Raw genomic sequence first — 110,901 nt, forward strand, 5'->3', positions numbered from 1 at the left:
CCCGTGTCAACGGAAACGCGGGCCCGTGTCATGGCGGCCGTGGAGTCATTGCACTACGTGGTGAACGTCCACGCGAAGGCCCTCTCCGGGCGCGTGGCCGGTCCCGTCGCTCTCGTCATCCAGGACATCACCGGCCCTTCCCTCGCCCATGTCGCCGCCGGCGTGGAACAGGAGGCCAACAGCCGCGGTCGACTGAGCCTGGTCTGCTCGACACACGGCGACGCCACACGGGAGGACGACCTGGTCCAGCTCATGCGGGAGCAGCATGCGGCCGCGGTGGTCATCGTCGGCGGCGTGGTGGCCGATGACGCCTACCAGCGCCGTATGGCCGAGTACGCAAAGGCCCTCGATGCCGCCGGATCGCGGCTGGTGCTGGTCGGGCGTCCTCCGCTGGCCGCCGACGTTCCCGCGACCGTGGTCGAGTACGACAACCGGGGCGGCGCGTTCCAGGCGACCTCGCACCTGCTCGGCGTCGGCCACCGGCGCATCCTCTTCCTCGGCGGCGAGCCCGGGTTCAGCAGCGCCGAACAGCGTCGAGCCGGTCATCTGGACGCTCTGCGCGCCCACGCGGTCCCCTATGAGACCGAGCTCGACATCCCCGGCGGTTACACCCGCACTTCGGGCTACCGCCGAGTGCGCGACGCGTTGGCCGACGGACTGGACTTCACGGCCGTCTTCGCCTGCACCGACGCGATCGCCGTCGGCGCGCTGGCCGCCCTGCGCGAGGCGGGCCTGCGCCTCCCGCGCGATGTGTCGCTCGTCGGCTTCGACGACGTCCCCTTCGCGACGGACCTGACCCCGTCCCTCACCACGATCCGTGTCCCCTACGAGGAACTGGGGCGGACCGCCGTACGCCTGGCTCTCGACCGGGAGGAGACCATCGGCGATGACGACCACGTGGTGCTCAGCACGCAGTTGGTGATCCGGGAGTCGGTACGGGCTCCCAGGTGAAGGGCCCGAGATCGGCGAGGTGAACACCGGCGGTGCGGGCGGCGGGAGACGGCGTGGGGAGCGGCGTAGGCAGCGCCCGGCCCCGACGGGTCCCCTTGGCGACGTGTAGGTAGTACAGGGCGTACATGGCCGCGGTGAGCAGGCTCTTCTGGACCCGCTCCTGCTGCATGTCCACGTAGTGTCGAGACAGAGCGGTGGCCCCCATGTGGTCGGCGTTCAGGAGGCCGAAGTAGTTGGCGACGGGGCGGAACCGGACCGCCTCCGGCACGGCCTGGGTCATCGTCAGTAGCGCGTGGTCCTGGCCGCCTGCTGGTCGGGGTCCACGTAGTAGTACGTCTCGTGACCGCGGTCGCCGCCCCACCAGCCGATCAGGTACAGGTCCGAGGCCCGCAGCCGCAGCGTGACGAAGCGCTGGTTGTGCTGGATCTCGACATCGACGTCGATGTACGTGCGCGTGGCGCTCGGGTCCGTGTGCATGACGCGGTAGCCGGTGCCCGGCACGGCTTCCTCGTGGCCGCTGTTCACGGCCCAGCGGATGGCGCCGATGAAGTTGAGGTAGCTGTTCCTGTCCCCGATCTTCCATCTGGGACGGCTCGCCGCGTCCGCGCTCTGCACCAAGCCCAGCGGCCCGATCGGCGTGGCGAAGACCGACAGCACGACGGCGGCGACGATCGATCCGACGGTGATCCTGCGGGTGCGGCGCCGTGCTGCCGGCGCGGGCTGCTGCGCCTCCGGTTCGGGGCGTGTCATCAGGTCTGTCCGGGGCATGCGCTGTTCTCTTCGGTTGATCGGCACGTCGCTGTTGTCACCACGTCGCTTTTGTCGCAGCGAACAATTGCGGGGAACCGATACCGCGCCATTTGTCCGGACGTTAGGTTGTCGTCACGTTGGTCGCGTACGAAAGCCGTACGAAAGCCGCCAGTGGTACCGAGGGGAGCGCGCCGTGGGCCGGCCCGAAAGACCCGTGGATCCCGACGCCGGTCCCGTGCAGCGCCTCGCACATCAACTGCGCGAGCTGCGCAGGGCCGCCGGCAGCTCTTCGTACCGGGCGATGGCACAGACCGCCGGCTTCTCCGCGGCAACGCTGTCCCAGGCCGCGGCGAGAGAGCGCTTGCCGTCACTCGCCGTCGTCCGCGGGTACGCGTGCGGGGCGGATCCCGCCGAGTGGGAGGCCCGCTGGATCGCCCCCTACATCCACCACCCCCAGGGCTGGCTGGAGGTCCACTACGGCAAGCGCAAGGACGGCCACTCCTACTGGTACTACCCCGGCAAGGGCGCCACGGGCGTGCACATCGACACCCCCGTCTCCCTCAAGAGCACCGGTGAGCTCAAGGGCCAGTTCTACCGGGCGGCCTGGAACTGCTGACGGGCCGGGGCACCAGGGGAATTGTCAATCAATCCCCATGGTGATCTGAGGTGAGTGGTGGATGAGGGAGCCACATGCGTTAGCGTGGCGAGCGTTGACGGCGAGCCCCGTGCTGGTTCGTGCTGGTTTTTGAGGTGCAGTGGGGGCAAACGTGCAGGTCAGAGCGATTTCATGAAATTGCTGCACACTTCCGACTGGCATCTCGGCCGGGCGTTCCACCGGGTCATCATGCTCGGGGCGCAGGCCGAGTTCATCGGGCACCTGGTCGCGACCGTGCGTGAGCGCGGCGTGGACGCCGTGGTCGTGTCGGGAGACGTGTACGACCGGGCGGTGCCGCCGCTGGCCGCGGTCGAGTTGTTCGACGACGCCCTGCACCGGCTCGCCGACCTCGGTGTGCCGACGGTGATGATCTCCGGGAACCACGACTCGGCCCGCCGACTGGGTGTGGGCGCGGGGCTCATCGACCGCGCGGGCATCCATCTGCGGACCGAGCCGTCGGCGTGCGGGACCCCGGTGGTCCTTGAGGACGCGTTCGGCGACGTGGCCTTCTACGGCCTGCCCTACCTCGAACCCGCCCTGGTGAAGGACGAGTTCGGGGTGGAGAAGCCGGGGCACGAGGCGGTGCTGGCCGCCGCCATGGACCGCGTCCGCGCCGACCTCGCCACCCGCGCGCGCGGCACCCGCTCCGTCGTCCTAGCGCACGCCTTCGTCACCGGCGGCGAGGCCAGCGACAGCGAACGGGACATCACGGTCGGCGGGGTGGCCGCCGTACCGTCCGGCGTCTTCGACGGCGTCGACTACGTGGCGCTGGGCCATCTGCACGGCTGCCAGACCATCACCGACCGCGTCCGCTACTCCGGCTCCCCGCTGCCCTACTCCTTCTCCGAGGCCGACCACCGCAAGAGCATGTGGCTCGTCGACCTCGACGCCGAGGGCGCGGTGACCGCCGAGCGCGTCGACTGCCCCGTGCCGCGTGCGCTGGCCCGCGTGCGGGGGACGCTGGAGGAGCTGCTCGCCGACCCGGAGCTCACCCGGCACCAGGAGGCGTGGGTCGAGGCGACCCTCACCGACACCGTCCGCCCCGCCGACCCCATGGCCCGTCTCACCGAGCGTTTCCCGCACACCCTCAGCCTCGTCTTCGACCCCGAGCGCGCCCCGGACGACCCCGAGGTGTCCTACGCCAGGCGGCTCGCGGGGCGCAGTGACCAGGAGATCGCCGAGGACTTCGTGTCCCATGTGCGGGGCGCGGGACCCGACGAGGACGAGCAGGGCGTGTTGCGGGAGGCGTTCGACGCGGTGCGAGCGGACGAGGCCGTGCGGGAGGTGGCGCGGTGAGGTCGCACGCACCGGTTGAAGACGGGGGAGGCGGCGCGGTGAGGCCGCGCCGGTTGAAGACAGGGGAGGGTGCGCGGTGAGGCTGCACCGGCTGGACATCACCGCCTTCGGCCCCTTCGGCGGCTCCCAGAGCGTCGACTTCGACGAGCTGTCCGTCGCCGGGCTCTTCCTGCTCCACGGACCGACCGGCGCGGGCAAGACCTCCGTCCTCGACGCCGTCTGCTACGCGCTGTACGGCTCCGTCCCCGGCGCCCGCCAGACCGGCCAGGGCCTCACCCTGCGCAGCGACCACGCGGCCCCCGGCACGCGCACGGAGGTGCGCCTCGAACTGACCGTCGCCGGACGCCGGTTGGAGGTCACCCGCCAGCCGCCCTGGGCCCGCCCGAAGAAGCGCGGCTCGGGCAGCACCCTCGACAAGGCCCAGAGCTGGCTGCGCGAATACGACGCCCGGACCGGCGCCTGGAAGGACCTCAGTCGCTCCCACCAGGAGATCGGCGAGGAGATCACTCAACTCCTCGGTATGAGCCGCGAGCAGTTCTGCCAGGTCGTCCTGTTGCCGCAGGGCGACTTCGCCCGCTTCCTGCGCGCGGACGCCGAGGCGCGCGGCCGGCTGCTGGGCCGCCTCTTCGACACCCACCGCTTCGCCGAGGTCGAGAAGCGTCTCGCCGAACGCCGCCGCGCCACCGAGACACAGGTCCGCGACGGGGACACCGAGCTGCTGGCCGACGCGCACCGCATGCAGCAGGCGGCGGGCGACGCGATGGCACTGCCGGACGCCGCACCGGGGGACCCGGGTCTCGCCGACGCCGTCATGAGCGCCGCCGCCGTCGCCCGCAGCACCGCCCGCGAGCAGCTCACCATCGCCCGCAGCCGCCTCACGTCCGCCGAGTCCGCGCAGGCGGCTGCCGAGCGCACGCTGGGCGACGTACGCGAAGTGGCCCGGCTTCAGCAGCGGTTCGCCGAGGCGCGGCAGCGGGCCGCGCTGATGGAGGAGCGGTCCGACGGCTACCGGCAGGCGCTGGCCCGCATGGAGCGCGCCCGTAAGGCCGAGGCCGTGGCACCGGCGCTGGAGCTCAGGGAGGCCGCCGACGCCGAGCACGGCCGGGCGGCCGGGACACAGGCACGCACACGTGCGCTGCTGCCGGACACCTTCGCCGACGCCGGAGCCGCCGGGCTCGCGTCCGCCGCCCGCCGGGCCGCCGAGGAACTGGGCGGGCTGGAGTCGGCCCGGCGGGCCGAGCAGCGGCTGGCCGAACTCGTCGCGGAGCGGGCCGTCCTCGACCGGCAGGAGCGTGCCGACGACGACGTCCTGCGCGAGGCGGACGACTGGCTCGCCGGATGGGAGGCGACCCGCACCGCGCTCCAGGCCCGCATCGACTCCGCCCAGGAGGCCGCGACCCGGGCCGAGCAGCTCGGGGTGCAGCGCGAGCCCGCGCAGAGGCGGCTGGGCGCGGCGCGGCTGCGGGACCAGCTGGCCGGTGACACCGACACGGCCGCCGAACAGGTCCGGCTCGCCCAGGCGGACGCGCTGACGCTCAAGGCCCGCTGGCTGGAGGTCAAGGAGCAGCGGCTGAACGGCATCGCCGCCGAACTCGCCGCCCAGTTGACGGACGGCGAACGCTGCGCGGTCTGCGGGGCGACCGAGCACCCGGCCCCGGCCCGCAAGGACGCCGGGCACGTCGACCGGGAGGCGGAGGAGCGGGCGCTGGCCGCCTACCAGCACGCGGAGGAACGGCACAGCGAGCAGGAACGGCGCCTGGGCGTCGTACGCGAGGCACTCGCCGCGGCCACGGCGGAGGCCGGTGATGCCTCTACCGGGCAACTCGCCGATGCCGCCGAGGAGTTGGAGCGGCTCTACGCGCAGGCCCGCCGCGAGGCCTCGGATCTGCATCCCGCGCACGAGGAGCTGCGCCGGGCCGAGCAGGAGCACGAGCGGCGCACCGGAGTGCGCCAGGAGGCCGCGGTACGGGCCGCGTCCCGCGTCGGGCACCGGGACCGCCTGGACCGCGAACGGGGCGTGCTGGAGGAGGAGTTGGCGCAGGCGCGCGGCACCCTCGACAGCGTCGCCGCACGGGCCGACCAGCTGGAGCGCCAGGTCAGGCTGCTCACCGACGCCGCCGACGCGGCCCGCGTCGCCGAGGACACCGCCCAGCGGCTCAAGGACGCCGACGCCCGGCTGGCCGACGCCGCCTTCCGGGCCGGCTTCGACACCCCGCAGGCCGCGGCGGAGGCGCTCCTCGACGACGCGGCCCATCGCGACCTCCAACGGCGGCTCGACGACTGGCAGTCGCAGGAGGCCGCCGTACGGGCGGTCCTCGCCGAACCCGACACCGCGGCCGCCGCCCAGCAGCCGCCCGCCGACCTCGCCGCCGCCGAGCGCGCGGCGACGCTCGCCGCCCAGCGGGTGCGCGACGCGGCCTCCGCGCGCGACGCCGCCGCCCGGCGCTGCGCCGACCTCGACCGGCTCTCCGCGCGCGCGACCGTCTCCGTGCGCCGCCTCGCCCCGCTGCGCGAGGAGTACGACCGGGTGGCCCGCCTCGCCTCGCTCACCGCGGGCACCTCGGCGGACAACGAACGCAAGATGCGCCTGGAGTCGTATGTGCTGGCCGCGCGGCTGGAGCAGGTGGCCGCCGCCGCGACCGTGCGGCTGCTGCGGATGTCCTCCGGGCGGTACACCCTCGTCCACTCCGACGACCGGGCCGGACGCGGTCGCAGTGGCCTCGGGCTGCATGTCGTCGACGCCTGGACCGGGCGGGAGCGGGACACCGCCACGCTGTCCGGCGGTGAGACGTTCTTCGCCTCGCTGGCCCTCGCCCTCGGCCTCGCGGACGTCGTCACCGACGAGGCGGGCGGGGTGCGGCTCGACACACTCTTCATCGACGAGGGCTTCGGCAGCCTCGACGACCAGACTCTCGACGAGGTCCTCGACGTGCTCGACTCACTGCGCGAACGGGACCGCAGCGTCGGCATCGTGAGCCATGTCGCCGACCTGCGGCGGCGTATCCACGCGCAGTTGGAGGTCGTGAAGGGCAGATCCGGTTCGGCCCTGAAGGTGCGCTCAGCGGCCCAGCGGCCGGCGCGGCAGGGGTGAGGAGTAGACGACGCTCGTCGTCACCGCCCCCAGGGCGCCGATCTTGCCCGACACCTCCTCCAGGTGCCGCATCGACTGCGCGGCGACCTTGATGACGAAGCAGTCGTCGCCCGTGACATGGTGCGCCTCCAGGATCTCCGGCGTCGCCTCCAGCAGGTCGTGGAACGGCTTGTAGTTGCCGTTCGGATAGCGCAGCCGCACGAACGCCAGGATCGGCAGCCCCAGCCGGTCCGGGTCGACGACCGCCGCGTACCCCTGGATCACGCCCGCCTCCTCCAGCCGGCGCACCCGTTCCGTGACCGCGCTCGGGGACATGGAGACGGCACGGGCGAGCTCGGCGAAGCTGGCCCGGCCCTCCCGCTGGAGGACATCGAGAATGCGCCAGTCGGTGGCGTCCGGGGAAAACTCGGTCATGCCGGAGAGATACCAGGGGAATCACCGGCGGATCAAGCGGAACGCCGGGGATCGGCACTTCAGCGGTGTGATCGGGCGACGTAGATTTCTGGGGCGGGGAGGGCGACGAGGCCCGACGAGAAGCCCCGCGAGCCGTGTCAGGGAAAGGCCATCGCATGAGCAGCGTCAGCACCAACACCGTCAACCCCGTCCTGCGCGTCGCCCCCGCGGCCCCGGCCGAGGCCGCCGCCTACTTCCGTGCGAGCCTCGTCTTCCACGCCGACGTCTCCGACGTCGCCGCCGCGCTCTCGGCCGGGGGCGACCCCGGTTTCGTCGTCCTGGACTCCCGCTCCACCGAGGCCTGGGAGCAGGGCCACATCCCCGGCGCGGTCCACCTGCCGACCGCCCTCATCCCCGAGCAGGCCGAGCAGCTCCTCGACAAGTCCGTGCCGGTCGTGACGTACTGCTGGGGCCCCGGCTGCAACGGCGCCACCCGCTCGGCCCTCGCCCTCGCCGAACTCGGCTACCAGGTCAAGGAGATGCTAGGCGGCTTCGAGTACTGGGCGCGCGAGGGCTTCGAGTTCGAGACCTGGGAGGGCAAGGAGCGCCGTGACGCGGACCCGCTGACGGCGCCGGTGGACGCGGAGAACTGCGGCTGCTGAGCCGGGACCGGGGCGCTGCGGCGCCCCGGCGGCGCGGGTGACCGTCCGCCACTGAGTGGGGATCCCGGCCTTCTGAATCACGGATTCCGGTCTTCCTGAGAACGGGCGACGCGCACTGTCATGTACCGGGTAGATTCCGCGCCATGGTGCGATACGCGGAGCCGGGCGTGGCGGAGTGGGTGGAGTCGGGCGGCGGGCCCCTCATAGCGGTCCCGGAGACCGTACTGCCGTTCTGGGCGGGCGCCGACGGCGACGAGACCGCCTCGGACTACGACCGGGCCTGCGAGGTCGATGGATACCTCGGCCTGCTGCCCGTCGGCGACAGTGCCGCGCTGGTGTTGGGCGACGAGCCCGCCTCCACCACGTATCTGCCGGACCGGGGCCTCTTCGTACGGTGGTCGGCCGCGGAGTCCGAGGAGCAGCTGCTCGGCGAGGTACCGGCCGCGCTCGCCGCCGCCGTGTGGGGGCCGGAGGTGGCCTGGAACGTGCCCGGACCGGTGCTGCTGTTCGACGCCGCCTGGCCGGGAACCGATTCCCTGCGCACCGACCACGTCTGGATCGCGCTCGACCCCGGCCGCTACGCGGTGCGCGCGGCACACGTCCGGTCCGGTCCGGAGACCTGGCTGGGACTCGTACAACTGAGGCCGCTGGCGCAGGGATAGAGCAAACCCGAGCCCCTGGTGCATGGGACAGCAACTCAGGCCCTTGGTGCACGGGACGGCCGGGAAATTCCCGTGCGCCGCGCGGGACGGTTCCCCATCATGGTCGTCCATGCCCCGACTTCCCCACCCCGCCCCCGAAGAACTCCGCCGCGATCCGCTTCCCCTGCGCGGCCGTACCGCCCTCGTCACCGGCGCCAGCAGGCGCGGCGGCATCGGGCACGCCGTGGCCCGGCGGCTGGCCGCCTACGGGGCGAGCGTCTATCTGCACCACCACGTCCCGCACGACGCCGCCCAACCCTGGGGAGCGGACCGCCCGGAGGACGTGCTCGCCTCCGTGCGCGGCGCGGCCGGCGACCCCGCGGCGCGGATCGTGGCCGGACCCGGTGACCTGACGGACCCCGCCGCCCCGGCCGCACTGATCGCCACCGCCGCCGACGCGCTCGGCGGCCGGCTCGACATCCTGGTCGCCAACCACGCCCTGAGCGGCAGCGACGGCACCCTCGACGAGATCGACGCGGCCATGCTGGACGCTCACTGGGCGGTCGACACCCGCTCGGTGCTGCTGCTGGTGCAGGCCTACGCACGGCACCGGGCAGGCGGCCTCCCCGGCGGCCGGATCATGATGATGACCTCAGGCCAGGACAACGCGGGCGGCATGCCGGGCGAGATCGCCTACGCCCTTCAGAAGGGCGCGCTCGCCTCCATCACCCGCTCACTGTCGACGGCGCTCGCTGACCGCTCCATCACCGTGAACACGGTCAACCCCGGCCCCGTGGACACGGATTACCTGACAGGTGAGGTGTACGAGGCCGTCGCCGCCCGCTTCCCCGCCGGGCGCTGGGGGATGCCCGACGACCCGGCCCGCCTCATCGCCTGGCTCGCGACGGACGAGGCGGGCTGGATCACCGGGCAGGTGATCGACTCGGAGGGCGGCTTCCGCCACTGAGTCCGGCTCTTACAACTGCGCCAGCTCGTCGACCAGGTCGTCGAGGCCCAGGGAGCCCTGCGACAGCGCCGCCATGTGCCAGGCCTTCAGGTCGAACGCGTCGCCGTGGCGCTGCCGGGCCTTCTCCCGACCCAGCAGCCAGGCGCGTTCGCCCAGCTTGTAGCCGATCGCCTGGCCGGGGATCGTCAGATAGCGGGTCAGCTCGCTCTCCACGAAGTCCGCCGGGCGGCTGCTGTGCGCGCCGAAGAACTCCTGGGCCAGCTCCGGCGTCCAGACCTCGCCCGGGTGGAACGGCGAGTCGGCCGGGATCTCCAGCTCCAGGTGCATACCGATGTCCACGATGACCCGCGTCGACCGCATCATCTGCGCGTCGAGGTAACCGAGCCGCTGCTCCGCGTCCGTGAGGAAGCCGAGCTCGTCCATCAGCCGCTCCGCGTACAGCGCCCAGCCCTCGGCGTTGGCGCTGACGCCGCCGATGGTGGCCTGGTAGCGGGAGAGGTTTCCGGCGACGTACGTCCACTGGGCGAGTTGGAGGTGATGGCCCGGGACGCCCTCGTGGTACCAGGTCGAGACGAGGTCGTAGACCGGGAAGCTGGTCTGCCCCATCGTCGGCAGCCAGGTACGGCCCGGGCGGGAGAAGTCCTCCGACGGGGCCGTGTAGTACGGCGCCGCCGCACTGCCGGGCGGCGCGATGCGCGACTCGACCTTGCGGACCGGCTCGGCGAGTTCGAAGTGCGTGCCGTCCAGCTTGTCGATCGCCTCGTCCATCAGGCTCTGCAACCAGTCCCGGACCTCGTCGACACCCTCGATGTGCCGGCCGTGCTCGTCGAGGTGCTTGAGCGCCACCCACGGCGTCTCGGCGCCCGGCAGGATCTTCTCCGCCTCCTGCCTCATCTCGCCGAGCAGCCGATGGAACTCGGACCAGCCGTACGCGTACGCCTCGTCCAGATCCAGGTCCGTGCCGTTGAAGTAGCGGGCCCAACGGGCGTACCGCTCCCGGCCGACCGTGTTCGAGGCGCCCTCGATCGTCGGCGCGTACACCTCCCGCATCCAGTCCCGCAGCTCCACGACGGCCGCGGTCGCGCCGCGCGCGGCCTCGTCCAGCTCGGCGCGCAGCGCCTCGGGGCCGTCCGCCGCGAAGTCCTCGAACCAGCCGCGTCCCTCCCCGGTGTCCGCCCACTCGGTGAGCTGTTCGACGAAGGTGGCGGTCGGGCGCGGCGAGGCGTACAGCTTGCGCTCCAGGCCGAGCGCGAGGGACTCGCGGTACCCGGCGAACGCGCCCGGTACGGCCCGCAGCCGCTCGGCGATCGCCGCCCAGTCCTCGTCGGTCTGGTTCGGCGTCACCGTGAACACCTCGCGCACCGAATGGGCGGCCGTCGCCATGTTGCCGACCGAGCGCAGCCCCTCGTCGGCGTCGTGCACGGCGAGTTCCGCGGTGAGCCGCTCGCGCAGCAGCCGGGCGCAGCGCCGCTCGATGTCACTGTCCGCGCCGGGCTGCCGCTCCGCCTCGTCGAGCCGGGCGAGCGTGTCCCGCTGGAGCCGGGCGAGCTTGTCCTGGCCCGCCGGTGAGGTGTCGGGCAGACGGTTCGAACTCTCCTTCACACCGAGGTAGGTGCCGGTGACCGGGTCGAGGGCGATGAGGGCGTCGACGTAGGCGTCGGCCACCTCACGGGGCAGGCTGTTGGTCTGTGACATGCCGTCCATCCTCGTACGAGGGGACGCCGCACGTCACCCGGATTGAGCCGAGGGCGTAGGCGGGAGCAGCGGCCCGCAGTCCCACTGCTGGAAGATCAACCGCGTCTCCACCCGGGCCACTTCGCGATGGGCGGTGAACTCGTCGAGCACCAGCCGTTGCAGATCCGTCATGTCCGCGACCGCGACATGGACGAGATAGTCGTCGGGCCCGGTCAGATGGAAGACGGTCCGTGATTCCGGCAGCGCCCTGATCCGCTCCACGAACGGCCCCACCAACTCCCGCCGATGCGGCCGGACCTGCACCGACAGCAGCGCCTCAAGCCCGCGCCCGAGCTTCGCCGGATCCAGCCGCAGCTGATGGCCGAGGATCACGCCGGCCCGGCGCAGCCGGGTCACCCGGTCCAGACAGGTCGACGCCGCGACCCCCACCTGGGCGGCGAGATCGCGATAGGTGGTCCGGGCGTCGTTCTGCAACAGCCGCAGAAGATGAAGGTCCACCGGATCCAGTACGACAGATTCGGCCATGCGCCGAACGTAACACGGCGTTCTGCCCATCGATCCCGGTCGGTGTTCACCCTGTCCCGCATGGAGACGACGCCTGTGCCCACCAGAGCCCTGGCCACCGAGGCCGTCCACGCCGGCCGCGACGACCTCGCCCGGCAGGGACTGCACGCCCCGCCCATCGACCTGTCGACCACTTACCCCTCGTACGACAGCCGGGGCGAGGCCGCCCGCATCGACGCCTTCGCCGCCACCGGCGCCGACCCGGACGGCCCGCCCGTCTACGGCCGCCTCGGCAACCCGACCGTCGCCCGCTTCGAGACGGCCCTGGCCCGCCTGGAGGGCACCGAGGCCGCGGTCGCCTTCGCCAGCGGCATGGCCGCGCTGAGCGCCGTCCTGTTGGTACGGGGCTCGATGGGCCTGCGCCATGTGGTCGCCGTCCGCCCCCTGTACGGGTGCAGCGACCACCTCCTGACCGCCGGGCTGCTCGGCTCCGAGGTGACGTGGACGGACCCGGCCGGCATCAGCGACGCGCTGCGCCCCGACACGGGCCTGGTCATGGTCGAGTCCCCGGCGAACCCGACGCTCGCCGAGGTGGACCTGCGCGCGGTGGCCCACGCCTGCGGCACGGTCCCGCTCCTCGCCGACAACACCTTCGCCACGCCCGTGCTCCAGCGCCCGGCCGAGCGGGGCGCACGGCTGGTGCTGCACAGCGCCACCAAGTACCTCGGCGGCCACGGCGACGTGATGGCGGGCGTGGTGGCCTGCGACGAGGAGTTCGCCGGCCGGCTCCGCCAGGTCCGGTTCGCCACCGGCGGCGTCCTGCACCCGCTGGCCGGCTATCTCCTCCTGCGCGGCCTGTCGACGCTCCCGGTCCGCGTCCACGCGGCCTCCGCGACCGCCGCCGAACTGGCCCGCCGCCTCGCCGCCGACCCGCGCGTCGCCCGCGTCCACTACCCGCGCATCGGCGGCGCGATGATCGCCTTCGAGGTCCACGGCGACCCGCACGAGGTGATCGCGAACGTCCGCCTGATCACCCCGGCGGTGAGCCTCGGCAGCGTCGACACCCTGATCCAGCACCCGGCGTCCATCAGCCACCGCATCGTCGACGCGGGCGACCGGCAGGGCGCCGGCGTGAGCGACGGCTTGCTGCGCATGTCGGTGGGCCTGGAGGACGTGGAAGATCTCTGGACGGATCTGGACAACGCCCTTGGGGTGACGCCCCTCAGGGACGCGGGGAACGGCGTGACCAGCCGCGACGCACCCGCAGTCGCGATCCGGTACTAGCCCCTACGGCGCTCGGGCGAACCCGCACTCACCTGCTCCACAGCCCCCTGCGAAGCCAGCCGCGCAGTGATCACCAGGGTCCCCTCCTCGATCTGATAGTCGAGGGGGAGGCCCAACCCTCGCATCGCCGCCACCATCCCCGTGTTGGACGACTGGGTCACCGCGTACACGCTCTCGCACCCGGCCTCACCAGCCATCCCCACCAGCCTGTGCAGCAACTCCGCCCCGATCCCGCGTCGCTGCCACTCGTCCTCGACCAGCAGTGCGACCTCGGTCTCGTCCCCGTCCCACAGCAGATGCCCCAGACCGACCAGCCGACCCGACGCAGTCTGCACGGCCAGGGTTCGCCCGAACCGCGGGCTGAGCAGGTGGTTCAAGTACCGGTGCGCGTCACCGACCGGCCCGTGGTAGCGCAGACCAAGCGTCCGCGGGCTGCACCGCTCGTGCATCGCCTTCGCGGCCTCCAGATCCCCGGTGTCCGCCCGGCGCACGGTGATGTCGTTGCCCTCGGGCAACGTCAGCACATCCTCGCTGTGCGGCACGCGCGGTCCCAGGACCGTGTCCAGCTCCACCAGGGCCCGCGCCCGCGCGAACTCGGTCGGGGTGAACGGCAGATACGGCCGCTCCACGGTGATCACTCCGCCTTCCGGTGCCCGCAGCCTCAGCACGGTCTCCTCAAGCACCCCTTCCACGGGCACGCTCTCCGGCCCGCGGCCCCCTCCGGCCGGCGCGGCGGGCAGTGACCTGATGGTGCACCGGCCCAGCAACTGCCTCAGCGCCAGCGGCAGTTCCGCCGCGTCCAGCGCGGTACGGGCGGCGAGCCCGAGCACCCGGGTCGGCGCGTCGACCAGGTCGTGGGCGTCGGCCCGCTCGATCCAGGTACCGGAACCGCCGGCCAGGGCGACGGCCCGGGTGATCTCGGTCGCCGTCAGCTCATGGGGCGCCCGCAGCAGGAACTCGTCCACCGTGCCCTCGGCCAGCGGGTGCGTCTGGAGGCTGAGGATGTCGACCCGGTGGCCGGCGAGGGCCGTGCACAGTGCGGCCAGCGATCCCGGCTCGTCCTTCACCGTCGTCCGCATCCGCCACAGCACGCTCTCCCCGGTGTCGGCGGACGGCCCGGCCTGCGTCTCCGAGGAGGGCGGCCGGGCACCGGTATCGCGCACCGGCGGCGCGTGACCGTGGCGGCGTGCCCACCATGTGTGGAACCCCGCCGTGGCGACCAGGACGATCGCCGACACCAGCAGCAGCTCCGGACCGTCGGGCCCGTGGCCGATCACATTGGCGACGGCGTCCGCCACCGCGACCGCCGTGAACAGCGCGGCCAGTTCGATGAGGTCCCGGCGCCAGTGGTGGACCGGACGACCGTGCCTCGCACGCGTCACATCAGACATTTCTCGACTCATGCACCCACTGTGAAGGAACGGTGTTGCGTGATCACGAACGGTTTGTGACCGGGCGGTAAAGACAAGATCTGGGCTTTTTGTCCGGATCCTTACTGTCCTCTCACGCTGCGGCCTCCTCAACCAACGCCCCCTGGAGCCGACGGGCCTGTGTCACCAGCCGCGACGACCCGCTCCGGGACGCGGCCGCGGCCAGATGCGGCAGCTCACCCCGCGCCCCGGACCGCTCGGCGCACTCAGCGGCCACCGCCAGCAGCTCCCCGAGCCCCCGGCTCTTTGCGGCATGCCCGTCCGGCCCGCCGGTCGCGAGGTCGCCGAGCAGCAGCGGCAGGGTGTGGCAGAGCATCCCCCAGATCGTGGCGTTCGCCCCCGTCGTGGCCGCCGTGCGCAGCGAGTCGGCCAGCCGCAGCGGCTTCACCGCCCCCTCCCGCACCAGCTTTCCGAGGTCCGTGCCCAGCAGCGCCGCATCGAGCTGGCCCCGAGCGGCGAGCACCAGCAGGGCGTCCACCGCGGCGAGCCGGTCCTCCTCGTGGCGGGCGCCGAGCCCGTACGCCACGCACAGGTGGACGGCGTCGCCCGCCTCGCCACCGGACTCGGCGAGCAGCGGCAGTACGGCCGCCGGTCCACGGATGTCGTCCACGGCGACCGTGGAGAGGTCGCGGAGCATCCGGGCCGCGACGAGCTCACGTCGCTCGGGGAGCAGGGCGAGCCAGTGCGGACGTATCGAGTCGTCCCAGTGGTAGCAGTGCCAGCGGTCCCGGTAGACGCTCACCGGCTGCCCCAGGGGCCGGAACTCGCGCGGGAAGTCATCTTGCAGTTCCCCGAGTTCACCGAACTCGACCAGGATGCGCGCGTGCGCCGTACGACGCCGGTCCGCCGGGAGCTGCGGGCCGCCCGAGGTGAGCCAATGGGCGAGCCGCGTGCCCTCCGTGGTGCCGAGGGCCGCCGCGCGCCCCGCCGCCGATGTTGCCGCCGTCCGGTTCCCGCGCCGCACGCGCAGCAGCGCCTGAGCGAAGTCCGCGTCCGAGGGCCGGGCGCCCAGCCGTCGGTAGCTGGCGAGTCGATCCACCAGCTCGTCGGGCTCCAGAAGGCCCGTGCTCCAGCTGGGCGTGGAGAGGAGGAACGGCAGCGGATCCGTCCGTATTCGGAACGCCACCTCGGAGATCCGCGCCTGAAAGGCACGGTCGAGAGCGCTGTGCACACAGGTCTGCCCCGTCGTCCCGTGCTGGACGGCGGCGTGGAGGGTCTGTGTCCGGACCTTGCCGAGCAGCGCCGCGAGGACGAGCTGGAGGTGCGGATAGTTGTTGAAGTAGGTGTTCTCCCTGATGTGTTCGGCATCTGCCGTGGCCCACCACAGCCGCGCCACGACCGGGCCGAGCGCCTCGACCAGGGCGTCCCGGTCGTCGTGCGCGTGGCGCACCAGCCCGTCCAGGGTGCGCTCGAACGACGCCACGTCACCGCGGGAGGCCAGCAACGCGCCGACCTCTTCCGCGAGTTCGGCCACCGACTCGGGAGCGGGCCCCAGCCGCACCGGCTCCGGCACCGGCGGCAGCACCTCCTCGTGCACCACCGGCTCCATGTCCGCCGGGGCCATGCCCAGCGAAGCGGCCGCCCTGGTGCGCAGCGCCGGGATCAACTGCCGTGCCGTCTCCGCGAGTTCGGACCGCGTCTCGGGGCCGGCCTTCTTGATGTGCCGCTCCACGAGCTTCAGCGCCCGTTCCTGGACGTCCGAGTCCTCGTGTCCGAAGGCCTGCGCGGCGGCCGGGAGCAGCTCGTCGGCCGTGGCGGCGTCGCGCGCCATGACCTTGCCCAGCAGGACGAGCTGAGCCCGGACGAGCTTCTTCTCGGTGCGGAACAGCACCCCGCCCGACATCTCGGCCAGCTGACGCGCGGACAGCTCGCCGTCCAGGGCGAGGCCGCCCAGCACCGACTGCGCGTGCGAGGCCACCACCGAGGGGGCGTCGGCGGCCAGGGCCAGCCACTCGGCGGTGCGTTCCCGCTCTTCCTCGCGGGTGAGGTCGAGGGCCTTGAGCAGCCGCAGAAACCCTCGGTGGTCGGCGCCTGTCCCGTCCCGCAGGAGCCGGGACACGCACGCGTGGACCATCGCCCCGCGCTCCAGCGCGCCCTCGGCGGTGAGCTGCGCCAATGCGCCGGTCCAGCTGTTGGGCCCCTCCTCGGCCGGCCATTGCAGGGCGCCGCCGATGTCGTCCGTCTCGAACAGCGCGGCGACGAGCTGAGGGAGATGCGGGTCCTTGCGCAGCCGGGTGAGCACCGTGTCCCCGCGCTGCCAGATGCTGCCGATGTGGCGCATCCAGCCCTCCACATACGCCTGCGTCGTCGGGACCTGGCAGGCGGAGAGCCGGACCAGGCCCGCCATCAGCTCGTACGGCACCCGCGCACTCGGCGGGCGCTGGGCGAGCCGGTGCACCACGTCGGCGAGCCAGTCGGTCTCGCGGTCGGCCAGGACGTCGATCAGCACCGCCGGCGGCGCCTGCCACCACCGCATGTCGGCGGCGGCCAGCCAGTTCGCGACGGCTGCCGCGCTGGACTGGCAGGCAGCCCCGGCCATCTGGAGCGGCGGGTAGGCGCGCCGGGCCTGCACGCCCCACCGATCCGCCCGCAGCTCCTTGCGAAGCTCCTTCAACTCGGGGAAGACCGACCGTCGTTCGGCGTCCGTCATCCCGTCCAGCAGGCCCGTCAGCTCACTCGTCCGCCCGGCCCGTACCGCGTCCGTCAGCACGTTCATCGCGCACCCCCGTCGACTCGCACCGTCTCCCGCTCCACCGCGGCAGTCCCGTCCCCCGCAGCAGTCCCGTCCCCCGCGGCAGTCCCCTCGGCTGCGGCGCCCTGTTGCGCGGCGGCAGTCCCGTCCACCGCGGTCACCCCCTCGACCGCGGCGCCCTGCCGCACCGCGGTGCCCCGGCGTACCATCCGCACCGCCAGCGCGTGCTTGCACGGTCCGCGTCCGCCCCGGTACCTCGCCCACCACAGACAACTGCACGTGAGCACCCCCGCTGTGTCCCGCACCCGGTGCACATGGCCGTCCTCGGCCGTCACCGTGCCACCCGTGCCGTCCAGGGACACCGCGCCCGCCGCCACCAGCTTGCGGGCCGAACGCAGCCGCGGGTTGTGCCGCTCGACGCGCTCGGCGTCGTACGGCAGCTCGCGATGGAAGTAGGCCGCCTCCGCCGTGTCGTACCCGACGCGGCCCGAGGTGCCGAGGCGCACCAGGGCCGCCCGGACCCGCTCGGTCGTCAGGCCCGCCGCCGCGGCGAGGTCGGCCACGTCGACGCGGGGCTCCCAGGCCAGGAGCACCGCGATCAGCTCCGCGTCCTCGGCGGCCTCGTCGGTGGCGAGCGCGTCCAGGACACCGCCCTCGCCGGAGAAGCCGCGTGAGGCGTCGGGCGACAGCGTCAGGGTGAGCCGCATGCCCGGCAGGACGGCCTCCCAGGCACTGGCCGTCGCGTCGGCGCCGGCCGCCGCCACCGTGGGGCCGTACACCCGCAGCGCGGTCGCGTGCCGGAGCACCCGCTGGAGGGCGATCAGCCGCTCCGGGCCCGGAAGACACACCGCCCCCGGTACCGCGCGCGTCGTCGGACGCAGCGCGGCGCCCGTCGGCACCACCCAGCGCGGGCCGCCGCGCGATCCGCCGCGCGGCAGCGAGCGCAGGAACCGGACGGCCTCGGCGGCGGACAGCTCGGCCCGCAGATCGAAGCCCGCCGCGATCACCTGGGCCTCCGCGAAGCCCCGCAGCCAACGGTCCGGGAGCGGCACCTTCTTCTCCACGACCGGACCCTCCAGCGTGGTCACGGCCAACTCCTCGGGCCCGACCCGCAGATGGAGCGGATCGTCCGCGCCGATCCGCGACAGGGCCTCGCGCAGGGGGTTGTTCACATCGACGTTCGTCGTGCCGTGCCCCACCTCGCCGCCGTCGAGGCCTGCCTCCAGGATGTCCAGGCGGGCGTACACCCCGCCGCAGCCCGAGAAGGACTCGAAGCGCAGCCGGTCGCCGTTGCCCGTCACCACCGGGTCGAGCGAGGCGCGCAGCTGCCGCTGGTAGTAACGCGCCGCCGCCACGTCGGCCACCGCGAGCAGGCCGGCGGAGGCCACCTGAGGAGACGTCAGGAAGCCCGTGAAGAACCGCGGATGGTCCGTCGGACCCGAGGGCGTCGCACCCCGTGAGGTCTCCAGTCCCAGGCGCTGCGCACCCGCCGCGGACTCCAGCACGGAGGGTCGGTGATAGGCCACGGCCTGCAAGGATCGCGTCATGGAAAAACCGTAGAGGCGACCACTGACAATCGGCTCCGACCTGCGAAAACGCCCTGCGGAAGGGGGAGTTCGCAGGCCGCGCACCGGGGGATGACGCCGGTACGCGGCCCGCCTTCGAGGGTACGGGAGCCGACGGGGGCTACTGACCCACTCGGCCCGGCCGCAGCACCTGCGTGAACAGCACGGTGCCGTCCTGCTCACGCAGCCGGACCGTCAGGTCGCCGCTGTCACCGTCGATGTCGACCTCGCCGAAGAACTGGTAGCCGCCGGCGGGGGAGACGTTCGAGGCGGTCGGCGCCTTCACGAACACCCGCTCCGGACCGAAGGTGTTGTCGAGCGCGCTCGCCGGGAAGGCACCGGCGTTCAGCGGGCCCGAGACGAACTCCCAGAACGGCTCGAAGTCCGTGAACGCGGCCCGCGACGGCTGGTAGTGCTGCGCCGAGGTGTGGTGCACGTCGGCCGTGAGCCACACCGTGCCGGTGATCCGCCGATGCTTGATGTGCCGCAGCAGCTCGGCGATCTGGAGCTCACGCCCGAGCGGCGCGCCCGGATCGCCCTGGGCCACCGCCTCGATGTTGGCCTTGCCCTCGGTCGTGTCCGGCACGACGAGCCCGAGCGGCATGTCAGAGGCGATCACCTTCCACACCGCCCGCGAGCGCGACAACTCCCGCTTGAGCCACTCCAACTGCTCCCGCCCGAGGATGCCCTGCGGGTCCACGGTCTGGTCGTCGGCCGAGTTGGCGTTGCGGTACGTCCGCATGTCCAGCACGAACACGTCCAGCAACGGGCCCTGCCGCAGCACCCGGTACACCCGCCCCTCCCGCCTGCCCGTGGGCAGCGTGGAGATCGGGAAGTACTCGCCGAACGCCCGCCGGGCCCGCGCCGCGAGCACGTCGACGCTCTTCTCGGTGTAGCGGGTGTCGGTATCCGCGATCACCTCGCCCGGGTACCAGTTGTTGCGCACCTCGTGGTCGTCCCACTGGATGATCGACGGCACCTGTGCGTTGAACCGTCGCAGGTTCTCGTCCAGCAGGTTGTAGCGGAAGTTCCCGCGGAACTCCGCCAGCGTCTCGGCGACCTTCGCCTTCTCCTCGGTGGTGACGTTCCGCCAGATGCTCCCGTCGGGCAGCGTGGCCGTCGCCGAGATCGGGCCGTCGGCGTAGATGTTGTCGCCGCTGCACAGGAAGAAGTCCGGGTCGAGAGCGGCCATCGCCCGGTAGATCGTGTAGCCGCCGAAGTCCGGGTTGATCCCCCAGCCCTGGCCCGCGAGATCGCCGGACCACAGGAAGCGCACGCCGTCGCGACGCCCGGCCGACGCCGTGCGGAAGGTGCCGGTGACGGGCTCGCCGGTGCGGCGCGGATCGTCCGGGTCGGCGAGCAGCACGCGGTAGTGGATCTGCTCGCCCGCCGGGAAGCCGTGCAGCCGGGTGGTGCCGGTGAAGTCGGTGCCGGCGCCGAGCAGCGGGCCCTGCCATCGGCGGGCGTTGCGGAACGACTCGGTGGCGGACGTCTCGACGATCATCCGCGCGGGACGGTCGGAGCGCACCCACACCAGCCCGGAGTGCGCGGTCACGTCTCCCGTCTGCACACCCCACCCCGCCTCAGGACGCCCGGAGAGGGCGAACGCCGGCGCCGCGCCGGCCGCGGCGGGCAGGGTCAGGGCCGCCGACGCGACCAGGGAGCCGCGCAGCACGCTGCGGCGGCCGGGGAACGGACGGTGGGACATGGATGCGCCTCCAGGGACGGGATCCGGCCAGTGTGCGATGCCATGACTACTGGTGCGCCGCAGCGCACACGGAAACCACAAGTGAACAACTGACCGCATTCGCAAGGGAACGGAGGTTCGAGACAGGCAAGGCGCGTCTATGTCCCTCAGCGTCGGACGGTCACCCAGGGCCCGCCTCGGCCATCAGCCGTACGCCCTCACGGATCCGCGCGGGGGAGAGGTGCGCGTACCCGAGCACCAGCCGAAGCTCCGCCGTATCGCCGGTACGCGCGTGGGTGCACGCCGACAGCGGACGTACGGCCACCCCGGCCGCCGTCACGCGCGCGAGGAAGCGCTCCTCGGGCCCGTACCGCTCCGGCAGCGTGGCGATGACATGCAGTCCGGCGGCGATCCCGGACACCTGCGAGCCGGGGAAGTGCTCCTCCAGCGCGGCCACGAGGGCGTCGCGCCGCTCGCGGTAGGCGTGCTGGCAGCGGCGCAGCTGACGGTCGTAGTCGCCGCGCTCCACGAAGCGGGTGAAGGCCGCCTGGTCGAGGGTGGGATGGCCGAGGTCCATGGTCCGCTTGCGCTCGATCACCTCGTCGGCGAGGGCCTCAGGCACCAGCAGCCAGCCGAGCCGCAGCCCCGGGGCGAGGGACTTGCTGACCGAGCCCGCGTACGCCACCCGTTCCGGGTCGAGACCCTGGAGCGCGCCGACGGGGGCGCGGTCGTAGCGGAAATCGCCGTCGTAGTCGTCCTCCAGGAGGAACCCGTCCACCGAGCGTGCCCAGTCGAGGAGTTCGGCCCGGCGCCGCGCCGAGCACGCGATGCCGGTGGGGTACTGGTGGGCGGGCGTCGTCACCACCGCGCGGACGCCCGACGCCCGCAGCGGTGCGAGGGCGAGCCCTTCGTCATCCAGCGGGACGGGCACCGGGGTGACGCCCGCCGCCGCGTAGAGGCCGTCGTGCTGAGGGCTGCCGGGGTCCTCGACACCGACCGTGCGCAGCCCGCGCGCGTGGAGCGCGAAGCCGAGCAGCGTCGTCGCCTGGGCCACCCCGGAGACCACCACGATCCGCTCCGGATCGGCGACCACACCCCGGCGGCGCGCGAGCAGTTCGGCCAGCGTGGTGCGCAGCCGGGGCAGCCCGCGCGGGTCGGGGTAGCCGAGCTCGTGGTGCGGCAGCTCCGCCAGCACCCCACGCTGCGCCGCCGCCCAGGCGGACCGCGGGAACAGGGACAGGTCCGGGGTGCCGGGCACGAAGTCGGCCCGGGCACCGGACGGCCGGGGCGCGAGGTCACGCGCGCGTGGCCGGGCCGCCCGTACGGCACCGCCCACCCAGGTCCCCGCGCCCCGGCCGCTGCGCAGATAACCCTCGGCCGTCAACTGCTCGTACGCCTCGGTGACCAACCCCCGGGACACCCCTAGGTCCGCCGCCAGATCCCGGCTCGACGGCAACCGCGTCCCCGGCACCAGCCGCCCCGACCGCACCGCCTCCCGCAACGCCGCCTGCAAGGACCGCCCACGCGCGCGTGCGGGCGCGGAAACCGCCGGAAGCAGCAGCTCCCAGGCGACCGAGCCGCCACCACCGCCCGGGAGGGACGGCACACCCTCCCGCCCTACGGACGCCGCCTCACCCTCCGCGGCCGAACCCACCGACGACTCCGCGCCAGAACCCACAGACGACTCCTGGCCCATGCTCCCGACCTTCCCCCACCGCCCCCGATTGGTCCCCGACGGCGTCATGGAAATGGACCTTAAACCGGACCGCCGCCCTTCCTAGCGTCACTCCCATGAACGCCACCACCCGCGGAACGCTGCTCGCAGGGTTCGCCTGTGTCCTCGTCGGCGCGTCCTTCACCGCCAACAGCAAGCTTGGCGACTACCCGTACGCGGGCGGTCAGTTCCTCCGCTACGGACTCGCCTGCCTGCTGCTCCTGCCCCTCGCCGGGCGAGGCGCCCCGGCCCGGCTGAGGGCGCTCGGGCCCCGCGCGTGGGGCCGCCTCGCACTGCTCGCCGCCGTCGGCATGGTTGGCTTCAACATGGCCGTCATCGCCGCCGAGCGCACCGCGGAGCCGGCCGTTCCAGGCGTCTTCGTGGGCTGCGCCCCGGTCGTGGTGGCCGTCGTCGTCCCGGCGCTCGACGGGCGCCGACCCCAACGCGCCGTGCTCCACGGGGCGTTGCTCGTCGCGCTGGGAGCCTTCACCGTCCAGGGCTGGGGACGCACGGACGCCACCGGTCTCGCCTTCTCCGTGGGCGCGCTGGCCGGTGAGGTCGGCTTCGCGGTCCTCGCCGTACCGGTACTGCGTCCCCTGGGCCCACGGCTGCTGTCCGCGACGGTGTGCGGGGTCGCCGCGGCCGAGTCGTTGGCGGCGGGGCTCCTTCTGGACGGCACGGCGTGGCTGCGCCGGCCGGACGGCACCGAGGCCGCCGCGCTGCTGTGGCAGGCGGCGGTCGTCACCGTCGTCGGCTTCGTGTGCTGGTACATGGGTGTGCAGCGGATCGGCGCGGAGCGCGCCACGCTGTTCTCCGGCCTCATCCCGGTCGCCGCCGCCTGCACCGCCCCGCTCGTCGGCACGGGGGCCTACGGCACCGCCCAGGCCGTCGGCAGCGGCCTCGTCGGCGTGGGAGTCGCCCTCGGCTCGGGCGCGTTCAGCGGGAACAGGAGGGCCTCGGCGCCTGCCGGCACGGAGACTTCAGTGGCCGCCACCGCCAAGCCGTCAGCGGCTGCCGTCGAGGATCACGCGCGCGACGAGCGCCGGGTCGTCGTTCATCGGGCAGTGACCGCAGCCGGGCAGTCGCACGAGACGGGCCTTGGGAATGATCTGCTTGGCGCGGACCCCCTGGCGGCGCAGCAGGATCCGGTCCTTGCTGCCCCAGGCCACGGTGACCGGAATGCCGGGGAGGTCGTCCACGAACTGGACGGAGCCGCCCGCGCGGAGGGTGTCGGCGAAGCCCGTCGCGTTCACCAGCGCGAGCGTCTCGGCGACGACGGCCTCGGGTGAACGGCGGCCCGGGCGGGCGTAGATGGTGCTCGTCAGCGCGGTCCGTCCGGCAGCCGACCGCGACAGCCGCTCCACGACGGGCAGCGGCATCCGCTGGGCGATACCCCGCATCGCGAGCAGCACGGTGAAGGCGTACCGTCGCTCGGCCTCCGACCAGAACCCCGCGGGGGACAGCGCGGTGACGGACCGTACGAGCTTCTCCCGGCCGAGTTCGAGGGCGAGCAGGCCACCGAGCGAGTTGCCCGCCACATGCGGCCGGCCCAGTTCCAGCGCCTCACAGAACGCGCCGAACACGGCGGTCGTGGTGGCCAGGTCGTACGAGAGTCCCTCGGGCAGCCCCGGGGACGCACCGAAGCCGGGCAGGTCCACGGCGATCACGTCGCGCTCGCTCGCCAGGATGTCCACGACCGGGTCCCAGGCCTGCCGGTGGTGGCCTATGCCGTGCAGCAGCAGGAGCGGTTCGCCGCTGCCCACGCGCGCGTAGTCGACCGTCACCGATCGCGGGCCGTGCGGGGAAGGGACCTTGAACGAGACGGTGTCGGCCATGGGGTGTGCTCCTCGTCTGGGACTCGTGGGACGTGTCGAACTCGCTGAGTGCGCCGCGTAGACAGCTTGTCAGCAATTACTACCGACGGGTAGCCCCTCCTGACCTCTCCTGGTCCCTCCTGATCCTTCCTGGGCCGCACCGCCGAATCCGCCTGGACAGCGCGCGGCGGGTCGGCTGGGATGGAGCCGTGACCATCGACACCGTGACCGACGTCTTCGAAGAGCACCGTCCCGTACTGCTGGGAGTCGCCTACCGCATGCTCGGGCGGGTGGCCGACGCGGAGGACGTCGTCCAGGAGGCCTGGTTGCGCTGGTCCGGCGCGGACCGCGGGGACGTGCGCGAACCGCGCGGCTATCTCGTGCGGATCACGACCCGCCTGGCCATCGACCGGCTCCGCCAGATCAAGGCGCGCAACGAGGCCTACGTCGGGCCGTGGCTGCCCGAGCCGTACGTCACCGACTTCGGGGACGTCGTCCCGGACACCGCGGAGCGGGCCGTGCTCGCCGACTCCGTCTCGCTCGCCGTCCTCGTCGTCATGGAGTCCCTCTCGCCCCTGGAGCGCGCGGTGTTCGTGCTCAGGGAGGCCTTCGGCTACCCGTACGCGGACATCGCCGCCCTCCTCGACCGGGAGGAACCGGCGGTGCGCCAGCTCGCCGGGCGCGCCCGCAGACACGTCGAGGAGCGGCGGCCCCGCTACGAGGTCGACCCCGCCCAGCGCCGTGACTTCACCGAGCGCTTCCTCGCCGCCGCCGCGGAGGGCGACCTGGGCGCGCTCATGTCGCTGCTGGCCCCGGATGTCCGCCTCGTCGGCGACAGCGGAGGCAAGTCGAAGGCGCCGGTGCGGATCATCGAGACGGCGGACAAGGTCGGCCGGTTCCTCATCGGCGCCGCGCGCAAGGGCGTTCCGGACATGTCCTTCCGTGCCGTGGAACTCAACGGCGGTCCGGCGGTGGTGGTCCTGTCCGGCGACGAGGTCGTCACGGTCTTCCAGGTGGACATCGCGGACGGCCGGATCCAGTCGGTCTACCTGCTGAGCAACCCCGACAAGCTGCAATCGCTTTCCGCCTAGCGGCGCCCGGTTCGAAGCCCCCGTCCCTCGCGACGGGGGCTTTGCCGTCATGTCACGGACCACCACCCCGTACGAACGCCTCGTGAACGCTCCGCGGCACGGCCCCTGTGAGTGCCGCGAGGGATCGAGGATTGGTCTTGACCAAGGGTGGGGGCCGCCCTATGGTCGCAGATAAGTGCAACAACCTTTAATAAACAAGGGCGCTAAAACGCCGCCGGATTACGGCGATTGCGGAGGACAGGGTGGGGACCACGCAGCTGGAATCGGTGCCGGAACCGAAGTACTGGCATCTCAAGACCGTGCTCAGTGAGGCACTGGACTCCGAGTTCTCCGTGGGCGAGATCCTGCCCAACGAGCGAGACCTCGCCGCCCGGTTCGGCGTCGCCCGTGCCACGCTCCGGCAGGCCCTCGAACAGCTCGAACTGGAAGGACGCCTCCAGCGCCGCCGAGGAGTGGGTACGACGGTCGCGCCGCCGCGGGTGGGGGTCGCCGTCGGCACCGAGCAGCACGCCTGGCCGGGCACGGCCACCGATGCCTGGCAGCCGGCCGACAGCACGCTGGAGGTCCCGCCGGCCGCCGTCGCCGCCGCGCTGGAATCCGGCCCTGACGACACCGTGCACATCGTGCGCCGCTCCCGGATGACGCACGGCCAACCCGTCGCCGCGGAGCTGCTCTACGTCCCGCAGTCGTCGGTGCCCGAGCTGTCCGCCATCGACACCCCGGCGGGGGCGGCACGCGCGCGTGCCGTGCTGCGTGAGTTGCAGCGCCTGGAACTGGACGGGCAGGACAGCGCCGTCGAACTCGGCTCGGCCCGCGCGGACGACGCCAAGCAGCTCGACCGGCTGCCGGGCGCACCCGTCCTGGTCGTCACCACCCGCTTCTTCGCCGGTGGCCGCACCGCCGCGCTCTCCGTCGCCACCTACCGCGCCGACACCTGCCGGCTGACGTTCGGCGACTCCGGCGGCGTGGAGATCCACCAGGACCCGGAGCGCCAGGCGTCCTGACCCCCGCCACCGCGCCGCCCCATGTGCCTCGTGCCCCGGAGCAGCTCCGGGGCACGAGGCATGTCAGGGGGGCGATCCGTGGAATCCGCCGGCGCGCGAAACGCGGCACCCGTCAGGGGGCGGGCCGGCGAGCCCTCACCGCCGCGCCGTCACCGTGCCCTCCACCGCGAAGAGCTGCTCCTCCACATGGTCCAGGGCCAGCCGCAGCGCGCCCGTCGCCACCGCCGCCTCGCCGAGCAGCGACAGGGTGACCTTCGGCGGCCGCAGACAGTAGCGCGCCAACTCGCGTCGCAGCGGCTCCAGTACGCCGTCGAGGCCGGCCGCCCAGCCACCGATCACGACCAGCTCGGGGTCGAGGGCCAGGGCGAGGGCCGCCACGTCGTGGACGAGCCGCTGGATGAAGCGTTCGACGGCGGCGCGGGCCCGCTGGTCGCCCTCGCGGGCCTGTGCGAAGACCTCGGCGACGGCCTGCTCGTCGAGCGGGTGCAGCGGCTCGTCAGTGGTGGACAGCAGCGTCTCCGGCGTCACCCCGCGGCCCAGCAGGTGCAGCGCGCCGATCTCGCCGGCCGCCCCGCCGAACCCCCGGTGCAGCCGCCCGCCGATCAGCGACCCGGCGCCGGGGCTCAGCCCGGCCAGCACGAACACCACGTCGTCGGACTCGGTGGCCGCGCCCTTCCAGTGCTCGGCGACCGCCGCCGCGTTGGCGTCGTTCTCCACCAGCACCGGGCATTTGAAGGAACGGCTCAGCCGCTCGCCGAGCCGCAGCCCCGTCCACTCGGGCAGCGCGGCGCACAACCGCACCGTGCCGTCCGCCTCCACGATCCCCGGTGAGGCCACGCCCACGGCCCGCAGCGAGCCACGGGACACCCCCGCCCGGCGCAGCAGCTCCGCGACCGCCGTACGCAGCCGTTCCAGCCGCTCGTCGGCGGAAGCCGTCTCGGTCACGTCCTTCGCGACGGCGCCGAGCACCCGGCCGTCCAGGTCGGACAGGAGCGCGGCCACGCGGTGCGGCCCGATGTCGAGGCCGAGCAGATGACCGGCCTCGGCCCGGAACCGGAACCGCCGCGCGGGCCGCCCCTGCCGGCGGACGACGCTCTCGTCCGCCGCCTTCTCGACGACGTACCCCGCCTCGATCAGCCCCTCGACCACGCCTTCGACCGTCGGCCGGGACAGGCCCGTCACCCGGGTGATCTCGGTGAGGGTCGCGCAGTCCGTGGCACGCAGCGCGTGCAGCACCACCGCGGAGTTGATCCTTCGCAACAGCGAGGGATCCCCGCCGGTCAGCCGCCCCACGGTCCGTCCTCCCAGCTCGTGCGCGTGTTGGCCGGATCGTACAGGTCGCTCCGCCGGGCTGAGCCGCGCCGGGTCGATTTTCGTCGGCCGCGCAGTGAGGGCTGGGCGCGCTGTTCCTCGCGCCCCTTGGGACGCTGCCCTGCCGCCTCTTTCATGCTTCACCCCGGCGCGACGAACCCCGACTCGTACGCCGCGATCACGGCCTGGGTGCGATCCCGCGCGCCCAGTTTCGCCAGTACGGCGCTGACATGCGACTTCACCGTCTCGGTGCCGACGACCAGCCGGGCGGCGATCTCCGCGTTCGACAGCCCCCGCGCCATCAGCCGGAGCACCTCGGCCTCCCGCTCGGTCAGCTGCGCCCGCTCCATCGCCGCGCGGGCCGCACGGTTCCCGCCGTCCTCGCCGTACTCGGCGGCGAGCTGCCGCACCGACGCGGGGAACAGCAGCGACTCGCCCTCGGCGACCAGCCGTACCGCGTGCACGATCTCGGCCGGCCGGGCCCGCTTGAGCAGGAAACCGTCGGCCCCGGCCCGCAGCGCCTCGTACACGTACTCGTCGTTCTCGAACGTCGTCACCACGAGGATCTTCGGCGGCTCGGCCACCGTCCGCAGCACCGCGCGCGTGGCCTCGATGCCGTCCAGCAGCGGCATCCGTACGTCCATGGCCACCACGTCCGGCCGCAGCTGCCGGACCAGCGGAATCACCGCCGCCCCGTCCGCCGCCTCGCCGACCACCTCGATGTCGGGCTGCGCCTCCAGCACGGCCCGCAGACCCGCGCGTACGAGTGGTTCGTCGTCGACGAGGAGAACGGTGACCGGCATCCGGTCAGCCTAGATCAGCGCAGCGGCAGCTCCGCATGCACCTGCCAGTCACCCCGGTCCGGCCCGGTGTGTGCCCGGCCGCCCAGCAGCGCCGCGCGCTCACGGATCCCGCGCAGCCCGCTGCCCCGGCCGGGGCCCGCTATGTCGGCGGTGAGCGGATTGCGGACCTCCAGGGCGAGCGCGCCGCCGTCGACCGAGATACGGACCCGGACGGGCACGGCTCCCGCGTGCCGGAGCACATTGGTCAGAGCCTCCTGGAGGATGCGGTAGCCCTCGCGGGAGACCGGCCCGGGGACCGTGTCGAGGGGGCCGGTCATGTCGACGTCGACCTTCGCGCCCGAGGCCCGCGCGGACTCCAGCAGCCGGCCGGCGTCGGTGAGCGTGGGCCGGGAGCTGACCGGGCGCTGCGACTCGCGCAGGACGCCGAGGACGCGCTCCAGGTCCTCCAGGGCGGCCCGGCCGGTCTCCTCGATGGCGTCCAGGGCGCGCTCGGTGAAGGCGGGGTCGCCCGCCGCGCGCGCGGCGCCCGCCTGGACCACGGCGACGGTCAGGGCGTGGCCGATCGAGTCGTGCAGTTCGCGGGCGATCCGCGTGCGTTCCAGCAACTGCTCGGTGCGCTCCTCCATTGCGGCGAGCCGGTCGGCGGGGGAGGGGCCGAGGAGGCGGCGGGCGAGGGCGGTGATCAGGTGCCCCGAGGCGACCACCGTGGCCGCGAGGACCACCAGCGCCGGGAGCACCAGCAAGGCGTGCCACCAGCGGTGGCCGTCGGGCAGGAACAGCACGCCCTCGTCGGCGCCGCCGCCGAACGGGGACAGCGCCAGGTCCACGGACCCGATGAGGAGTTGGGCGACGAACATCGAGGTCGCGCAGCCGAGCAGCAGCCGCGCCTCCAGCCAGAGCACCACCCGCCCCCGGTCGCTCCAGGACACGGACGGCACGGCGACGATCTCGGTGCTCCCGCTGTCGTGCCGGTGACCGGTCAGCAACAGCCTTGCCTGGAGCCCCTCCACGGTCCGCATGGCGGGCACCAGCCCGACGGGGGCGAGCACCGCGCCCGCCACCACCCAGGTCCACCACGCCTCCTCGATGAACAGCCACATGGCCGGCCACACGATCGCGATGAACAGATGCAGCAATCGTGTGTACGTCACCGCCCGTCCGAACGGGCGCAGCAGGCGGACCATTTGGTCATCGTGCCAGCCCCCACCGACAGTGAGCCTCCCCCGCACGGGGGAGACGATCTCCACTCGCGGGGGAGGCCCGGACCCGCCCGCGACGGCCAGGCTGCTGCCATGACCAGCATCGAAGTCCAGGCCCTCACCAAGGAGTACGGCACCCGGCGAGCCGTGGACGACCTCACCTTCACCGTCCTCCCCGGCCGCGTCACCGGCTTCCTCGGCCCCAACGGTGCCGGAAAGTCCACCACCATGCGGCTCGTGCTCGGCCTCGACCGCCCGACCTCCGGCACCGCCACGATCGGCGGCCGTGCCTACGCCACGCTCCAGGAGCCCCTGCGACATGTGGGTGCCCTGCTCGACGCGCAGGCCGCCCACGGCTCACGTACCGGACGCGACCATCTGCGCACCCTGGCCGCGAGCAACCGTGTTCCGGACCGCCGCGTGGACGAGGTGCTGGAGGAGACCGGGCTCGCCGCGGTGGCCCGGCGCCGGGTGCGGACGTACTCCCTGGGCATGCGCCAGCGGCTCGGCATCGCGGCCGCCCTGCTCGGCGACCCCGAGGTGGTCATGCTCGACGAGCCGTCCAACGGACTCGACCCCGAAGGCATCATCTGGATCCGCGCGTTGCTGCGCCGGCTCGCGGGGGAGGGGCGCACGGTCCTGGTCTCCAGCCACCTCATGAACGAGACCGCGTCCTTCGCCGACCACCTCGTGGTGCTGGGCCGCGGAAGGCTCCTCGCGGACACCCCGATGCGGGAGTTCATCCACGCACGCGTGCGGCCGAGCGTACGGATCCGCACCACGGACCCCGCCGCCCTCAGGACGGTCCTCGCCGACCACGGGCACGACGCCGCCGAACACCAGGACGGCCACTGGAGTGTGCGGCACGCGCGCGTGGACGACATCGGGCGCCTCGTCTCCGCGGCGGGCGTCCCTCTCCTCGAACTGGCCGCGGAGGAGGCCACCTTGGAGCAGGCGTATCTGGACCTCACCGCCACCGAGACCGAGTTCACCGCACAGCCGCAGGAGGCCTGAGATGCCGTTCGCACCCGTCCTTCACGCCGAGTGGCTGAAGATCCGCACCCTGCGTTCGCTGCTCGGGGCGCTGCTGGCGCTGTTCGCGGCGACCACGGCGTTCTCCGCGATCGCCGGGGCCTCCGAGACGTCCGACCCCGAGTTCGACCCGCTGTACATGGCGTTGTCCGGGGTGATGCCGGGCCAGATCGCGGCGATCTCCTTCGGCGCCCTGGCGGTGTCCTCGGAGTTCCACGGGGGTGGACTCCGGCTCTCGCTCGCCGCGGTGCCGCAGCGCGGGCGATGGTTCGCGGCCAAGCTCACCGCCATCGCCGTACCGGCCCTGGTGGTTGGCCTGGTCACCGCCTTCGCCGCCCTCGGCGTCGCCCGCGCGGGCCTCGGTGACGCGGCGAGCGGGCTCGGCTTCGGCGAGCAGGCGCGCGGCGTCGTGGGCTGTGGGATCTACCTCATGCTGATGGCGCTGTTCGCGGCGGGCCTCACGGCGCTGCTGCGCAGCGGAGTGGGCGCACTGTCCCTGATGATCCCGTTCATCCTGGTCGTGTCGTTCGTGATCGGGGACGTGCCCGGCGGCCCCACCGACTACCTGCCCGACCGGGCGGGACAGATCGTCCTCTACGAGACGCACGACGGACCGCTCGGGCCGTGGTCCGGCCTCGCGGTGACGGCACTGTGGACCGCTGCGGTTGTTGCCGCGGGCGCCTGGAGCGTGCGGCGCAGGGACGCCTGACGGCACGCCAGTTGTCAGTGGTACCCGGTTTACTGGATCACATGGACATCGCGAAGGACCTCGCCCTGATCGACCAGCTGTGCGCCCGGGACTTCCCCGCGGAGCACGATCCCTACCACACCGCGTGGTTAGGGCCGGGGGACTGGCCGGACGCGAGCGACTGCTACGCCTACGAGGCGGCGCTCGTGGAGCGGCTGACCGAGCGATGGGGGGAGTCGGACCGGTGGGGGACCGTGACCCTGGAGGAGCGCATCGCGCGGGGTGAGGTCATACCCGAACCCTGGGCGATGCTCACCGCCCTGGCCATCGACGTGCGGACGTGGATCGTGTCCGGCGGCGGCCGTCGGGTCACCGTGGCGGTGGCCGACCGGGACGAGGAGAGCCGGCCGCAGCTGTGGGTCGGCGTCACGCGGAGCGCCCCGCCGTGACCCGTCAGGTCTCCTCGGCCGCCCGTCGCAGCCGCGCGAACTCCTCCGCCATCGTCGCCGCCGTCCAATGGGCGTTCAGCCCGCTCGGATTCGGCAGCACCCACACGCGCGTGTCCCCGATCGTCCGCTCCTGCGGACCCACCTGGGCCTTCTTGTCGTCGAAGGCCGCCCGATACGCGGTGACCCCCACGACAGCCAGCCACCGCGGCCGCAACCGGGCCACCTTCAGCGCCAGTTGCCGCCCGCCTTCGCGGTACTCCTCCGCGCTCAGCTCGTCCGCCCGCGCGGTCGCCCGCGCCACGACGTTGGTGATGCCGAGCCCGTACGACAGCAACTCCCGCTGCTCGTCGGGCTTCATGAGCCTCGGCGTGAAACCCGACAGATGCAGCACCGGCCAGAAGCGGTTGCCCGGACGGGCGAAGTGATGACCCGTAGCGGCGGTCATCAGACCGGGGTTGATCCCGCAGAACAGCACGCGGAGACCGTCCGCGACGACATCCGGTACCAGACGGTCGCGGGCGGCCTCCAGCTCGGCGGCGGTGAAGCGCGTCAGAGGATGGCTCCGGGGGTGTAACCGGCGGCCTCCGGGTGCTGCTTCGCGATCTCCTCGATCCGGCCGACGACCACACCGACCTGGTCGGCCGCGGCGCCCGTGAAGGACAGCTTGTCGGCCATCAGCGCGTCGAGCTGGGCCCGGTCGAGCGGGATGCGCTCGTCGGCGGCCAGCTTGTCGAGGAGCTCGTTGCGCTCGGCACCCTGCTCACGCATCGCGAGCGCGGAGGCCACGGCGTTCTCCTTGATGGCCTCGTGCGCGACCTCACGACCGACGCCCGCCCGGACCGCGCCCATCAGCACCTTGGTGGTGGCGAGGAACGGCAGGTAGCGGTCCAGCTCACGGGCCACGACCGCCGGGAAGGCACCGAACTCGTCGAGCACGGTCAGGAACGTCTCCAGCAGACCGTCCAGCGCGAAGAACGCGTCCGGCAGCGCGACGCGGCGCACCACCGAGCAGGACACGTCGCCCTCGTTCCACTGGTCGCCCGCCAGCTCGCCGGTCATCGAGGCGTAACCGCGCAGGATGACCATCAGGCCGTTGACGCGCTCGCAGGACCGCGTGTTCATCTTGTGCGGCATCGCCGAGGAGCCCACCTGGCCCGGCTTGAAGCCCTCGGTCACCAGCTCGTGCCCGGCCATCAGACGGATGGTCTTCGCCAGCGAGGACGGCGCCGCCGCCAGCTGCACCAGCGCGGTGACGACCTCGTAGTCCAGCGAGCGCGGGTAGACCTGGCCGACCGACGTGAACGCCTGAGAGAAGCCGAGGTGCCGCGCGATCCGGTTCTCCAGGTCGGCCAGCTTCGCCGCGTCGCCGCCGAGCAGGTCGAGCATGTCCTGCGCGGTGCCGACCGGGCCCTTGATGCCGCGCAGCGGGTAGCGGCCGAGCAGCTCCTCGACGCGGCCGTACGCCACGAGCAGTTCGTCGGCGGCGGTCGCGAACCGCTTGCCCAGCGTCGTGGCCTGCGCGGCCACGTTGTGGGAGCGGCCGGCCATGACCAGCTCGGCGTACTCGCCGGCCAGCTTGCCGAGCCGCGCCAGCACGGCCACCGTACGGTCGCGCACCAGCTCCAGGGAGAGCCGGATCTGGAGCTGCTCGACGTTCTCGGTGAGGTCGCGCGAGGTCATGCCCTTGTGGACGTGCTCGTGCCCGGCGAGGTCGTTGAACTCCTCGATCCGCGCCTTCACGTCGTGCCGCGTGACCTTCTCGCGCTCGGCGATGGAGGCCAGGTCGACGGTGTCGAGGACACGCTCGTAGTCGGCGATCGCCGCGTCCGGGACCTCGATGCCGAGGTCCTTCTGGGCCCGCAGCACGGCGAGCCAGAGCTGCCGCTCGAGCTTCACCTTCTGCTCGGGCGACCAGAGCGTGGCGAGCTCGGCGGAGGCGTAGCGTCCGGCGAGGACGTTCGGGATGCGGGGCTTGGCGGGCGCAGAAGTCACGTGTCCAGATTCTACTGGCGGTTTGTGCAGGCCAGCGCCATGGGTCCGTTCGTCGGAAACTACGAGACCCACGTCACGGAGACCCGCGTCACGGCCGGTCATCGCCGGCGACCTGCGACTACGCCAGGGGCCCCTCGTACGGCAGCAGATCGGGCCGCTTCGGCGGCAGCCCGTCCCCGGACGACCGGCCCGTCAGCCGACGCCCGATCCAGGGGATCAGGTGCTGCCTCGCGAAGCGGGCGTCTGCGACCCGGCGGGCGGCCCACCCGGGCGGCAGCGTCGTCGGCAGCGGGGTACGCCACTCGGTGTCCTCGGGGTCGTAGCCGAGTGTCTGCCACACCGCCTCCGCGACCCGGCGGTGCCCCTCGGGCGACAGGTGCAGCCGGTCCACGTCCCAGAGGCGGGGGTCGCTCAGCGACGGCGCCCCGTACAGGTCGACGACCAGGGCGCCGTGCCGCTCCGCCAGCTCGTCGACGCAGACGAACAGCTCCTCCATGCGCGGCCGGAACCGCTCCAGGACCGGACCCTGGCGGCCGGGGCTGCGCATCAGCACCAGCTGCTTGCAGGACGGGGCGAGCCGTTCCACGGCCTCGGTGAGCAGATCCCGTACCCGGACCATGTCGCACTTGGGTCGCAGGGTGTCGTTCAGTCCGCCCACCAGCGTGATCACGTCCGGCTGCATGGCCGCCGCCACGTCGACCTGCTCATCGACGATCTGCTTGATCAGCTTGCCGCGCACCGCGAGGTTCGCGTAGCGGAAACCGGGAGTGCGGGCGGCCATCCGGCCGGCCAGGACATCGGCCCAGCCGCGGTAGGAGCCGTCCGGCAGCAGGTCCGACATGCCCTCGGTGAAGGAGTCGCCGACCGCGACCAGGCTGGTGTGTGTGGGGTTCTTCTGCATGGCGGAAGAAATGGTAGCCCGTGCACATACCCGACGGTCGGTCGCCCTGTGCGCGACCGCGGCCCTCAGGTCCGCTGCCCGAACAGCCGCCGCAGCACGTCCTCCATCGTCACCAGCCCCGCCAGCCGCCCGTCGTCCCCGACCGCCGCCGCCAGATGCGTCCGTCCGCCCCGCATGGCCGTCAGCACGTCGTCCAGCGGCGTGCTCTCCCGCACGCGCGCGATGGGCCGCATGTCGCGCACCAGGAACGGCACGTCCCGCGGCGAGGCGTCCAAGGCGTCCTTGACATGCAGATAGCCGACGATCCTGCGCGTCTCGTCGACCACCGGGAACCGCGAGAACCCGGACTCGGCCGACAGCCCCTCCAGCTCCTCCGGAGTGACGCCCACGCGCGCGTAGACGACGCGTTCGAGCGGGAGCACGACCTCGCCCACCGGGCGGCGGCCCAGTTCCAGCGCGTCGTGCAGCCGCTCCCGGGTGCGGTCGTCGATCAGTCCCGCCTCGTCGGAGTCCTTCACCAGGCGGGCCAGTTCCGCGTCCGAGAAGGTCGCCGTGACCTCGTCCTTGGTCTCGACCCGCAGCAGCCGCAGCAGACCGTTCGCGAAGGCGTTGACCGTGAAGATCACCGGCCGCAGCGCACGGGACAGGGTGACCAGGGGCGGGCCGAGGACGAGCGCGCTGCGTACCGGTTCCGCCAGCGCGATGTTCTTCGGCACCATCTCGCCGAGCAGCATGTGCAGATAGGTCGCCGCGGTCAGCGCGATCACGAAGGACACCGCGTGCCCGGCGCCCTTCGGCACGCCCAGCGCGTGGAACACCGGCTCCAGCAGATGCGCGATCGCCGGCTCGGCGACGACACCGAGGACCAGGGTGCACAGGGTGATCCCGAGCTGGGCGGCCGCCATCAGCGCCGACACGTGCCGCAGGCCCCACAGCACGCTCTTGGCGCGCCGGTCGCCCTCCTCGGCATACGGCTCGATCTGGCTGCGGCGCACGGAGATCAGCGCGAACTCGGCGCCCACGAAGAAGGCGTTGACCACGAGGGTCGCGAAGCCGATCAGCAGCTGGACGGCGGTCATGCCTCGGCCCCTTCGTCGGACACGTCGAGCGGTGCGCGCAGCAGCACCCGCGCCGCCCGGCGCCCCGAGGCGTCCACGACGTCCAGCCGCCAGCCGGTGACCTCGACCGTGTCGCCGACGACGGGGATCCGGCCGAGCTCGCTCGCCACGAGCCCCGCCAGCGTCTCGTACGGCCCCTCGGGCGTCCGCAGCCCGACGCGCGCGAGCTGGTCGACGCGGGCCGAGCCGTCGGCCGAGTACAGCGTGCGGCCCTCGTCGTCGCTCCCGGCCGGGGCCAGGTCGGGCGTCTCGTGCGGGTCGTGCTCGTCGCGGACCTCGCCCACGACCTCCTCGACGATGTCCTCCAGCGTCGCCACCCCGGCCGTGCCGCCGTACTCGTCGATGACCACGGCCATCGTGCGTTTCCCGGACAGCCGGTCCAGCAGCCGGTCCACGGTGAGCGACTCCGGGACGAGCAGCGGCTCGCGCATCAGTTCGGAGACGGGTACCCGGGTCCGGCGCTCGGCCGGGACTGTCAGGACGTCCTTGATGTGCGCGGTGCCCACGACCGAGTCGAGGTTGCCGCGGTAGACCGGGAAACGGGACAGGCCGGTCGCGCGCGTGGCGTTCGCGACGTCCTCGCAGGTCGCCTGCACATCCAGCGCGATGACCTGCACCCGCGGTGTCATGACGTTCTCCGCGGTGAGATCCGCGAGATTCAGGGTCCGTACGAAGAGTTCGGCGGTGTCGGCCTCCAGCGCCCCCTCCTTGGCGGAGTACCGGGCCAGCGCCGCCAGCTCCTGTGGTCCGCGCGCGGCGGCCAGCTCCTCGGTGGGCTCCACGCCGAGGCGGCGCACGACACGGTTCGCGGTGTTGTTGAGATGCGTGATGAAGGGCCGGAACGCGGCGCTGAACCACCGTTGCGCGTTCCCCACCCGCTTGACCACGGCCAGCGGCGAGGAGATCGCCCAGTTCTTCGGCACCAGCTCGCCCACGACCATCAGGAACACCGTCGACAGCGCCGTACCCAGCACCAGCGCGAGCGAGGAGGCCGTCGAGTCGGAGATCCCGAGCGACTCCAGGGGGCCGGCGATCAGCTTGGCGATCGACGGCTCGGCGAGCATGCCGACGACCAGGTTGGTCACGGTGATGCCGAGCTGCGCCCCGGAGAGCTGGAAGGTCAGATTCCGTACGGCCTTCAGGGCGCCCGACGCGCCCCGCTCGCCCCGCTCCACGGCCCGCTCCAGGGCCCCTCGCTCGACCGTGGTCAGCGAGAACTCCGCGGCCACGAAGGCACCGCAGGCCACGGAGAGCAGGATCGCCACGAGCAGCAGGAGCACTTCGGTCATCGGGTCACCTCCGTCCCATGATCGGACAGGGCGTGGCAGCCCACACCTTTCACCGGGAGGTCGGGTGACCCATCCACGGCAAAGGAAAAGTAAAGCCGCCTGAACCGTGGGGCGTGTGACCGCGAGTCCCTCAGACCGCGAGGTGCTTCACCCAGCGCCGCCACTTCTCCTCCGGCGCGTACCCGGCGGCCCGCCACGCCGCCTGCCCCGTCTCGTTGCGCACCAGCACCATCGCGTCCCCACGACGGCCGCCGAGCTGGACGAACCGCTCCTCCGCCGCGGCGAGCAGCGCCGAGCCGATGCCCTGGCGACGGCGCTCCGGGTGCACCGCGAGCCGGTACAGATGGCAGCGCCAGCCGTCGAAGCCCGCGATCACCGTGCCGACCAGCTCACCGCCCCGCTCGGCCAGGATCAGCGCCTCGGGATCGCGGGCGACGAGCCGCTCGACGCCCTCCCGGTCGTCGCTGATGCTCGTGCCCTCGGCGGCCGTCTTCCAGAAGGCCAGCACACTGTCGAGGTCCTCGGGCGCGGCGGCCCTGATGCGCAGATCGGTCATGCGGCGATCCCATCACGTACCCCGCGACGAGACCCGGAATTCCAGCATCCGGACAGCGGCGGCGGTCACTTGCCGCCCAGCTCCGCGACGACCGGCGCGAACGCCTCCATGTGCGGCTCCAGCACGGTCAGATAGCTGAAGCCGTACGTCTCACGCAGCGCGAGCACCTTCGCGGTGACCTCCGCCTGATTGCCGACCAGCAGGATGGGCAGTTCCAGCGCCTGCTCCACGGTGAAGCCCGGAACCCGGCCGACGAGCGGTCGTACCGCGGCCTCGGGATCGTCCGTGACGACCACCATCTGGATGAGCAGATTCAGTTCCGCCGGTTCCGCGCGGCCCGCCGCCAGCTCTCGGTACCGGGCGAACCGCGTGTCGAACTCCGCGAGGGTCGTCGGCACCAGCTTGCCGTCCGTGTTCCCCGGGACCAGATACGCGCCCGTGAACGCGGCGATGTCCGCGTGCTCGGCGGTGAGCCGCAGCATCCGTTCACCGTTGCCGCCGAGCAGCAGCGGCACCTTCGCATCGACGAGCTGCCCCAACTCCTCGACCGTGTGCCGTAGATGGTCCACCCGCGCGCGTGGCGTCCCGAAGGGCAGCCCGGCCCGGTCGTGCTCCGCCTGTACGTACCCGGTGCCCAGGCCCAGTTCGAGGCGTCCGTCCGTCAGCGCGTGCGTCGTTGCCACCTCGCGGGCGAGCAACGCCGGGTTCCAGAAACCCGCGTTGAGCACGAACGTGCCCAGCCGTGGCCGCTCCGTCGCCGCGCCCGCCGCGACCAGCGCCGGGAAGGGCGCGGGCATGCCCAGGTGGTCGGGGACGAGGATCACGTCGTACCCGATCTCCTCGGCCCGGCGGCACTTGGCACGCCACTCCCCGGCGGGCGCGGGGTCGATCAGGCTGACGCCGAAGCGGAACGGACGCGGCATGAACTCTCCTCGGACACCGACGACTTGAGGTCACGCCGATTCCATCACTCGTGCGCGATGGCCGCCAGAACATTCATGCGGGATGCACGCAACGCGGGCAGCAGCGCCGCCACGATGCCCACGACCGCCGATCCGACCACCACCGCGACGATCGTCGTCCACGGGATCGCGAGCGCGTTCATGCCCTGCAACTCCAGCACCTGCTGGACGCACACCCCCCACACCAGGCCCAGCGCGAGTCCCAGGACCGCGCCGAAGACGGCGATCACCACCGACTCCAGGCGGATCATCCGGCGCAGCTGGCGGCGGGCGAGCCCGATCGCGCGCAGCAGTCCGATCTCCCGGGTGCGCTCCACCACCGACAGGGCAAGGGTGTTGACCACGCCGAGCACCGCGATGACGATCGCGAGGCCGAGCAGCGCGTACACCAGGTAGAGCAGCACGGCGATCTGGTCGTGGACCAGCTTCTTGTAGTCGGCCAGGTCACGGACCTGGACCTGCGGATAGGGGTCGAGGGACTTGTCCAGCCGGGCCCGCAGCTGGTCGGCGTCGGTGCCGGAGGCGGCGTTGACGTAGAGCGCGGAGTCCTGGCCGCCCGGCACGTACTTCTCGGCCGTGGCGATACCGAAGAACAGCCCGCCCTGCATACCGAAGCCGTCCGAGCCGTCCTGGTCGGTGAGGGCGGCGACCTTCATCTCCGCGCGCTGCCCGCCCGGGAACTCGACGGGGACCGTGTCGCCGATCCGCACGCCGTGGTCCTTGGCGAAGTCCACGTCCATGCCCATGCTGCCGGGCGCCAGCGCCGCCGCCGAGTCCCCGTCCGCGTACGTGACATGGGCGACGTCGTCCACCTTGTCGTCGTAGCCCGCGGCGGTCGTCTCGACGCGCTTGCCGTCCGGCAGCCGCACCGCGAGCGGCGCGAACCGCTGCCGTACGACGAGTCCGACGCCCTCGGTGTCGCGCACGGCGTCCGTGACGGTCTGCGAGAACGGCACGAAGTTGGTGTTCTGGACGACGAAGTCGGCGCCCAGCGTCTTGTCGATCTGCTGGTCGAAGGACTTGGACATCGACGCGCTCGCCACCGACATGCCACCGACCAGTGCGAGGCCCACCATCAGGGCCGCCGCGGTGGCGCCCGTACGACGGGGATTGCGCAGGGCGTTGCGCTGGCTCATGCGGCCGATCGAGCCGAACAGCGCCGGGAAGGCCCCGCCCAGCACCCGGATCACCGGGCGGACCAGCAGCGGGCCCGCGATCACCGTCGCGATGAGCGTGAGGACGACACCGAGCCCCAGCAGGGAGGCCGACGAGGACGTCTTCGTCGCCGTCGCACAGCCCACCAGGGCCGCCGCGCCGAGCGCTCCGACGATCGAGCCCACGACCGCCCGCGTCCTGAGCGGCTTGCCGATGCCCGCGATCTCCGCGTCCGCGAGCGCGGCCATCGGGGAGACGCCCGCCGCCCGCCGCGCCGGTAGATACGCCGCCACGAAGGTGACGCCGACCCCGACGACGTACGCCGCCACGGGAGTTCCCCAACCGACCACCATCTCCGTGGTCTTGAGGTTCATCCCGAAGACACCCATCAGCTTGATGAGGCCGGCCGCGAGCCCGATGCCCGCCGCCAGGCCCAGCGTCGAGCCGACCAGGCCGAGCAGGATCGCCTCGGTCAGCACCGACCGGCGCACCTGCCGACGGTCGGCACCGAGGGCCCTGAGGAGGCCCAACTCCCGGGTGCGCTGGGCGATCAGCATCGAGAAGGTGTTGACGATCAGGAAGATGCCGACCAGCACCGCGATCCCGGCGAAGCCGAGCATCACGTACTTGATGACGTCCAGGAACCCGCCGAGATCCTCCGCGGCGGAGTCGGCCTGCTCGTCGGCGGTCTTCACGTCATAGGCGCCGGTGTCGAGCGTGGCGGCGATCCGGCTCTTGAGCTGGGCGTCGCTCACACCGGGGGCCGCGTCCACCGAGATGCCCGTCGCCTTGTCCGGCGAGCCGAGCAGCTGGTCCGGGGCGGTGGCCGGGTCGAGGAAGACGAGGGCCGCGCCCGGGTTTGTCGTGGTGAAGGTGGCGATGCCGACGATCCTGACCTTGAACGTGCCCGGCTGGGCCAGCACGGTCAGCGTGTCACCGATCTTCACGTGCTTCTTGTCGGCGGTGTCCGCGTCAAGGAGCGCCTCGGCGGCGCCGCGCGGGGCATGGCCGGAGGTCAGCTTCACGGGGCTGCGGTCGGTGACGTACCAGTCGGCGGCGATGGTGGGCGCGCCGGTGGTCGGGCCGACCGACTCGTTGTCACTGTCGACGACCGTGATGTTCTCGACGCCCACGTCGGGGTGGGCCGAGGCGACGCCGTCGACCTTCGCGACCTGGGCGGCCAGCGAGGCGGGCAGGGTCCGGGCCTCGCCGGTCGGCACCTGGGAGTCGAGGTCGTCCTTCGGCTCCACCGTCACATCGGCGGACGTGGAGGCGAAGAGCCGGTCGAAGGTGCGGGTCACCGTGTCGGAGAAGATCAGGCTGCCCGCGACGAACGCCACGGACAGGACGATGGCCAGCGCGGACAGCAGCAGCCGTCCCTTGTGCGCGAGGAAGCTGCGGAGCGTCGCCTTCAGCACCGGTTCAGTCCTTGTCGAGGGAGACGTCGGGGGAGACGTCGGAGGACGCGTCGCCGGAGGGAGGGCCACTCTCGGCCTGGCCGCGGATCACGTCGAACCGCTTCATCCGCTCCAGCACCGCCTCCGCCGTCGGCCGCTCCATCTCGTCGACGATCCGTCCGTCCCCCAGGAAGAGCACCAGGTCGGAGTGGGCGGCGGCGCCCGGGTCGTGGGTGACCATGACGACGGTCTGCCCGAGGTCGTCCACCGCGTCACGCAGGAAGCCGAGCACCTCCAGACCGGCCCGCGAGTCGAGGTTGCCGGTCGGCTCGTCCGCGAAGATCAGCTCGGGCCGGGAGGCCAGCGCCCGCGCGCACGCCACCCGCTGCTGCTGACCGCCGGACAGCTGGGCGGGCCGGTGCGTGAGCCGGTCCCGCAGCCCGAGCGTGTCGATGACCTGGTCCAGCCACTTCTCGTCGGGCTTCTTGCCCGCGATGTCCATGGGCAGGGTGATGTTCTCGGCCGCGTTCAGCGTCGGGATCAGGTTGAACGACTGGAACATGAACCCGATCCGGTCCCGCCGCAGCCGCGTCAGCTCGCGCTCTTTCAGGCCCGTGATCTCGGTGTCGCCGAGCCAGACCTGGCCGGCGGACACGTTGTCGAGCCCGGCCAGGCAGTGCATCAGGGTCGACTTCCCGGAGCCGGACGGCCCCATGACCGCGGTGAAGCGACCGCGCGCGATCTCCACGTCCACCGAGTCGAGGGCGAGCACCGTGGTCTCGCCCGAGCCGTACGCCTTGGTCAGTCCGCGGGCGCGGGCCGCGATCCCGTCGGCCGGGGCATGGCCGGGGGCGTGCTCCGCAGCAGATGTGGACAAGACTGCCTCCTCGCTCGGACGTACGGACTCCCGGCCGAGCGTAGTGTGACCCCGCCCACACCCGGTATCCCCCTGGAGTGCAAGGCCGTCTCCACCCCAGGTCGGGCCCCTGATACCGGTGTAAGGGGCAATCTCCACCCACGGGCGGACCCCCTTGCCGGTGCTAGCGGTCCGGCGCTAGCGTCGAGGTATGGCGAAGACCCAGCTGAACGTACGGGTGGACGAGGGCACCGCCCGCGCGGCTCGCGAACGCGCCCTGGCCCGCGGCATGAGCGTCAACCGCTACATCGAAGAGCTGGTCAAACAGGATGCCGGGGAGGTCGGGCAGACCTTCGTCGAGGCTGCCGCCGACTTCATGAAGCAGTACGAGAACGTGTTCGCCGAGGAGTTCGGCGGCGAGCGCGAGGGGCGTCGCTGACCTCTTGAGCGACAACGTGAGAATCGACCTCGCCTGGCTCCTCATGCTCGCCGAACAGAAGACCCCCGGAGACCCCCAGGTCACCGACTGGGGCGCCCTCGTCGCCGCCGTCGCACGCCACGAGGCCGAGATCTTCGACGTGCCCGTCTACGACAGTCCGCACGCCCGCGCCGCCGCCCTGCTCCAACTCCTGATCCATGTACCGGCGTTGGAGCGCTCCAACGCCCTGTACGCGTCCTCCGTCGCCTACGCGTACCTCGTCGCGAGCGGCCTCAAGGTCGTCACCTCGCCCGAGCAGGTCCGCGACCTGGCCCGGCTGGTCAAGAACGGGGACGCCTCGGTGCACGACATCGCGGAGGAACTGCGGCAGTGGAGCCAGTGACCACCGGGCCGATCACTCGGCAGGACGCCAGGCGGTGCCCAGCACACAGAAGGACGCCGGTGTCCTGGGCCCCTTCTCCGGCATGAACACCCGCCGATAGGGCCCGAGTTCGAACCCCGCCTCGCGGAGCGCGGCGATCGGCTCCCGGGACAGATGGCAGCCCCCGGCCAGCGGCGGCCACACCGTCCGGTCCAGCGCCCGCTGGGTGAACCGCATCGCCGGCCCGCCGCCCCGGCCGTGCTCGAAGAACCGCAGGACGCCACCGGGCCGCAGCACCCGCCGTATCTCCGCCAGAGCCCGCGGCACATCGCGCACGCTGCACAGGACCAGCGAGACCACGGCCGCGTCGAAGGCCTCGCTCTTGACCGGCAGCGCCTCCGCGGCGCCCGGCGCCACATCGACGGGCACCTCGGAGCGCAGGGCGGACTCGACCGCCAACTGTCGCAGCGCGCGCTCCGGTTCGATCGCCACGACCTCCGCGACGGTGGGCGGATAGTGGCCGAAGTTCAGTCCGTTGCCCGCGCCGATCTCGATCACCCGCCCCGACAGCCCGGACAGCAGCCGGTCACGTACCCCGGCCATGCCCCAGCGGGTCTCGGCGCTCACGCTCACGCGGGCGTAGTAACGGGCGAACAGCGGGTGGTGCACGGGATCACTCGGCAACCTGTCCGAGCCGGCGGACCGTAGCGGCATGGCGACCTCCCGAAAGGACGGGCCCTACCGTGATTGTCCCCCGGTGCGCGATCCGTGCACCTCCCGCTCGCGCGTTATGCGACGAAGCCGCGCACCTGCTGGTACACGCCGTAGTCGTTGTTCATGTCGGTGTGCGAGACGCAGCCGACCTCGACATTGGTCGCCCCGCTCAGGATCGCGGTGGTGTCCGGGGTGAGCGCGTCGTCGCAGTTGGACCAGTAGCTGGCGTACGAGACGCTGCCCGGGGTCTCGTCACCGGAGTTGAGCGAGGTCAGGAACGAACTGCCCGTGTACATCTCGGCACACGACGTGTACAGCCAGGAGCACCAGGAGGCGGTCGTGGTGCCGTGGTTGACTCCGGCCACCGAGACGAAGTCGTCCACGTACGACGTCCCGCTCAGGTTCCTCAGGTAGTAACGGGAGTTCAGCGCGCCCATGGAGTGCACGACCAGGTCCACCTTCGAGGCGCCGGTCTGCGACAGCACGGTCTTCACATAGCTGGAGAGCTGGCTCGCGGTGGTGACGTTCGACTTGGACCAGTCGTACGAGAACGCGTACAGCTGCGAGGACGTGTAGCCGTCGGCCTTGAAGTCGGCGATCCAGTCGTCCCAGCTACTGGCGTCACTGCTCAAACCATGGACGAAGACGATCGGATCGTGGCTCGCGGCCTGAGCGGGGGCCGCGGACAGGGAGAGCGACAGAAGGAGCGAGGTGACGACGGCCGAGACGGCCGCTGACATGCGGCGCATGCGGCGTTGCATGGTGCCTCCAGATACGGGTGGGGTTGTCAGGAGGGTGGGGCCGGGTCTACGCGCGCCGCATCGGTGAAATCGCCGGTCTTTACGTGTCAATTAACTCGCCAGTAACGTCGATGGCGTGGTGACTCCGGTGAACCCCCCGCCCCTTGCCCCCACTTCGCCACCGCCCCCCACGGACGCGTGGCCGGGCCCGCTCTCCGCTCTGCCCGAGGGCGTCCGCGTACGGCTCCTGCACGCCGTACACGGCGATCCGCGCGCGGCGGCCGAGGCCGTACGGCTGCTCGGCGACCGCCGCTCGGCCGGCCTCGACCCCCTTCCCGCCGAACCCGCCGCACTGGCCCCGTCGCTGCTGCGCGCCCACCGCGCGGAGATCCGCGCCCTGCCCGACGACACCCGCCTGCTGCTGCTCCTGGCCGCGGCCGACCAGTACCCGGTCGCCACCCACGCCTTTCTGCGCGCGGTCGCCGCCGCCCGCCTCGACACCCGCCCCCTGGAAGCCGCCGAGGCCGCCGGGCTCGCCCACGCGAGCGCCGACGGGGTCGTCTTCCGTGACGCCTGGACGAGGATCGCCGCGTACGAGACGGGCTCCCCGGCGAACCGGCGCGACGTCCACCGGCTGCTGGCCCGCGTGCTGCGCACGGAGGGCGAGACTCCGCTGCGTTCCTGGCACCGTGGCGCGGGTGCCCTCGGCCCCAGCTCCCGACTGGCCGGGGAACTCGCCACGGCCGCCGCCAGGGCCCGCGACGAGGGCCGCCTCCCGCTGGCCCGCGCCCTCGCCGAACGCGCTGCCGCCCTGTGCCCCGACCGGGCGGAGCAAACCCTGCTGTTGACACGTGCCGCCGTGTACGCGTGGCAGTCGGGCGCGGGCGACCGGGCCCGCACCCTGACCGCGCGCACGGAGGACGACGCGCTGACCGGTGTGCTCGCGCTGCGCGCGGGCAACGCGGCGGAGGCGTTCGACGCCCTGCTGACGGCTGTGGTGCGGGAACCGGGGGAGGAGGAGGGCGACGCGACGTCCGAGGTCGATGACGCTGCTCCGGTAGCGGCCTCCGCGTTCGACGGCCGGAACGTTTCCGCAACACTGGACACAGTCCGCCCCACCCTCACCACCCTCGACGTCCCCGACCCCGCCCTCCACCTCCTCGCCCGGGCCACCGAAGCCGCCATCTACACCGGTGACCTGCGGCGATGCCGGGAGGCCGACCGGCTGGCCCGCAGGCTCGGGATCGAGCCACCCGGGACGCTCGGCGGGCTCGCGGCGGCCTTCGAGGGACGGTACGAGGACGCGCGTGACCTGCTCGGCGCGACGGCCGGGCGCTGTGGCCCCGGCGGCGATCCGACCCTCCTGATCCATGCCGGCATCGCCGCCCTCATGCTCGGCGACCACACCAGGGCCACGGCGGCGACCGTCCGCGCGGCCGCCTCCGCCCGGGTGCGCGGCGTCACGGTCGCCGCGGCGCAGGCCATGGAGTTCCGTGCCTACGCCGACTTCTGGACCGGGCGCCCGCGCGCCGGGGAGGCCGCCGCGGCCGACGCGCTCTGGCAGGCGTACGCCACCGGCCAGGACAACGGCGCCTGCCATCTCCAGGCGGCCCTGGCCATGTTCGCGGCGCTCACGGGCGACGCCGACGTGTGCCGGGAACGCGCGGCGACGGCCCGCTCCTACGCTCTCGCCCACGGTCTCGGTCTGCCCGCCGCGCTCGCCCAGTGGGCGCTCGCCTATCTCGACCTCAGCAGCGGCCGGTTCGCCGCGGCGGCGGCCCGGCTGCGGGCCCTCGCCGGCTTCGGCCCCGGCCACGGCCACCGAGCGATCCGGCACCTGGCCACCCCGCACTACGTCGAGGCGGCCGTCCGCACCGACGACACCCGGGTCGCCCGGGTCGCGCACGCCGACTACCACCGCTGGGCGAGCGCCGTCCGCAGCCCCGACGACCTGGCGCTGAGCGCCCGTTGCCGGGCCTTGCTGACCCCGGGCGCGGAGGCCGTCGACCACTACCGCACCGCGCTCGACCTGCACGCCCGAGGCACCCGCGACTTCGAACGGGCCCGTACCGAGCTGCTGTTCGGCGGCGCGCTGCGCCGGCTGCGGCACCGCACCGAGGCCCGCGACCGCCTGCACAGCGCGCTGGAGGCGTTCGAACACTTCGGCGCCCCGCACTGCGCCGCCCAGGCCCGGGCGGAACTCCGCGCCCTGGGCACCCCCGCGACTCCCGCTTCGGCGGCCCCGGACGACCTGACCACCAAACTCACCGCCCAGCAGCTCATGGTCGCCCGCATGGCCGCCGACGGCGCCACCAACCGCGAGATCGCCACCAGGCTGGCCCTCAGCCCCCGCACGATCGACCACCATCTGCGGGGCGTCTTCACCCGGTTGGGGATCCGCTCGCGGATCGAGCTGGTGCGGCTGCTGGCCGAGGGGGAGGGGATGTGACGATGCGCGGCTGTACTACGGCCGGCTGTGGGGCGGTTGGGGGCCGGCCGCCCCACTGGACACCCGCCGACGCGGACCGCGTCTGACCCGGAGCCTGTGCCATGCCCCTGCGGCTGGGCGGGACTTGGCACAGCCTCTCAGGCGGCCTCGCGCGCCCGGAACGCCTCCGCGTCCCACACCCCGTCCAGCCGCGGTGCCAGCCAACTCGGCGCCCCTGCACGGAAGTCGGCCGGTGCCCAGGCGCCCGCGCCCATCGGCACCGCTCCCAGCAGCGGCGCCCCGGCGACCTCCGGCAGGTCGGCCACGTTGCACCGCATCGCCAGATCGGGGGAGTCGGGCCAGCCGCCGATGACGACGCCCGCCAACTCCAGACCCCTGAAGCGCAGTTCACGGGCCGTCAGCTCCGTGGTGTTCAGCGTGCCAAGCCCGGCCGTGGCCACGACCAGCACCGGCGCGCCGAGGAGCCGCGCCGCATCGGCCAGCGTCCCGCCCGCCTCGTCGAACCGTACGAGCAGCCCGCCCGCGCCCTCGACCAGCACCAGGTCGTGCTCGGTGGCCAGCTTCGCCGCCGTCTCGGCGATCTCCCCCGGACGCACCGGCGCCCGGCCCGCCCGGCGCGCGGCCGTCGCCGGGGCCAACGGCTCGGGATAGCGGGCGAGTTCGGCCGTCGTGACCGGGCCCGCGAGACGCGCGACCTCCTGGGCGTCGCCCGGCTCGTCCGGCCGTACGCCCGTCTGGGCCGCCTTGAGCACGGCCGCCGAACGGCCCGCGGCGACCGCGGCGGCGGCGACCGCCGCGGTCGTGATCGTCTTGCCGACTTCGGTGCCCGTGCCCGTGATCACCAGAACAGGCATCTCAACCCTCTTCCGCCGCCGCGCACACGGCCCGCGCGATCCGTGCCACGTCCGCGTCGCCCGTGACGTACGGCGGCATCGTGTAGACGAGGTCGCGGAACGGCCGCAGCCACACGCCCTCGCGCACGGCCGCCTCCGTGGCCGCCTTCATGCCCACCTCGTGGTCGAGCTGGACCACGCCGATCGCCCCGAGGACGCGGACGTCCCGGACGCCCGGCAGCTCCCGCGCCGGCGCCAGACCCTCCGTCAGGCCCGCTTCGAGCCGCTTGACCTCGGCCTGCCAGTCCTGGCCCAGCAGCAGCTCGATCGAGGCACAGGCCACGGCCGCCGCGAGCGGGTTGCCCATGAACGTCGGACCGTGCGCCAGCACCGGGACCTCGCCCCGCGAGATCCCGTCGGCCACGCGTGCCGTGCACAAGGTGGCCGCCATCGTCATATAGCCGCCGGTCAGCGCCTTGCCCACACACATCACGTCCGGCGTCACCGCCGCGTGCTCCGCCGCGAACAGGGCGCCGGTACGACCGAAGCCGGTCGCGATCTCGTCGAACACCAGCAGCACGTCGTGCGCGTCGCACGCCTCGCGCAGCACCCGCAGATACGCGGGGGAGTGGAACCGCATCCCACCCGCGCCCTGCACCACCGGCTCCACGATCACCGCGGCCAGTTCATCGGCGTGCCGCTCGATCAGCGCGCGCAGCTGGTCGGCGTACGACTCCTCGTACTCCGTAGGCGGCGCGTCCGCGAAGATCTGGCGCGGCAGGACGCCGGTCCACAGGTCGTGCATGCCGCCCTCGGGGTCGCACACCGACATCGGCTGCCAGGTGTCCCCGTGGTAGCCGCCCCGCCAGGTCAGCAGCCGCTGCTTGCTCCCGCGGCCCAGCGAGCGCCAGTACTGGAGGCACATCTTCGCGGCGACCTCGACCGACACCGAACCGGAGTCGGCCAGGAAGACATGCTCAAGGCCGTCGGGCGACATGTCGACAAGGTGCTTCGCGAGGCGTACGGCGGGTTCGTGCGTGAGCCCGCCGAACATCACATGGCTCATCCGGCCGAGCTGCGTGGCGGCTGCCTCGTTGAGCACCGGGTGGTTGTAGCCGTGGATGGCCGACCACCAGGAGGACATGCCGTCGACCAGTTCCCCGGCGGACGTGCGCAGGCGTACCCCGCTCGCCGACTCCACGACGAGCGGTTCCACGCGGCCGGGCATCGGCCCGTACGGGTGCCACACATGCCGCCGGTCGAGCTCCAGCAGCTCCGACTCGGACAGCTCAGGCATTGGGCGCGAGATCCGTTCCGGCCCCACGACGGCGTACGGCGACCAGATCGGTGCGCGGCTCGTTGACCTCGGGAGCGGCGGCCTCGTGGGAACCGCACACGGAACCGCAGCCGGTCCCGCACCCGGCGCCCTCGTGCGAGCCGCAGCCCGCCGCCTCGTGCGAACCGCACCCGCCCGCGGCAGCCGCGGCGGCCACGTCCGCCCGGTGCTGCGGCAGGGTGACCTCGCCCGCGCCCTCCACCTCGAAGCCGGCGTCCGCGATCATCTCCAGGTCGGCCCTGCCCGCCTGGCCCTCGGAGGTCAGGTAGTCGCCGAGGAAGATCGAGTTGGCGAGGTTCAGGGCGAGCGGCTGCATCGTGCGCAGATGGACCTCACGGCCGCCCGCGATCCGGACCTCGACGTCCGGGCAGACGAACCGGACCATCGCCAGGATGCGCAGACAGCGCTGCGGGGTGAGGTTCCACTCCTTGGCCAGCGGGGTGCCCTCGAAGGGGATCAGGAAGTTGACCGGAACCGAGTCCGGGTCCAGCTCACGCAGCGAGAAGACCACGTCGATCAGGTCCTCGTCCGACTCGCCCATGCCCGCGATCAGGCCCGAGCAGGGCGACAGACCCGCCGCGTGCGCCTTCTGCACGGTGTCGACGCGGTCGGCGTAGGTGTGCGTCGTCGTGATGTCGCCGTACGTCGCCTCGGAGGTGTTGAGGTTGTGGTTGTAGGCGTCCGCGCCCGCCTCGCGCAGCCGCTCGGCCTGGCCGTCGGAGAGCAGCCCGAGACAGGCGCAGACCTCGACGTTCTCGTTCTGGTCCTTGATCGCCTTGATGGTGCCCGCGACCCGGTCCACGTCCCGGTCCGTCGGACCGCGCCCGGACGCCACCAGGCAGACCCGCTTCGCGCCACCCGCGAGCCCCGCGGCGGCGGCCTTGGAGGCCTCGTCGGGCTTGAGCCAGGTGTACTTCAGGATCCCGGCCTCGGAGCCGAGCCGCTGCGAGCAGTAGGAGCAGTCCTCGGGGCACAAGCCGGACTTGAGGTTGACGAGGTAGTTCAGTTTCACCCGTCGGCCGAACCAGTGCCGGCGCACCTTTCCGGCCGCGGCCACCACGTCGAGCAGGTCGTCGTCGGAAGTGGCGAGGACGGCGAGCGCCTCCTCGCGGGTCGGCAGCTCGCGCCGAAGCCCCTTGTCCACCAGCGTGTTCAGCAGGTCCATGAAAGCTGATCCTGTCCTAAGGAGCCGTCTCCGGCCAAGGAGAGTTCGTACAACAGCGGCCATTCACTGTGTGGGTATTGCCACACAGTGGGGGGCTGCTTGTCCCACTAGTGTCTGTTCGCTGCCTACAAAACCCCCGGAGGACCCATGGCGTTCGGCTGGATCGACGAGCAGGCGCGGCTGCGCCGCCACGCCGGACTCGTACGGACCCTGCGCCCGCGCCCCGCCGACTCCCCGCTGCTGGACCTCGCGAGCAACGACTACCTGGGTCTCGCCCACCATCCCGACGTGGTGGAAGGCGCCGCGCGGGCCGCGCGGACCTGGGGCGGAGGGGCCACCGGCTCCCGGCTCGTCACCGGCACGACCGAGCTGCACACCGAGCTGGAACGCGAGCTGGCCGAATTCAGCGGTTCTGAAGCGGCTCTCGTCTTCTCCTCCGGTTACGCGGCCAATCTCGCCGCGGTCACCGCACTCGCCCCGCACGGCTCGCTGATCGTCTCCGATGCCGGGAACCACGCCTCGCTGATCGACGGCTGCCGGCTGGCCCGCGGCACCACGCAGGTCGTCGGGCACGCCGACCCGGACGCCGTGCGCAAGGCGCTCCAGACGCATGACGGACCGGCCGTCGTCGTCTCCGACACGGTGTTCTCCGTCGACGGCGACGCCGCCCCGCTGGCCGCGCTCGCCGGAGCATGCCGGGAAAGCGGCGCGGGTCTGGTGGTCGACGACGCCCATGGCCTGGGCGTGCTCGGCGACGGCGGCCGGGGCGCCCCGCACGCGGCGGGGCTCGCCGGCGCCGACGACGTCGTCGTGACGGTCACGCTGTCCAAGTCGCTGGGCAGCCAGGGCGGCGCCGTCCTCGGCCCGGCCCGGGTGATCGACCACCTGGTCAACGCGGCACGCACGTTCATCTTCGACACGGGTCTTGCCCCCGCGGCAGCCGGAGCCGCCCTGTCGGCGCTGCGCCTGCTGCGCCGCGAGCCGGAGCGGGCGGCCCGGGCGCGTGAGGTGGCCGCCGAACTGCACGCACGGCTGACCGCCGCGGGGCACGAGGCGGTACGTCCGGACGCCGCGGTGGTCTCCGTGCGCGCGCCGTCCCCGGAGAAGGCCGTGCGGTGGGCGGCCGACTGCCGTACGGCAGGCCTGTCCGTGGGCTGTTTCCGTCCTCCTTCCGTGCCCGACGGCATCTCACGGCTGCGGTTGACCGCCCGCGCGGACCTCTCCGAGGCGCAGATCGAACGCGCTGTACGAGTGATCGGTGAGACACGACCATGAGTCGGCGTGACACGGCCGTGTTGGGACAGAACTGATCAGAACGCGGCCGTGAAACCCGCCCAGCTCTCGGGGGAGAAGAGCAGCGCGGGTCCGGACGGGTCCTTGGAGTCGCGTACGGCGACGAGTCCGGCCTGCGGGCCGGGCCCGGGCCGAGCGGTCTCCACACAGTTGTTGGCTCCCGTGCTGTAGCTGCTCCGCAGCCAGTGCACGTCGTGCAGATCGGTACTGGTAGGTACGTTCCGAGGCAGTGCAGACATGGTGCCTCCTTACGCGCCGTCACCTATCCCGGCGATGTAATCCAACGAGTCCTCGGGCGAAAGGGCGTGGATCTGAAGGGTGTTGAAGGCCTCGGTATAGGCCCGGAGGTCTTCTTTCCGCTCCAGGTAGAGGCTACTCGTCAAGTGGTCGAGAACAACCACGTCCAGATCAGAAGTGCGCGAAAAAGAGAAGATAACGAAAGGGCCGGTGATACCGATGTGCTCTCCCGCGGCGAACGGCAGCACCTGAAGCCTGACTTGGGGAAGCCGGGCCGCCTCGATGAGCCGCCGCAACTGCCGGGCCATCACCTCGGGGCCGCCGATCTCCCGGCGCAGCACCCCCTCGTCCAGCACCGCGGCCAGTTCCAGCGGGGGGTCGGCCCGTAACACGTCCTGCCGGGCCAGCCGCACCTCCACCAGTGCGTCGAGCCGTTCGTCGGTCTCGCCGTCGAGTCCGCCGACCGCGGCCCGGGTGACCGCACGGGCGTACTCGGGCGTTTGCAGCAGCCCCGGCACGACGGAGATCTCGAGCGTACGCATCGCGCTCGCCTGCGACTCCAGGCTGATGAAGTCCCGGTACGTCGGCGGCAGCACCCCGCGATAGGCGTGCCACCAGTGGTGGCGTCCGGTCCCGCCCTCGTCGGAGCCCGCCAACACCAGCAGCAACTCGCGCAGTTGGCTGTCGTGCACCTCGTAGGCGTCCAGGAGTAACCGCACATCGGCCGGTTTCACGCCGCTCGCGCCGGTCTCGATCCGGCTCACCTTGGACTGGTGCCAGCCCACCAGCCGGGCCGCCTCACCACTGGTGAGCCCCGCACCGGTGCGCAACGCACGCAGTTCGGCGCCCAGTTTCCGGCGGCGTACCGCGGGACCGTGCTGCATGGGCTACTCCTTACTCCTTCCGGGCCGCCCAAATACGGTCTTCCGTCGGAGAGTTCACCGCTTCGAGCGACAGATATATGCATATCTTGGTGGATCGGCACCGTGACCGGCCTGGTAATGGCAGTCTGGCGAAGAAGCACCAGTCCGGGACCGTACTCGAACCATCCGCTCCGTGTCGGACTGCGGTCCCGTGGGAAAGGGACGACCTCGCCATGGCAGACCATCTGGAAGCATCCGTCACTCTGCCGAGCGATCCCGCCTCGGTCTCCGCGGCCCGCGCCTACGTCCTGAGCACCCTGGCGGAATGGGGGCTGCCGGCGGACACGGAAGCGGCGGAGACGATCCGGCTGATCGTCTCCGAACTAGCCACCAACGCCGTACAGCACACTTTCGGGCAGTCACCCACCTTCACGGTGGACCTCCACCTCGACCGTGACGAACACCTGCGCATCGGGGTCACCGACAGCCACCCCCGCTTCCCGAAGCGGCTGCCGGCCGCCGTCCAGCAGGACAACGGCCGCGGCATGGTGATCATCCGCTGGCTCACCGCGGAATACGGCGGCAAGCTCAGAGTCAGGCCGACCCGCGAGGGCGGCAAGACCGTCTCCATCGAACTCCCGTGGACGGTACCGGCGGAGCCGGTGTCGGCGGCGGGACAGCAAGAACCCTAGACACCCCCCTGCTTGGCGCGGCCGAAGGCGCCGCGGAGCAGTGCCCGGAACGCGTCCGCCGCAGGGGCCGGCCCGCCGGCCCGGTGGGCGACCGAGATCGTACGGCGCAGTTCTCCCGTCCCCAGCGGCCGCATCCCCACCGGAGTGACCGCCGTCCGCGCCACCATCTCCGGGACCACCGCGACCCCGAGCCCCGCACTGACCAGCGCGCACACCAGGGCGTACACCGGAGTCGCCACCAGGACGGACGGCGTGGCCCCGGCCCGGGCGAGGAGCGCCTCCACGCCGCGCCGGGCGGGATGGTCCGGCGCCATGCTGATCAGCGGCTGCCCGGCGAGTGCGCTGAGAGGCAGCCGCGAGGTGTCGCTCGTGAGGACGTGCCCCGGAGCGGTCACCAGCACCAGCTCCTCCACCAGGACCGGTTCCGTGCTGACGGACGCGGGGAGCTGCACCGGGTCCGCGGGTTCGTAGGAGTGCGTCAGCGCCAGGTCCACGTCACCGGCGGCCACCGCCTCCACCCCGGCCGGCGGTTCGAGGTGGGCGACCGTCAGCTCCACGTCCGGATGCGCCCGGCGGAACGCGCTCAGCACGGACGGCAGCAGATGGATCCCCGCGGTCTGGAAGGTGCCGAGCCGCAGTGTGCCGCCGGACAGCCCGGTCAGCCGGGCCAGTTCGTGCCGGGCCTGCTCCAGTTCGTCCAGCACCCGGCGCGCCCGCGCCGCGAGCAGTTCACCGGCGCCGGTGAGCCGCGCGCCGCGGTGATGCCGTACGAGAAGCGCCGTGCCCGCCTCCCGCTCCAGCTTGGCCAGCTGCTGCGAGAGCGCGGGGGTGGTGTACCCGAGGCGCTCGGCGGCCCGGGTGATCGAGCCGGCCTCGGCGACCGCGACCAGGGCGGCGAGGCGGTTCGGGTCGTGCATGCCGGTCTCCGGATCCTGGGCCGAGCCTAAAGGGATGCTTAAGGCAGACCAAGAATATTCGACATACCTGCTGAAGGCTCCCGCACGGCACGCTGAACGGCATGGACGGACAACTCATCGCCTTCACCGGGGTCGCCGCCGGCATGGTCGCCATGCCGGGCGCCGACTTCACCGTCGTCGTACGCAATGCCCTGGTCTCCCGCCGGGCCGGTGTCGCGAGTGCCCTCGGCGTCGCGGGCGGGCTGCTGCTGCACACGGCGCTCGCGGTGGCCGGGGTCGCCGCGGTCCTGGCGGCCGTCCCGGCGCTGTTCAGCGCCCTCCAACTCCTGGGCGGTGCCTATGTGCTGTACCTGGGTGTACGGACGCTGCGCTCACTGAGCCGTCCGTACAGCGCGGTCGAGGAGTCCGGGGGCGGCGCCGTACGGCCGGTACGGCAGGGGTTCGTCACCAACGCCCTGAATCCGAAGGCGCCCATCACCTTCCTGAGTCTGTTGCCGCAGTTCGTGCCGGCGGGCGAGCCCGCGTTGCCCCGGACGCTGCTGCTGGCGCTGATCGTGGTCGTGCTCGCCCTGGTGTGGTTCCCGGCGGTGGCGCTGCTGGTGGACCGGCTGGGCCGATGGCTGCGGCGCCCGCGGGCCGCGCGGCTCGTCGCGGGGGTCACCGGGGCCGCGCTGACCGTTCTGGGCGCGGTCCTGCTGCTGGAAGGGCTGTCGGCTCTCGGCTGAGAGGACCCGCGGGGGTGACGGCTGGTCAGGTCGCCGCCACCCCCGCGGGAGAGTCACCGGCCCGCTCGGGGGGCTATTTGACCCGGCCGTACCAGACGCTGCTCGACCAGATCTTCTCGAGCTTCACGACCTCCCCGCTCTTCGGGGAGTGCCAGATCTTTCCCTTCCCGGCGTAGATGCCGACGTGGTACACGTTCGACCCCGAGTGGAAGAACACGAGGTCCCCGGCTTTGCGACTGCCGGAGGAGATGTGGCGGGTCTTGTTGTACTGCTGGGCCGCTGTGCGGGGCAGGCTTTTGCCCGCCTTCTTGTACGAGTACAGCGTGAGCCCTGAGCAGTCGAACCTGTGCGGTCCCGTGGCGCCCCACTTGTAGGGGGAGCCCTTCTTGGAAGCCGCCACCTGAAGTGCCTTGGTCGCCGGTGTCGCGGCCTCCGCGTCGGACGCGACGCCCGGGACCACGATGGAGCCGCCCACTGCGGCGATGGTGAGGGCCGAGGCCGTACCGGCTCGGGCCATCAGCGACGGGACACGATTGAGCGCAGACATGCGCAACCCTTCGTCAGCCGCCTGTGAAGGATGACCTGTCGGATTCGGGCTGGCGAAGTTGCCCGGCCGCGTTGTCGCGGCTTCACCCCAAGGGCTGCTCGGACCGGCATCTCCGAAGAGAGCGACCGTCCCGGCGACCCGTCTTGCCTGGGTCCTCCACTCCTGCCGATCCACTCCTGTCGACCGGTCATCCGGGCGGCGGCAGGACTCGGCGTCCGCCCGGACCGCCCCGCCGCTGCGGCGGGGGCTTGTCGTCAGTCAGGGATCTTCACGTACTCAATGCCGAAAAACCCAATGGAATCGGGGATTTGTGTTGTTACTCACCACTCACCCGTTCGGGTGGACACTCCTCTGTTCGAGCGACCGTCGAGGGGTCCGAGGAGCCTCGGACCAGCGACGGAACAACCCATTCCGGCCCCGGGCTACGCGCGTTGCGCAAGCCTGACGGGCCCGCAGAACCACTGATGGCTACGCCATATGGGGGTACGTCTTTTGGTCCGTTTGAAGGCCGGTCCGGACGGCTCGTGTCGCGACGGGCGGTCCGGAACGGGTGCCGGTGCGTCAACTGTCGGAGTGCGGCGGCACCGTGACCCGCGCCGTGCGCCGCTCACCGTCCAGGACGCGCAGCGCCCGTGTCAGCGTTTCCGCGTGCAACTCGGCCTCCCCCCGCTGATGCATCGTCGCCAGCGCGTCGCGCAGCTCGGCCGCCTTGGCGACCAGCGCCTGGGCGGCCCGCAGCCCGCGGTAGGTGTCACCGGGGTGCGCGGGGTTGATCCGGCCGAGCAGGTCGACCACGTCGAGGTAACGGTCGATCAACTCGCCCTCGGCGCGGGTCAGCGCGGGCAGCGGAGGCAGTTCGGGCGGCAGCATCGCCCGCTCACCGGGCGTCGGACGCGGGGCGCGGCGCCTTGCGGCTGGGGATGATCCGGTCCACCAGGCCGTATTCCAGGGCCTCTTGGGCGGTGAGGATCTTGTTCCGCTCGATGTCCTCCGTGACTTGCTCACGGGTCCGCCCGGTGTGCCGTACGAGCATCTCCTCCAGGCGGTCGCGGATCCGCCCCAACTCCGTTGCCTGGATGGCCAGATCGCTGGCCTGGCCCTCCACCGGCTCGGACAGAGAGGGCTGGTGGATCACCATCCGCGCGCCCGGCAGCGTGGACCGCTTGCCCGCGGCGCCCGCCGCCAGCAGCACGGCCGCGGACGAGCCTGCCTGCCCCAGGCAGATCGTCTCCACGTCACAGGAGACGTACCGCATGGTGTCGTAGATCGCCGACATGGCGCCGAAGTCGCCGCCGGGGGAGTTGATGTACAGCGAGATGTCCCGGTCGGGGTCCTGGTACTCGAGGTGCATGAACTGCGCCATCACGTCGTTGGCCGAGGTGGCGTCGACCTGGGTGCCGAGGAAGACGATCCGCTCCTCCAGCAGCTTCGAGTACGGGTCCATCGTCTTGCTGCCGAAGCTGGTGCGCTCGGTGAACTCGGGCAGGACGTGGCGGGCGGTCGGTCGGGTCATGGTGGGTCCCCTCCTTCTGCGTCTGTAAAAAATGTACAGGACGTACGTGACGTTATGATGGAGGTATGGCCTACGAGATTCCGGTGACGCAAGCCAGGGCTGAGCTCGCCGACCTGATCAACCGAGTGGTGTACGGCGGTGAGCGCGTCGTCGTCACGCGGCACGGCAAGCCGCTGGTCGCCCTGGTCTCCGCCGCCGACCTCGAACGGCTGGAGGCGCTCCAGGACCTCCCGGAGCCCGCCGAGGAGCAGGTGATCAGCGCGGTGTCGACGGTGCGCGAGATCGCCTCGACGCCGCGTGAGCCGCAGCGGTTCGGCATCGCGGCCCACCACCCGGGCACCGGCGCTTCGTAGGCACGAGCAAGACCGCACGAAAAAGACCGCACACCCCCGTCCGCTACAGCGGAGGTGCGCGGTCCGTTCCAGGGTGCCCCGGGTCAGCCGGTCGGAACCAACTCCCGTTCCACCGTGGGCGCGGCACTCTTCCTTCGTGTCCTGAGCGCGTTGCCCAGCAGTACGGCGCCCAGGCCCAGCGCGGCCCACCAGGCCAGCGTCAGGGCGGGTCCGGCCGCCGCCGCGCCGTCGAAGTACGCCACCGACCGCAGCAGGGTCGCGCTCGCGCCCGGCGGCAGCCACTGGCCGATCACGCCGGCCGGCGCGGGGAGCATCTGCGGCGCCGAGGCCGCCCCGGAGAACGGGTTGCCGAAGAGCATGATCACCCCGGAGGCGATCCCGATCCCGGCGGTGCCCAGGAGGGCGGCGAGGCCGGCGACGGCACCGCTCACGGCCAGCGTCGCGAGCCCGAACACCCCGGCCTCCGCGCACCAGTCGCCGGTCACGACACCGAGCCAGCTGTGCGCGATCCCGGCCGCGGCCGTGCCCACCAGGGCGGAGGCGCCGACCAGGCCGACCACGGCACGCGACCCGCGCAGCCCGCTCAATGTCACCACCGCGCCCGCGGCGATCCCGGCCAGGGCCAGCGGCAGCACGCTCGCGTTCAGCGCCGCGCCCCGCGGGTCCTTCGCGGGCGCCGCCACGACGTCGACCGTCCTGACCTGGGCGCCCTCGGCCGCCGCCGGTGCCGCCACGGCCTGCTGGAGCAGCTGCGCCACCACCGGGCCCGCGGCCGACGCGGTCAGCAGTTCGGGTCCCTTGGCGGTGACGACGACCGCCCCGTATACGGTCCGGTCCTCGATCGCGTCCCGGGCGGCGGCCTCGTCCGGGTAGTGGTGGATCTCGAACGCGCCCTTGTGCGCGGTCAGTTGTTCCTCCACCCGGGCGGTGGCGGAGGCGGGCCCGGCCACGCCGAGCGGCAGGTCGCGGGGCGCGGTGCGGGCGGCGGGCCAGGCGAAGGCCCACAGGGCGAGCGCCGCGATGAGCGGGACGAGGACGAGGACCGCGATCAGTCGGCGGGGGCCGCCGGCGGGCGCCGTAGCGGAGGCGGTGGTCATGAGGTCCCTCCAGGGGCGGACTTCAAAGAGAATGATCGTTCGTTTTATGACTCACCCACGGTCTCGCCGCCGCTTGGTCTTGTCAAGAAGGAACGTTCGTTTTAGATTGCGACCATGGCCCGTGTCTCCCAGGAACACCTGGACGCCCGCCGTCGGCAGATCCTCGACGGCGCCGCGGTCTGCTTCGCCCGCAACGGCTTCCACGCCACGTCGATGCAGGACGTGCTGAAGGAGGTCGATCTGTCGGCCGGTGCCGTGTACCGCTACTTCAGCGGCAAGGACGCGCTCATCGCCGCGATCGTCGAGGAGGTGCTCGGCCAGGTCCGCGACGGTTTCGAGGAGGCGGCCCGCAGCAGCCCGCCCCCGCCGCCGGACCTCCTGGTGGCGTCCGTGCTCGGCCGGGTCCTCGCCACCAAGGAGTCGGTGACCGTCGACGGGCGGCCCGCGTTCCCGCGACTGGTCGTCCAGGTGTGGACGGAGACCCTGCGCAACGACGAGCTCGCGGTGATACTGCGGGACGGCTACGGCGCCGTGCGCACGACCTGGGGGCGGATCGTCGAGGCCTACCAGGACGCCGGGATGATGCGCACGGACGTGCCCCCGGACGACGTGGCCCGCACGATGATGGCCGCGGCGATGGGCTTCCTCGCTCAGCTGGCGCTCTTCGGGCCGGCCCCGAGCGAGATCCTCCGGGACGGCCTGCGGGCGTTGATGAGCGTGCGGGACCTCCCGGGCGGCGACCGCCGTGACACGTCCGACGGATCACAGCTCGGTTAACTTGCTTGAAACCCGGTCCAACTAGCCTTCCCGCACGCCACCAGGGACTTTGCCCGGCGGCTGAGGCAACCGGACCCCGCACGGTCCGGAGCGAGGACTGTGAGGTGGGACGTGCAACTGACCCCGCACGAGCAAGAGAGGCTGCTGATCCATGTGGCGGCCGACGTCGCCGAGAAGCGCCGGGCCCGCGGGCTCAAGCTGAACCACCCCGAGGCGGTCGCCCTCATCACGTCGCACATCCTGGAAGGCGCGCGTGACGGCCGTACGGTCGCCGAACTCATGGCCTCCGGGCGCAAACTGCTCACCCGCGACGACGTCATGGAAGGCATCCCCGAGATGATCCACGACGTCCAGGTCGAGGCCACCTTCCCGGACGGCACCAAGCTGGTCACCGTCCACGACCCGATCGTCTGACGGGGGCTGCCGTGATTCCCGGAGAGATCCTCTTCGCCGAAGACCCGATCGTCTACAACGAGGGCCGTGAGGTCACCCGCCTGACCGTCCTCAACGCCGCCGACCGGCCCGTCCAGGTCGGCTCCCACTACCACTTCGCCGAGGCCAACCCCGGCCTGGACTTCGACCGCGCGGCAGCGCGCGGCAGGCGGCTGAACGTCGCCGCCGGCACCGCCGTGCGCTTCGAGCCCGGCATTCCCGTCGACGTCGAACTCGTCCCGCTGGCCGGCGCCCGGATCGTGCCCGGACTGCGCGGGGAGACCGGAGGTGCCCTCGATGCCTGAGATCTCGCGTGCCGCGTACGCCGACCTGTTCGGCCCCACGACCGGAGACCGTATCCGGCTCGCCGACACCGACCTGATCGTCGAGATCGAGGAGGACCGTTCCGGCGGTCCCGGACTCGCCGGTGACGAGGCCGTGTTCGGCGGCGGCAAGGTGATCCGCGAGTCCATGGGCCAGGCGCGCGCTACGCGCGCAGACGGCACCCCGGACACCGTCATCACCGGCGCCGTGATCATCGACCACTGGGGGATCGTCAAGGCCGACGTCGGGATCCGCGACGGCCGGATCACCGCCATCGGCAAGGCCGGCAACCCCGACACCATGGATGGCGTCCACCCGGATCTGGTCCTCGGTCCCGAGACCGAGGTCATCGCGGGCAACGGACGCATCCTGACGGCCGGCGCGGTCGACGCGCACGTCCACTTCATCTGCCCGCAGATCGCCGACGAGGCGCTGGCCGCCGGGGTGACGACCGTGGTGGGTGGTGGTACCGGTCCGGCCGAGGGCTCCAAGGCCACGACGGTGACGCCCGGTCCGTGGCACCTCGCCCGGATGCTGGAGGCGATGGAGCAGTACCCGCTCAACATCGGCTTCCTCGGCAAGGGCAACACCGTCTCGCACGAGGCGATGCTGTCCCAGATCCGGGGCGGGGCACTGGGGCTGAAGCTCCACGAGGACTGGGGCTCGACGCCCGCGGTCATCGACGCCTCGCTGACGGTGGCGGAGCAGACCGGCATCCAGGTCGCCATCCACACCGACACGCTGAACGAGGCCGGGTTCGTCGGTGACACCCTTGCCGCGATCGCCGGACGCGGCATCCACGCCTACCACACCGAGGGCGCGGGCGGCGGGCACGCACCCGACATCATGACCGTGGTCTCCGAGCCGCACGTGCTGCCCAGCTCGACCAATCCGACCCGGCCCTTCACCGTCAACACCGCCGAGGAACACCTCGACATGCTGATGGTCTGCCACCACCTCAACCCGGCGGTGCCGGAGGACCTCGCCTTCGCCGAGTCCCGGATCCGGCCGACGACGATCGGCGCGGAGGACATCCTCCACGACCTCGGCGCGATCTCGATCATCTCGTCCGACGCCCAGGCCATGGGACGGGTCGGCGAGGTCATCATGCGGACCTGGCAGACCGCGCATGTGATGAAGCGGAAGCGGGGCGCGCTGCCCGGGGACGGCCGGGCCGACAACCACCGCGTGCGGCGGTACGTCGCCAAGTACACGATCAACCCGGCGATCGCGCAGGGTCTGGCCCGCGAGATCGGCTCGGTGGAGACCGGAAAGCTCGCCGACCTCGTGCTGTGGGAGCCCGCGTTCTTCGGCGTCAAGCCGCATCTCGTCGTCAAGGGCGGTCAGATCGCCTACGCGCAGATGGGCGACGCCAACGCGTCGATCCCGACCCCGCAGCCCATCCTGCCGCGTCCGATGTACGGCGCCATCGGGCGGGCGCCCGCGAGCAACTCGTTCAACTTCGTGGCGCCGCTGGCGATCGAGGACGGGCTGCCGGAGCGGCTCCAGTTGGGCAAGCGCTTCGTCGCCATCGAGTCGACGCGCGGGGTGACCAAGGCGGACATGCGGGAGAACGACGCGCGTCCCCGGGTGCAGGTCGATCCCGACAGCTTCGCCGTGCACATCGACGGGGAGCTGGTCGAGGCGACTCCGGCGGCCGAACTGCCGCTGGCTCAGCGTTACTTCCTGTTCTGATGTCCAGGGCCGCACTTCTGGTCCTGGCCGACGGCCGCTTTCCCGCCGGGGGGCATGCGCACTCCGGCGGGGCGGAGGCGGCCGTCAAGTCCGGGCGGATCACCGGGGCTTCGAGCCTGGAGGAGTTCTGCCGGGGGCGGTTGCACACAGCGGGGCTGGTGTCGGCGTCGCTGGCCGCGGCTGCCGTACTCGGCGTGAATCCGGTGGAGTTGGACGCGGCTGCGGACGCGCGCACACCGTCACCCGCGTTGCGGATCGCCGCGCGAAAGCTGGGGCGCCAGCTGATGCGGGCGGCTCGGGCGACCTGGCCGTCGGTTGAACTCGACGCACTGGCACGGGAGTTCCCCAAGGGGGCGCATCAGCCGGTGGTGTTGGGGGTCACGGCGCGGGCGGCGGGCCTCGATGCCGTGGATGCCGCCTATTGCGCGGCGTACGAGAGCGTGAGCGGCCCGGCGAGTGCGACGGTTCGGTTGCTGAGCCTCGATCCCTTTGACGCGACCGCGGTACTGGCCCGGTTGGCACCGGAGCTGGATCGCGTAGCGGATCAGGCGGTGGAGGCCGGGCGCAGGGTGCTGGCTGAGGGCGTGGATGCCTTGCCCGCGGCTTCCGCTCCCTTGCTGGAGATCTCCGCAGAGCTGCACGCGGCGTGGCCAGTGAGGCTGTTCGCTTCCTAGGAAGGCCCAGATCACCCACTTGAGGGGCGCGGGGAACTGCGCGACCAGCCCCCACGCACCCGCACCCGACAACGAGAAACCCCATCAGGAGCCGCACATGCACCTCGACCACGACCACAACGCCCCCTCCGCGATCAGCGCGGACGCGCGCCGCCCCGACGGCTCCCGCAGAGCGCTCCGCATCGGCCTGGGCGGCCCCGTGGGCTCCGGCAAGACCGCCACCGTCGCCGCACTCTGCCGTGCCCTGCGCGACGAGCTGTCCCTCGCCGTCGTCACCAACGACATCTACACCCGCGAGGACGCCGAGTTCCTGCTCCGCGAGGCCGTGCTGCCGCCCGAGCGGATCACCGCCGTGGAGACGGGGGCCTGCCCGCACACCGCGATCCGGGACGACATCTCCGCCAACCTCGAAGCCGTCGAGGATCTGGAGGACGAGACCGGTCCGCTGGACCTAGTGCTCGTCGAGAGCGGCGGCGACAACCTCACCGCGACCTTCTCCAAAGGGCTCGTCGACGCGCAGATCTTCGTGATCGACGTGGCGGGCGGTGACGACATCCCGCGAAAGGGCGGTCCGGGCGTCACGACCGCCGACCTGCTCATCGTCAACAAGACCGACCTCGCTCCCCACGTCGGCTCCGACCTCGCGCGGATGGCGGCCGACGCCAAGGCGCAGCGGGCCGAACTGCCGGTCGTGTTCCAGTCGCTGCGCAGCGAGGCCGGTGTGGCCGACGTCGCCGCGTGGGTGCGGGCGCAGCTCGCCGCGTGGACGGCATGAGCGGCGGGGTACAGGCGACCGCGCGGATCCTCGCCCGCGACGACGGGCGCGGCGGCACCTCGCTCCCCGTGCTGGAGGGCGACGGCCCGCTGGCGCTGCGCCGGACGCGGGGGAGCGGTGCCGAGGCGCGGGTCATGCTCGTCGGCGCGATGAGCGGACCGCTCGGCGGCGACCACTTCACCGTCGAGGCCGGGGCGGAGGCGGGCGCCCGGCTGCGTGTCGGGTCGGCCGCCGCCACCATCGCCCTGCCGGGCCAGACCAAGGCCGAGGCGCGGTACGACGTCCGGCTCACCGTCGCCGACGGCGCCGAACTGCACTGGCTGCCGGAGCAGTTGATCTCCGCGAACGGCAGTGAACTGTACGTCTCGACACGCGTCGACGTCGGTGCGTACGGTCGGCTCGTGCTGCGCGAGGAGCAGGTGCTGGGGCGGGCCGCCGAGGAGCCGGGGCGGCTGAGCAGCCGGCTGGTGCTGCGGGTCGGCGGGCGTACCGTCCTCGACCAGGAGCTCGCGTGCGGGCCCGGGGCGCCGGGCGGGTGGGACGGCCCGGCCGTGCTGGCGGGGCAGCGCGCCGTGGGGCAACTCGTCGTCGTACGACCGGAGTTCGCGGCCGAGCCGGTGGCCGCGCGGCCGATCGGGGACGGCGCCGTGGTCATGCCGCTCGCCGGGCCCGCCGTAGTCGTGAGTGCGGTCGCCTCCGACGCGCTGCGCCTGCGGAAGCTGCTGGACGAGGCCCTGACCTCGCTCGGGTAGCGAACGGGCCTCTCCGTTTATCGGATTGGCAAAGAAGGGTCACCACCCCTGTTCTCAGGGAACCCACAGCCGAGAGGATCCCCGTACTCATCAATCACGTACGGGGAGGTCGCACTTGAAGCACCACAGACCGACAGGGCGGGCCACGGCGTTCGGCTCCGCCGGAGTGCTCGTCACGGCGACCCTGATAGCCGGGGCCGTGGCGGCGCCCAGCGCGAACGCGAGCGCGGGCGCACGGCACGGCCAGGACCGAGAGGCCCGCGGTGCCGCCATCGCCGCGGCCCGGGCCGAGAAGGCCGGCATCGACTGGCAGGACTGTCCCGCCGACTGGGGGCTGGAGAAGCCCATCCAGTGCGGCTGGGTCACCGTGCCGCTCGACTACGCGAAGCCCAACGGCAAGCAGATCAAGATCGCCGTCGACCGCATCGGCAACACCGGGACCCCCGCCGAGCGCCAGGGCGCGCTCGTCTACAACCCCGGTGGTCCTGGCGCCTCGGGCCTGCGCTTCCCGCGCCGTGTCACGACCAAGGCACCGGTGTGGGTCAACACGTCCAAGGCGTACGACTTCGTGGGCTTCGACCCGCGCGGCGTCGGCCACTCCGCGCCCATCTCCTGCATCGACCCGCAGGAGTTCGTGAAGGCACCCAAGATGGACCCGGTGCCCGACTCCGAGGCCGACAAGCTCGCCCAGCGCAAGCTGGCCCGCGAGTACGCCGAGGGCTGCTACGAGCGCAGCGGCGAGATGCTGCCGCACATGACCACGCCGAACAGCGCACGTGACCTGGACGTCATCCGGGCCGCGCTCGGCGAGAAGAAGCTCAACTTCCTCGGCGTCTCCTACGGCACCTACTTCGGCGCCGTCTACGGCACGCTGTTCCCGGGCCACGTCCGCCGCATGGTCGTCGACAGCGTCGTCAACCCGTCGCGGGAGAAGATCTGGTACGAGGCCAACCTCGACCAGGACGTCGCCTTCGAGAAGCGCTGGAACGACTGGCAGGACTGGGTCGCCGCCAACGACGCCGCCTTCCACCTCGGCACCACCCGCGCCGAAGTCCAGGCGAAGTACCTGGAGTTGAGGGCCACCGCGAAGAAGAACCCCATCGGTGGCGTGGTCGGTCCGGCCGAGCTGATCGGCTTCTTCCAGAGCGCTCCGTACTACGACTCCGCGTGGGTCTCCACGGCGACCGTGCTCAGCAAGTACTTCGCCGGTGACACCCAGGCAGTCGTCGACGCGGCCGCGCCCGACATGACCGACATCGCGGGCAACATCGCCTCGGAGAACGGCAACGCCGTCTACACGGCCGTCGAGTGCACCGACGCCAAGTGGCCCACCAGCTGGAAGAAGTGGGACCGGGACAACACCCGGCTCCACACGGACTACCCCTTCCTGACCTGGGCCAACGCCTGGATGAACCTGCCGTGCGCCACCTGGCCGGTCAAGCAGCAGACGCCGGTGGACGTGAAGACCGGCAAGGGGCTGCCCGGTGTGCTGATCGTCCAGTCCGAGCGGGACGCGGCAACGCCGTACGGCGGCGCGGTCGAGCTGCACAAGCGGTTCAAGGGCTCCCGTCTGATCACCGAGAAGGACGCGGGTTCGCACGGTGTGACCGGCCTGGTCAACCCGTGCATCAACGAGCGGGTGGACGCCTACCTGCTCAGCGGCAAGCTGGACGCCGCCGACGTGACGTGCGGTCCGCACGCCACGCCGAAGCCGTAACACCGAAGGGGTGGCCCGCAGTCGGGCCGCCCCTTCGTCATGCCGTCAGCCAGGCGTCCTCCGCCGCGTAGTCGAAGAGGTCGCCGTAGGCCTGGAGCATCTTCGGGTACGCCTCCCGCCAGTCCCGTCCGGCCAGCTCCGCCTCGATCGAGGCGACGGTCTCGGCCAGCCGGTCCGCGTACCGGACCACCGCCCGGTACCCCAACTCCCGCTCGGCGGCGGACATGTCGCACACGACCGGGGTGGGCACGGACCACGGAGTGTCCCCGACGGTGGGCGCGGGCGGCGGCCCGTCGACGAGCACGTCCTCCCGCTCCGCCACCCCCATCACGGCGTCGACGGCCCGCGCGATCTCCGCGACCGTCGGCGCGTCCGGATCGACCGCGTTGAGGACACGGCTGCCCGGCCGGCCGGCGGCCAGCCGGATCAGCTCGGCGATGTTGTGCACACTCGCGGGATGGAACCGGCTCTCCCCGCCGTAGGCGAGGACCCGCCGGGAACGTCCGTCGAGGTTGCGCTTGACGAAGTACAGCTCGCGCGGTGTCCGGCAGTACGCCCCGTGAACGGCCCCGGCCCGCAGCAGCGTCGTCGGCAACTGCGCACCGGCGGCCAGCAGTTCACGTTCGAGGACGACCTTGCGCGTGCTGTACGAGGTCTCGCCGGCCCGGACCGTACGCTGCCGCTCGGTCAGCGGCACGGGGTACTCGGGAAACCCGTCCGGCTCTTGTTGCGTGTCGAAGTTCCGTCCCTTGTCGTCCTCGTACACCGAGACACTCGAGATGACGACGGCGGACCCGATGCGATCGGCGAGGGAGACCAACTGCCGTGCGTGGCCGCCTCCGTAGGCGACCACATCGACGACGACATCGCATCCGTCCCCGACCGCACCGGCGAGCACGGCGTCGTCCTCCCGGTCGCCCCGCACGACCCGCACCCCCCCGGGCCGGCCGTCGTCACGCCCGCCACCCCGCGACAGGGCGGTGACCTCCCACCCGTCCCGCGCCAGCGCACCCACCGCCGCCCGGCCGATCTGCCCGGTCGCCCCGATCACCACAGCACGTCGTGTCATACGGCGACGCTACGACGACCAGGCCGACCCGCGTAGGGATCTCTGCCGAGAGCAGAGCCCCGCAGGGCTCATCCCAGCGGCATGCGCGGGAACCGCCGCTCCTTCTCCGCCTTGGCCTCGGCCTCCTGCGCCTTGGCGACGGCCGCGTACTCGTCGACGTACTCCTGCCCCGAGAGGCTGAGGATGGCGTAGATGATCTCGTCGGTGATGGCGCGCAGGATCGCCTTCTCGTTCTCCATGCCTTCGTAGCGGGAGAAGTCGAGGGGCTCGCCGAAGCGGATGACGACGGGGTGGATGTTGGGAATGACCTTCCCGGGCGGCTGCGCCTCGAAGGTGCCGATCATCGCGCAGGGAATGACGGGCACCCCGGCCCTCAGCGCCATCACCGCGACGCCGACCTTGCCCTTGTAGAGCCGCCCGTCGTGCGACCGCGTGCCCTCCGGGTAGATCCCGAGCAGCTCGTCCTTGGCGAGCACCCCGAGCCCCTCACGGATGGCGGCCTGCCCCGCCTCCTTGCCGGTGCGGTCGACCGGGATCTGCCCGGCGCTGCGGAAGAAGAACGCGGTGAGCCGGCCCTTGAGGCCGGGCCCCGTGAAGTACTCCTTCTTCGCCAGGAAGGTGATGCGCCGCTTGAGGATCGCCGGCATCAGGAAGTGGTCCGAGAAGGACAGATGATTCCCGGCGACGATGGCCGCACCATTCGCCGGCACATGCTCAAGACCCTCGATCCGGGGCCGGAAGACCAGTCTCAACAGCGGTCCCAGCAACACGTACTTGAGCAGGTAATAGAACAAGGGGACGCTCCTCACTCCGGCAATTCGGCTCAACCGCCGCGTTCCAGCAGGTCAACCGGCGTGACGTGGGGGTGCCAGTGTAAGTGCATGCGGGAGCGCGGGGAACGGGGCGCGGGTGGGGAAGGCCGCGGGGCCAGCCTGGTGGGTGCGGGGGTCCGGCAGCAACGTGATCGAGTGCACGATGACGGAAACACGAGCATGAGTGGCGTACGCGAAGGTCTTGTGCAGCACGGGGTGTGGTTCTCCGGCGCCGGAGAACCACACCCCGTGCGGACGGCCGCTCAGTCCCGCGTCAGCACCCTCTCCAACGCCCCCAACGCCCCCGTGAGTTCATCCCCCGTGATGGTCAGCGGCGGTGCCAGACGGATCGTGGAGCCGTGGGTGTCCTTCACCAGTACCCCTTCCCGCAGCAGCCGTTCGCCGATCTCCCGGCCCGTGCCGAAGGACGGGTCGATGTCGACGCCCGCCCACAGGCCGCGGGCCCGGAAGCCGAGGACGCCCCTGCCGACGAGGGCGGTCAGGCCGTCCCGCAGCTGGGCGCCCAACTCCGTGGCACGGTGCTGGAATTCACCCGTCTCCAGGAGCTCCAGCACCGCCGTGCCGACCGCCGCCGCGAGCGGGTTTCCACCGAACGTCGAGCCGTGCTCGCCCGGGCGCAGGACGCTCAGGACGTCACGTCGGGCCACCACCGCCGACACCGGCACGATGCCGCCGCCCAGCGCCTTGCCCAGCAGCAGGACGTCCGGGACGACCGACTCGTGGTCCACGGCGAGCGTGCGGCCCGTGCGGCCGAGGCCCGACTGGATCTCGTCGGCGATGAAGAGGCAGCCCTTGCGGCGGGTCACCTCACGGACGCCGCTCAGATAGCCGTCGTCGGGGATCAGCACGCCGGCCTCGCCCTGGATCGGCTCCAGGAGCACCGCCGCCGTCGTCTCGTCGATCGCCGCCTCCAGGGCCGCGAGGTCGTTGTAGGGCACGATCCGGAAGCCCGGGGTGAAGGGGCCGAAGCCCTGCCGTGCCGTCTCGTCCGTGGAGAACGACACGATCGTCGTCGTACGGCCGTGGAAGTTCTCCGCCGCGACCACGATCGTCGCCCGGTCGGCCGGGACGCCCTTCACCTCGTATGCCCATTTGCGGGCCACCTTGATGCCGGACTCGACCGCCTCGGCGCCCGTGTTCATCGGCAGCACCATGTCCAGGCCCGTCAACTCGGCCAGGCGCTCGGCGAATTCGGCCAGCTTGTCGTTGTGGAAGGCGCGGGAGGTGAGGGTGAGGCGGTCGAGCTGGCGGTGGGCCGCCTCGATCAGCGCCGGGTGGCGGTGGCCGAAGTTGAGGGCCGAGTAGCCGGCCAGCATGTCCAGGTAGCGGCGGCCCTCCACGTCCTCGACCCACGCGCCCTCCGCGTGGGCGACGACCACCGGAAGGGGGTGGTAGTTGTGCGCCAGGACCGGTTCCTCGGCGCGGATCAGGTCGGCGGACGAGCGCGTGGTCACGGGAGCGGTCATGAACGGATCTCCTGAGTGCAGCACTTGATGCCGCCGCCTGCCTTGCGGAACTCGGACAGGTCGACGGGCACGGGGACATAGCCGCGGTCGGCGAGGGCGGAGGCCAGGGACTCGGCCTGGGGCGCGATGAAGACGTTGCGGCCGTCGGACACGGAGTTCAGGCCGAAGGCCAGCGCGTCGTCCAGAGTGGCGAGCACCGCGTTCGGGTAGAGGCGCGCCAGCACCTCCCGGCTGCCCGGCGAGAACGCCTCCGGGTAGTAGGAGACGTTGTTGCCGTCGACGGAGTCGTCCAGGACGAACAGCGCCGTGTCCAGGTGGTAGAAGCGCGGGTCCACCAGCGTCAGGCTGATCACCGGGTGCCCGAAGAACTCCTGCACCTCGCGGTGCGCCTCCCGGGTGGTACGGAAACCGGTGCCGGCCAGCATGTACCGGCCCGTCCAGACCAGGTCGCCCTCGCCCTCGCAGACCGACTCGGGGCGGTGGACGGCGAAGCCCGCCGTCTTGAACCACGTGTCGTAAAACGAGGACTCGGGGCGCCGTTCGGGCGCGTGGAAGAGGGAGCCGAAGACGCGGCCGTCCACGACGACCGCCGAGTTCGCCGCGAAGACCATGTCCGGGAGACCGGGAGCCGGCTCCACGGTGTCGACGGTGTGACCATGGGCCCGGTAGGCGCCCATGAGCGCCTGCCACTGCGTCTGGGCCAGGTCCACGTCGACGCGGACATCGGGTCGCATCCAGGGATTGATCGCGTACTGCACGCCGAAATGTCTGGGTTCACAGACGAGGAATCGCCGTCGGCGCGGCACACGGGAGTCGGACACAGAGGGGTTCCTCCGCTTCCTGCGGTGTCGACTTGGGGTTGACACCAAGGTAGGAAGTGACGGTCACGCCCGACAAGCAATGAGAATTGCGTGTCTGCGCAGGAATGCTGCGTCTTCGGCCACAAAGACGCAGGTTCGCTGCGTGCTCGGATGTTTATTCGGGCGATGGCGCGGGCGCGGGCTGTGTCGCGCCCGCCTCGGGGCTCTCCGGGAGCAGATGGGACAGCACCATCACGCTGATCGTCTTCCGGATGAAGGGCTCCACCCGGATCCGCTCCAGCACCTCCTCGAAGTGCTCCACGTCCCGCGCCCGCACATGCAGCAACGCGTCCGCGCCCCCGGTCACCGTCATCGCCGCCGTGATCTCCGGATGGTTGCGCACCACCTCCGCGAGCCGCCGCGGCGGGGCCGCGCCCTCGCAGTACACCTCGACATACGCCTCCGTACGCCAGCCCAGCGCCGACGGCTCCACCGTGGCCGTGAACCCGGTGATCACCCCGGTCTCCCGCAGCCGGTCCACCCGTCGCTTGACCGCCGTGGACGACAGGCCCACGGCTGTGCCGATCTCGGCGAAGCTCGTCCTGGCATTCGCCATCAGAGCGGTGATGATCTTCCGGTCGAGCTCGTCGAACGGTGCGGGCGCGCTGTGCATGTCGGCACTGTATCCAGCGGGAACGTCCATGCCTCGGCACGTGTGCAGACGTACGGTTTGCTCCTACACTCCGGGTTCATGCTGCGCGCCCTGGCTGTCGACGACGAACGCCCCTCGCTGGAGGAGCTGCTCTACCTCCTCAACGCCGACCCCCGGATCGGCAGCGCGGAGGGCGCCGGCGACGCGACCGAGGCGCTGCGCCGGATCAACCGCGCGCTGGAGTCGGGGCCGCACGGCCCGGAGGCGATCGACGTCGTCTTCCTCGACATCAACATGCCCGGCCTCGACGGCCTCGACCTGGCCCGGCTGCTCACCGGCTTCGCCAAGCCCCCGCTGGTCGTGTTCGTCACCGCCCACGAGGACTTCGCCGTCCAGGCCTTCGACCTCAAGGCCGTCGACTACGTCCTCAAGCCCGTCCGCAAGGAGCGCCTCGCCGAGGCCGTACGCCGCGCCGCCGAACTCGTCCGACGCCCCGCCGAACCCGGCGACGCCGCACCCCGCATCCCCGTGCACGAACCCGACCCCGACCACATACCCGTCGAACTCGGCGGCGTGACCCGCTTCGTCTCCGTCGAGGACATCACCCACGTCGAGGCGCAGGGCGACTACGCCCGGCTGCACACCACCAAGGGCAGCCATCTCGTCCGCATCCCCGTGTCCACCCTGGAGGAGCGCTGGCGCTCCCGCGGCTTCGTCCGCATCCACCGCCGCCATCTGGTCGCCCTGCGCCACATCGGCGAACTCCGCCTGGACGCCGGCACGGTCAGCGTCCTGGTCGGCACCGAGGAACTCCAGGTCAGCCGGCGCCACACCCGCGAACTGCGCGACCTGCTGATGCGGAGGACCTGAGATGCCGCACCAGGACCCCGCCGAGCGCCGCGTCGTCGTCACCGGCCCGCCCCGCCGCACCCGCCGCGCCTTGGGCTACTACCGCCCACGCACCGAGATCGACGAACAGACCACCCTCGGCCACACCTATGTCCGCTCCCTCATGCGCAGCCAACTCCGCGCCGGACTCACCGTGTTCGCCGTCCTCTGCCTCCTCATCGGCCCGCTCCCGCTGCTGTTCGCCGCGATGCCCGACGCCCGCCGGGTGGAATGGGCGGTCCTCGGCTTCGGCGTCTACGCCCCGCTGGTACTGCTCGCACGGTGGTACGTGCGGCGGGCGGAACGCAATGAGCGCGACTTCGTACGCCTCGTAGAAGACCGATGAACTCCGGCTACGCCGTCCCCGCCGTCGCGCTCGTCGTCGTCGCCACCGTCCTCGTCGGCGCCTTCGGCCTGCGCATATCCCGTACGACATCCGACTTCTACGTCGCCTCCCGCACCGTCGGACCCCGCCTCAACGCCGCCGCCATCAGCGGCGAGTACCTCTCCGCCGCCTCCTTCCTCGGGATCGCCGGACTCGTCCTCGTCCAAGGCCCCGACATGCTCTGGTACCCGGTCGGCTACACCGCCGGATACCTCGTCCTCCTGCTCTTCGTGGCCGCCCCGCTGCGCCGCTCCGGGGCGTACACGCTCCCGGACTTCGCCGAGGCCCGGCTCGCCTCCCAGGCGGTACGACGGCTCGCCGGGGCGTTCGTCGTCGGGGTCGGCTGGCTGTATCTGCTGCCCCAACTCCAGGGCGCCGGGCTCACGTTGCAGGTCCTGACCGGGGCGCCGGACTCGCTCGGCGGCGTCATCGTCGCCGTCGTGGTCGTCGCGACCGTCGCCGCCGGCGGCATGCGCAGCATCACCTTCGTGCAGGCCTTCCAGTACTGGCTCAAGCTCACCGCCCTCCTCGTCCCCGCCCTCTTCCTGATCCTCGCCTGGCAGGGCGACGGCGCCCCCAGCCACGCCTTCGAGGAACCGGCCACCTTCCGCGAGCAGCGCGTCGTCCGCGTCGACGACGGCCTCGACCTGAAGCTCGACCGCCCGCTCACGGTCACGGTCGACGGCACGGTGGACGGCCGCACCCACGAGGACACCCGGCTGCGCCTGCGGGCCGGCACCCATCACATCGACGCCGGCACCTGGCTCACCTTCGCCGCGGGCGACCCCGTCCCCGAGGCCGACCGGCGCAGTGACGCCGGTCTGTCGCCCTCGCAGGCCGAGAGCAGAGGCGAACGCCCCCTGTACGCCACGTACGGACTGATCCTCGCGACCTTCCTCGGCACGATGGGCCTGCCGCACGTCGTCGTCCGCTTCTACACCAGCCCGCACGGCGTCGCCGCCCGCCGCACCACGGTCGCGGTCCTCGGTCTGATCGGCGCCTTCTATCTGCTGCCGCCAATCTACGGCGCCCTCGGCCGCCTCTACGCCCCCGAACTCACCCTCACCGCGGACGCGGACGCCGCCGTCCTGCTGCTGCCCGACCGGGTGATCGGCGGCCTCGGCGGCGACCTGCTCGGCGCGCTGGTCGCCGGGGGCGCCTTCGCCGCGTTCCTCTCCACCGCCTCCGGGCTGACCATGGCCGTGGCGGGCGTGCTCACCCAGGACGTGCTCCCGACGCGCGGCGTACGGCACTTCAGGCTGGGCACGGTCATCGCCATGGCCGTACCGCTCGCGGCGAGCGCCCTGGTCGGCGGGCTGCCGGTCGCCGACGCGGTGGGCCTCGCCTTCGCCGTCTCCGCCTCCTCCTTCTGCCCGCTCCTCGTTCTCGGTATCTGGTGGCGCCGGCTCACCCCGCCGGGCGCCGCCGCCGGAATGCTGGTGGGCGGCGGCTCCGCGCTGGTGGCGGTGGCGGCGACCATGGCCGGTTTCCCCGGGTCCGGCGCGCTGCACGCCCTGCTCGCCTGGCCGGCCCTCTGGTCGGTGCCGCTGGGGTTCCTCACCATGGTGCTGGTGTCCCTGGCGACCCCGGGACGGGTCCCGGCCGGGACGGCGGCGATCCTGGCGCGGTTCCATCTGCCGGAAGAGCTGCGGACAGAGGTGAAGGCGTGAGCGGATTCCTCGCCGGGCTGTGCGTGGCGATCCTGCCCCTGCTGGCCGCGGGCTTCTGGCTCGGCCGCCGTACCGCACGCCCCGAGAGCCGCGGCGGACTCGGCACCCCCGTCGAGCACGCCACCTTCGAGACCCTGCACACCGCGTCCCTCGCCGCACCCCCGCTCCGCGCCGGCCTGACGGAGGAGACGGCCCGCAAGTCGGCGCGCAGACTACGGACGTTGCTCGGCACGGACGCCCTGTGCCTCGCCGACCAGAAGCAGGTCCTCGTCTGGGACGGCGTCGGCGGCCATCACCGCGACGAGATCATGAAACGCCTCGCCGGGCCCCTGGAGACCGGCCGCGGCGAGGCCTTCCCGCTGACCTGCGACGCCCTCGACTGCACGGTGAGCTGGGCCGTGGTCGCCCCGCTCACCGTCGACGACCGGGTACACGGCGCCCTGGTGGCCTGCGCGCCCCGCGAGTCCGCCGTGCTCGTGCGGGCCGCCGGAGAGGTCGCCCGCTGGGTCTCCGTCCAGCTGGAACTCGCCGACCTCGACCAGTCCCGCACCCGGCTCATCGAGGCCGAGATCAAGGCCCTGCGCGCCCAGATCTCCCCGCACTTCATCTTCAACTCGCTCGCGGTGATCGCGTCGTTCGTCCGCACCGACCCCGAGCGCGCCCGCGAACTGCTCCTGGAGTTCGCCGACTTCACCCGCTACAGCTTCCGCAGGCACGGCGACTTCACCACCCTCGCCGACGAACTCCACGCCATCGACCACTACTTGGCGCTCGTGCGGGCCCGCTTCGGCGACCGTCTCTCCGTCACCCTGCAAATCGCCCCCGAGGTGCTGCCGGTCACCCTGCCCTTCCTCTGTCTCCAGCCGCTCGTCGAGAACGCCGTCAAGCACGGCCTGGAAGGCAAGCCCGACACCTGCCACATCCAGATCACGGCACAGGACACGGGCGCCGAAGCCCTCGTCGTCATCGAGGACGACGGCGCGGGCATGGACCCCACCGTGCTGCGCCGCATCCTCGCCGGGGAGGTCAGCCCGTCGGGCGGCATCGGCCTTTCCAACGTCGACGACCGGCTGCGCCAGGTGTACGGCGACGACTACGGCCTCGTCATCGAGACCGCCGTGGGCGCCGGCATGCGGATCACCGCCCGGCTGCCGAAGTACCAGCCGGGCGTCCACTAGAACAACGGCGGCCTCATGTGCTCCGCGTGACGACCATCCCGAGGGTGATCAGTCCCAGCACGACCCAGCCGAACCACAGCCAGCCGTTGCTGCCGAGCGCCACCGTGTAGGCGGTCACCACGACGAGTCCGCCGACGGTGAGCACCCCCATCGTCCTGGTCGAGCCGTCCGTGGAACCGGGCATCGCAACACCCTCCTCGGGATCCTCAGGATGCGTCCCCCTCCATGGTGCCCCCGTTCTGCTTCCTGACGGTGCAGACGACGAAATGAGTTCCGGTCTTCCACGGGCCCTCGCTCGTCCAGGACCCCGCCCGGTACACCGACGGATCGAAGCCGTAGTCACCCGGCGCCACGTCCCGCCCGCAGGCCAGGTCCGCCGCCTCGGCGCGCGCCTCGTCCAGCGTGACGTCCTCGGCCAATCGGGTGAACCCGAGCACCTCCTCGTCGTGCGGCCCCGCGCAGGACACCAGCCGCGCGTCCCGGTTGGACCGCACATCCAGACAGTCCCGCTTCTGCATGGAGGAGACATCGAGGAACTTCGTCCCCGGCTCGCGATGCCCGCCGAGCGGCCCGTACACCGGCCCGTGCGCGCCCACCACCAGACAGGCCGTGCGCCGTCCGGCGGTGGCGAAGCCCGCCGCGGTCGGTACGAGGGCCAGGGCGCGCACATCGGCGAGCTTCCCGCGGATCTCCTGGGTCCGCTCCTCACAGCGCGCCGGCCCCTGCTCCCGCGCCTCGGCCGCTGACGCGGCGGGGACGAAGGCCATCACCTGGCCGTCCGGCGGAGCACCGCACGCCGCGTCCAGGGCCACCCGGGGCGTGCCCTTGAAGGGCGCCTCGCCCGGCCAGTCCACGGTCACACAGTCGCCGTCCCGCAGCGCCCTGCCGAGCCCCACGTCCGCCCCGTACGGCGCGGCGCTCCCGCTGCTGCCACCCCCGCCCTCCCCGGGCGGCTGCTGCGCCACGGCGTACCAGACCCCGCCCCCGGCGAGGGCCAGGCCCAGCAGCCCGGCGAGGGCGGAGTGCAGGGCCCGCGGACGCGTACGGCGCCGACTCCCGCCGCCGTCGGTGACCAGCGGCCCGAACCCCTGCGGCACCGGCCGCGGCGGCGGCGTCGCCGGACCCACCGGACCCACCGGACCCGGCTGAGCCCACGGCGGCTGCGAGCCCAGGTCGGTCCGGGTCCGCGCGAACGGGTCCGCCTGCGAGGTGACGATCTGCGACAGCGCCGCCTCCGCCTGCGCGGCGGAGATCCGCAGCCCCGGGTCCTTGACCAGCATCGACTCCAGTACGGGGGCCAGGGCGCCGGCGCGTACCGGGGGTCGTGGCTCCTCCGTCACCACCGCGCTGATCTCCGCGAAGTGCGACTCGCGTGCGAAGGGCCCGCAGCCCTCCACCGCGTGGTAGAGCGTGCACCCCAGCGAGAACAGGTCGGCGGCTGGAGTGGGCGCCCCGCCGGTGGCCCGCTCCGGCGCCAGATAGCCCGCCGTACCGACCAGCACGGACGTCAGCGTGTACCGCGTCTCCCCGGCGTCCGGCTGCACGGAGATGCCGTAGTCGGTGAGCAGGACGCGGCCGTACGGCGCCCCGCCGCGGTCCGGCGCGAGCAGGATATTCGCGGGCTTCACGTCTCGGTGCATGACCCCGCGCTCATGCCCGGCGGTCAGCGCGTCGAGGACGGCGAGGCCGATCCGCGCGCACTCGGCGGGCGCCAGCGGGCCGCGCCGGGCGACCAGCTCGCGCAGGTCGACGGCGCCGGGCACGTACTCCATGACGATCCAGGGCAGCCCGTCGTGCTCCAGCACGTCGTGCACGGTCACCACATGCGGATGACCGCGCAGCCCGGCCGCGTACCGGGCCTCAGCGCGGGCCCGGGCGACCCGGGCCTCCCGCTCGTGACCGGCCTCGGACGGGTCACGGAAGACGATCTCCTTGAGCGCGACCTCGCAGGCGAGTCTCTGGTCATGGGCGAGCCACACATGGCCCATACCGCCGCTGCCCAGCTGGTGCAGCAGCAGATAGCGGCCGGCGATGACCCGGCCCACTCCCGATGTCGATGGTCCTGAAGGCATCCGGTGACTCCCGGGTTCTGCGGAGGCGCTACGTGGCGACGCTCGCGGTGGGCTCCTCGGGCGCGGACTCACTGCTGGGCGGCGGTGCGCCGGTGGTCTCCGGCGGCGGCGCGACCGTCGTCACCGGTGGCGGCGCGCTGGTCGTCGTCAGCGGGGGTGAGCTCGTCACGGCAGGCGGCGCGCTCGTCACCGAGGTCGACGGTGAGGTCGGGGGCGACGGCGAGGCCGACGTGGACGGGCCGGACGGAGTGCCCGGCGACGGGGTGCTGGAGGGCGGCGGCTTCGACGTACCGCCGCTGGACCCCGGCGGCGAGGTGCCCGGCGGTGAGGTGCCCGGCGTCGACGGTCCGGATGTCGAGGGCGTCGAAGGCGGGGGCTCCGAGGGCGGGGGAGAGGTGGGACCGCCCCCGGGCGACGATCCCTCCGCCACGCTCACCGTCACGTACTGCCCGAACCGCAGCGTGGTCCCGGCCGGCGGATCGGTCGCCGTGACCCGTGCGCTGTCGGCCGGCGCCGACCTGGTGTCGTACCCGGTCGCGAGCCCCTTGTCGGCCAGCGCCTGCCGGGCCTGCCCGAAGGTCTTCCCCGCCAGCCGGGGCACGGCTTCCGTGGTGCGGGTGTCGAAGGTGTCGTCCTTCGCGCCCGTCGTGCCGACCGGCCGGTTGATCCCGCGATCGGGGTCCGCCACGTCGACCAGGGCGATCTTCTCCAGCGGACGGGACGCGGGCCGCACGGCCACGACCGAGGAACGGTCGTACCCCTGCCACTCCTTGTTCCCGTTCTCGAACTCGACCGAGATACGGCTCGTGTCACCCGCGAAGGGACGCAGTGGATTTCCACAGCTGCACTTCGCGGCGGGCTGCCCCTGCCGATCGACGAGAATCGCGATTCCGGCCTGAAGAAGCGAGTCGTAGGGAACGGCCTTTCCCTTTTTGTAGTCGTGATTCTTCACGAGAGTGTCGTGACGCAACAGAACAGGAGTGAGCCGATCCAGGTATTCCGGTATCTCAGCGGTGGTGATTCCCAGCGCACGCGCCCAGGCCCGCGCCTTCTGGTCATTCCTGGGATCGGTGAGGAATGCCTTGAGTCTGTCGACGTCACAGACGGCCGGCTGCTTCGACCCGCCGTACAGGCCCGGAGTGTCGCCCTGCTGAAGACTGCCTCGCACGGGCTGCGACGCGACATCCTGGGCGTCCTTGCCGAGCCCGCTCCGCTCGTCGAAGAACGGCGCGAGCGAGGGCACACCGGCCGCGACCGCTTTCACCGCCAGTAAGGGCGTGTCTCTGTCGCAGGCACTCACCGCGAGAACGAAAACCAGCAGACACGCAATCTTTGCCGCGAGCCTTTGCATAAATGCGCGAACTGTCATGACCGCTCCCCCCGGCGGTTCCCCCAACGCGCTTCATGCTACTGAACGACCCAGTTCCAAAACGCCTTTCAGCGCCCACGTGTGTTCAATGAGGTCAAATAGGCGTTGTATGCCTCGAGTTCCTTGTCGCCGTCCCGGTCGGCGGCCCGGTCCTTACGCCTGGCCTGCCGCTGCTCCGAGCCGTACCACTGGAACAGCAGCGCCAGCAGCACCAGCACGGACGGGATCTCACTGAACGCCCAGGCGATACCGCCCGCGGCGTTCTGGTCGGAGAGCGCGTCGATACCGAGCGAGGCGGGCGGGTTCTTGAACGTCTCGACCATCGGGGTGGACGCCATCATCAACGCGATACCGAAGAACGCGTGGAACGGCATGCCCGCGAACAGCTCCAGCATCCGCATCAGATAGCCGGGACGCTGCGGGCCCGGGTCGACGCCGATGATCGGCCAGAAGAACACGACACCCACGGCGAGGAAGTGCACCATCATCGCGAGGTGACCGGTCCTGGACCCCATCAGGAAGTCGAAGATCGGCGTGAAGTAGAGCGCGTACAGGCTCGCGATGAACAGCGGGATGGTGAACGCCGGATGCGTGATGATCCGCATGTACCGGCTGTGCAGCAGCGCCAGCAGCAGCTCGCGCGGCCCCTTCCGCCCCCTGCCGGCGGCGGGCAGCACCCGCAGGGCCAGCGTCACCGGAGCGCCGAGCAGGATCAGGATCGGCGACAGCATGCTGATGACCATGTGCTGCACCATGTGCACGCTGAACATCACCATGCCGTAGTCGTTCAGCCTGGTGCACATCATGAGCATGATCGTGAGCACACCGATGACGAACGAGACGGTCCGCCCGGCCGACCAGGCGTCCCCCCGCCGTCGCAGCCGCACGACGCCGTACGCGTACAGCCCGAGCCCCAGCAGACAGGTGACGAGAAAGAACGGATCGGCCGACCAGTGCAGCCCCCGCCCCAGCGTGAACGGCGGCAGATCCATGGTCATGCCGTGCCCGCTGTGATCCATTACGCCGGCTCCTGATTCGTGGGGGTTGTGCAAGTCTGTCCGCACACAGACTAGAACTGCCCCCGGCCGCAGCTGCGGCCGGGGGCAGAATCTTCAGGTTTCGAACGTTTGGTCCTAGAGGACGCACTCGGCTTCCTCGTAACGCTCGGCCGGGACCGTCTTGAGCGTCTCCACCGCCTCGGCCAACGGCACCATCACGATGTCCGTCCCGCGAAGGGCCGTCATGTGACCGAACTCCCCCCGGTGCACGGCCTCCACCGCATGCCACCCGAACCGGGTCGCGAGAACACGGTCGTACGCGGTGGGCGTACCGCCGCGCTGCACATGCCCCAGGATCACCGGCCGCGCTTCCTTCCCCAGCCGCTGCTCCAGCTCGATGGAGAGCTGCCGCGCGATCCCGGCGAAGCGCTCGTGCCCGTAGACGTCCTTGCCGCCCTCGTCGAACGCCATGGTCCCGGCGGCCGGCTTCGCGCCCTCCGCGGCGACGACGATCGCGAACCGCTTGCCCGCCTGGAACCGCTCGCCGACCCGCCGCGCCAACTCCTCGATGTCGAAGGGGCGTTCCGGTACGACGATGGCGTGCGCGCCGGCCGCCATGCCGGAGTGCAGCGCGATCCAGCCGGTGTGCCGCCCCATGACCTCGACGACGAGCACGCGCTGATGCGACTCGGCGGTGGTCTTGAGCCGGTCCAGGGCCTCCGTGGCCACACCCACGGCCGTGTCGAAGCCGAAGGTGACATCCGTGACCGCGATGTCGTTGTCGATGGTCTTCGGGACGCCGACGATCGGCAGACCGGCGTCGGACATCAGCCGGGCCGCCTTCAGCGTGCCCTCGCCACCGATCGGGATGATCGCGTCGAGGCCGAGCTCGGCGACATGGCCCTTGGCCCGCTCCACACCGTCACGCAGATGGGAGGGCTGGACCCGGGAGGAGCCGAGGATGGTGCCGCCGCGGGCGAGGATGCCGCCCACCGCGTCGAGGTCGAGCTTGAGGTAGTCGCACTCCAGGAGGCCCTTCCAGCCGTCCCGGAAACCGATGACCTCGTCGCCGTGGTCGGCGACGGCACGGTGCACGACGGACCGGATGACGGCGTTCAGGCCGGGGCAGTCGCCGCCGGACGTGAGGACACCTATGCGCATAGCCCGAAACAACCTTCTCAACGTGGGCCGGGGACCGGACCACGCTGTCCGGCTCGATCCCCGCCACCCTAGCGGCAGGAGGGGGCGGGGCCGTACCGTGCGTCCGCCTGCTGGACGACCCCGCTCAGGTGTGCGGACACATCGTCAGACGGGCTGGTAAAACGCGGCTGGAGCGCGGATGAACCCCCAGCTCACACGGGTTGCCGCGGCGCTGTCCTAGGCCGGCTGCTGCGCCGCCGCGATGCGCTCGTTGCGCAGCGCCTCGTACCAGCGGTCGTCGGTCGGCGGCAGCGCGTTCACATCGAGCGCCAGCTTCAGCAGCAGGTCGGCGATCAGCGGGTTTCGCGCCAGGACGGGACCGTGCATGTACGTACCGAAGACCGTGTCGTTGTACGCGCCCTCCGTGCCGTCGCCCGTGCCGTTGCCGTTGCCCAGGCGGACGTTGGCGAACGGGCGGGCGGTGGGGCCGAGGTGGGTGACGCCCTGGTGGTTCTCGAAGCCGGTCAGCGGGGGCAGCCCGAGGCGCTGGTCGATGTCGGCGAGGACGTCACCGACGCACCGCGCACCCTCACCGCGTACGGACACGACATCGAGCAGCCCGAGACCCGGCTCACGCTGGCCGAGGTCGTTGATGAACTCGTGCCCGAGGATCTGGTACCCGGCACACACCGAGAACACGATCGCGCCGTTCTCCACCGCCCGGTGCAGTCCGCCGTCCCGGCGCAGCCGCTCGGCCGCGAGCCGCTGCGGACGGTCTTCACCGCCGCCGATGAGGTAGATGTCCCCGGAGGTCGGGATCGGCTGGTCGCTGCGCACGTCGAGCCGGGCCACGTCGAGGCCCCGCTGCCGCGCCCGGCGCTCCACGACCAGGACGTTGCCCTGGTCGCCGTAGGTGCTGAGCAGGTCGGGATAGATCCAGACGACCCGCAGCTGGTTGTCGCTCACAAAAGTCCCCTGAAGTGTCAGTTGCCGACGCGGCGGCGCAGGTCCTGGAAGGCGGTGTAGTTCGCGATGACCTCGATACGGCCCGGCGGGCACAGCTGCACGGCCTGGTCGAGGTTCTCGCAGACCTGGAAGTGCTGGTTGGCGACCTCCAGGCGTACCGCCAGGTCGAGCTTGCGGTCGCCGACGACGCAGATCGGGTGGCCGGTCAGCCGCGTGTAGTCGACGTCCCACAGCCACGAGGTGTCGGTGCCGTCGGCGCCGCGCGCGTTCACGGAGAGGATCACCGGGGTGGGTGGCGGATCGATGAGGCTGAACGTTTCGAGCCAGCCGGCCGGGTTCTTCGCGAGCAGCAGCCGCAGGTCGCGCTGCTGGAACTGCACGACGTCGTAGCGCCCGGCCACGGCCTGCACCTGGTACATGCGCTCCAGCGCGACCTGCGGCGGTACGCCGAACACGGCGGCGACAGCGGCCGAGGAGGCGGCGTTGGCCTTGTTGGCGCGGCCGGGGAGCTGTAGATGAATGGGCCAGGCGGAACCGTGCGGGTCGAGGACGTGGTCCCCGGACAGCGCCCAGCTCGGCGTCGGCCGCCGGAACCCGCACTCCCCGCAGAACCAGTCGTCGCCGGGCCGCTGCATCACGCCGCCGCAGGACGGGCAGGACCAGGCGTCGTCCTTCCACATCTGCCCGGCGGCGACCCAGACGACGTTGGGAGAGGAGGAGGCGGCCCACACGACCAGCGGGTCGTCGGCGTTGGCGATGATGACGGCCTTGCTGCCCGCGAGCCCCTCACGCCAGTTCTCGGCGAGCATCCGGGTCTCGGCGGCCCGGTCGAGCTGGTCGCGGGAGAGGTTGAGCAGCGCGATGCACTTGGGGTCGGTGTCCCGGGCGACGCCGGCGAGGTACTTCTCGTCGACCTCGATCACGCCGTAGCGCGCCTCCGAGCTGCCGGCCAGCGCCGAGGTGATGCCGGCGGGCATGTTGGCGCCGAGCGCGTTGGAGACGACGGGACCGGCGGCACGCAGCGCCTCCGCGATGAGCCGCGTGGTCGTGGTCTTGCCGTTGGTGGCCGACACCAGAACCACGTCCAGGTTCTGGGCGAGCCGGGCGAGGAGGTCGGGGTCGAGCTTGAGTGCCACCCGGCCGCCGATCACCGAACCGCTGCCGCGCCCTGCGGCGCGCGATGCCGCTGCGACCGCCTTACCGGCGGTCACGGCGATCTTGGCCCGCGGCGTGAGCGGGTCCGAGTTGCCTGCCATCAGTTCTCGATCCTCCTTGCGTACGCGCCGCGCCTGACGGCAACGTGGTGGTGGTCAGCCTATCGAGATCCATTCGCAGTCCCGAATCGCCGTACCCTTGCGGCCATGCGAAACAGCTCCATTCCGGGCACCCGCGGCCGTGTCCGGCCCCTCACGCTGCTCGGTGACCCCGTCCTGCACACCCCGTGCGAGGACGTCACGGACTTCGGCCCGGAACTGGCGACGCTCGTGGAGGACTTGTTCGCGACGATGTACGCGGCCCAGGGAGTGGGCCTCGCGGCCAGCCAGATCGGCGAGCCGCTGCGGGTGTTCGTCTACGACTGCCCCGACGACGAGGACGTCCGGCACCTCGGCCACGTGGTCAACCCGCGCCTGGTGGAGGCCGACGGCGTGGTGATCCGCGGCCCCGAGGGCTGCCTGTCCCTGCCGGGTCTGGAGGCGGGCACGGAACGCTTCGACCACGCGGTGGTCGAGGGCTTCACGATGACGGGCGAGCCGGTGACGGTGCACGGCACGGGTTGGTTCGCGAGGTGCTTGCAGCACGAGTGCGACCACGTGGACGGCAAGGTCTACGCGGACCGCCTGACGGGCTGGCGCCACAGCAAGTTGAGGCGACAAGTGAGCCGCACTTCTTGGGGCCGGGCGGCGCGGCGTCCCTAGGGGCGCGGGGAACTGCGCGACCAGCCCCCACCGCGCAGCACACGACATACGACGGTCAGAACCCCGGACCGCCCACCTTGTCCCCCGCCGCAGCCAGCCGCCCCCACAACAGGTCGGCCAAACTCTCCACCAACTCGGCCCGGGAACAAGGCCGTTCGCCCAGCCACCAGTCACCGGCCGCATGCATCATCCCGACGATCCCATGCCCCCACACCCGAGCCAACTGCTGGCTGCCGGGCCCGAGATCCAGCCGCTCCTCGATGACCTGAGCCAGTTCCTCGCCCATCCTGCGGAGCAACGGCGCGCTGTGCTTGCCGACATCGAACCCCTGGTCGCCGACCTGACCCCCCTCCGCGGGATGCATCAGGAACCGGTACACCTGAGGCCGCGCCTCGATCGCCGCGAGGTAGGTGTCGAGCGTGGCCGCGACCCGCTCCCGCCGATCCGCGGGCGCGTCCAGCGCGGCCCGCAGAGAATCCAGCAGCGCATCGGTATGCCGCGTGGCCAACGCCGCGTAAAGTCCCCCCTTGTCACCGAAGTGACGGTAGAGGATCGGCTTGGTGATGCCCGCTTCCGCGGCGATCGCGTTCATGGAGGCATGGGGTCCGTCACGCAGGACCACCCTGTCCGCGGCCTCCAGCAGCTCGCGCCGACGGCGGTCGGCGGACCTCTGCTGATCGGTCCGCTGCGTGGTGTCCATGAGCTCTCCCCACCCGTGCTGATTCGGTGACGCCTGCGCAAACTAACACCCACCATGCACCATGCATCGAACGGGCTGCCGAGGGGCCATCAGGAGTTGACTTTTCCTACCGGTCGGTAACAGACTCGGGTTACCGCTAGTAACATGCATTTGCGCCGCCGCTGGAGGGGACATGGCCGAGTTCACCATGGAGCTCAACGACGAACAGAAGGAGGTCCGGGACTGGCTGCACGGCTTCGCGGCCGATGTGATCCGCCCCGCGGCCGCCGAATGGGACGAGCGTGAGGAAACTCCCTGGCCAGTCATCCAGGAGGCCGCCAAGGTCGGCATCTACTCGCTCGACTTCTACGCCCAGCAGTACTTCGACTCCACCGGCCTCGGCATCCCCATGGCGATGGAGGAGCTGTTCTGGGGCGACGCGGGCATCGCGCTGTCGATCGTCGGCACCGGCCTCGCCGCTGTCGGCGTCCTCGCCAACGGCACCGAGGAGCAGATCGGCACCTGGATCCCGCAGATGTACGGCGACGCCAACGACGTCAAGGTCGCGGCGTTCTGCTCCTCCGAGCCCGACGCCGGCTCCGACGTGGCCTCGATGCGCACCCGCGCGGTGTACGACGAGGCCAAGGACGAGTGGGTCCTGAACGGCACGAAGACCTGGGCGACCAACGGCGGCATCGCCAACGTCCACGTCGTCGTCGCGGTCGTCGACTCCGAGCTGGGGTCCAAGGGCCACGCGTCCTTCATCATCCCGCCGAACACGCCCGGCCTGTCCCAGGGCCAGAAGTTCAAGAAGCACGGCATCCGCGCCTCGCACACCGCCGAGGTCGTCCTGGAGAACGTGCGCGTCCCCGGCTCCTGCCTGCTCGGCGGCAAGGAGAAGCTCGACGAGCGCCTCGCCCGGGCCCGGGAGCGGGCGAAGGCGGGCGGCGAGCGCGTGAAGAACGCGGCGATGGCCACGTTCGAGGCATCCCGCCCGGCCGTCGGCGCGATGGCGGTCGGTACCGCCCGGGCCGCCTACGAGGTCGCCCTCGACTACGCCAAGACCCGCGAACAGTTCGGCCGCCCGATCATCGACAACCAGGGCGTCGCCTTCCAGCTCGCCGACATGCGTACGTCCATCGACGCCGCCCGCCTCCTGGTCTGGCGCGCCTCGTGGATGGCGATCAACGGCAAGCAGTTCACCGCCGCCGAGGGCTCGATGTCGAAGCTGTTCGCGAGCGAGACGGCGAAGAAGGTCACCGCCCAGGCGGTCCAGATCCTCGGCGGCAACGGCTACACCCGCGAGTACCCGGTGGAGCGCATGCACCGGGACGCGGCGATCTACACGATCTTTGAGGGCACGAGCGAGATCCAGCGGTTGGTGATTGCTCGGACGCTCTCGGGGATGTCCATCCGGTAGTTCGCGGGCTGCGGGTCGTGGGGGCCGGTCGCGCAGTTCCCCGCGCCCCCAGGTGTCTCACCTGTGCCGGAGTGGAGTGAGTTGCTGGATGTCGTGTCTCGACCTCAACTCCTCGATCGCCTCGTGATCCGGCGGGCCCCCGTCGCTCAGGATCTCCAGCAGCTCCTCGAAGTACCGCTCGTGATCGGGCGGCGGGGACGCCTGGAAGAACATCTTGGCCGGGGAGTCCGTCGGGTTCGCGAACGCGTGCGGGCAGCCCGGGGGTACGACGATCACCGTGCCCGGTGTCGCCCGTACCACCCGGTTGCCCGAACCGGACTCCCAGCGCTGCCAGTTGTCCGGGGTGCGCACCCGTGGTTCGAAGGCGAGCACGTCCAGCTCGCCCTCGAGGACGTAGAACAACTCCTCGCTGCGGGTGTGCACATGGGCGCCCACGTCGAAGCCCGGCGGGACGATCACCTCGAAGGTGGACGCCATGCGCGAGTGCGTGCCGGTCACCTTGAAGGTGACGTGCTGGGCGGGGGTCTGGACCACCCGGCCGTGCCCCGGCGGGACCAGCAGCCCTTCCTGAGCCGTCACCACGTCACCGGGAGCGCCTCGGGACCACGGATCAACGCGCCCTTCCTGAAGGGCACCTGGTCCGCCGGGACCGCCAGCCTCAGGTCCGGCAGCCGGTCCAGGAGCGCGTCCACCAGCAACTCCGACTCCAGCCTGGCCAGCATGCCGCCCGGGCAGTAGTGCGGGCCGAAGCCGAAGGAGACATGCGGGTTGGGGCTGCGGGTGAAGTCGATGGTCTCCGGGAACGGGAAGACGTCCGGGTCACGGTTGGCGGCCAGATACGACACGTAGACCGGGTCGCCGGCCCGGATGCGTACGCCTTGGATGCCCACGTCCTCCAGGGCGATCCGCGACAGGCCCACCGCGTTGCGGTGCGGGATGTAGCGCAGCAGCTCGTCGATGGCCTGCGGGCGGATCGACGGCTCCGTGCGCAGCCGGTCGGCCAGGTCCGGGCGGGTCAGCAGCAGATAGAACATCTGGCCGCTGTTGTTCGTCACCGCCTCACCGCCGATCTGGAGCAGGACGGCGAGACCCACGGCCTCCTCCAGGGTCACCTCGTCCCGGCCCACCGCGGCGCCGAGCAGCGAGGTGACGTCCTCGCCCGTACTGCCCTCCCGCAGCCCGATGAGATCGCCGAAGTAGGCGCCCATCTCCCTCTTGGCCTTCTCGCTGACCTCCTTGCCGTGCGAGGACGAAAGGATCAGCTGGGTCCAGGTGTGCATGACCTGTCGGTCGGCCGCCGGGACACCCATCAGCTCGCAGATCACCGCGATGGGGAACGGGCTCAGCACGGTGGCGGTGAGATCGGCGGGCGGGCCGTCCTGGAGCAGCTCGTCGACCAGCTCGTCCAGCATCCGGCGGGACTTCTCCCGTACCCGCTCCACGCCCCGGGAGGTCAGCGCGGCGGCCACCGTACGACGCAGCCGGGTGTGGTCCGGCGGGTCCAGGAAGCCCACCGCGCCCCGCTCCGGGATGAAGTGCGGGGCGAGCCGGGTGACCGGCTGGTCCATGACGGCCTCCCGGCCGAACCGGGGGTCGTTGGTCACCATCCGTACGTCGTCGTACCGGGTGACCAGCCAGGCCCAGCCCTCGCCGTTGGGCAGCTGGATCCGGGTGACCGGACCCTCCCGCATCAGCTCGGTGAGCACCGGGTCGAAGTCCGTCCCGCTCAGATCGAGAGCCGGCCAGTGCCGGATCGGCGGCAGGATCTCGGTGATCGTCTCTTCGCTCATCTCAGTCCGTCTCGTCCGTGCGCTGCCAGCGGCCCAGGGCCATTTCCGCGGTGATGCCGGGCCCGAACCCGGCGAGCAGCCCGCGCGCCCGGTGGTGCGCCCCGCCCGCGTCGAACAGTCGCCGCAGCGCGTCCAGTACGACGGCGCTGGCGATGTTCCCGTACTCGGTGAGCGTGGCCCGGCTGAACCGGAAGGCGTGCGGGTCGACCTGGAGGAACTTGCTGAGGTCGTCGAGGATGCGGGGCCCGCCCGCGTGGACTATGTAGAAGTCCAGGTCGGAGGCGTCCCAGCCGTGCAGTCCCGCGAGGTCCCGGAGCGCCGGGGCGAGCGGCTCCATGGTGGCGGGCACCCGCTTGTCCAGCTGGAAGTGGAAGCCGGTGGCCCGGACGTCGTACATGATCCACTCTTCGGTCTTGGGGATCAGATACGAACCGTTGCGCTCCAGCGCGATGCCCTCGCCGCCCCGGCCACGCACCACGGCGGCCGCGATGCCGTCGCCGAACAGGCCGTTGGACAGCAGGTTCCCGATGCCGAGGTCGGTGGGCTGGTAGCAGAGCGAGCAGAACTCGCAGGCCACGATGAGCGCGTTGGCCTCGGGGTAGGCGGTGCAGAAGTCGTGCGCCCGGTTGATCGCCGCACCGCCGGCCGCACAGCCCAGCTGGGCTATGGGGATCTGCCGCGTGGTGCAGTCGAAGTCCATCTCGTTGATCAGCCAGGCGGTCAGCGACGGCATCATGAAGCCCGTGCAGGAGACGTAGATGATGACATCGATGTCTGAGGCCAGGACCTCGGCGTCGTCCAGTGCTCGCCGCACCACGGCGGGGACCCGGGCCTTCGCCTCGGCCACATAGACCTTGTTGCGCTCCTCGAAGCCGGGATGCTTCAGGGTCTCCTCGATGGGCTGCACGATGTGCCGGGTGCGGACACCGGTGTTCTCGATCAAGCGGAGCGCCAGCGGCAGTTGGGGATGGTCCGCATGGCGGGAGCGGGCCAGTTCGAGCGTCTCCTCCATCGTGATCACATGCTCCGGAACGGACACCGAGGGTCTGCACAAAGTCGCCATGAACCGTGCCTGCTTTCGCCTCAGAGGGTGGTCCAGTCCACGATCACCCGAGGGGCAGACGACTTCGCGCGGGGTTACTCCGTTTCAGGGACGGGCGGAGTTCCAAACAGGTCCTGGAACAACTGTCTTACGACGCGCTCCCGCTACTGTGCGCGATGCAGGCCACGTCGATGCGATCGGCGAGCTTGGCCAACTCGATGGTCAACGCGGCCACCGTGTCCTCGTCGAGGCCCTCCTCGCCCGCCTCGACAAGATGCAGCCACCGCCCCCCGACCGTGCGCAACAACTTGCTCACATCGGCCGCGGACACCTGCAAGGTGCCCCGGTCGTCGACGATCAGCGGCAGAGTCACTTCACGGTTCACACCGGGGATGTTAGCCGCGCGAGCGTCACGCTCCGTGCCAAACCGTCGTGATGTTGCAGAACTCGCGGATTCCGTGCCCGGACAGCTCACGGCCGTACCCGGACCGCTTCACGCCGCCGAACGGGAACGCCGGATGGGACGCGGTCATCCCGTTGACATACACGGCACCGGCTTCGAGATCCCGTACGAAACGATCGACCTCGGCCTCGTCCCGGGTCCACACGTTCGAACTCAGTCCGAACGGTGAGTCATTGGCGAGCAGCACCGCCTCGTCGAGGTCGCTCACGCGATACAGCGTGGCCACCGGGCCGAAGGCCTCCTCGCGGTGGATGCGCATGTCGCGGGTGAGGTCGGTGAGGACGGTCGGCCGGTAGTACCAGCCGTCCCCGTCCGGCCGCTCGCCCCCGCACAGCACCCGCGCCCCGCTGCGCGTCGCGTCGTCGACGAGCTCCTCCAGGTCCGCGCACCCCTGCTCGGTGGCGAGCGGCCCGACGTCCGTGGCCTCGTCCATCGGGTCGCCGACCGTCAGCTGCTGCATGCCCCGCACGAACTTCTCGGCGAAGGTGTCGTACACGTCGGCGTGCACGATGAACCGCTTGGCGGCGATGCACGACTGCCCGTTGTTCTGCACCCGTGCCGTCACGGCGATCTCGGCCGCGCGGTCGATGTCCGCGGACGGCATCACGACATACGGGTCGCTGCCGCCGAGTTCGAGGACCGTCTTCTTCACCATGTCGCCGCAGGTGGCGGCGACCGAGCGCCCGGCGGGCTCACTGCCTGTGAGCGTGGCCGCCTTGACGCGCTCGTCGCGCAGGATCTCCTCGACCGCGCCGGAGCCGATGAGCAGGGTCTGGAAGACGCCCTCCGAGTAGCCCGCCTGGTGGAACAGGTCCTCCAGGAAGAGGGCGGTCTGGGGGACGTTCGAGGCGTGCTTGAGCAGGCCGACGTTGCCCGCCATCAGCGCGGGGGCGGCGAACCGGATCACCTGCCAGAGCGGGAAGTTCCACGGCATCACCGCGAGCACCGGGCCCAGCGGGCGGTAGCGCACGAGGGCCCGGGACGCGCCGGAGTCCTTCACATCGGCGTCCGCGGGCTCCTCGTCGGCCAGCAGCGACTCGGCGTGCTCGGCGTACCAGCGCATCGCCTTGGCGCACTTGGCGGCCTCGGCGCGGGCCTGCTTGACCGGCTTGCCCATCTCGGTGGTCATGACCCGGCCGATGTCCTGCTGGAGGCCGTCGAGCAGACCGGCCGCCCGGTTCAGCAGCTGGGCGCGTTCGGCGAACGGTGTCGTCCGGTAGGTGCGGAAGGTGGCCTCCGCGAGCTGGAGCCGGCGCTCGATCTCCTCGGCGCCCATGGCTTCGTACGTCTTGAGCGTCTCGCCGTTCGCCGGGTTCACCGTCGCGATGGGCATGACCGACCTCCTGGGGGAGCGGACCTGTGTTTCGACCTTCCCGCGCGGCGGGCCCCGCCGCAACGTGTCAGGGCGAGTGCTCCGCCAGCCGGTCGAGAAACGTGGCCTGCGCCTTGACGATCACCTCGCGGGCCCGCGCGAGGGAGAACCAGGCCACCCGGTCCAGCTCCGGGAACTCCTGCTCCTGCCCGGATTTCGGCGGCCACTCCATGCGGAACGTGCCCGGGACGACGGCCGCGACATCGAGGTCGGCCTCGATCGCCCAGACGGTGACGAGCTTGCCGCCCGACTGCCTGACCTCACCGAGGGGCAGCGCGTCCCCGTCGGGCGGCGGCAGCCCCAGCTCCTCCTGGAACTCACGCCGGGCGGCTTCCCGGGCCGGCTCCTCGTCGGGTTCGTACTCCCCCTTCGGCACGGTCCAGGCCCCGGCCTCGCGGCGCGCGAAGAACGGACCGCCCATGTGACCGAGCAGCACCTCGACGCCGTCGCCGGTGTGCCGGAACAGGAGCAGGCCCGCGCTGGTCCTCATGGCCTCACCTCGGGATGCGCGGCCAGCAGCGTCTCCACCGTGTCCGCCTCCTCAGGCCGCTTGTCCTCGCGGTAGCGGACCACGCGGGCGAAACGGAGGGTGACCCCGGCCGGGTAACGGGTGGACCGTTGCAGACCGTCGTAGGCGATCTCGACGACGAGCTCGGGGCGTACGGTCACCACGTACCCGTCGGTTCCGGTGGCCAGCTCCTGGAGCCGCTCCGTCTGCCAGGTCAGCATCGCGTCGGTCATGCCCTTGAACGTCTTGCCGAGCATCGCGTACGACCCGTCGTCCCGCCGTGCTCCCAGGTGCAGGTTGGAGAGCTTGCCGGTGCGGCGGCCGTGGCCCCACTCGGCGGCCAGGACGACCAGGTCGAGGGTGTGGACGGGCTTGACCTTCAGCCAGGACGCGCCGCGCCGGCCCGCGCTGTAGGGGGCGTCGAGGGACTTCACCACCACGCCCTCATGACCGCGCTCCAGTGTCTCGGCGAGGAAGGACTCCGCCGCGGCGACGTCCTCGGGGCCGGAGACCAACGCCCGGCGCACCCGCATCGGTTCGGGGACGAGCCGGGCCAGTTCCGCGTGCCGCTGGGCGAAGGGGAGGTCGAGGAGGTCGTGGTCGTCGACGGACAGGGCGTCGAAGAAGACGGGGGAGACGGGGACCTGTCCGGCGGCGGTGGCCACGTCCACACGCGAGCCGACCCGGCCGGCCGTCTCCTGGAACGAGCGGGGCCGCCCGGTGGCGTCGAAGGAGATGACCTCACCGTCGAGGATGAAACGCCCGCCCTTCAACTCCTGTGCGGCAAAGGTCACTTCGGGCAGGCGGTCGGTGATGTCGTCGAGGGTGCGGGTGTAGACGCGTACGGTGTCGCCGTCCCGGTGCACCTGGACGCGGATGCCGTCCAGCTTCTCCTCGACCGCGCACGTGCCCAGCTTCCCGACCGCCTCGGCGACCGAGGAGGCGCTGTGCGCCAGCATCGGCAGGACCGGGCGGCCGACGGTGAGACGGAAGCGGTCGAGGGCCCCGGGGCCGTCCGCGAGCAACGCCTCGGCGACCGTCTGGAGGGAGCCGGCGAGCATCACCGCCCGGCGGACGTCCGCGGGCGGCGCCTGTGTGGCCTGGGCGAGGCCCTCGGTGGCGACGGCGTCCAGGGCGCCCTGGCGTACCTCGCCGCTGAGCAGGCCGAGCAGGAAGCGTTGCTCTTCGAGGGTGGACGCGGCCATCAACTCGCCGACCAGTCTTGTCCGTTCAGCCTGCGAGCCGGTGCCTGACACCCTGCCGAGCTCGCTGAGGAGGGCATCTACTTCGTGGACGGTGAGGGTGGGTTCGGTGGCCGGGGTGACCGGGCGGCTCAGTACCTTCCAGCCCACGCCGAGCCGGCCCTGCGGGAGCCGGCCGGCGAGGTACGGGATGACGATCGGCACGTCCGCCGGCTCGGCCTCCCGGAAGAGCTCGGCGAGCAGCGCGGTCTTTTTTGAGCGCGCCGAGGTCGTGGCGACCTGTTGGGACACCTGGGCCAGGCGGGCGAGCAGCATGCATCCAGAGTGCGTCACGCTTCGCCGGGCTACACCTGCAAGATGGGTTGTCTGCCGGCTGCGGTTACGTTGTGGCTGGTCGCGCAGTTCCCCGCGCTCCTTCAGGGCGTTGCGTCGAGGTCGGCCATCAACAGATCGCCGTTGATGACGGCCGCGGCCCGGTATCCGGCGCCGGCCGCGTTGATCACCTGTTCGCCGAAGCCCATCGCGTTGCCCACGGCCCACACGCCGGGGACGGTCGTCTGTCCCGTCGGGTCGACCGTCGGGTACGCGCCGAAGGGGGTCTCCTTCAGTTCGGCGCCGAGCTGCTCCAGCAGGCCGGTCCGCGGCAGCGCGCGCGGCGCCACGAACAGCACCTCGCGGTCGTACGACGTCCCGTCCGTGAGTCGGACACCGGTCAGCCGGTCGTCCTCGATGCGCAGTCTCTCCACCTCACCCGGCACCACCCGGACCCCGGCGGCCCCGAGCCTGCGTACGTCGTCGTCCGACAGATCGGCCTCCTCGACCGTGTGCAGGAAAAACGTCACGTCCTTCGACCACTGGGACACCATCAGCGCCTGGTGCGCGCTCAGTGGGGTCGTCGCCAGGACGCCGAAGGCCTGGTCGCGGACCTCCCAGCCGTGGCAGTACGGGCAGTGCAGGACGTCCTCGCCGAAGCGCTCGGCGACGCCGGGGACCGCGGGGAGCTCGTCCCTGAGGCCCGTCGCGATCACCAGGCGGCGGGCGCGCAGGGTGCGGCCGTTCGCCAGCGTCACGCCGAAGCCCTGGGAGACGTCGACCACCCGGTCCTGGACCAGTTCGACGCCGTACCGGGCGATCTCCTCGCGGCCGATGGCCAGGAACTCGGCCGGGGACATGCCGTCCCGGGTCAGATAGCCCTGCATGTGCGCCGCGGGCGCGTTGCGGGGCTCGCCCGCGTCGACGACCAGGGTGCGGCGCCGGGCCCGGCCCAGGACGAGGGCCGCCGACAGGCCCGCCGCGCCGCCACCGATCACGATCACTTCGTAGGTGTCAGTCATGCCGCCACGGTCGCTCCACGGGTGCGGGATTGACAAATGCCTTTGCTGATTCTGCAATACGGGCATGAGTACCGAAGAAGTCGAAGGCGTTCTCGCGGATGTCGGCCCCCGGCTGCGCCGGATCCGGAAGGAGCGCGAGGTGACCCTCGCCGCGCTGTCCGAGACCACCGGCATCTCCGTCAGCACCCTGTCCCGGCTGGAGTCCGGGCTGCGCAAGCCCAGCCTGGAGCTGCTGCTGCCGATCGCGCAGGCCCACCAGGTGCCGCTGGACGAGCTGGTCGGGACGCCGCCGGTGGGGGATCCGCGGGTGCGGACCGCGCCGCTGGTGCGGCACGGGCGGACCTACTGGCCGCTGACCCGGCAGCCGGGCGGCCTCCAGGCCTACAAGGTGCTGGTGCCGCAGCGGAACGAGGAGCCCGAACCCCGTACCCATGAGGGCTACGAGTGGTTGTACGTGCTGGCGGGGCGGCTGCGGGTGGTGCTCGGTGACCACGACGTGGTGATGAGCGCCGGGGAGGCCGCCGAGTTCGACACCCGGGTGCCGCACTGGTTCGGGTCGACGGGGGAAGGGCCGGCGGAGTTTCTGAGTCTGTTCGGGCCGCAGGGGGAGCGGATGCACGTACGGGCGAAGCCGCGGCGGGCCTGACGCGGGGCCGCGGGAGGTCGTCGCGGTCGTGACGCACGCTACTGTTCCCTGAACGGCAAGCGACCGCTTAGTATGCGACTACCCCAGGTCGTACGACGTAGTCGCGTGGAGGCATCGCATGCAGGCATGGCAAGTGCACGAGAACGGTGAGCCGGGTGAGGTGATGCGGCTCGCGGACATCGAGACGCCCACGCCCGGCGACGGCCAGGTCCTGCTGAAGGTGCGTGCCGCGAACATCAACTTCCCGGACGTACTGATGTGCCGCGGCCACTACCAGGTCAGGCCGCCGCTGCCGTTCACGCCGGGCGTGGAGATCTGCGGCGAGACCGAGGACGGGCGCCGGGTGCTCGCCAACCCCACGCTGCCGTACGGCGGTTTCGCCGAGTACGCCGTCGCGGACGCCGCCGCTCTGCTGCCCGCGCCCGACTCGCTGGACGACGCCGAGGCCGCAGCGCTGCACATCGGCTACCAGACAGGGTGGTTCGGTCTGCACCGGCGGGCCCGGCTGGAGGCCGGTGAGACGCTGCTCGTCCATGCCGCCGCCGGTGGTGTCGGCAGCGCGGCCGTGCAGCTCGGCAAGGCGGCCGGCGCCACCGTCATCGGGGTCGTCGGCGGTGCCGACAAGGCCGCCGTGGCCCGGGAACTGGGCTGCGACGTCGTGATCGACCGGCGTTCCGAGGACGTCATCGCCGCCGTCAAGGAGGCCACCGGCGGGCGGGGCGCCGACGTGATCTACGACCCGGTCGGCGGCGACGCCTACACCCAGTCCACCAAGGTCGTCGCCTTCGAGGGGCGGATCGTGGTCGTCGGCTTCGCGAGCGGGACCATCCCCAGCCCCGGCCTCAACCACGCCCTGGTGAAGAACTACGCGATCCTCGGCCTGCACTGGGGCCTGTACAACACCAAGAACCCGAAGCTGGTCCGGCGCTGCCACGAGCAGCTCACCGAACTCGCCGCCCGGGGCGCCATCAAGCCGCTGGTGAGCGAGCGGGTGCCGCTCGCGGAGGCCGCCGCCGCCGTGCAGCGCGTCGGCGACGGTGTGACCACCGGCCGGGTCACCGTCGTCCCCGCCCTCAGCAAGGGAGCCACCGCATGATCGACGCAGCCGAACTCAAGCGCCGTACAGCGGAGTTGCTGGCCGCCCAGCCGCCCGCCACGACCGACCGGCTGGACTTCCTGCGGGCCCGCTTCGACGCCGGCCTGGCGTGGGTGCACTACCCCGAGGGACTCGGCGGACTCGGTGCCGCGCGCTCCCTCCAGGCCGTCGTGGACGCCGAGCTGGAGGCCGCGGGCGCTCCCGACAACGACCCCCGGCGCAACGGCATCGGCCTCGGCATGGCCGCGCCGACCATCCTCAAGTACGGCACCGAGGAGCAGAAACAGCGCTTCCTGCGGCCCCTGTGGACCGGCGAGGAGGTCTGGTGCCAGCTCTTCAGCGAGCCCGGCGCCGGCTCCGACCTGGCCGGGCTCGGCACCCGGGCCGTCCGGGAGGGCGACGGCGACTGGGTGGTCAACGGGCAGAAGGTGTGGACGTCCAGCGCGCACAACGCCCGCTGGGCCATCCTCATCGCCCGCACCGACCCGGACGTGCCCAAGCACGCGGGCATCACCTACTTCCTGTGCGACATGACCGACCCCGGTGTCGACGTCCGGCCGCTGCGCCAGATCACCGGCGAGGCCGAGTTCAACGAGGTCTTCCTCACCGACGTCCGCATCCCCGACTCCCGTCGCCTCGGCGCGATCGGCGACGGCTGGAAGGTCGCGCAGACCACGCTCAACAACGAGCGCGTCGCCATCGGCGGCATGCGTCTGCCCCGCGAGGGCGGCATGATCGGGCCGGTCTCGAAGACCTGGCGCGAGCGCCCCGAACTACGCACCCACGACCTCCACCAGCGACTGCTCAAGCTCTGGGTCGAGGCCGAGGTCGCCCGCCTCACCGGCGAACGTCTGCGCCAGCAGCTCGCCCTGGGCCAGCCCGGCCCCGAGGGCGCCGGGATGAAGCTCGCCTTCGCCCGCCTCAACCAGGAGATCAGCGGCCTGGAGGTCGAACTCCGCGGCGAGGAAGGCCTGTTGTACGACGACTGGACCATGCGCCGCCCCGAGCTGGTGGACTTCGTCGGCCGGGACGCCGGCTACCGCTACCTCCGCTCCAAGGGAAACAGCATCGAGGGCGGGACCAGCGAGGTCCTGCTGAACATCGTCGCCGAGCGCGTTCTGGGCCTGCCGTCCGAGCCGCGCACCGACAAGGACGTCGCATGGAAGGACCTGGCCCGATGAGCGACCTGCTGTACTCCGAGGAGGAAGAGGCGCTGCGGTCCGCCGTACGGGACCTGCTCGCCGACCACTGCGACGCCCCCGGCGTCATCGCCCGCACCGAGTCGGACACCCCGCACGACCTCGCCGCCTGGAAGGCACTCACCGACGGCATGGGCCTCGCGGGCCTGCTGGTGCCGGAGGCGCAGGGCGGCCAGGGCGCCACCCACCGCGAAGCCGCCGTGGTGCTGGAGGAGTTGGGGCGTGCCGTGGCTCCCGTGCCCTACCTCACCAGCGCCGTCGTCGCCACCGAGGCGCTGCTGGAGGTCGGGGACGAGGCTCTGCTCGCCGAGCTGGCGGCGGGACGGAGGATCGGCGCCCTCGCCGTCGCCCTGAACATCGCCGCGGGCGGCGCCTACAAGGTCGTACGGCACGAAGACGGGTCCCTGCACGGGGAGTTGACCGGTGTCGCGGACGCGGCGGTCGCCGATGTGCTGCTGGTTCCCGCGGACGACGGCGGGCTCTACGCGGTGGACTCCGCCGACGTGACCGTCACCCCGCAGGTGTCCTTCGACCTGACCCGGCCGCTCGCGACCGTGACCCTGGACGGTGCCCCCGGGCGGCTCCTCGGCGACGCCGAGCCCGCCGTGCGCCGCGCCCTGCGGGCCGGGGCCGGTCTGCTCGCCTCCGAGCAACTCGGGGTCGCGGACTGGGTGTTGACCGAGACCGTGCGCTATCTCAAGGAGCGCAAGCAGTTCAACCGTGCCGTCGGCGGTTTCCAGGCGCTCAAGCACCGGCTGGCGCAGGTGTGGCTGGAGGTCGTCAACCTCCGGGCCGCCGCCCGCAACGCCGCCGACGCCCTCGCCACCGATGCGGACGCCGACGTCGCGGTCGCCGTCGCGCAGGCCTACGCGGCACCCGTCGCGGTGCGCGCCGCCGAGGAGGCGCTCCAGCTGCACGCCGGTATCGGCATGACGTGGGAGCACCCGATCCACCTGTACCTGAAGCGGGCCAAGTCCGACTCCATCGCGTTCGGCACCGCGGGCACCCACCGCGCCGCGCTGGCCGAACTGGTGGACCTCCAGGCTCCCTGACGCCGGCTGAAGTCCCCTGGCGTTCACCAGGGAAAGCCCGCCCCACCTGGGGCGGGCTTTTTCGTGCGCTCCCCGCGAGGCCGATGAACAGACGGCGGCACTCCGGCCAACTCCTGTCACGGGCATGCCCATTGGGGTGCGGGCCATCGCATACTCGCCCATGTCTCGTACCGCCCCAAAGGGAGGCAGAGCATGGCCCTCACCACCCGTCGCAGAGCCCTCACCACCATCGGCGCCGCCCTCGCGGGCGCGGTCGCCCTGCCCGCCGCACCGGCCCTCGCGGGCGAACAGAAGCACCGGCCCCGGCCGTTGTGGCGGGCGCACGCCCACAACGACTACGAGCATCCCCGGCCGCTCTTCGACGCCCTCGACCACCGCTTCGGCAGCGTCGAGGCCGACATCTTCCTCGTCGGCGACCAGCTCCTCATCGGGCACACCGTCGACGACCTCGACCCGACCCGCACCCTGGAGTCCCTCTACCTGGACCCGCTCGCCGCCCGGGTGAAGGCCAACCACGGCTCGGTGTACCGCGGTTGGCGCAGGCCGCTCCAGCTGCTCATCGACATCAAGACCGAGGGCTCGTCCACATACCTGGAGCTGGACCGCCATCTTCGGCGCCACAAGCACCTGTTCACCACCTACGCCCACGGCAAGGTGTTCCCCGGGCCGGTCACCGCCGTCATCTCCGGTGACCGCGCCGCCCGTACGCCCATGGAGGCACAGACCGTACGACGCGCCTTCTACGACGGCCGCCTCGCCGACCTCGGCAGCGCGGCACCCGCCTCCTTCATCTCGCTGATCAGCGACAACTGGACCCTCAACTTCACCTGGCAGGGCGTCGGCGCCTTCCCCGACGCCGAACGGCAGAGGCTGCACGGCATCGTCGACGCCGCCCACGCGCGTGGCCGGCAGGTGCGCTTCTGGGCCACCCCGGACCTGGCCGGACCCGCCCGCGACGCGCTGTGGGGCGAACTCCTCGACGCCGGCGTCGACTACCTCAACACCGACGACCTGGCGGGCCTGGAGGCCTTCCTCGACGCCCGAAGATAAGCCGGGAAACCACACGTTCGGCGGACAGGTCAGCCGCCCGGACGAACCCTCCGCTACGCCACACTTACGGCCGAACGCCGTGAACCGGACGGGACGGCGTGGCGGAGGAGGTTGACGATGGCGATTTCCATCTCAGTGGTGCTGCTGCTCCTGGTCCTGGCGGTGATCTTCCTGCGCAACGGCGGGCTGAAGGTCTCCCACGCCCTGGTGTGCGCGCTGCTCGGATTCTTTCTGGCCGGCACGAGCATCGCGCCCACCATCAGCAGCGGTCTGACGGCCACCGCGGACATCGTCAGCAGCCTCAGACCATAAGGACAAGCTGGGGCTCAGCCGGCCGAGAAGACCCCGATGCCGTTGGGGACGGGGCGTTCCGCGCCGCCGGTGGGGTGGTTGCGGACCGTCACCGAGGTCGCCCCGGGGGCGCGGGCGACCAGCGTCGACGAGCCGCCGCCGTCAAGACTGAAGCCGTCGACGGCGCCCAAGTCGCGTAGGGTGTCCGCTACTTCGGCGATCGTCAGACCGGTGCGGTACGGCGCCGCCCCGTCCACCGCGAGCAGCAGCACCCGCCGGCCGCCGGCCGAGACACCCACCGCGGTCCGCACCGCCGAGGTCGTCGCGTCCAGCCCGGGCAGCGGCACCCGGTCCCTCAGGACCGGATAGCCGCCGACGGCGAAGCGGTACGGGATCCGGCTCGTGGTCGCCACCAGCCGCTGCCGCACCCGCACGAGTTCGCCCACGGACAGCTTCCGCAACTGCTGCGCGCCCTCTTCCCGGCCGACGAGGACGGTCGTCCCGGCGGCGATGGGACCGCTGCCCGGAGTGTCGGCCGCCGCCACCACCTTGCCCCGGCGGAGCGTCACCTCGTAGGTGTCCGTGCTGCACGGGGCGGCTCGGTCGGTGTCCGTGCCGCAGCTGGCGCGCAGCCGGGAGACTCCACCCCAGGCGCTGGTGAAGGCGCCGACCGAACCCACCGGCAGGGCGTACTGGTTGAGCCCGCCCAGCGGCAGCTCGTATTCCCCGGTGTCGACGGTCCCGGTCAGGGTCAGGGCGTCGAACCGGACCCGGCGGTCCACGCCCATGCCGAGCACGTCACGGGTCGAGGTGCCCGGTGGCAGCGCGGGGCCGAACCGCTGGCCGTCCGGTACCGCCGCCTTGAGCGTGTGCCCGCTCGCGATCGCCGGTCCCACACTCGCCCCGGTCGCCTCGACGCCGGGGTGCTGGGTCTCGGTGATGTTGAAGAAGTCGCCGTTGACCCCGGACACCGCGCCCTGGGCGTCGGCCAGTTGGGAGACCGGCGCCCGCGCGGCCACCGCACCGGGATACAGCAGGTCCAGGCGCACCTTGGGATCGCGCAGGTCGGCCCGGATCACATGGATGTGCGTCGGGCCCTTGGCCGCCTGGATGTCGTACTCCTGGTACGTGACACCCGAAGCGACCGGCACGGCGTCGTCCTGCACGGCACCGGCCGGTGCCGCCCCCATCAGGGCCGCACCGGCCAGCGTGCCGAATGCCGTGAGAAACGTCAGTACCCGTCTGCCCGCCCGGAACCCTGCTCGACGATGCGTCACAGTCCCCCCTGAGGTCCCGTCAACTGTCCCAGGGCTCAGGGGAGGTGCACCAGACGGCGACGGCCGTACGGGGGACCGCTAGGGGGCGACCAGGCGCGAACGGATGAGGAAACGTACGCCCTCGGGCGCCTCCAGGGAGAAGCCGCTGCCGCGGCCCTCGACGACGTCCACGATGAGGCGGGTGTGGCTCCAGAGGGCGTACTGGCTGCGGGACATCCAGAACGTCACCGGCTCCTCGACGCCCTCCACCTCCAGCTCCGCGAGCAGTACGTCGGAGCCGCCGGTGCGGAACTCGCCCTCCGGGTAGCACATCGGGGCGCTGCCGTCGCAGCAGCCGCCGGACTGGTGGAACATCAGCGGGCCGTGCGCCTCGCGCAGCCGGCGCAGCAGGTCGGCGGCGGCGGGGGTGAGCTCGACGCGCGGGATCTCCTCATCCATACGCCCCAGCGCACCACAGGGGAGGTTGCGACAAGGTTGCAGCCGGGAGCAGGGTGGGCGCATGTACGCGACGCGGATGTCAGGGCAGGTGAAGGCGGACCGCGCGGCCGTCTACCGGATGCTGGTGGACGCCGACGCGCTCGCGAAGTGGCGGGTGCCCGACGGGATGAGCTGCGAGGTGCACACCTTCGAGGCCCGTGAGGGAGGCGCGTTCCGGATCTCGCTCACCTACGACGTGGCGACCGGCACCGGCAAGTCCGGCTCGCACACCGACACGTACCACGGCAGGTTCCTCAGGCTGGTGCCGGACGAACTGGTCGTCGAGGAGTTCGAGTTCGAGACCGGGGACCCCGGACTGCGCGGCACGATGACCATGACGACCACGCTCACCGAGGTGGACGGCGGCACGGAGGTCGTCGTCCTGCACGAGGGCATTCCCGACGCCGTGCCCGCCGACCAGAACGCGGAGGGCACACGGATGGCGCTGGCCAACCTCGCCCGGCTGGTCGAGGGCTGAGCCTCACGCGGGCTGTGGCGTCAGGCGCTTGTGGCCCTTGCGGTCGTAGTAGAGGGTCATCGCGAACCCGAACAGCAGCCCCACGGCGGTGCCGATCGCGATCATCAGCCAGGAGCGGCTCAGGCCCGCGTCGCCGCGGGCGTCGAAGTAGAGGATCGCGCGGACGCCGTCGCTGAGCTGGCGCATGGGTTCGAAGTGGGACAGGAACCGGTAGAAGCCGGGGACCGCCTGGAGCGGGACGGTGGCGCCCGAGGACGGCAGGCCCAGGACGATGAACACGAACATGGACACCAGCTGGCCGATGCCGCCGAACGCCGCGTTGATGGCCTGCACACCGATGCCGACGGCCAGTGACGCGCAGAACGAGTAGATCCACAGCAGTGGCAGATGGGTCGCGTCCATGCCGAGCAGGGTGACGCAGGCCAGCATCACCAGGGAGACGGTGACGAGGGTGATGCCCGCGGTCATCGCCATCTTCAGCAGCAGCGTCTGGGTGCGGCTGATCGGCACGGTGGGCAGCCGGGTGTGCCAGGGGCCGATCTCGTTGTCGGCGTAGCCGAGCGAGGTGTCGACACCGTTGCTGATGACGTTGCCGCCCATGAAACCCGCCAGCACCAGCAGCAGCGTGTAGTAGAACGCGGTCAGGCCGAGGCCGCTGTGGTCGCCCAGGGGATGGCCGACCTGGGGAGCGACGTTGACCGGGTCGGCGAGCAGCAGCCGGTCCGTGGCGGTGGCCCGCGGGGCGGCCTGGACGAGCTGCTTGCCGATGGTCTGCGAGGCCTGATGCGCCGCCTGGGTGCTGATCTGACTGGCGAGGGACGAACCGAGGCTGCCCTTGCCGGGGTTGGTGAGCACCGTGATCGTCGGCCGTTGGGCGGCGCCGGTGGTGGTGAGCGCGGCGACCGAGTCGGTGAAGTCGGCGGGGATGACGAGGGCGCCGTAGACCTTGCCGGAGTCCAGCTCGTCCTGGGCCTCGGCCCGGCTCAGCCGCCGCCAGTCCGCCTTGTCGCTCGATGTGTCCGCGAGGATCGACCGGGCGATCTGCGTGCCCAGGTTCTGTTCCTGACCGGGCAGCGGCTTGCCGGTGTCGCCGTTGACCAGCGCGATCGGCAGATCCTTCAGGTCGCCCTGCGGGTTGACGATGCCGCCCATGTAGAGCAGGGACAGCAGCAGGGCAAGGAGTCCGCTGAGGACGGTGGGGACCACCCAGAGCTTGGGGCGGCGCAGCAGGGTGGCGGCGCGGGCCCCGGGAGCGGCGGGGGCGGGGGCACGGTCCGGGGGATCGGCCGGGGCAGGGGCCTGGGGGTCGGCGTCGGTCATGGCTCTCCGTCGGGTCGCGGCGACGTCCGTCATCCCTGTGTCCGGCAAAAGGGACGCGGTGTCCGTCGAAGGACGCGCTGTCCTTCCAGGGACGCTGTGCCCTACATAGGTACGCGACCACGGCCCCGCCCGCACCCAGACCGGGGAGGACGGGGCCGGAATCACCCCGTCCTCCCCCGGACGTCACCCGGCCAGGCGCAGCAGCGTCTCCTCGAACGGCACCGCGCCCGCACCCGGCCGGTTGTGCGGAAGCCTGGCCAGGAGGGCCGCCATGGCGCAGGTGTTGGTCACGGCGGAGAACACCAGCCCGGCGCCGACCAGACCGGACAGCCAGTGCGCGGACGGCCGGGCCAGCCCCGCGGCGAAGCCCGCCACGACCAGCGAACCCGCGGTGAGCCGGACCTGGCGGTCCATCGGCCAGGGCGTGCGGGCCCCGGCCGGCCGCTCGACCGGGTGGCCGGCGGCGGCCCAGGCGCCGGTGCCGCCCTCCAGCGAGAGCGCCTCGATACCGAGCGTCCCGAGCCGGTCGCAGCCCTTGGCGGAGCGGGCCCCGGAGGCGCACACGATCAGCAGCGGGCCGCGCGCCGCGGCCGTCCGGAGCGCGCTCGCGGCCTCGTCGAGCCGGTCCAGCGGGATGTTGTACGCGCCGGGGACATGGCCGCCGGCGAACTCGCCGGGCGTGCGCACGTCGACGACGGTGAACTCGGCGAGCCGGGCGGGGGCCACGGTGACGGGGGTGGTCATGGAACAGAACCCTTCGGTGAGGTGTTGCCCCACACGGGTAGGATACCCGTGGGGGTATATATGAGGAGGAAGCGTGCAGCTCGACATGTCCGCCGAGGAACTGAGGTCGGCGCTCAACCGGCTCCGCCGCGCCCAGGGCCAGTTGGCCGGGGTCATCCGCATGCTTGAGGAGGGGCGGGACTGCGAGGACGTCATCACCCAGCTCGCGGCGGTCTCCCGGGCCCTGGACCGGGCCGGGTTCTCGATCATCGCGACCGGCCTGGAGCAGTGCATGACCAGCGAGGACCCCGAGGTGCGCAACTCCGCGCAGATGCGGTCCCGGCTGGAGAAGCTCTTTCTCTCACTGGCCTGAGGTCACCGCACCACGGCGACACCCATGGCCAGCGCGATCGTCAGCAGTACGGTCCCGAAGGCCCGCTGGAGCGCCGCGGGGGACACCTTCGCCGCCAGCCGCCTGCCGTCCCACGCCCCCAGGACGGCGGTCGCCAGGAACGGCATGATCAGCGCCCAGTCCAGCTGGACCGCCGACTGGGCCCGGGCCGCGAGCGCCACCAGTGCGTTGGCGACGATGACCAGCAGACTGGTCCCCACCGCCGCGCTCATCGGCACCGCCAGGACGGTCACCAGCGCCGGTACGGCGAGAAAGCCGCCGCCGACCCCGAGGAACCCGGTCACCGTGCCGAGTCCGGCCCCGGCCGCCGCCGCCCGTCCCGTCGACACCGATCCGGCGCCGCGTGGCGTACGACGACGCAGCATGCGTACGGCGGCCAGGGCGGCCAGCGCCGCGAACATCAGCGTCAGCAGGGCCGCGGGCAGCCGCGCGGCGAGGGCGCCGGCCCCCGCGGCGGGCAGCAGACCGGCCGCCGCGAACAGCAGCCCGGCCCGCCAGCGCACCGCCCCCGCCCGGGCGTGCGCCACCAGGGCGGTGACCGACGTGACGATCACGATGACCAGGCTGCCCGTGGCCGCCGCGGCGGGGCTGAAACCGAGCAGATAGATCAGCGCCGGGACGGTCAGGATGCTTCCGCCCGCGCCCAGCGCGCCGAGGGCGAGCCCGACCAGGGCGCCGGCCAGCAGGGCCAGGACGAGGGCGGTCATATGACGGTCCCGAAGGTGCCGGTCCCGGGGGTGCCCTCGACGGGGAGTCCCCGCGCTGCCCAGTCACGCATACCGCCGATCACGTCGACCGCCTCCACGCCGCGTGCGGCGAGCAGGGCGGCGGCCTGTCGGGAACGGTTGCCCGAGCGGCAGATCAGCACCAGGGGGCGGGCGGTGTCGGGGAGGGGCGCGGTCGCGATCCGGGACAGTGGCACATGGTGGGCGCCGGGGACGTGGCCGGCCAGGAACTCGTCCGTCTCGCGGACGTCGATCAGGACGGCGGTGCCGTCGCGCAACCGTCGGTGCGCCTCGACGACGGTGACACGAGGGGCGCGGGGGGAGTCGTACATCATGCGTGTTTCCTGATCCCCGGCGTCAGCCGGCGGTACAGAGCGTGAGCCCCGCCTCGGCCGCCGCCGCGTAGCCGTCGTCCACGGCCACCACCTCGCGTCCGGCCGCGTCGAGCACGGACGCGGCGATGGCCGCGCGCATACCGCCCGCGCAGTGCACCCACACCGTGCCCTTCGGGACCTCGTGCAGACGGTGGTGGAGCTGGTGGACGGGGAGGTGGACGCTGCCCTCGATCCAGCCGGCGGCGCGTTCGGCGTCCCGGCGGACGTCGACGATCACCATGTCCTCGGCGCGCTCGCGGGCGGCGGCCAGATCGGCGAACGTGGCCCGGCGGAAGGACGCGGGCGCGGTGCCGTCGGCGATCCAGTCGGCGGGGGTGCCGACGGCCGCGGCGGCCGGGCGGTCGATGCCGACCCGGGTCAGTTCGCGCTGGGCGCGCGCCAGGTCCGCGGCGCTCTCCGCGAGGAGGGTCACCGGCTTGCCCCACGGGATCATCCAGGCGAGATACGTGGCCAGCTGTCCGTCGACCTCGAAGTTGAACGCCCCGGCCACATGCCCGGCGGCGAACGCCACCCGGCCGCGCAGGTCCACGACCCACTCTCCGGCCGCGAGCCGCCGGGCGATCTCCCCGGCGTCGGCGACGCCCGGCGCCGTCAGGTCCACGGGGGCGGGACCGCCGGAGTTGGCCGGGCCCATGTGGGCGTAGTAGGCGGGTATGTCGTCGAGCCCGGCCAGCAGCTCCTTCACGAAGGTGTCCACGTCCTGGAGGAGCCCCGGGTTGGACCCCTTCTCGCCGCCGATCGTGCCGCCCGCGCCGCCCGCGGCGGAGGAGGAGCAGAAGCTGCCGAAGCCGTGCGTGGGCAGGACGGGGACCGCGTCGGCCAGTTCCGCCGCGAGCCGGTGCACGGAGGCGTGCTGCGCCCGGGCCAGCCGCTCGGTCAGCCGGGGTTCGACCAGGTCGGGGCGGCCGACGCCGCCGATCAGCAGCGACCCGCCGGTGAAGGCGGCCACCGCGTGCCCCGTCTCCTCAAGGACGTACGACGTGTGGTGCGGGGTGTGTCCGGGCGTGGCCACCGCCCGCAGCACCAGGCCCTCGTCGACCGGCTCCACGTCCCCGTCGGTGACCGGGACCCGGGTGTACGCCACCTCCGCCCTGGCCGGCACCAGATAGCGGGCACCGGTCAGCCGGGCCAGCTCCAGGCCACCGGTGACGTAGTCGTTGTGCACATGGGTCTCGGCGACGGCCACGATCCGCACGCCGCGGCGCGCCGCCCGGGCGAGGACGCGGTCGATGTCACGGGGCGGGTCCACGGCCACCGCGGTCCGGGCGCCGCCCGCCAGATAGCTGCGGTTGCCCAGCCCTTCGGTTTCCAGGGTGTCGACAAAGAACACGGCGTTCCTCCTTCGTGGGAATTACCCCCGGGGGTATCTGTCTCTCAAGGTAACAGATACCCCCAGGGGTATTAATCCCGCGGTCCGGGGCCGCTGTCGCGGCTGGTGCGACCTGCCGGGCGAACTCCGTCCGCCCGACCGGAAGTTGATGTGTGAAACTGTCGTCAGTCGATCACGCATGTCGATCATCAAGGGGAGTGCAACGTGACGCAGGACGGCATCGTCGGGGAGATCGACACCAGCAGGCCGCACCCCGCCCGGATCTACGACTATCTGCTGGGCGGCAAGGACCACTACGAGGTGGACGAGGAGGCGGGCGAGCGGCTCGTCGCCGTCGCCCCCGAGGCGCGGGTCAGCGTGCGGGCCAACCGGGACTTCCTCCGCCGGGCCGTCCGGTACGTCGTCGGCGAGGGCGTCCGGCAGATCCTCGACGTCGGCACCGGGCTGCCCACCTCGCCGAACGTGCACGAGATCGCCCACGAGGCGGCGACCGACGTACGTGTGGCCTACGTCGACAACGACCCGATCGTGAAGCGGCACGCGGACGCGCTGCTCAGCCGCACGGGCGAGACGAGCATCGTCCTCGCCGACCTGCGCGATCCGCGGAGCATCGTGGACCATCCCGAGGTGCGTCGGATCATCGACTTCGACGAGCCCGTCGCCCTGCTGCTCGTCGCGATCCTGCACTTCGTGACCGACGCGGAGAAGCCGGGGGAGATCGTTTCCACCCTGCGTGACGCCCTCCCGGACGGGAGCTTCCTCGTCCTCTCGCACGCCACGGGGGACCTCTTCGAACGCAGCGACGCGCAGGCCGTCTACAACAACGCGACGGCCAGCATGAACCTGCGCGGCCGTGCCGAGGTCGAGCGCTTCTTCGACGGCTTCGACCTCGTGGACCCCGGACTGACCCAGGTCCCGTTCTGGCGCCCCGACGGGCCGCTGCCGGACGACGCCGCCTCGATCGGCTTCTACGGAGGCGTCGGCCGGAAGTAGCGGAGCGGAACGCGAAGTGCGCCGGACCCGTACGGGGGCCCGGCGCACTTCTGTCTCGCCTCTCTTCACGGGACTCGCACACGACCCGCCTATTGCTTTATGTTTCAAGTGTTACTGTCGCGCTCATTCCCCCCACCAGGCACAGGAGACCCGTTGTGCACGACGGCAACGTAGTGGTGATCGGCGGCGGTTACGCGGGTGTCCGCCTCGCGAAACGACTGGACGCGACGACGCGGGTCACGCTCGTCGACCGCAAGGAGGTCTTCTTCCACCGCATCGCCTCGCTGCGGGCGGGCGTGCGCCCGGAGTGGACGACGACGCCCTTCATCCCGTACGACCGCCTGCTCACCCACGGCCGGGTGGTCACCGGCAAGGCGGTCCGCATCGACACCGCCGGGCGCGAGGTCCGACTGGCCACCGGTGAACGCCTGCCGTACGACGTACTGGTCATCGCCACCGGGGCCGACTACCCCGAACCCGCGCGCTTCGCCGGCACCACCGCCGAGGAGGCCGCCAAGTCGTTCGGCGAACAGCAGCGCAAGGTCGCCACCGCCCAGCACATCCTCGTCGTCGGCGGCGGTCCCTCGGGTGTCGAACTCGGCGCCGAGATACGCCTGGCCCGCCCCGACGCCCGGGTCACCCTCGCCCACTCCGGCCCCGAGCTGCTGCACTCCACCGGCAGCGCCCGCGCCGGTCAGAAGGCCCGCGCCTGGCTGGAGGCGCACGACGTGGAGGTACGCCTCGACTCCTTCATGTCCCCCGGCAACGACTTCGGCACCTACCGCGACGCCCACGGCACCGTCGTCGAGGCGGACGCCTCCTTCTGGGCGACCGGCACCACACCCAACACGCTGTGGCTGCGGCTGGCGGGCCATGGCGCCTGGCTGAACGGGACCGGGCACGTCAAGGTCGACACCGGCCTCCAGGTCGACGGGTACCCCGACGTGTTCGCCGTCGGCGACGTCAACGACGTGGGCGAACTCAAGGTCACCCCCGCGGCCCTCGCCCAGGCCGAGGTCGCCGCCCACAACATCCGTGCCTATCTGCGCAGTTCAGGCAGACACGGCAAGAAGCCCCGCGCCTACCGCGCGGTCCACCGCACCCCGCTCATCGTGCCGTTCGGCCCGGCCGACGGCGTGACCATGCTGCCGGTACCGGGCGGCGAGAGCGCGGTCCTCGGCGGCCGTACCACCACCTTGGCCAAGGCGAAGACCCTCATGACCCCGTTCATGAGACGGCAGTTGGGCTACACCGCGGCGTGAGTGGCGGCCCGGGCGAGCGGCGCGTCCGTCCGTTCGGCGATGTCCTCGGCGCTCGCGCCCGGCGCACACTCCACGAGGACCAGACCGCCGGGTGTGACGTCGAGGACGCCCAGGTCGGTGATGATCCGGTGCACACAGCGCTCGCCGGTGAGCGGCAGCGCGCACTCCCTGACGATCTTGGGGCTGCCGTCCTTGGCGGTGTGCTCCATCAGCACGATCACCCGGCGGGCCCCGTGGACCAGGTCCATCGCCCCGCCCATGCCCTTGACCGTCTTGCCGGGGACCATCCAGTTGGCGAGGTCGCCGCTCTGCGACACCTGCATCGCGCCGAGCACGGCGATGTCGATGTGGCCGCCCCGGATCATGCCGAAGGACAGTGCGGAGTCGAAGAACGCGGCACCCGGCAGCACGGTGACCGTCTCCTTGCCCGCGTTGATCAGATCCGGGTCGACCTCGTCCTCCGTCGGGTACGGGCCGGTGCCGAGGATGCCGTTCTCGGAGTGCAGGACGACCTGGACGCCGGGCGGGAGATGGCCGGGGATCAGGGTGGGCAGACCGATGCCGAGGTTGACGTAGGAGCCGTCGGTGAGTTCGGCGGCGGCGCGGGCGGCCATCTGGTCGCGGGTCCAGCTCATGCTCGTACGGTCCTCTTCTCGATGCGCTTGTCGCCGGCCTGACCGGCCGTCAACTCCACCACCCGCTGGACGAAGATGCCGGGGACGTGCACCGCGTCGGGGTCCAACTCGCCCGGTTCCACCAGCTCTTCGACCTCGGCGATCGTGACCCCGCCCGCCGTCGCGGCCAACGGGTTGAAGTTCGCGGCCGACTTGCGGAACACCAGGTTGCCGTGGCGGTCGCCGCGCCAGGCCCGGACCAGGGCGAAGTCGGTGGTGATGCCGTGCTCCAGGACGTGCGGGCGGCCCCGGAAGGTGCGGATCTCCTTCGGCGGGGAGGCGACGGCCACCGAGCCGTCGGGCGCGTAACGCCAGGGCAGGCCGCCGTTGGCGACCTGGGTGCCCACGCCCGCCGGGGTGTAGAAGGCGGGGATGCCCGCTCCGCCGGCCCGCAGCCGTTCGGCCAGCGTGCCCTGCGGCACCAGCTCCACTTCCAGCTCGCCGGACAGGTACTGCCGGGCGAACTCCTTGTTCTCGCCCACATAACTGCCGGTGACGCGGGCGATCCGGCCGTCCGCCAGCAGGACGCCGAGGCCGAGGCCGTCGACGCCGCAGTTGTTCGACACGACCTCCAGGCCGCGGGCGCCCTGGGCGTGCAGGGCCCTGATGAGTACGTCGGGGACGCCGCTGAGGCCGAAGCCGCCTACGGCCAGCGACGCACCGTCGGGGATGTCGGCGACCGCCTCGGCGGCGCTCGTACGGACCTTGTCCATGAAGCCTTTCCGTTCCAGCTACTTCAGTGCGTCGGACAGCGACTTGACCCCGCCGTGCGCGGTGAGACCGCCGCCGACCGGGATCTCGGCGCCGGTGATGAAGGACGACTCGGCGGAGAGGAGGAACACGACGAGCGGGGTGATCTCGTCGACGGGTTCCGGTGCGACCGACGGGCGTCTCACGGATGTTGGCTTCACGGAAGGCGGGCGCGGCGGACGCGGTCATCTCCGTCTCGATGAACCCGGGGTGGATCGTGTTGATCCGGATGCCACGCGGGCCCAGCTCCAGGGCGGACCCCTTCGACAGGCCCCGCAGCGCCGTTCACGGCGTGCACGCGGGCGAAGTCCTCGGGGAGTGCGTCGTCGAGGCGGCGGCAGCCCGGGGCGTCCCTCACATCGGTGGCGATGACCCGGGCGCCCTCGCGGGTGAGCGCCTCCGCCTCCGCCGCGCCCTGGCCACGGGCGGCGCCGGTGACAACGACCACCTTGCCCAGCAGCCGCTTCACGGCCGCTCCCGGCCACGCCGCCGACCGGTCGGCAGCGGCACCGGTGCGGCGCCCGCGACGACGGTGTTGGAGACGGTGCCGATGCCGTCGACGGCGAGGGTGACCGTGTCGCCCGGCTTCAGCGGCGGCGGATCCTGACGGCCGCGGACGCCCCACAGCTCCGCAAGACAGCCGCCGTTGCCGCAGGTGCCCGAGCCGAGGACGTCACCGGGACGCACCCAGGTGCCGCGCGAGGCGTAGGCGACCATCTCCTCGAAGGTCCAGCTCATGTTGGACAGCAGGTCCTCGCCGATCACCTCACCGTTGACCGAGGCGGTGAGGGCGAGGCGCAGGAAGCCGTCCGGGTCGCGGTACCGCTCCATCTCGTCGGCGGTGACCAGGTACGGGCCGAGCGTGGTGGCGGTGTCCTTGCCCTTGCACGGGCCGAGGTTGACCTTCATCTCGGCGGACTGGAGATCGCGGGCGGACCAGTCGTTGAAGACCGTGTAGCCGACGATGTGCTCACGGGCCCGCTCCGGGGTGAGGTCGCGGCCCTCCCGGCCGATCACGGCAGCGACTTCGAGCTCGAAGTCGAGAACGGCCGACCCGGGCGGCACCGGGATGTCGTCGTAAGGGCCGTACACCGCATAGGGGTTGGTGAAGTAGAACGTCGGCGCCGCCCACCACTGCTCCGGCACACCGGCGTTCCCGTCGATGGACCGGCGCACCCCCTCCACATGCTCCTCGAACGTCACGAAGTCCCGCACGGTGGGCGGCTGGAGAGGCGCCAGCAGCCGTACCTCGGACACCTGGGGGCCGGGCGGTACGTCGAGCGCCACCGCGCCCGCGTCGAGCAGCCGGTCAAGACCGCCCGTCTCGGCCAGCAGCTCGGTCAGGGAGCGCACGGCGGGCAGCGGATACAGCGTGCCGTCCGTCTCGACGACGGCCACATGCCGCCGGCCGCGGAACTCGTAGGTGGCGAAACGCATGGAAGGGGTCCTGTCGGGAGGGGCGGATCAGACTGGCGCCGCCTGATCAGACGGGCGGGTCGGATCGGAGGGGCGGCTCGGATCGGGCGGGCGGGATCAGACGGGCGGGGCGACGAAGCAGCCGCGGTCGACGTCGTTGAACGACTCCTTGGCGACCAGCTCGTTCATCGGGTTCGCGGTGCCCCACTGGTCGGTGACCTCGGGCTGGGAGAAGTCGTAGACGTGCGGGTGCCAGGTGTCCTCGTCGAGGTTCTCCAACTCCGTCGTGTACTCCACCGTGTTGCCGTGCGGGTCGAGGAAGTAGGTGAACGTGTTGTCGCCCGCCATGTGCCGGCCAGGACCCCAGACCTTGCGGGCCCCGGAGCGCATCACCCGGCCCGAGCCGCGCATGTACTCGTCGATGCCGCGCATCTCGAAGGACACGTGGTGCAGCGCGGTGTGCGGGCCCTGCGCGATGGCCATGGAGTGGTGCTGGTTGCTGATCCGCATGAAGTGCATGACCTCGCCCATGTGGGGTGAGGACAGGGTGTCGGAGAGGCGGAAGCCGAGGTGGGTCTCGTACCACTCCCGAGTGCGGTTCAGATCGGGGGAGTTGAGGACGACGTGCGACAGCTTGACCGGGATCGACTCCTTCTCCTCGATCCGGCGGTGCCGGCGGACCTCGACGTCCGCCGAGACCTCGATGGTCCGCCCGTCGACGTCGAAGAAGCGGAAGCCGTAGCCGCCGCCGGGGGTGTCGACCTTGCCCGGCTGGGCGATCAACTGGACGCCCCCGGCCAGGAGTCGCTCGGCGAGCGTGTCCACGTCCGCAGCCGAAGCCGCCCCGTAGGAGACCAGGTCGAGACGCTTCTCCTCGGCCTTGCGCAGCCGGATCACATAGCGTTCGGGGCTGCCCTCGGCGGCCAGGAAGGCGATGCCGGAGTCCTCTTCGACCTTGGTCAGGCCCCAGACGCCGGCGTAGAAGTCGAGCTGCTTGTCGTAGTCGGGCACGGCGAGGTCGACGTGCCGAAGGTGGGTGAGCAGACGCATGGTGTCAGTCCTTTCGGAGGAGGGCGGCCGCGGTTCCGCCCCGTACGGCGTCGAAGTCG

Annotated in this window: 111 protein-coding genes, 3 pseudogenes and 1 riboswitch (2 of these 115 cut by a window edge); of the genes and pseudogenes, 45 read left to right on the top strand and 69 right to left on the bottom strand. The window is 71.9% G+C overall.

Going from position 1 to position 110,901, the window contains the following annotated elements:
* Window positions 1-951 carry the 3' portion of a LacI family DNA-binding transcriptional regulator gene (locus OG866_RS37305; protein ID WP_443063602.1) on the top strand. 156 nt of this gene lie to the left of the window's left edge, so 951 of the gene's 1,107 nt are visible here — the last part of the coding sequence; its start codon lies beyond the left edge, outside the window; it ends in the stop codon at window positions 949-951.
* On the opposite strand, the gene OG866_RS37310 is transcribed toward OG866_RS37305, so the two are convergent.
* Both OG866_RS37310 and OG866_RS37315 read right to left on the bottom strand, forming a co-directional pair.
* Window positions 905-1,231 (bottom strand): hypothetical protein, encoded by a 327-nt coding sequence (locus OG866_RS37310; RefSeq protein WP_329341684.1) that lies wholly within the window; start codon window positions 1,229-1,231, stop codon window positions 905-907. The genes OG866_RS37305 and OG866_RS37310 overlap by 47 nt on opposite strands.
* A 2-nt stretch (window positions 1,232-1,233) precedes the next feature.
* Window positions 1,234-1,719, bottom strand: coding sequence for a ribosome-inactivating family protein (locus OG866_RS37315; RefSeq protein ID WP_329341685.1), 486 nt, complete (start codon window positions 1,717-1,719; stop codon window positions 1,234-1,236).
* Between the two features lie 175 nt (window positions 1,720-1,894).
* Between OG866_RS37315 and OG866_RS37320 the strand changes: the two are divergent.
* The 3 genes and pseudogenes from OG866_RS37320 to OG866_RS37330 all read left to right on the top strand — a co-directional run.
* Window positions 1,895-2,131 (top strand): annotated as a pseudogene (locus OG866_RS37320) (helix-turn-helix domain-containing protein); the annotation flags it as partial.
* 357 nt (window positions 2,132-2,488) lie between these two features.
* Window positions 2,489-3,652: an exonuclease SbcCD subunit D gene (locus tag OG866_RS37325; RefSeq protein ID WP_329341686.1), complete on the top strand. Its 1,164-nt coding sequence runs from the start codon at window positions 2,489-2,491 to the stop codon at window positions 3,650-3,652.
* A 76-nt stretch (window positions 3,653-3,728) separates the two neighbouring features.
* On the top strand, window positions 3,729-6,743 hold the full coding sequence (locus OG866_RS37330) for an SMC family ATPase (protein ID WP_329341688.1): 3,015 nt from the start codon (window positions 3,729-3,731) through the stop codon (window positions 6,741-6,743).
* Here OG866_RS37330 and OG866_RS37335 read toward each other — a convergent pair.
* Entirely contained in the window at window positions 6,711-7,157 is a 447-nt protein-coding gene (locus OG866_RS37335) for an Lrp/AsnC family transcriptional regulator (RefSeq protein ID WP_329341690.1), read from the bottom strand. The two genes, OG866_RS37330 and OG866_RS37335, sit on opposite strands and share 33 nt — an antisense overlap.
* A gap of 155 nt (window positions 7,158-7,312) precedes the next feature.
* Here OG866_RS37335 and OG866_RS37340 point away from each other — a divergent pair, with 155 nt between their 5' ends.
* The 3 genes from OG866_RS37340 to OG866_RS37350 all read left to right on the top strand — a co-directional run bounded on the left by OG866_RS37340 (window position 7,313) and on the right by OG866_RS37350 (window position 9,406).
* Window positions 7,313-7,798 carry a rhodanese-like domain-containing protein gene (locus tag OG866_RS37340; RefSeq protein ID WP_329341692.1) on the top strand — a complete coding sequence of 162 codons (486 nt, stop codon included), beginning with the start codon at window positions 7,313-7,315 and terminating at the stop codon, window positions 7,796-7,798.
* A 143-nt stretch (window positions 7,799-7,941) separates the two neighbouring features.
* Window positions 7,942-8,460, top strand: coding sequence for an immunity 21 family protein (locus OG866_RS37345; RefSeq protein WP_329341693.1), 519 nt, complete (start codon window positions 7,942-7,944; stop codon window positions 8,458-8,460).
* A gap of 109 nt (window positions 8,461-8,569) precedes the next feature.
* Window positions 8,570-9,406, top strand: a complete 837-nt coding sequence (locus OG866_RS37350) for an SDR family oxidoreductase (protein ID WP_329341694.1) — start codon at window positions 8,570-8,572, stop codon at window positions 9,404-9,406.
* 9 nt (window positions 9,407-9,415) lie between these two features.
* On the opposite strand, the gene OG866_RS37355 is transcribed toward OG866_RS37350, so the two are convergent.
* Both OG866_RS37355 and OG866_RS37360 read right to left on the bottom strand, forming a co-directional pair.
* Complete coding sequence (locus tag OG866_RS37355; RefSeq protein WP_329341695.1) at window positions 9,416-11,101, bottom strand: DUF885 domain-containing protein; 1,686 nt, start codon at window positions 11,099-11,101, stop codon at window positions 9,416-9,418.
* Between the two features lie 33 nt (window positions 11,102-11,134).
* Window positions 11,135-11,626 carry an Lrp/AsnC family transcriptional regulator gene (locus OG866_RS37360; RefSeq protein ID WP_059198292.1) on the bottom strand — a complete coding sequence of 164 codons (492 nt, stop codon included), beginning with the start codon at window positions 11,624-11,626 and terminating at the stop codon, window positions 11,135-11,137.
* Between the two features lie 60 nt (window positions 11,627-11,686).
* On the opposite strand from OG866_RS37360, the gene OG866_RS37365 reads away from it, so the two are divergent.
* Window positions 11,687-12,889: a trans-sulfuration enzyme family protein gene (locus OG866_RS37365; protein ID WP_329341697.1), complete on the top strand. Its 1,203-nt coding sequence runs from the start codon at window positions 11,687-11,689 to the stop codon at window positions 12,887-12,889.
* Here OG866_RS37365 and OG866_RS37370 read toward each other — a convergent pair.
* The 5 genes from OG866_RS37370 to pdxR all read right to left on the bottom strand — a co-directional run bounded on the left by OG866_RS37370 (window position 12,886) and on the right by pdxR (window position 21,869).
* Complete coding sequence (locus tag OG866_RS37370) at window positions 12,886-14,280, bottom strand: GNAT family N-acetyltransferase (protein WP_329341699.1); 1,395 nt, start codon at window positions 14,278-14,280, stop codon at window positions 12,886-12,888. The two genes, OG866_RS37365 and OG866_RS37370, sit on opposite strands and share 4 nt — an antisense overlap.
* A 112-nt stretch (window positions 14,281-14,392) precedes the next feature.
* The gene (locus OG866_RS37375) at window positions 14,393-17,035 is read right to left on the bottom strand and encodes a DUF7824 domain-containing protein (RefSeq protein ID WP_329341700.1); all 2,643 of its coding nucleotides are present in this window, start codon (window positions 17,033-17,035) and stop codon (window positions 14,393-14,395) included.
* Window positions 17,032-18,558 carry an SWIM zinc finger family protein gene (locus OG866_RS37380; protein WP_329341702.1) on the bottom strand — a complete coding sequence of 509 codons (1,527 nt, stop codon included), beginning with the start codon at window positions 18,556-18,558 and terminating at the stop codon, window positions 17,032-17,034. The genes OG866_RS37375 and OG866_RS37380 overlap by 4 nt, the downstream gene beginning before the upstream one ends.
* A gap of 139 nt (window positions 18,559-18,697) precedes the next feature.
* Entirely contained in the window at window positions 18,698-20,284 is a 1,587-nt protein-coding gene (locus OG866_RS37385; protein ID WP_329341704.1) for an alkaline phosphatase D family protein, read from the bottom strand.
* Window positions 20,285-20,444: 160 nt separating this feature from the next.
* Window positions 20,445-21,869 carry a MocR-like pyridoxine biosynthesis transcription factor PdxR gene (gene pdxR / locus OG866_RS37390; protein WP_329344467.1) on the bottom strand — a complete coding sequence of 475 codons (1,425 nt, stop codon included), beginning with the start codon at window positions 21,867-21,869 and terminating at the stop codon, window positions 20,445-20,447.
* Window positions 21,870-22,054: 185 nt separating this feature from the next.
* On the opposite strand from pdxR, the pseudogene OG866_RS37395 reads away from it, so the two are divergent.
* A pseudogene (locus OG866_RS37395) lies at window positions 22,055-22,888 on the top strand (EamA family transporter); the annotation flags it as partial.
* A 93-nt stretch (window positions 22,889-22,981) separates the two neighbouring features.
* On the opposite strand, the gene OG866_RS37400 reads toward OG866_RS37395, so the two are convergent.
* The gene (locus OG866_RS37400) at window positions 22,982-23,812 is read right to left on the bottom strand and encodes an alpha/beta fold hydrolase (RefSeq protein ID WP_329341706.1); all 831 of its coding nucleotides are present in this window, start codon (window positions 23,810-23,812) and stop codon (window positions 22,982-22,984) included.
* Between the two features lie 188 nt (window positions 23,813-24,000).
* Here OG866_RS37400 and OG866_RS37405 point away from each other — a divergent pair, with 188 nt between their 5' ends.
* Window positions 24,001-24,882, top strand: a complete 882-nt coding sequence (locus OG866_RS37405; protein ID WP_329341708.1) for an RNA polymerase sigma-70 factor — start codon at window positions 24,001-24,003, stop codon at window positions 24,880-24,882.
* Window positions 24,883-25,124: 242 nt separating this feature from the next.
* A complete protein-coding gene (locus OG866_RS37410; RefSeq protein WP_329341710.1) occupies window positions 25,125-25,886 on the top strand; it encodes a GntR family transcriptional regulator in 762 nt (253 codons plus the stop codon).
* Window positions 25,887-26,021: 135 nt separating this feature from the next.
* Here the strand turns inward: OG866_RS37410 and OG866_RS37415 are convergent, their stop codons facing one another.
* The 3 genes from OG866_RS37415 to OG866_RS37425 all read right to left on the bottom strand — a co-directional run bounded on the left by OG866_RS37415 (window position 26,022) and on the right by OG866_RS37425 (window position 29,184).
* Window positions 26,022-27,179, bottom strand: coding sequence for an ROK family protein (locus tag OG866_RS37415; protein WP_329341712.1), 1,158 nt, complete (start codon window positions 27,177-27,179; stop codon window positions 26,022-26,024).
* 158 nt (window positions 27,180-27,337) lie between these two features.
* Entirely contained in the window at window positions 27,338-28,000 is a 663-nt protein-coding gene (locus tag OG866_RS37420) for a response regulator transcription factor (RefSeq protein WP_329341714.1), read from the bottom strand.
* 14 nt (window positions 28,001-28,014) lie between these two features.
* Entirely contained in the window at window positions 28,015-29,184 is a 1,170-nt protein-coding gene (locus OG866_RS37425) for a sensor histidine kinase (protein WP_329341716.1), read from the bottom strand.
* A gap of 108 nt (window positions 29,185-29,292) precedes the next feature.
* Between OG866_RS37425 and OG866_RS37430 the strand changes: the two genes are divergently transcribed.
* The 3 genes from OG866_RS37430 to OG866_RS37440 are packed head-to-tail and all read left to right on the top strand — an operon-like array spanning window position 29,293 to window position 31,368.
* Window positions 29,293-30,213, top strand: a complete 921-nt coding sequence (locus OG866_RS37430) for an ABC transporter ATP-binding protein (RefSeq protein WP_329341717.1) — start codon at window positions 29,293-29,295, stop codon at window positions 30,211-30,213.
* Between the two features lies 1 nt (window position 30,214).
* Window positions 30,215-30,940: an ABC transporter permease gene (locus OG866_RS37435; protein ID WP_329341718.1), complete on the top strand. Its 726-nt coding sequence runs from the start codon at window positions 30,215-30,217 to the stop codon at window positions 30,938-30,940.
* A gap of 41 nt (window positions 30,941-30,981) precedes the next feature.
* Window positions 30,982-31,368, top strand: a complete 387-nt coding sequence (locus tag OG866_RS37440) for a hypothetical protein (RefSeq protein ID WP_329341719.1) — start codon at window positions 30,982-30,984, stop codon at window positions 31,366-31,368.
* A gap of 4 nt (window positions 31,369-31,372) precedes the next feature.
* Here the strand turns inward: OG866_RS37440 and mug are convergent, their stop codons facing one another.
* From mug to OG866_RS37485, 9 genes are all read right to left on the bottom strand, one after another.
* Window positions 31,373-31,921 carry a G/U mismatch-specific DNA glycosylase gene (mug, locus tag OG866_RS37445; RefSeq protein ID WP_329344469.1) on the bottom strand — a complete coding sequence of 183 codons (549 nt, stop codon included), beginning with the start codon at window positions 31,919-31,921 and terminating at the stop codon, window positions 31,373-31,375.
* The gene (gene purB / locus OG866_RS37450) at window positions 31,918-33,360 is read right to left on the bottom strand and encodes an adenylosuccinate lyase (RefSeq protein ID WP_329341720.1); all 1,443 of its coding nucleotides are present in this window, start codon (window positions 33,358-33,360) and stop codon (window positions 31,918-31,920) included. The genes mug and purB overlap by 4 nt, the downstream gene beginning before the upstream one ends.
* A gap of 118 nt (window positions 33,361-33,478) precedes the next feature.
* The gene (locus OG866_RS37455; protein ID WP_329341721.1) at window positions 33,479-34,261 is read right to left on the bottom strand and encodes an SGNH/GDSL hydrolase family protein; all 783 of its coding nucleotides are present in this window, start codon (window positions 34,259-34,261) and stop codon (window positions 33,479-33,481) included.
* A 65-nt stretch (window positions 34,262-34,326) separates the two neighbouring features.
* Window positions 34,327-35,340: a hemolysin family protein gene (locus tag OG866_RS37460; protein ID WP_329341722.1), complete on the bottom strand. Its 1,014-nt coding sequence runs from the start codon at window positions 35,338-35,340 to the stop codon at window positions 34,327-34,329.
* The gene (locus tag OG866_RS37465; protein ID WP_329341724.1) at window positions 35,337-36,668 is read right to left on the bottom strand and encodes a hemolysin family protein; all 1,332 of its coding nucleotides are present in this window, start codon (window positions 36,666-36,668) and stop codon (window positions 35,337-35,339) included. The genes OG866_RS37460 and OG866_RS37465 overlap by 4 nt, the downstream gene beginning before the upstream one ends.
* 130 nt (window positions 36,669-36,798) lie before the next feature.
* Window positions 36,799-37,224 carry a GNAT family N-acetyltransferase gene (locus OG866_RS37470; protein WP_329341725.1) on the bottom strand — a complete coding sequence of 142 codons (426 nt, stop codon included), beginning with the start codon at window positions 37,222-37,224 and terminating at the stop codon, window positions 36,799-36,801.
* 65 nt (window positions 37,225-37,289) lie between these two features.
* A complete protein-coding gene (locus OG866_RS37475) occupies window positions 37,290-38,147 on the bottom strand; it encodes an LLM class F420-dependent oxidoreductase (protein ID WP_329341726.1) in 858 nt (285 codons plus the stop codon).
* Window positions 38,148-38,191: 44 nt separating this feature from the next.
* Entirely contained in the window at window positions 38,192-40,759 is a 2,568-nt protein-coding gene (locus OG866_RS37480) for an ABC transporter permease (RefSeq protein WP_329341727.1), read from the bottom strand.
* 4 nt (window positions 40,760-40,763) lie between these two features.
* Window positions 40,764-41,615, bottom strand: coding sequence for an ABC transporter ATP-binding protein (locus tag OG866_RS37485; RefSeq protein WP_329341728.1), 852 nt, complete (start codon window positions 41,613-41,615; stop codon window positions 40,764-40,766).
* Between the two features lie 190 nt (window positions 41,616-41,805).
* On the opposite strand from OG866_RS37485, the gene OG866_RS37490 reads away from it, so the two are divergent.
* Both OG866_RS37490 and OG866_RS37495 read left to right on the top strand, forming a co-directional pair.
* A complete protein-coding gene (locus tag OG866_RS37490) occupies window positions 41,806-42,033 on the top strand; it encodes an antitoxin (protein ID WP_329341729.1) in 228 nt (75 codons plus the stop codon).
* 43 nt (window positions 42,034-42,076) lie between these two features.
* Window positions 42,077-42,415, top strand: coding sequence for a fic family toxin-antitoxin system, toxin component (locus OG866_RS37495; RefSeq protein ID WP_329344471.1), 339 nt, complete (start codon window positions 42,077-42,079; stop codon window positions 42,413-42,415).
* 12 nt (window positions 42,416-42,427) lie between these two features.
* Here the strand turns inward: OG866_RS37495 and OG866_RS37500 are convergent, their stop codons facing one another.
* Together OG866_RS37500 and OG866_RS37505 are read right to left on the bottom strand one after the other, a co-directional pair.
* Entirely contained in the window at window positions 42,428-43,108 is a 681-nt protein-coding gene (locus OG866_RS37500; RefSeq protein ID WP_329341731.1) for a class I SAM-dependent methyltransferase, read from the bottom strand.
* Between the two features lie 74 nt (window positions 43,109-43,182).
* On the bottom strand, window positions 43,183-43,869 hold the full coding sequence (locus OG866_RS37505; protein WP_329341733.1) for an esterase/lipase family protein: 687 nt from the start codon (window positions 43,867-43,869) through the stop codon (window positions 43,183-43,185).
* Window positions 43,870-43,984: 115 nt separating this feature from the next.
* Here OG866_RS37505 and OG866_RS37510 point away from each other — a divergent pair, with 115 nt between their 5' ends.
* The gene (locus tag OG866_RS37510; protein WP_329341734.1) at window positions 43,985-46,297 is read left to right on the top strand and encodes a helix-turn-helix transcriptional regulator; all 2,313 of its coding nucleotides are present in this window, start codon (window positions 43,985-43,987) and stop codon (window positions 46,295-46,297) included.
* Between the two features lie 137 nt (window positions 46,298-46,434).
* On the opposite strand, the gene bioD is transcribed toward OG866_RS37510, so the two are convergent.
* The 3 genes from bioD to bioB are packed head-to-tail and all read right to left on the bottom strand — an operon-like array spanning window position 46,435 to window position 49,631.
* Entirely contained in the window at window positions 46,435-47,151 is a 717-nt protein-coding gene (gene bioD / locus OG866_RS37515) for a dethiobiotin synthase (protein WP_329341736.1), read from the bottom strand.
* Between the two features lies 1 nt (window position 47,152).
* The gene (locus tag OG866_RS37520) at window positions 47,153-48,427 is read right to left on the bottom strand and encodes an adenosylmethionine--8-amino-7-oxononanoate transaminase (protein ID WP_329341738.1); all 1,275 of its coding nucleotides are present in this window, start codon (window positions 48,425-48,427) and stop codon (window positions 47,153-47,155) included.
* Window positions 48,420-49,631 (bottom strand): biotin synthase BioB, encoded by a 1,212-nt coding sequence (bioB, locus tag OG866_RS37525; protein ID WP_329341740.1) that lies wholly within the window; start codon window positions 49,629-49,631, stop codon window positions 48,420-48,422. The genes OG866_RS37520 and bioB overlap by 8 nt, the downstream gene beginning before the upstream one ends.
* Window positions 49,632-49,778: 147 nt before the next feature.
* Between bioB and OG866_RS37530 the strand changes: the two genes are divergently transcribed.
* The gene (locus OG866_RS37530) at window positions 49,779-50,906 is read left to right on the top strand and encodes an 8-amino-7-oxononanoate synthase (protein ID WP_329341742.1); all 1,128 of its coding nucleotides are present in this window, start codon (window positions 49,779-49,781) and stop codon (window positions 50,904-50,906) included.
* Window positions 50,907-50,941: 35 nt separating this feature from the next.
* On the opposite strand, the gene OG866_RS37535 is transcribed toward OG866_RS37530, so the two are convergent.
* Together OG866_RS37535 and OG866_RS37540 are read right to left on the bottom strand one after the other, a co-directional pair.
* Window positions 50,942-51,163, bottom strand: coding sequence for a DUF397 domain-containing protein (locus OG866_RS37535; RefSeq protein WP_329341743.1), 222 nt, complete (start codon window positions 51,161-51,163; stop codon window positions 50,942-50,944).
* Between the two features lie 9 nt (window positions 51,164-51,172).
* On the bottom strand, window positions 51,173-52,045 hold the full coding sequence (locus OG866_RS37540) for a helix-turn-helix domain-containing protein (protein WP_329341744.1): 873 nt from the start codon (window positions 52,043-52,045) through the stop codon (window positions 51,173-51,175).
* A gap of 212 nt (window positions 52,046-52,257) precedes the next feature.
* On the opposite strand from OG866_RS37540, the gene OG866_RS37545 reads away from it, so the two are divergent.
* The gene (locus OG866_RS37545) at window positions 52,258-52,716 is read left to right on the top strand and encodes an ATP-binding protein (protein WP_329341746.1); all 459 of its coding nucleotides are present in this window, start codon (window positions 52,258-52,260) and stop codon (window positions 52,714-52,716) included.
* Here OG866_RS37545 and OG866_RS37550 read toward each other — a convergent pair.
* Window positions 52,713-53,633 (bottom strand): LysR family transcriptional regulator, encoded by a 921-nt coding sequence (locus OG866_RS37550; RefSeq protein ID WP_329341747.1) that lies wholly within the window; start codon window positions 53,631-53,633, stop codon window positions 52,713-52,715. The two genes, OG866_RS37545 and OG866_RS37550, sit on opposite strands and share 4 nt — an antisense overlap.
* 101 nt (window positions 53,634-53,734) lie before the next feature.
* Between OG866_RS37550 and OG866_RS37555 the strand changes: the two genes are divergently transcribed.
* Window positions 53,735-54,358 (top strand): LysE family translocator, encoded by a 624-nt coding sequence (locus tag OG866_RS37555; protein ID WP_329341748.1) that lies wholly within the window; start codon window positions 53,735-53,737, stop codon window positions 54,356-54,358.
* Window positions 54,359-54,431: 73 nt separating this feature from the next.
* On the opposite strand, the gene OG866_RS37560 is transcribed toward OG866_RS37555, so the two are convergent.
* The 3 genes from OG866_RS37560 to OG866_RS37570 form a co-directional block, all read right to left on the bottom strand.
* A complete protein-coding gene (locus OG866_RS37560) occupies window positions 54,432-54,905 on the bottom strand; it encodes a C40 family peptidase (RefSeq protein ID WP_329341750.1) in 474 nt (157 codons plus the stop codon).
* 3 nt (window positions 54,906-54,908) lie between these two features.
* A riboswitch (cyclic di-AMP (ydaO/yuaA leader) is annotated at window positions 54,909-55,116 on the bottom strand.
* Between the two features lie 350 nt (window positions 55,117-55,466).
* On the bottom strand, window positions 55,467-55,775 hold the full coding sequence (locus OG866_RS37565) for a hypothetical protein (RefSeq protein WP_329341752.1): 309 nt from the start codon (window positions 55,773-55,775) through the stop codon (window positions 55,467-55,469).
* 7 nt (window positions 55,776-55,782) lie between these two features.
* A complete protein-coding gene (locus OG866_RS37570; RefSeq protein ID WP_329341754.1) occupies window positions 55,783-56,418 on the bottom strand; it encodes an ATP-dependent Clp protease proteolytic subunit in 636 nt (211 codons plus the stop codon).
* 65 nt (window positions 56,419-56,483) lie between these two features.
* Between OG866_RS37570 and OG866_RS37575 the strand changes: the two genes are divergently transcribed.
* Window positions 56,484-56,771: a type II toxin-antitoxin system Phd/YefM family antitoxin gene (locus OG866_RS37575; RefSeq protein ID WP_329341755.1), complete on the top strand. Its 288-nt coding sequence runs from the start codon at window positions 56,484-56,486 to the stop codon at window positions 56,769-56,771.
* A gap of 83 nt (window positions 56,772-56,854) precedes the next feature.
* Here OG866_RS37575 and OG866_RS37580 read toward each other — a convergent pair whose 3' ends face one another.
* Window positions 56,855-57,868, bottom strand: a complete 1,014-nt coding sequence (locus OG866_RS37580) for an ABC transporter permease (protein WP_329341757.1) — start codon at window positions 57,866-57,868, stop codon at window positions 56,855-56,857.
* A 114-nt stretch (window positions 57,869-57,982) separates the two neighbouring features.
* On the opposite strand from OG866_RS37580, the gene OG866_RS37585 reads away from it, so the two are divergent.
* From OG866_RS37585 to OG866_RS37620, 8 genes are all read left to right on the top strand, one after another.
* Window positions 57,983-58,645: a TetR/AcrR family transcriptional regulator gene (locus OG866_RS37585; RefSeq protein ID WP_329341759.1), complete on the top strand. Its 663-nt coding sequence runs from the start codon at window positions 57,983-57,985 to the stop codon at window positions 58,643-58,645.
* Window positions 58,646-58,756: 111 nt separating this feature from the next.
* The gene (locus OG866_RS37590; RefSeq protein WP_010355509.1) at window positions 58,757-59,059 is read left to right on the top strand and encodes an urease subunit gamma; all 303 of its coding nucleotides are present in this window, start codon (window positions 58,757-58,759) and stop codon (window positions 59,057-59,059) included.
* A gap of 11 nt (window positions 59,060-59,070) precedes the next feature.
* Window positions 59,071-59,382, top strand: a complete 312-nt coding sequence (locus tag OG866_RS37595) for an urease subunit beta (RefSeq protein WP_329341761.1) — start codon at window positions 59,071-59,073, stop codon at window positions 59,380-59,382.
* Window positions 59,375-61,096, top strand: a complete 1,722-nt coding sequence (locus tag OG866_RS37600; protein WP_329341762.1) for an urease subunit alpha — start codon at window positions 59,375-59,377, stop codon at window positions 61,094-61,096. Before OG866_RS37595 ends, OG866_RS37600 begins: the two co-directional genes overlap by 8 nt.
* A complete protein-coding gene (locus tag OG866_RS37605) occupies window positions 61,096-61,770 on the top strand; it encodes an urease accessory protein UreF (protein WP_329341763.1) in 675 nt (224 codons plus the stop codon). The genes OG866_RS37600 and OG866_RS37605 overlap by 1 nt, the downstream gene beginning before the upstream one ends.
* 97 nt (window positions 61,771-61,867) lie before the next feature.
* The gene (gene ureG / locus OG866_RS37610) at window positions 61,868-62,545 is read left to right on the top strand and encodes an urease accessory protein UreG (protein ID WP_329341765.1); all 678 of its coding nucleotides are present in this window, start codon (window positions 61,868-61,870) and stop codon (window positions 62,543-62,545) included.
* Window positions 62,542-63,297 (top strand): urease accessory protein UreD, encoded by a 756-nt coding sequence (locus OG866_RS37615; RefSeq protein WP_329341767.1) that lies wholly within the window; start codon window positions 62,542-62,544, stop codon window positions 63,295-63,297. The genes ureG and OG866_RS37615 overlap by 4 nt, the downstream gene beginning before the upstream one ends.
* 115 nt (window positions 63,298-63,412) lie before the next feature.
* Window positions 63,413-65,014 (top strand): alpha/beta hydrolase, encoded by a 1,602-nt coding sequence (locus tag OG866_RS37620; RefSeq protein WP_329341768.1) that lies wholly within the window; start codon window positions 63,413-63,415, stop codon window positions 65,012-65,014.
* Between the two features lie 37 nt (window positions 65,015-65,051).
* Here the strand turns inward: OG866_RS37620 and OG866_RS37625 are convergent, their stop codons facing one another.
* The 5 genes from OG866_RS37625 to OG866_RS37645 form a co-directional block, all read right to left on the bottom strand.
* Window positions 65,052-66,068, bottom strand: coding sequence for an NAD-dependent epimerase/dehydratase family protein (locus OG866_RS37625; RefSeq protein WP_329344473.1), 1,017 nt, complete (start codon window positions 66,066-66,068; stop codon window positions 65,052-65,054).
* A gap of 83 nt (window positions 66,069-66,151) precedes the next feature.
* Window positions 66,152-66,877: a lysophospholipid acyltransferase family protein gene (locus OG866_RS37630; protein WP_329341770.1), complete on the bottom strand. Its 726-nt coding sequence runs from the start codon at window positions 66,875-66,877 to the stop codon at window positions 66,152-66,154.
* Between the two features lie 281 nt (window positions 66,878-67,158).
* Complete coding sequence (gene rocD / locus OG866_RS37635; protein WP_329341773.1) at window positions 67,159-68,382, bottom strand: ornithine--oxo-acid transaminase; 1,224 nt, start codon at window positions 68,380-68,382, stop codon at window positions 67,159-67,161.
* Entirely contained in the window at window positions 68,379-69,203 is an 825-nt protein-coding gene (ddaH, locus tag OG866_RS37640) for a dimethylargininase (RefSeq protein WP_329341775.1), read from the bottom strand. Before ddaH ends, rocD begins: the two co-directional genes overlap by 4 nt.
* 154 nt (window positions 69,204-69,357) lie before the next feature.
* On the bottom strand, window positions 69,358-69,855 hold the full coding sequence (locus tag OG866_RS37645; protein WP_329341776.1) for an Lrp/AsnC family transcriptional regulator: 498 nt from the start codon (window positions 69,853-69,855) through the stop codon (window positions 69,358-69,360).
* A 78-nt stretch (window positions 69,856-69,933) separates the two neighbouring features.
* On the opposite strand from OG866_RS37645, the gene OG866_RS37650 reads away from it, so the two are divergent.
* From OG866_RS37650 to OG866_RS37665, 4 genes are read left to right on the top strand one after another with little or no spacing between them, the layout of a single operon-like run.
* A complete protein-coding gene (locus OG866_RS37650) occupies window positions 69,934-70,704 on the top strand; it encodes a LytR/AlgR family response regulator transcription factor (RefSeq protein ID WP_329341777.1) in 771 nt (256 codons plus the stop codon).
* 1 nt (window position 70,705) lies between these two features.
* Window positions 70,706-71,068 carry a hypothetical protein gene (locus tag OG866_RS37655; protein WP_329341779.1) on the top strand — a complete coding sequence of 121 codons (363 nt, stop codon included), beginning with the start codon at window positions 70,706-70,708 and terminating at the stop codon, window positions 71,066-71,068.
* Window positions 71,065-72,777, top strand: coding sequence for a sodium/solute symporter (locus OG866_RS37660; RefSeq protein ID WP_329341781.1), 1,713 nt, complete (start codon window positions 71,065-71,067; stop codon window positions 72,775-72,777). The genes OG866_RS37655 and OG866_RS37660 overlap by 4 nt, the downstream gene beginning before the upstream one ends.
* The gene (locus OG866_RS37665; protein ID WP_329341783.1) at window positions 72,774-73,955 is read left to right on the top strand and encodes a sensor histidine kinase; all 1,182 of its coding nucleotides are present in this window, start codon (window positions 72,774-72,776) and stop codon (window positions 73,953-73,955) included. The genes OG866_RS37660 and OG866_RS37665 overlap by 4 nt, the downstream gene beginning before the upstream one ends.
* Window positions 73,956-73,968: 13 nt before the next feature.
* On the opposite strand, the gene OG866_RS37670 is transcribed toward OG866_RS37665, so the two are convergent.
* From OG866_RS37670 to OG866_RS37700, 7 genes are all read right to left on the bottom strand, one after another.
* Window positions 73,969-74,139 (bottom strand): hypothetical protein, encoded by a 171-nt coding sequence (locus OG866_RS37670; RefSeq protein WP_015662072.1) that lies wholly within the window; start codon window positions 74,137-74,139, stop codon window positions 73,969-73,971.
* Between the two features lie 22 nt (window positions 74,140-74,161).
* A complete protein-coding gene (locus OG866_RS37675; protein ID WP_329341786.1) occupies window positions 74,162-76,027 on the bottom strand; it encodes a serine/threonine-protein kinase in 1,866 nt (621 codons plus the stop codon).
* 28 nt (window positions 76,028-76,055) lie between these two features.
* Window positions 76,056-77,396, bottom strand: coding sequence for a PASTA domain-containing protein (locus OG866_RS37680; protein ID WP_329344475.1), 1,341 nt, complete (start codon window positions 77,394-77,396; stop codon window positions 76,056-76,058).
* A 68-nt stretch (window positions 77,397-77,464) separates the two neighbouring features.
* Entirely contained in the window at window positions 77,465-78,415 is a 951-nt protein-coding gene (locus tag OG866_RS37685) for a cytochrome c oxidase assembly protein (RefSeq protein WP_329341788.1), read from the bottom strand.
* A 114-nt stretch (window positions 78,416-78,529) separates the two neighbouring features.
* A complete protein-coding gene (locus OG866_RS37690; protein WP_329341790.1) occupies window positions 78,530-79,555 on the bottom strand; it encodes a 6-phosphofructokinase in 1,026 nt (341 codons plus the stop codon).
* 216 nt (window positions 79,556-79,771) lie between these two features.
* Window positions 79,772-80,500, bottom strand: a complete 729-nt coding sequence (locus OG866_RS37695) for a type 1 glutamine amidotransferase (RefSeq protein ID WP_329341792.1) — start codon at window positions 80,498-80,500, stop codon at window positions 79,772-79,774.
* A gap of 17 nt (window positions 80,501-80,517) precedes the next feature.
* The gene (locus OG866_RS37700; protein ID WP_329341794.1) at window positions 80,518-81,756 is read right to left on the bottom strand and encodes a MurT ligase domain-containing protein; all 1,239 of its coding nucleotides are present in this window, start codon (window positions 81,754-81,756) and stop codon (window positions 80,518-80,520) included.
* Between the two features lie 105 nt (window positions 81,757-81,861).
* Between OG866_RS37700 and def the strand changes: the two genes are divergently transcribed.
* The gene (gene def / locus OG866_RS37705) at window positions 81,862-82,416 is read left to right on the top strand and encodes a peptide deformylase (protein ID WP_329341796.1); all 555 of its coding nucleotides are present in this window, start codon (window positions 81,862-81,864) and stop codon (window positions 82,414-82,416) included.
* A 55-nt stretch (window positions 82,417-82,471) separates the two neighbouring features.
* Here def and OG866_RS37710 read toward each other — a convergent pair whose 3' ends face one another.
* Window positions 82,472-83,116: a TetR family transcriptional regulator gene (locus tag OG866_RS37710; protein WP_329341798.1), complete on the bottom strand. Its 645-nt coding sequence runs from the start codon at window positions 83,114-83,116 to the stop codon at window positions 82,472-82,474.
* A gap of 172 nt (window positions 83,117-83,288) precedes the next feature.
* Here OG866_RS37710 and OG866_RS37715 point away from each other — a divergent pair, with 172 nt between their 5' ends.
* Complete coding sequence (locus OG866_RS37715; protein WP_329341800.1) at window positions 83,289-84,515, top strand: acyl-CoA dehydrogenase family protein; 1,227 nt, start codon at window positions 83,289-83,291, stop codon at window positions 84,513-84,515.
* A gap of 57 nt (window positions 84,516-84,572) precedes the next feature.
* On the opposite strand, the gene OG866_RS37720 is transcribed toward OG866_RS37715, so the two are convergent.
* From OG866_RS37720 to OG866_RS37755, 8 genes are all read right to left on the bottom strand, one after another.
* Entirely contained in the window at window positions 84,573-85,094 is a 522-nt protein-coding gene (locus OG866_RS37720; RefSeq protein ID WP_329344477.1) for a cupin domain-containing protein, read from the bottom strand.
* Window positions 85,091-86,305, bottom strand: a complete 1,215-nt coding sequence (locus OG866_RS37725; RefSeq protein WP_329341801.1) for a cytochrome P450 — start codon at window positions 86,303-86,305, stop codon at window positions 85,091-85,093. The genes OG866_RS37720 and OG866_RS37725 overlap by 4 nt, the downstream gene beginning before the upstream one ends.
* A gap of 1 nt (window position 86,306) precedes the next feature.
* Entirely contained in the window at window positions 86,307-87,392 is a 1,086-nt protein-coding gene (locus OG866_RS37730) for a type III polyketide synthase (RefSeq protein ID WP_329344480.1), read from the bottom strand.
* A 103-nt stretch (window positions 87,393-87,495) separates the two neighbouring features.
* On the bottom strand, window positions 87,496-87,732 hold the full coding sequence (locus OG866_RS37735; protein ID WP_329341803.1) for a DUF6213 family protein: 237 nt from the start codon (window positions 87,730-87,732) through the stop codon (window positions 87,496-87,498).
* A 25-nt stretch (window positions 87,733-87,757) separates the two neighbouring features.
* Window positions 87,758-89,143 (bottom strand): NADP-dependent succinic semialdehyde dehydrogenase, encoded by a 1,386-nt coding sequence (locus OG866_RS37740; protein ID WP_329341805.1) that lies wholly within the window; start codon window positions 89,141-89,143, stop codon window positions 87,758-87,760.
* Window positions 89,144-89,210: 67 nt separating this feature from the next.
* Window positions 89,211-89,672 (bottom strand): NUDIX domain-containing protein, encoded by a 462-nt coding sequence (locus OG866_RS37745; protein ID WP_329341806.1) that lies wholly within the window; start codon window positions 89,670-89,672, stop codon window positions 89,211-89,213.
* Window positions 89,669-91,207, bottom strand: coding sequence for an ATP-dependent DNA ligase (locus OG866_RS37750; RefSeq protein ID WP_329341808.1), 1,539 nt, complete (start codon window positions 91,205-91,207; stop codon window positions 89,669-89,671). Before OG866_RS37750 ends, OG866_RS37745 begins: the two co-directional genes overlap by 4 nt.
* A gap of 101 nt (window positions 91,208-91,308) precedes the next feature.
* Window positions 91,309-92,226 carry an NAD(P)/FAD-dependent oxidoreductase gene (locus OG866_RS37755; protein ID WP_329341809.1) on the bottom strand — a complete coding sequence of 306 codons (918 nt, stop codon included), beginning with the start codon at window positions 92,224-92,226 and terminating at the stop codon, window positions 91,309-91,311.
* 64 nt (window positions 92,227-92,290) lie between these two features.
* Here OG866_RS37755 and OG866_RS37760 point away from each other — a divergent pair, with 64 nt between their 5' ends.
* From OG866_RS37760 to OG866_RS37785, 6 genes are all read left to right on the top strand, one after another.
* Complete coding sequence (locus OG866_RS37760) at window positions 92,291-92,872, top strand: helix-turn-helix domain-containing protein (RefSeq protein ID WP_329341811.1); 582 nt, start codon at window positions 92,291-92,293, stop codon at window positions 92,870-92,872.
* Window positions 92,873-92,990: 118 nt separating this feature from the next.
* A complete protein-coding gene (locus OG866_RS37765; protein WP_329341813.1) occupies window positions 92,991-93,968 on the top strand; it encodes an NADPH:quinone oxidoreductase family protein in 978 nt (325 codons plus the stop codon).
* On the top strand, window positions 93,965-95,149 hold the full coding sequence (locus tag OG866_RS37770) for an acyl-CoA dehydrogenase family protein (protein WP_329341814.1): 1,185 nt from the start codon (window positions 93,965-93,967) through the stop codon (window positions 95,147-95,149). The genes OG866_RS37765 and OG866_RS37770 overlap by 4 nt, the downstream gene beginning before the upstream one ends.
* Complete coding sequence (locus tag OG866_RS37775; protein WP_329341815.1) at window positions 95,146-96,219, top strand: acyl-CoA dehydrogenase family protein; 1,074 nt, start codon at window positions 95,146-95,148, stop codon at window positions 96,217-96,219. The genes OG866_RS37770 and OG866_RS37775 overlap by 4 nt, the downstream gene beginning before the upstream one ends.
* A gap of 192 nt (window positions 96,220-96,411) precedes the next feature.
* Window positions 96,412-97,269, top strand: coding sequence for a phosphatidylinositol-specific phospholipase C/glycerophosphodiester phosphodiesterase family protein (locus tag OG866_RS37780; protein WP_329341816.1), 858 nt, complete (start codon window positions 96,412-96,414; stop codon window positions 97,267-97,269).
* A gap of 117 nt (window positions 97,270-97,386) precedes the next feature.
* Window positions 97,387-97,581: a hypothetical protein gene (locus OG866_RS37785; RefSeq protein WP_329341817.1), complete on the top strand. Its 195-nt coding sequence runs from the start codon at window positions 97,387-97,389 to the stop codon at window positions 97,579-97,581.
* Between the two features lie 14 nt (window positions 97,582-97,595).
* On the opposite strand, the gene OG866_RS37790 is transcribed toward OG866_RS37785, so the two are convergent.
* Window positions 97,596-98,837, bottom strand: a complete 1,242-nt coding sequence (locus OG866_RS37790) for a phosphodiester glycosidase family protein (protein WP_443063603.1) — start codon at window positions 98,835-98,837, stop codon at window positions 97,596-97,598.
* Window positions 98,838-98,915: 78 nt separating this feature from the next.
* The gene (locus OG866_RS37795) at window positions 98,916-99,275 is read right to left on the bottom strand and encodes a DUF779 domain-containing protein (protein ID WP_329341818.1); all 360 of its coding nucleotides are present in this window, start codon (window positions 99,273-99,275) and stop codon (window positions 98,916-98,918) included.
* Between the two features lie 61 nt (window positions 99,276-99,336).
* Between OG866_RS37795 and OG866_RS37800 the strand changes: the two genes are divergently transcribed.
* Window positions 99,337-99,792: an SRPBCC domain-containing protein gene (locus OG866_RS37800; protein WP_329341819.1), complete on the top strand. Its 456-nt coding sequence runs from the start codon at window positions 99,337-99,339 to the stop codon at window positions 99,790-99,792.
* A gap of 3 nt (window positions 99,793-99,795) precedes the next feature.
* On the opposite strand, the gene OG866_RS37805 is transcribed toward OG866_RS37800, so the two are convergent.
* Together OG866_RS37805 and OG866_RS37810 are read right to left on the bottom strand one after the other, a co-directional pair.
* On the bottom strand, window positions 99,796-101,112 hold the full coding sequence (locus OG866_RS37805; protein WP_329341820.1) for a YhgE/Pip domain-containing protein: 1,317 nt from the start codon (window positions 101,110-101,112) through the stop codon (window positions 99,796-99,798).
* 183 nt (window positions 101,113-101,295) lie between these two features.
* Window positions 101,296-101,856, bottom strand: coding sequence for a rhodanese-like domain-containing protein (locus tag OG866_RS37810; protein ID WP_329341821.1), 561 nt, complete (start codon window positions 101,854-101,856; stop codon window positions 101,296-101,298).
* A 73-nt stretch (window positions 101,857-101,929) separates the two neighbouring features.
* Between OG866_RS37810 and OG866_RS37815 the strand changes: the two genes are divergently transcribed.
* Window positions 101,930-102,208 carry a metal-sensitive transcriptional regulator gene (locus tag OG866_RS37815; protein ID WP_329341822.1) on the top strand — a complete coding sequence of 93 codons (279 nt, stop codon included), beginning with the start codon at window positions 101,930-101,932 and terminating at the stop codon, window positions 102,206-102,208.
* Window positions 102,209-102,210: 2 nt separating this feature from the next.
* Here the strand turns inward: OG866_RS37815 and OG866_RS37820 are convergent, their stop codons facing one another.
* The 3 genes from OG866_RS37820 to OG866_RS37830 are packed head-to-tail and all read right to left on the bottom strand — an operon-like array spanning window position 102,211 to window position 104,697.
* The gene (locus OG866_RS37820) at window positions 102,211-102,954 is read right to left on the bottom strand and encodes a sulfite exporter TauE/SafE family protein (RefSeq protein WP_329341823.1); all 744 of its coding nucleotides are present in this window, start codon (window positions 102,952-102,954) and stop codon (window positions 102,211-102,213) included.
* Window positions 102,951-103,307: a rhodanese-like domain-containing protein gene (locus tag OG866_RS37825; protein ID WP_329341824.1), complete on the bottom strand. Its 357-nt coding sequence runs from the start codon at window positions 103,305-103,307 to the stop codon at window positions 102,951-102,953. Before OG866_RS37825 ends, OG866_RS37820 begins: the two co-directional genes overlap by 4 nt.
* Before the next feature lie 22 nt (window positions 103,308-103,329).
* Window positions 103,330-104,697, bottom strand: a complete 1,368-nt coding sequence (locus OG866_RS37830; protein WP_329341825.1) for an MBL fold metallo-hydrolase — start codon at window positions 104,695-104,697, stop codon at window positions 103,330-103,332.
* 204 nt (window positions 104,698-104,901) lie between these two features.
* Between OG866_RS37830 and OG866_RS37835 the strand changes: the two genes are divergently transcribed.
* Window positions 104,902-105,690, top strand: coding sequence for an SAM-dependent methyltransferase (locus OG866_RS37835; RefSeq protein ID WP_329341826.1), 789 nt, complete (start codon window positions 104,902-104,904; stop codon window positions 105,688-105,690).
* A gap of 155 nt (window positions 105,691-105,845) precedes the next feature.
* On the top strand, window positions 105,846-106,952 hold the full coding sequence (locus tag OG866_RS37840) for an NAD(P)/FAD-dependent oxidoreductase (RefSeq protein ID WP_329341827.1): 1,107 nt from the start codon (window positions 105,846-105,848) through the stop codon (window positions 106,950-106,952).
* Here OG866_RS37840 and OG866_RS37845 read toward each other — a convergent pair.
* The 6 genes and pseudogenes from OG866_RS37845 to OG866_RS37870 all read right to left on the bottom strand — a co-directional run.
* Window positions 106,937-107,587 carry a CoA transferase subunit B gene (locus OG866_RS37845; RefSeq protein ID WP_329341828.1) on the bottom strand — a complete coding sequence of 217 codons (651 nt, stop codon included), beginning with the start codon at window positions 107,585-107,587 and terminating at the stop codon, window positions 106,937-106,939. The two genes, OG866_RS37840 and OG866_RS37845, sit on opposite strands and share 16 nt — an antisense overlap.
* Window positions 107,584-108,339 carry a CoA transferase subunit A gene (locus OG866_RS37850; RefSeq protein WP_329341829.1) on the bottom strand — a complete coding sequence of 252 codons (756 nt, stop codon included), beginning with the start codon at window positions 108,337-108,339 and terminating at the stop codon, window positions 107,584-107,586. The genes OG866_RS37845 and OG866_RS37850 overlap by 4 nt, the downstream gene beginning before the upstream one ends.
* Window positions 108,340-108,357: 18 nt before the next feature.
* Window positions 108,358-108,845, bottom strand: a pseudogene (locus OG866_RS37855) (SDR family NAD(P)-dependent oxidoreductase).
* The gene (locus tag OG866_RS37860) at window positions 108,842-109,813 is read right to left on the bottom strand and encodes a fumarylacetoacetate hydrolase family protein (RefSeq protein ID WP_329341830.1); all 972 of its coding nucleotides are present in this window, start codon (window positions 109,811-109,813) and stop codon (window positions 108,842-108,844) included. The pseudogene OG866_RS37855 and the gene OG866_RS37860 overlap by 4 nt, the downstream one beginning before the upstream one ends.
* Window positions 109,814-109,909: 96 nt before the next feature.
* Window positions 109,910-110,842, bottom strand: a complete 933-nt coding sequence (locus OG866_RS37865) for a VOC family protein (RefSeq protein WP_329341832.1) — start codon at window positions 110,840-110,842, stop codon at window positions 109,910-109,912.
* A 4-nt stretch (window positions 110,843-110,846) separates the two neighbouring features.
* Window positions 110,847-110,901: the end of an amidohydrolase family protein gene (locus OG866_RS37870; RefSeq protein ID WP_329344483.1), read on the bottom strand. It continues 932 nt past the right edge of the window; 55 of the gene's 987 nt are visible here — the last part of the coding sequence; the start codon falls outside the window, past its right edge; its stop codon occupies window positions 110,847-110,849.

It is taken from the genome of Streptomyces sp. NBC_00663, from assembly GCF_036226885.1.
Taxonomy (GTDB): domain Bacteria; phylum Actinomycetota; class Actinomycetes; order Streptomycetales; family Streptomycetaceae; genus Streptomyces.

Coding starts and splice junctions, on each gene's coding strand:
- OG866_RS37600 (WP_329341762.1), top strand. CDS start 59,375: ATGCCTGAGATCTCGCGTGCCGCGTACGCCGACCTGTTCGGCCCCACG.
- OG866_RS37555 (WP_329341748.1), top strand. CDS start 53,735: ATGGACGGACAACTCATCGCCTTCACCGGGGTCGCCGCCGGCATGGTC.
- bioD (WP_329341736.1), bottom strand. CDS start 47,151: ATGCCTGTTCTGGTGATCACGGGCACGGGCACCGAAGTCGGCAAGACG.
- OG866_RS37715 (WP_329341800.1), top strand. CDS start 83,289: ATGGCCGAGTTCACCATGGAGCTCAACGACGAACAGAAGGAGGTCCGG.
- OG866_RS37355 (WP_329341695.1), bottom strand. CDS start 11,101: ATGTCACAGACCAACAGCCTGCCCCGTGAGGTGGCCGACGCCTACGTC.
- OG866_RS37530 (WP_329341742.1), top strand. CDS start 49,779: ATGGCGTTCGGCTGGATCGACGAGCAGGCGCGGCTGCGCCGCCACGCC.
- OG866_RS37425 (WP_329341716.1), bottom strand. CDS start 29,184: ATGGTCCGCCTGCTGCGCCCGTTCGGACGGGCGGTGACGTACACACGA.
- OG866_RS37585 (WP_329341759.1), top strand. CDS start 57,983: ATGGCCCGTGTCTCCCAGGAACACCTGGACGCCCGCCGTCGGCAGATC.
- OG866_RS37765 (WP_329341813.1), top strand. CDS start 92,991: ATGCAGGCATGGCAAGTGCACGAGAACGGTGAGCCGGGTGAGGTGATG.
- def (WP_329341796.1), top strand. CDS start 81,862: ATGCGAAACAGCTCCATTCCGGGCACCCGCGGCCGTGTCCGGCCCCTC.
- ureG (WP_329341765.1), top strand. CDS start 61,868: ATGCACCTCGACCACGACCACAACGCCCCCTCCGCGATCAGCGCGGAC.
- OG866_RS37420 (WP_329341714.1), bottom strand. CDS start 28,000: ATGCCGGTCACCGTTCTCCTCGTCGACGACGAACCACTCGTACGCGCG.
- OG866_RS37545 (WP_329341746.1), top strand. CDS start 52,258: ATGGCAGACCATCTGGAAGCATCCGTCACTCTGCCGAGCGATCCCGCC.
- OG866_RS37850 (WP_329341829.1), bottom strand. CDS start 108,339: ATGGACAAGGTCCGTACGAGCGCCGCCGAGGCGGTCGCCGACATCCCC.
- OG866_RS37670 (WP_015662072.1), bottom strand. CDS start 74,139: ATGCCCGGTTCCACGGACGGCTCGACCAGGACGATGGGGGTGCTCACC.
- OG866_RS37805 (WP_329341820.1), bottom strand. CDS start 101,112: ATGACCGACGCCGACCCCCAGGCCCCTGCCCCGGCCGATCCCCCGGAC.
- OG866_RS37350 (WP_329341694.1), top strand. CDS start 8,570: ATGCCCCGACTTCCCCACCCCGCCCCCGAAGAACTCCGCCGCGATCCG.
- OG866_RS37725 (WP_329341801.1), bottom strand. CDS start 86,305: ATGAGCGAAGAGACGATCACCGAGATCCTGCCGCCGATCCGGCACTGG.
- OG866_RS37535 (WP_329341743.1), bottom strand. CDS start 51,163: ATGTCTGCACTGCCTCGGAACGTACCTACCAGTACCGATCTGCACGAC.
- OG866_RS37440 (WP_329341719.1), top strand. CDS start 30,982: ATGGACATCGCGAAGGACCTCGCCCTGATCGACCAGCTGTGCGCCCGG.
- OG866_RS37605 (WP_329341763.1), top strand. CDS start 61,096: ATGTCCAGGGCCGCACTTCTGGTCCTGGCCGACGGCCGCTTTCCCGCC.
- OG866_RS37310 (WP_329341684.1), bottom strand. CDS start 1,231: ATGACCCAGGCCGTGCCGGAGGCGGTCCGGTTCCGCCCCGTCGCCAAC.
- OG866_RS37820 (WP_329341823.1), bottom strand. CDS start 102,954: ATGACCGCCCTCGTCCTGGCCCTGCTGGCCGGCGCCCTGGTCGGGCTC.
- OG866_RS37455 (WP_329341721.1), bottom strand. CDS start 34,261: ATGCAGAAGAACCCCACACACACCAGCCTGGTCGCGGTCGGCGACTCC.
- OG866_RS37565 (WP_329341752.1), bottom strand. CDS start 55,775: ATGCTGCCGCCCGAACTGCCTCCGCTGCCCGCGCTGACCCGCGCCGAG.
- OG866_RS37685 (WP_329341788.1), bottom strand. CDS start 78,415: ATGGATCACAGCGGGCACGGCATGACCATGGATCTGCCGCCGTTCACG.
- OG866_RS37775 (WP_329341815.1), top strand. CDS start 95,146: ATGAGCGACCTGCTGTACTCCGAGGAGGAAGAGGCGCTGCGGTCCGCC.
- OG866_RS37700 (WP_329341794.1), bottom strand. CDS start 81,756: ATGGCAGGCAACTCGGACCCGCTCACGCCGCGGGCCAAGATCGCCGTG.
- OG866_RS37745 (WP_329341806.1), bottom strand. CDS start 89,672: ATGAGGACCAGCGCGGGCCTGCTCCTGTTCCGGCACACCGGCGACGGC.
- OG866_RS37755 (WP_329341809.1), bottom strand. CDS start 92,226: ATGACTGACACCTACGAAGTGATCGTGATCGGTGGCGGCGCGGCGGGC.
- OG866_RS37540 (WP_329341744.1), bottom strand. CDS start 52,045: ATGCAGCACGGTCCCGCGGTACGCCGCCGGAAACTGGGCGCCGAACTG.
- OG866_RS37490 (WP_329341729.1), top strand. CDS start 41,806: ATGGCGAAGACCCAGCTGAACGTACGGGTGGACGAGGGCACCGCCCGC.
- OG866_RS37560 (WP_329341750.1), bottom strand. CDS start 54,905: ATGTCTGCGCTCAATCGTGTCCCGTCGCTGATGGCCCGAGCCGGTACG.
- OG866_RS37795 (WP_329341818.1), bottom strand. CDS start 99,275: ATGGATGAGGAGATCCCGCGCGTCGAGCTCACCCCCGCCGCCGCCGAC.
- bioB (WP_329341740.1), bottom strand. CDS start 49,631: ATGGACCTGCTGAACACGCTGGTGGACAAGGGGCTTCGGCGCGAGCTG.
- OG866_RS37385 (WP_329341704.1), bottom strand. CDS start 20,284: ATGTCCCACCGTCCGTTCCCCGGCCGCCGCAGCGTGCTGCGCGGCTCC.
- OG866_RS37660 (WP_329341781.1), top strand. CDS start 71,065: ATGAACTCCGGCTACGCCGTCCCCGCCGTCGCGCTCGTCGTCGTCGCC.
- OG866_RS37360 (WP_059198292.1), bottom strand. CDS start 11,626: ATGGCCGAATCTGTCGTACTGGATCCGGTGGACCTTCATCTTCTGCGG.
- rocD (WP_329341773.1), bottom strand. CDS start 68,382: ATGACCGCTCCCGTGACCACGCGCTCGTCCGCCGACCTGATCCGCGCC.
- OG866_RS37375 (WP_329341700.1), bottom strand. CDS start 17,035: ATGAACGTGCTGACGGACGCGGTACGGGCCGGGCGGACGAGTGAGCTG.
- OG866_RS37460 (WP_329341722.1), bottom strand. CDS start 35,340: ATGACCGCCGTCCAGCTGCTGATCGGCTTCGCGACCCTCGTGGTCAAC.
- OG866_RS37340 (WP_329341692.1), top strand. CDS start 7,313: ATGAGCAGCGTCAGCACCAACACCGTCAACCCCGTCCTGCGCGTCGCC.
- OG866_RS37335 (WP_329341690.1), bottom strand. CDS start 7,157: ATGACCGAGTTTTCCCCGGACGCCACCGACTGGCGCATTCTCGATGTC.
- OG866_RS37760 (WP_329341811.1), top strand. CDS start 92,291: ATGAGTACCGAAGAAGTCGAAGGCGTTCTCGCGGATGTCGGCCCCCGG.
- OG866_RS37400 (WP_329341706.1), bottom strand. CDS start 23,812: ATGGCCGACACCGTCTCGTTCAAGGTCCCTTCCCCGCACGGCCCGCGA.
- OG866_RS37550 (WP_329341747.1), bottom strand. CDS start 53,633: ATGCACGACCCGAACCGCCTCGCCGCCCTGGTCGCGGTCGCCGAGGCC.
- OG866_RS37505 (WP_329341733.1), bottom strand. CDS start 43,869: ATGCAACGCCGCATGCGCCGCATGTCAGCGGCCGTCTCGGCCGTCGTC.
- OG866_RS37470 (WP_329341725.1), bottom strand. CDS start 37,224: ATGACCGATCTGCGCATCAGGGCCGCCGCGCCCGAGGACCTCGACAGT.
- OG866_RS37380 (WP_329341702.1), bottom strand. CDS start 18,558: ATGACGCGATCCTTGCAGGCCGTGGCCTATCACCGACCCTCCGTGCTG.
- OG866_RS37435 (WP_329341718.1), top strand. CDS start 30,215: ATGCCGTTCGCACCCGTCCTTCACGCCGAGTGGCTGAAGATCCGCACC.
- OG866_RS37580 (WP_329341757.1), bottom strand. CDS start 57,868: ATGACCACCGCCTCCGCTACGGCGCCCGCCGGCGGCCCCCGCCGACTG.
- OG866_RS37315 (WP_329341685.1), bottom strand. CDS start 1,719: ATGCCCCGGACAGACCTGATGACACGCCCCGAACCGGAGGCGCAGCAG.
- OG866_RS37865 (WP_329341832.1), bottom strand. CDS start 110,842: ATGCGTCTGCTCACCCACCTTCGGCACGTCGACCTCGCCGTGCCCGAC.
- OG866_RS37575 (WP_329341755.1), top strand. CDS start 56,484: ATGGCCTACGAGATTCCGGTGACGCAAGCCAGGGCTGAGCTCGCCGAC.
- OG866_RS37690 (WP_329341790.1), bottom strand. CDS start 79,555: ATGCGCATAGGTGTCCTCACGTCCGGCGGCGACTGCCCCGGCCTGAAC.
- OG866_RS37345 (WP_329341693.1), top strand. CDS start 7,942: ATGGTGCGATACGCGGAGCCGGGCGTGGCGGAGTGGGTGGAGTCGGGC.
- OG866_RS37520 (WP_329341738.1), bottom strand. CDS start 48,427: ATGCCTGAGCTGTCCGAGTCGGAGCTGCTGGAGCTCGACCGGCGGCAT.
- OG866_RS37750 (WP_329341808.1), bottom strand. CDS start 91,207: ATGCTGCTCGCCCGCCTGGCCCAGGTGTCCCAACAGGTCGCCACGACC.
- OG866_RS37860 (WP_329341830.1), bottom strand. CDS start 109,813: ATGCGTTTCGCCACCTACGAGTTCCGCGGCCGGCGGCATGTGGCCGTC.
- OG866_RS37785 (WP_329341817.1), top strand. CDS start 97,387: ATGGCGATTTCCATCTCAGTGGTGCTGCTGCTCCTGGTCCTGGCGGTG.
- OG866_RS37650 (WP_329341777.1), top strand. CDS start 69,934: ATGCTGCGCGCCCTGGCTGTCGACGACGAACGCCCCTCGCTGGAGGAG.
- OG866_RS37615 (WP_329341767.1), top strand. CDS start 62,542: ATGAGCGGCGGGGTACAGGCGACCGCGCGGATCCTCGCCCGCGACGAC.
- OG866_RS37810 (WP_329341821.1), bottom strand. CDS start 101,856: ATGACCACCCCCGTCACCGTGGCCCCCGCCCGGCTCGCCGAGTTCACC.
- OG866_RS37570 (WP_329341754.1), bottom strand. CDS start 56,418: ATGACCCGACCGACCGCCCGCCACGTCCTGCCCGAGTTCACCGAGCGC.
- OG866_RS37465 (WP_329341724.1), bottom strand. CDS start 36,668: ATGACCGAAGTGCTCCTGCTGCTCGTGGCGATCCTGCTCTCCGTGGCC.
- OG866_RS37780 (WP_329341816.1), top strand. CDS start 96,412: ATGGCCCTCACCACCCGTCGCAGAGCCCTCACCACCATCGGCGCCGCC.
- OG866_RS37365 (WP_329341697.1), top strand. CDS start 11,687: ATGGAGACGACGCCTGTGCCCACCAGAGCCCTGGCCACCGAGGCCGTC.
- OG866_RS37740 (WP_329341805.1), bottom strand. CDS start 89,143: ATGCCCATCGCGACGGTGAACCCGGCGAACGGCGAGACGCTCAAGACG.
- OG866_RS37325 (WP_329341686.1), top strand. CDS start 2,489: ATGAAATTGCTGCACACTTCCGACTGGCATCTCGGCCGGGCGTTCCAC.
- OG866_RS37845 (WP_329341828.1), bottom strand. CDS start 107,587: ATGAGCTGGACCCGCGACCAGATGGCCGCCCGCGCCGCCGCCGAACTC.
- OG866_RS37710 (WP_329341798.1), bottom strand. CDS start 83,116: ATGGACACCACGCAGCGGACCGATCAGCAGAGGTCCGCCGACCGCCGT.
- OG866_RS37770 (WP_329341814.1), top strand. CDS start 93,965: ATGATCGACGCAGCCGAACTCAAGCGCCGTACAGCGGAGTTGCTGGCC.
- OG866_RS37645 (WP_329341776.1), bottom strand. CDS start 69,855: ATGCACAGCGCGCCCGCACCGTTCGACGAGCTCGACCGGAAGATCATC.
- OG866_RS37680 (WP_329344475.1), bottom strand. CDS start 77,396: ATGACAGTTCGCGCATTTATGCAAAGGCTCGCGGCAAAGATTGCGTGT.
- OG866_RS37655 (WP_329341779.1), top strand. CDS start 70,706: ATGCCGCACCAGGACCCCGCCGAGCGCCGCGTCGTCGTCACCGGCCCG.
- OG866_RS37675 (WP_329341786.1), bottom strand. CDS start 76,027: ATGCCTTCAGGACCATCGACATCGGGAGTGGGCCGGGTCATCGCCGGC.
- OG866_RS37825 (WP_329341824.1), bottom strand. CDS start 103,307: ATGATGTACGACTCCCCCCGCGCCCCTCGTGTCACCGTCGTCGAGGCG.
- OG866_RS37495 (WP_329344471.1), top strand. CDS start 42,077: ATGCTCGCCGAACAGAAGACCCCCGGAGACCCCCAGGTCACCGACTGG.
- OG866_RS37370 (WP_329341699.1), bottom strand. CDS start 14,280: ATGTCTGATGTGACGCGTGCGAGGCACGGTCGTCCGGTCCACCACTGG.
- OG866_RS37475 (WP_329341726.1), bottom strand. CDS start 38,147: ATGCCGCGTCCGTTCCGCTTCGGCGTCAGCCTGATCGACCCCGCGCCC.
- OG866_RS37430 (WP_329341717.1), top strand. CDS start 29,293: ATGACCAGCATCGAAGTCCAGGCCCTCACCAAGGAGTACGGCACCCGG.
- OG866_RS37500 (WP_329341731.1), bottom strand. CDS start 43,108: ATGCCGCTACGGTCCGCCGGCTCGGACAGGTTGCCGAGTGATCCCGTG.
- OG866_RS37800 (WP_329341819.1), top strand. CDS start 99,337: ATGTACGCGACGCGGATGTCAGGGCAGGTGAAGGCGGACCGCGCGGCC.